The sequence below is a fragment of the Microbacterium sp. ISL-59 genome (genome assembly GCF_018613945.1).
GTDB lineage: Bacteria > Actinomycetota > Actinomycetes > Actinomycetales > Microbacteriaceae > Microbacterium > Microbacterium oxydans_B.
In genome coordinates this window covers 1-87,852 of record NZ_JAGGPG010000003.1, presented here as the reverse complement: position 1 = coordinate 87,852, position 87,852 = coordinate 1, and the positions used below count along the sequence as shown (strand labels likewise).

The 87,852-nt window shown below is 68.1% G+C and carries 91 protein-coding genes and 5 tRNA genes; 46 read left to right on the top strand and 50 right to left on the bottom strand.

Annotation, left to right across the window (positions count from 1 at the left end; translation table 11 throughout):
• Positions 1 to 669 precede the first annotated feature (669 nt).
• The 4 genes from J7E45_RS13465 to galU form a co-directional block, all read right to left on the bottom strand.
• A tRNA-Ala gene (locus J7E45_RS13465) sits at positions 670 to 742 on the bottom strand.
• Between the two features lie 52 nt (positions 743 to 794).
• Positions 795 to 1,640 (bottom strand): hypothetical protein, encoded by an 846-nt coding sequence (locus J7E45_RS13460; protein ID WP_091029195.1) that lies wholly within the window; start codon positions 1,638 to 1,640, stop codon positions 795 to 797.
• A gap of 91 nt (positions 1,641 to 1,731) precedes the next feature.
• Complete coding sequence (locus J7E45_RS13455) at positions 1,732 to 2,361, bottom strand: GNAT family N-acetyltransferase (RefSeq protein WP_240745008.1); 630 nt, start codon at positions 2,359 to 2,361, stop codon at positions 1,732 to 1,734.
• A gap of 25 nt (positions 2,362 to 2,386) precedes the next feature.
• Positions 2,387 to 3,274 carry a UTP--glucose-1-phosphate uridylyltransferase GalU gene (gene galU / locus J7E45_RS13450; RefSeq protein WP_215069917.1) on the bottom strand — a complete coding sequence of 296 codons (888 nt, stop codon included), beginning with the start codon at positions 3,272 to 3,274 and terminating at the stop codon, positions 2,387 to 2,389.
• 41 nt (positions 3,275 to 3,315) lie between these two features.
• Between galU and J7E45_RS13445 the strand changes: the two genes are divergently transcribed.
• The 3 genes from J7E45_RS13445 to mscL are packed head-to-tail and all read left to right on the top strand — an operon-like array spanning position 3,316 to position 4,647.
• Positions 3,316 to 3,912 carry a 5-formyltetrahydrofolate cyclo-ligase gene (locus tag J7E45_RS13445; RefSeq protein ID WP_167635076.1) on the top strand — a complete coding sequence of 199 codons (597 nt, stop codon included), beginning with the start codon at positions 3,316 to 3,318 and terminating at the stop codon, positions 3,910 to 3,912.
• 15 nt (positions 3,913 to 3,927) lie between these two features.
• Positions 3,928 to 4,200, top strand: a complete 273-nt coding sequence (locus tag J7E45_RS13440; RefSeq protein WP_091029182.1) for an FmdB family zinc ribbon protein — start codon at positions 3,928 to 3,930, stop codon at positions 4,198 to 4,200.
• A 24-nt stretch (positions 4,201 to 4,224) separates the two neighbouring features.
• Positions 4,225 to 4,647, top strand: a complete 423-nt coding sequence (gene mscL, locus J7E45_RS13435; protein WP_215069916.1) for a large conductance mechanosensitive channel protein MscL — start codon at positions 4,225 to 4,227, stop codon at positions 4,645 to 4,647.
• A gap of 283 nt (positions 4,648 to 4,930) precedes the next feature.
• Here mscL and J7E45_RS13430 read toward each other — a convergent pair whose 3' ends face one another.
• Positions 4,931 to 8,599 (bottom strand): AAA family ATPase, encoded by a 3,669-nt coding sequence (locus tag J7E45_RS13430; protein ID WP_215069923.1) that lies wholly within the window; start codon positions 8,597 to 8,599, stop codon positions 4,931 to 4,933.
• A 229-nt stretch (positions 8,600 to 8,828) separates the two neighbouring features.
• Here J7E45_RS13430 and J7E45_RS13425 point away from each other — a divergent pair, with 229 nt between their 5' ends.
• Positions 8,829 to 9,341 carry a methylated-DNA--[protein]-cysteine S-methyltransferase gene (locus tag J7E45_RS13425; protein ID WP_091029167.1) on the top strand — a complete coding sequence of 171 codons (513 nt, stop codon included), beginning with the start codon at positions 8,829 to 8,831 and terminating at the stop codon, positions 9,339 to 9,341.
• Between the two features lie 82 nt (positions 9,342 to 9,423).
• Here J7E45_RS13425 and J7E45_RS13420 read toward each other — a convergent pair whose 3' ends face one another.
• Both J7E45_RS13420 and J7E45_RS13415 read right to left on the bottom strand, forming a co-directional pair.
• Positions 9,424 to 11,061 (bottom strand): cation acetate symporter, encoded by a 1,638-nt coding sequence (locus tag J7E45_RS13420; RefSeq protein WP_215069915.1) that lies wholly within the window; start codon positions 11,059 to 11,061, stop codon positions 9,424 to 9,426.
• Complete coding sequence (locus J7E45_RS13415; protein ID WP_215069914.1) at positions 11,058 to 11,405, bottom strand: DUF485 domain-containing protein; 348 nt, start codon at positions 11,403 to 11,405, stop codon at positions 11,058 to 11,060. Before J7E45_RS13415 ends, J7E45_RS13420 begins: the two co-directional genes overlap by 4 nt.
• A gap of 108 nt (positions 11,406 to 11,513) precedes the next feature.
• Here J7E45_RS13415 and J7E45_RS13410 point away from each other — a divergent pair, with 108 nt between their 5' ends.
• A complete protein-coding gene (locus J7E45_RS13410; protein WP_091029158.1) occupies positions 11,514 to 12,371 on the top strand; it encodes a LuxR C-terminal-related transcriptional regulator in 858 nt (285 codons plus the stop codon).
• 78 nt (positions 12,372 to 12,449) lie between these two features.
• Complete coding sequence (locus J7E45_RS13405) at positions 12,450 to 12,797, top strand: Lsr2 family protein (RefSeq protein ID WP_029262722.1); 348 nt, start codon at positions 12,450 to 12,452, stop codon at positions 12,795 to 12,797.
• Between the two features lie 24 nt (positions 12,798 to 12,821).
• On the opposite strand, the gene J7E45_RS13400 is transcribed toward J7E45_RS13405, so the two are convergent.
• Entirely contained in the window at positions 12,822 to 13,472 is a 651-nt protein-coding gene (locus J7E45_RS13400) for a MarR family winged helix-turn-helix transcriptional regulator (protein ID WP_215069913.1), read from the bottom strand.
• Positions 13,473 to 13,559: 87 nt separating this feature from the next.
• Here J7E45_RS13400 and idi point away from each other — a divergent pair, with 87 nt between their 5' ends.
• The 9 genes from idi (at position 13,560) to J7E45_RS13355 (ending at position 21,589) form a co-directional block, all read left to right on the top strand.
• Positions 13,560 to 14,081, top strand: coding sequence for an isopentenyl-diphosphate Delta-isomerase (gene idi / locus J7E45_RS13395; protein ID WP_215069912.1), 522 nt, complete (start codon positions 13,560 to 13,562; stop codon positions 14,079 to 14,081).
• A gap of 3 nt (positions 14,082 to 14,084) precedes the next feature.
• Positions 14,085 to 15,167 carry a polyprenyl synthetase family protein gene (locus J7E45_RS13390; RefSeq protein WP_215069910.1) on the top strand — a complete coding sequence of 361 codons (1,083 nt, stop codon included), beginning with the start codon at positions 14,085 to 14,087 and terminating at the stop codon, positions 15,165 to 15,167.
• Complete coding sequence (locus J7E45_RS13385) at positions 15,164 to 16,072, top strand: squalene/phytoene synthase family protein (RefSeq protein ID WP_215069908.1); 909 nt, start codon at positions 15,164 to 15,166, stop codon at positions 16,070 to 16,072. The genes J7E45_RS13390 and J7E45_RS13385 overlap by 4 nt, the downstream gene beginning before the upstream one ends.
• Positions 16,069 to 17,670, top strand: a complete 1,602-nt coding sequence (gene crtI, locus J7E45_RS13380; RefSeq protein ID WP_215069906.1) for a phytoene desaturase family protein — start codon at positions 16,069 to 16,071, stop codon at positions 17,668 to 17,670. The genes J7E45_RS13385 and crtI overlap by 4 nt, the downstream gene beginning before the upstream one ends.
• Entirely contained in the window at positions 17,670 to 18,017 is a 348-nt protein-coding gene (locus tag J7E45_RS13375) for a lycopene cyclase domain-containing protein (protein ID WP_215069904.1), read from the top strand. The genes crtI and J7E45_RS13375 overlap by 1 nt, the downstream gene beginning before the upstream one ends.
• On the top strand, positions 18,014 to 18,358 hold the full coding sequence (locus J7E45_RS13370) for a lycopene cyclase domain-containing protein (RefSeq protein WP_215069902.1): 345 nt from the start codon (positions 18,014 to 18,016) through the stop codon (positions 18,356 to 18,358). The genes J7E45_RS13375 and J7E45_RS13370 overlap by 4 nt, the downstream gene beginning before the upstream one ends.
• Positions 18,355 to 19,248, top strand: coding sequence for a prenyltransferase (locus tag J7E45_RS13365; RefSeq protein ID WP_091029132.1), 894 nt, complete (start codon positions 18,355 to 18,357; stop codon positions 19,246 to 19,248). Before J7E45_RS13370 ends, J7E45_RS13365 begins: the two co-directional genes overlap by 4 nt.
• Positions 19,249 to 19,287: 39 nt before the next feature.
• On the top strand, positions 19,288 to 21,474 hold the full coding sequence (locus tag J7E45_RS13360; protein WP_215069900.1) for an MMPL family transporter: 2,187 nt from the start codon (positions 19,288 to 19,290) through the stop codon (positions 21,472 to 21,474).
• 42 nt (positions 21,475 to 21,516) lie between these two features.
• A tRNA-Arg gene (locus J7E45_RS13355) sits at positions 21,517 to 21,589 on the top strand.
• Positions 21,590 to 21,766: 177 nt separating this feature from the next.
• Here the strand turns inward: J7E45_RS13355 and J7E45_RS13350 are convergent.
• The 3 genes from J7E45_RS13350 to J7E45_RS13340 form a co-directional block, all read right to left on the bottom strand.
• Positions 21,767 to 22,264: an HNH endonuclease gene (locus tag J7E45_RS13350; protein WP_105711321.1), complete on the bottom strand. Its 498-nt coding sequence runs from the start codon at positions 22,262 to 22,264 to the stop codon at positions 21,767 to 21,769.
• Between the two features lie 309 nt (positions 22,265 to 22,573).
• Positions 22,574 to 23,323 (bottom strand): M23 family metallopeptidase, encoded by a 750-nt coding sequence (locus J7E45_RS13345; RefSeq protein WP_215069897.1) that lies wholly within the window; start codon positions 23,321 to 23,323, stop codon positions 22,574 to 22,576.
• 358 nt (positions 23,324 to 23,681) lie between these two features.
• Positions 23,682 to 24,383 (bottom strand): metal-dependent transcriptional regulator, encoded by a 702-nt coding sequence (locus tag J7E45_RS13340; RefSeq protein WP_029262734.1) that lies wholly within the window; start codon positions 24,381 to 24,383, stop codon positions 23,682 to 23,684.
• Between the two features lie 101 nt (positions 24,384 to 24,484).
• Here J7E45_RS13340 and serC point away from each other — a divergent pair, with 101 nt between their 5' ends.
• On the top strand, positions 24,485 to 25,597 hold the full coding sequence (gene serC, locus J7E45_RS13335) for a phosphoserine transaminase (RefSeq protein WP_215069895.1): 1,113 nt from the start codon (positions 24,485 to 24,487) through the stop codon (positions 25,595 to 25,597).
• Positions 25,598 to 25,606: 9 nt separating this feature from the next.
• On the opposite strand, the gene J7E45_RS13330 is transcribed toward serC, so the two are convergent.
• On the bottom strand, positions 25,607 to 26,179 hold the full coding sequence (locus J7E45_RS13330) for a DUF3027 domain-containing protein (protein ID WP_215069892.1): 573 nt from the start codon (positions 26,177 to 26,179) through the stop codon (positions 25,607 to 25,609).
• The gene (locus tag J7E45_RS13325) at positions 26,163 to 26,543 is read right to left on the bottom strand and encodes a cold-shock protein (RefSeq protein WP_029262737.1); all 381 of its coding nucleotides are present in this window, start codon (positions 26,541 to 26,543) and stop codon (positions 26,163 to 26,165) included. Before J7E45_RS13325 ends, J7E45_RS13330 begins: the two co-directional genes overlap by 17 nt.
• 118 nt (positions 26,544 to 26,661) lie before the next feature.
• On the opposite strand from J7E45_RS13325, the gene J7E45_RS13320 reads away from it, so the two are divergent.
• Genes J7E45_RS13320 through J7E45_RS13310 form a run of 3 tightly spaced genes read left to right on the top strand, consistent with a single transcriptional unit; the run spans position 26,662 to position 30,337 of the window.
• The gene (locus J7E45_RS13320) at positions 26,662 to 26,937 is read left to right on the top strand and encodes a multidrug ABC transporter ATPase (RefSeq protein WP_215069890.1); all 276 of its coding nucleotides are present in this window, start codon (positions 26,662 to 26,664) and stop codon (positions 26,935 to 26,937) included.
• Between the two features lie 10 nt (positions 26,938 to 26,947).
• The gene (locus tag J7E45_RS13315; RefSeq protein WP_215069887.1) at positions 26,948 to 28,660 is read left to right on the top strand and encodes a helicase-associated domain-containing protein; all 1,713 of its coding nucleotides are present in this window, start codon (positions 26,948 to 26,950) and stop codon (positions 28,658 to 28,660) included.
• Between the two features lie 36 nt (positions 28,661 to 28,696).
• Positions 28,697 to 30,337 (top strand): DNA repair helicase XPB, encoded by a 1,641-nt coding sequence (locus J7E45_RS13310; RefSeq protein ID WP_091029109.1) that lies wholly within the window; start codon positions 28,697 to 28,699, stop codon positions 30,335 to 30,337.
• A gap of 24 nt (positions 30,338 to 30,361) precedes the next feature.
• Here the strand turns inward: J7E45_RS13310 and J7E45_RS13305 are convergent, their stop codons facing one another.
• Positions 30,362 to 31,378 carry a CPBP family intramembrane glutamic endopeptidase gene (locus tag J7E45_RS13305; protein ID WP_215069885.1) on the bottom strand — a complete coding sequence of 339 codons (1,017 nt, stop codon included), beginning with the start codon at positions 31,376 to 31,378 and terminating at the stop codon, positions 30,362 to 30,364.
• A 94-nt stretch (positions 31,379 to 31,472) separates the two neighbouring features.
• Between J7E45_RS13305 and J7E45_RS13300 the strand changes: the two genes are divergently transcribed.
• The 3 genes from J7E45_RS13300 to J7E45_RS13290 all read left to right on the top strand — a co-directional run bounded on the left by J7E45_RS13300 (position 31,473) and on the right by J7E45_RS13290 (position 34,334).
• Positions 31,473 to 32,165, top strand: coding sequence for a response regulator transcription factor (locus J7E45_RS13300; protein WP_029262742.1), 693 nt, complete (start codon positions 31,473 to 31,475; stop codon positions 32,163 to 32,165).
• A 60-nt stretch (positions 32,166 to 32,225) separates the two neighbouring features.
• On the top strand, positions 32,226 to 33,926 hold the full coding sequence (locus J7E45_RS13295; protein WP_091029101.1) for a HAMP domain-containing sensor histidine kinase: 1,701 nt from the start codon (positions 32,226 to 32,228) through the stop codon (positions 33,924 to 33,926).
• Positions 33,927 to 34,046: 120 nt separating this feature from the next.
• Positions 34,047 to 34,334: a WXG100 family type VII secretion target gene (locus J7E45_RS13290; protein ID WP_091029097.1), complete on the top strand. Its 288-nt coding sequence runs from the start codon at positions 34,047 to 34,049 to the stop codon at positions 34,332 to 34,334.
• A gap of 68 nt (positions 34,335 to 34,402) precedes the next feature.
• Here the strand turns inward: J7E45_RS13290 and groL are convergent, their stop codons facing one another.
• From groL to J7E45_RS13270, 4 genes are all read right to left on the bottom strand, one after another.
• A complete protein-coding gene (gene groL, locus J7E45_RS13285; RefSeq protein ID WP_091029093.1) occupies positions 34,403 to 36,022 on the bottom strand; it encodes a chaperonin GroEL in 1,620 nt (539 codons plus the stop codon).
• 124 nt (positions 36,023 to 36,146) lie between these two features.
• A complete protein-coding gene (locus J7E45_RS13280; protein ID WP_308162128.1) occupies positions 36,147 to 36,725 on the bottom strand; it encodes a LytR C-terminal domain-containing protein in 579 nt (192 codons plus the stop codon).
• 86 nt (positions 36,726 to 36,811) lie between these two features.
• A complete protein-coding gene (locus J7E45_RS13275) occupies positions 36,812 to 37,069 on the bottom strand; it encodes a DUF3263 domain-containing protein (RefSeq protein WP_091029088.1) in 258 nt (85 codons plus the stop codon).
• Positions 37,070 to 37,078: 9 nt separating this feature from the next.
• Positions 37,079 to 38,071 (bottom strand): DUF2332 domain-containing protein, encoded by a 993-nt coding sequence (locus J7E45_RS13270; protein ID WP_215069883.1) that lies wholly within the window; start codon positions 38,069 to 38,071, stop codon positions 37,079 to 37,081.
• A 71-nt stretch (positions 38,072 to 38,142) separates the two neighbouring features.
• Here J7E45_RS13270 and msrB point away from each other — a divergent pair, with 71 nt between their 5' ends.
• Together msrB and J7E45_RS13260 are read left to right on the top strand one after the other, a co-directional pair.
• Positions 38,143 to 38,547 (top strand): peptide-methionine (R)-S-oxide reductase MsrB, encoded by a 405-nt coding sequence (msrB, locus tag J7E45_RS13265; protein ID WP_029262749.1) that lies wholly within the window; start codon positions 38,143 to 38,145, stop codon positions 38,545 to 38,547.
• Positions 38,544 to 39,107, top strand: coding sequence for a nitroreductase family protein (locus J7E45_RS13260; protein ID WP_091029082.1), 564 nt, complete (start codon positions 38,544 to 38,546; stop codon positions 39,105 to 39,107). Before msrB ends, J7E45_RS13260 begins: the two co-directional genes overlap by 4 nt.
• A 4-nt stretch (positions 39,108 to 39,111) precedes the next feature.
• On the opposite strand, the gene J7E45_RS13255 is transcribed toward J7E45_RS13260, so the two are convergent.
• Positions 39,112 to 40,023, bottom strand: coding sequence for a DMT family transporter (locus tag J7E45_RS13255; RefSeq protein ID WP_167635078.1), 912 nt, complete (start codon positions 40,021 to 40,023; stop codon positions 39,112 to 39,114).
• A 101-nt stretch (positions 40,024 to 40,124) separates the two neighbouring features.
• Between J7E45_RS13255 and J7E45_RS13250 the strand changes: the two genes are divergently transcribed.
• The 5 genes from J7E45_RS13250 to J7E45_RS13230 all read left to right on the top strand — a co-directional run bounded on the left by J7E45_RS13250 (position 40,125) and on the right by J7E45_RS13230 (position 44,533).
• Positions 40,125 to 40,751: an SOS response-associated peptidase family protein gene (locus tag J7E45_RS13250; protein WP_215069881.1), complete on the top strand. Its 627-nt coding sequence runs from the start codon at positions 40,125 to 40,127 to the stop codon at positions 40,749 to 40,751.
• Positions 40,752 to 40,844: 93 nt separating this feature from the next.
• A complete protein-coding gene (locus tag J7E45_RS13245; RefSeq protein ID WP_091029079.1) occupies positions 40,845 to 41,756 on the top strand; it encodes an ABC transporter ATP-binding protein in 912 nt (303 codons plus the stop codon).
• Positions 41,753 to 42,568 (top strand): ABC transporter permease, encoded by an 816-nt coding sequence (locus J7E45_RS13240; RefSeq protein ID WP_091029075.1) that lies wholly within the window; start codon positions 41,753 to 41,755, stop codon positions 42,566 to 42,568. The genes J7E45_RS13245 and J7E45_RS13240 overlap by 4 nt, the downstream gene beginning before the upstream one ends.
• 10 nt (positions 42,569 to 42,578) lie before the next feature.
• Positions 42,579 to 43,853, top strand: a complete 1,275-nt coding sequence (locus J7E45_RS13235) for a histidine kinase (RefSeq protein ID WP_215069879.1) — start codon at positions 42,579 to 42,581, stop codon at positions 43,851 to 43,853.
• Positions 43,850 to 44,533 carry a response regulator transcription factor gene (locus tag J7E45_RS13230; protein WP_091029068.1) on the top strand — a complete coding sequence of 228 codons (684 nt, stop codon included), beginning with the start codon at positions 43,850 to 43,852 and terminating at the stop codon, positions 44,531 to 44,533. Before J7E45_RS13235 ends, J7E45_RS13230 begins: the two co-directional genes overlap by 4 nt.
• Before the next feature lie 4 nt (positions 44,534 to 44,537).
• Here the strand turns inward: J7E45_RS13230 and J7E45_RS13225 are convergent, their stop codons facing one another.
• Positions 44,538 to 45,491: an aldo/keto reductase gene (locus J7E45_RS13225; protein ID WP_215069877.1), complete on the bottom strand. Its 954-nt coding sequence runs from the start codon at positions 45,489 to 45,491 to the stop codon at positions 44,538 to 44,540.
• 45 nt (positions 45,492 to 45,536) lie between these two features.
• Positions 45,537 to 46,373, bottom strand: coding sequence for a polyphosphate kinase 2 (ppk2, locus tag J7E45_RS13220; RefSeq protein WP_215069921.1), 837 nt, complete (start codon positions 46,371 to 46,373; stop codon positions 45,537 to 45,539).
• A gap of 274 nt (positions 46,374 to 46,647) precedes the next feature.
• Here ppk2 and J7E45_RS13215 point away from each other — a divergent pair, with 274 nt between their 5' ends.
• Positions 46,648 to 46,971, top strand: a complete 324-nt coding sequence (locus J7E45_RS13215) for a hypothetical protein (protein ID WP_215069875.1) — start codon at positions 46,648 to 46,650, stop codon at positions 46,969 to 46,971.
• 33 nt (positions 46,972 to 47,004) lie between these two features.
• On the opposite strand, the gene J7E45_RS13210 is transcribed toward J7E45_RS13215, so the two are convergent.
• Both J7E45_RS13210 and J7E45_RS13205 read right to left on the bottom strand, forming a co-directional pair.
• Positions 47,005 to 47,077, bottom strand: a tRNA-Thr gene (locus tag J7E45_RS13210).
• 41 nt (positions 47,078 to 47,118) lie between these two features.
• The gene (locus J7E45_RS13205; protein ID WP_091029019.1) at positions 47,119 to 48,051 is read right to left on the bottom strand and encodes a thioredoxin domain-containing protein; all 933 of its coding nucleotides are present in this window, start codon (positions 48,049 to 48,051) and stop codon (positions 47,119 to 47,121) included.
• Positions 48,052 to 48,282: 231 nt separating this feature from the next.
• Here J7E45_RS13205 and J7E45_RS13200 point away from each other — a divergent pair, with 231 nt between their 5' ends.
• Complete coding sequence (locus J7E45_RS13200; RefSeq protein ID WP_091028951.1) at positions 48,283 to 49,386, top strand: ABC transporter ATP-binding protein; 1,104 nt, start codon at positions 48,283 to 48,285, stop codon at positions 49,384 to 49,386.
• An 82-nt stretch (positions 49,387 to 49,468) separates the two neighbouring features.
• Entirely contained in the window at positions 49,469 to 50,773 is a 1,305-nt protein-coding gene (locus J7E45_RS13195) for a DUF4032 domain-containing protein (protein ID WP_215069873.1), read from the top strand.
• A 29-nt stretch (positions 50,774 to 50,802) separates the two neighbouring features.
• On the opposite strand, the gene J7E45_RS13190 is transcribed toward J7E45_RS13195, so the two are convergent.
• The 5 genes from J7E45_RS13190 to J7E45_RS13170 form a co-directional block, all read right to left on the bottom strand.
• Entirely contained in the window at positions 50,803 to 51,444 is a 642-nt protein-coding gene (locus tag J7E45_RS13190) for an NAD(P)-dependent oxidoreductase (protein ID WP_215069871.1), read from the bottom strand.
• 22 nt (positions 51,445 to 51,466) lie between these two features.
• Positions 51,467 to 52,474, bottom strand: a complete 1,008-nt coding sequence (gene rlmB, locus J7E45_RS13185; protein WP_215069869.1) for a 23S rRNA (guanosine(2251)-2'-O)-methyltransferase RlmB — start codon at positions 52,472 to 52,474, stop codon at positions 51,467 to 51,469.
• Complete coding sequence (gene cysS, locus J7E45_RS13180; protein WP_215069867.1) at positions 52,467 to 53,870, bottom strand: cysteine--tRNA ligase; 1,404 nt, start codon at positions 53,868 to 53,870, stop codon at positions 52,467 to 52,469. Before cysS ends, rlmB begins: the two co-directional genes overlap by 8 nt.
• Positions 53,871 to 53,974: 104 nt before the next feature.
• Complete coding sequence (gene ispD, locus J7E45_RS13175) at positions 53,975 to 55,198, bottom strand: 2-C-methyl-D-erythritol 4-phosphate cytidylyltransferase (protein ID WP_215069865.1); 1,224 nt, start codon at positions 55,196 to 55,198, stop codon at positions 53,975 to 53,977.
• Between the two features lie 71 nt (positions 55,199 to 55,269).
• Positions 55,270 to 55,752: a CarD family transcriptional regulator gene (locus tag J7E45_RS13170; protein ID WP_017201416.1), complete on the bottom strand. Its 483-nt coding sequence runs from the start codon at positions 55,750 to 55,752 to the stop codon at positions 55,270 to 55,272.
• A gap of 135 nt (positions 55,753 to 55,887) precedes the next feature.
• Between J7E45_RS13170 and J7E45_RS13165 the strand changes: the two genes are divergently transcribed.
• Positions 55,888 to 56,415, top strand: a complete 528-nt coding sequence (locus tag J7E45_RS13165) for a DNA modification methylase (protein ID WP_215069864.1) — start codon at positions 55,888 to 55,890, stop codon at positions 56,413 to 56,415.
• 58 nt (positions 56,416 to 56,473) lie between these two features.
• On the opposite strand, the gene J7E45_RS13160 is transcribed toward J7E45_RS13165, so the two are convergent.
• A complete protein-coding gene (locus J7E45_RS13160) occupies positions 56,474 to 57,160 on the bottom strand; it encodes a response regulator transcription factor (RefSeq protein WP_215069862.1) in 687 nt (228 codons plus the stop codon).
• Entirely contained in the window at positions 57,157 to 58,380 is a 1,224-nt protein-coding gene (locus tag J7E45_RS13155) for a cell wall metabolism sensor histidine kinase WalK (RefSeq protein ID WP_215069861.1), read from the bottom strand. Before J7E45_RS13155 ends, J7E45_RS13160 begins: the two co-directional genes overlap by 4 nt.
• 216 nt (positions 58,381 to 58,596) lie before the next feature.
• Here J7E45_RS13155 and phoU point away from each other — a divergent pair, with 216 nt between their 5' ends.
• On the top strand, positions 58,597 to 59,307 hold the full coding sequence (gene phoU, locus J7E45_RS13150) for a phosphate signaling complex protein PhoU (protein ID WP_215069860.1): 711 nt from the start codon (positions 58,597 to 58,599) through the stop codon (positions 59,305 to 59,307).
• 93 nt (positions 59,308 to 59,400) lie between these two features.
• On the opposite strand, the gene J7E45_RS13145 is transcribed toward phoU, so the two are convergent.
• Positions 59,401 to 60,150: a phosphoglyceromutase gene (locus J7E45_RS13145; RefSeq protein WP_091028925.1), complete on the bottom strand. Its 750-nt coding sequence runs from the start codon at positions 60,148 to 60,150 to the stop codon at positions 59,401 to 59,403.
• 59 nt (positions 60,151 to 60,209) lie between these two features.
• Here J7E45_RS13145 and J7E45_RS13140 point away from each other — a divergent pair, with 59 nt between their 5' ends.
• Positions 60,210 to 61,037 carry a class I SAM-dependent methyltransferase gene (locus J7E45_RS13140; protein ID WP_215069859.1) on the top strand — a complete coding sequence of 276 codons (828 nt, stop codon included), beginning with the start codon at positions 60,210 to 60,212 and terminating at the stop codon, positions 61,035 to 61,037.
• Positions 61,038 to 61,039: 2 nt separating this feature from the next.
• On the opposite strand, the gene J7E45_RS13135 is transcribed toward J7E45_RS13140, so the two are convergent.
• The 3 genes from J7E45_RS13135 to J7E45_RS13125 form a co-directional block, all read right to left on the bottom strand.
• Positions 61,040 to 62,170, bottom strand: coding sequence for a folate-binding protein YgfZ (locus J7E45_RS13135; protein ID WP_215069858.1), 1,131 nt, complete (start codon positions 62,168 to 62,170; stop codon positions 61,040 to 61,042).
• A 1-nt stretch (position 62,171) separates the two neighbouring features.
• Complete coding sequence (locus J7E45_RS13130) at positions 62,172 to 62,774, bottom strand: FABP family protein (protein WP_091028915.1); 603 nt, start codon at positions 62,772 to 62,774, stop codon at positions 62,172 to 62,174.
• 150 nt (positions 62,775 to 62,924) lie between these two features.
• The gene (locus J7E45_RS13125; RefSeq protein ID WP_091029229.1) at positions 62,925 to 63,215 is read right to left on the bottom strand and encodes a hypothetical protein; all 291 of its coding nucleotides are present in this window, start codon (positions 63,213 to 63,215) and stop codon (positions 62,925 to 62,927) included.
• A 73-nt stretch (positions 63,216 to 63,288) separates the two neighbouring features.
• Here J7E45_RS13125 and J7E45_RS13120 point away from each other — a divergent pair, with 73 nt between their 5' ends.
• The 7 genes from J7E45_RS13120 (at position 63,289) to pstB (ending at position 71,410) form a co-directional block, all read left to right on the top strand.
• Positions 63,289 to 63,972 carry a response regulator transcription factor gene (locus J7E45_RS13120; RefSeq protein ID WP_167635053.1) on the top strand — a complete coding sequence of 228 codons (684 nt, stop codon included), beginning with the start codon at positions 63,289 to 63,291 and terminating at the stop codon, positions 63,970 to 63,972.
• Positions 63,973 to 64,023: 51 nt separating this feature from the next.
• Positions 64,024 to 66,189 (top strand): RNA degradosome polyphosphate kinase, encoded by a 2,166-nt coding sequence (locus J7E45_RS13115; protein ID WP_091029225.1) that lies wholly within the window; start codon positions 64,024 to 64,026, stop codon positions 66,187 to 66,189.
• The gene (locus tag J7E45_RS13110) at positions 66,186 to 67,175 is read left to right on the top strand and encodes an NUDIX hydrolase (protein WP_244175866.1); all 990 of its coding nucleotides are present in this window, start codon (positions 66,186 to 66,188) and stop codon (positions 67,173 to 67,175) included. Before J7E45_RS13115 ends, J7E45_RS13110 begins: the two co-directional genes overlap by 4 nt.
• Before the next feature lie 171 nt (positions 67,176 to 67,346).
• Positions 67,347 to 68,453, top strand: coding sequence for a phosphate ABC transporter substrate-binding protein PstS (pstS, locus tag J7E45_RS13105; protein ID WP_091028908.1), 1,107 nt, complete (start codon positions 67,347 to 67,349; stop codon positions 68,451 to 68,453).
• Positions 68,454 to 68,545: 92 nt separating this feature from the next.
• Positions 68,546 to 69,496, top strand: a complete 951-nt coding sequence (gene pstC / locus J7E45_RS13100) for a phosphate ABC transporter permease subunit PstC (RefSeq protein ID WP_091028903.1) — start codon at positions 68,546 to 68,548, stop codon at positions 69,494 to 69,496.
• 1 nt (position 69,497) lies between these two features.
• A complete protein-coding gene (gene pstA / locus J7E45_RS13095) occupies positions 69,498 to 70,601 on the top strand; it encodes a phosphate ABC transporter permease PstA (protein ID WP_091028898.1) in 1,104 nt (367 codons plus the stop codon).
• A 29-nt stretch (positions 70,602 to 70,630) separates the two neighbouring features.
• Positions 70,631 to 71,410 (top strand): phosphate ABC transporter ATP-binding protein PstB, encoded by a 780-nt coding sequence (gene pstB / locus J7E45_RS13090; protein WP_091028894.1) that lies wholly within the window; start codon positions 70,631 to 70,633, stop codon positions 71,408 to 71,410.
• A 71-nt stretch (positions 71,411 to 71,481) separates the two neighbouring features.
• Here pstB and J7E45_RS13085 read toward each other — a convergent pair whose 3' ends face one another.
• The 5 genes from J7E45_RS13085 to J7E45_RS13065 all read right to left on the bottom strand — a co-directional run bounded on the left by J7E45_RS13085 (position 71,482) and on the right by J7E45_RS13065 (position 76,333).
• Positions 71,482 to 72,366 (bottom strand): aminodeoxychorismate lyase, encoded by an 885-nt coding sequence (locus tag J7E45_RS13085; RefSeq protein ID WP_167635052.1) that lies wholly within the window; start codon positions 72,364 to 72,366, stop codon positions 71,482 to 71,484.
• Between the two features lie 188 nt (positions 72,367 to 72,554).
• Complete coding sequence (locus J7E45_RS13080) at positions 72,555 to 73,184, bottom strand: DNA-directed RNA polymerase subunit beta (RefSeq protein ID WP_091028887.1); 630 nt, start codon at positions 73,182 to 73,184, stop codon at positions 72,555 to 72,557.
• A 29-nt stretch (positions 73,185 to 73,213) separates the two neighbouring features.
• Complete coding sequence (locus J7E45_RS13075; protein WP_215069856.1) at positions 73,214 to 73,993, bottom strand: anti-sigma factor domain-containing protein; 780 nt, start codon at positions 73,991 to 73,993, stop codon at positions 73,214 to 73,216.
• Positions 73,990 to 74,589, bottom strand: coding sequence for an ECF RNA polymerase sigma factor SigK (gene sigK / locus J7E45_RS13070; RefSeq protein ID WP_205829315.1), 600 nt, complete (start codon positions 74,587 to 74,589; stop codon positions 73,990 to 73,992). Before sigK ends, J7E45_RS13075 begins: the two co-directional genes overlap by 4 nt.
• A 31-nt stretch (positions 74,590 to 74,620) precedes the next feature.
• The gene (locus J7E45_RS13065) at positions 74,621 to 76,333 is read right to left on the bottom strand and encodes a cytochrome c biogenesis protein DipZ (RefSeq protein ID WP_215069854.1); all 1,713 of its coding nucleotides are present in this window, start codon (positions 76,331 to 76,333) and stop codon (positions 74,621 to 74,623) included.
• Positions 76,334 to 76,498: 165 nt separating this feature from the next.
• On the opposite strand from J7E45_RS13065, the gene J7E45_RS13060 reads away from it, so the two are divergent.
• The gene (locus J7E45_RS13060) at positions 76,499 to 77,158 is read left to right on the top strand and encodes a fasciclin domain-containing protein (protein WP_215069919.1); all 660 of its coding nucleotides are present in this window, start codon (positions 76,499 to 76,501) and stop codon (positions 77,156 to 77,158) included.
• Positions 77,159 to 77,292: 134 nt separating this feature from the next.
• A tRNA-Lys gene (locus J7E45_RS13055) sits at positions 77,293 to 77,365 on the top strand.
• A 28-nt stretch (positions 77,366 to 77,393) separates the two neighbouring features.
• On the opposite strand, the gene J7E45_RS13050 is transcribed toward J7E45_RS13055, so the two are convergent.
• Positions 77,394 to 77,858, bottom strand: coding sequence for a hypothetical protein (locus J7E45_RS13050; RefSeq protein ID WP_215069851.1), 465 nt, complete (start codon positions 77,856 to 77,858; stop codon positions 77,394 to 77,396).
• Positions 77,859 to 78,033: 175 nt separating this feature from the next.
• Here J7E45_RS13050 and J7E45_RS13045 point away from each other — a divergent pair, with 175 nt between their 5' ends.
• Positions 78,034 to 78,579 carry a type 1 glutamine amidotransferase domain-containing protein gene (locus tag J7E45_RS13045; RefSeq protein ID WP_215069850.1) on the top strand — a complete coding sequence of 182 codons (546 nt, stop codon included), beginning with the start codon at positions 78,034 to 78,036 and terminating at the stop codon, positions 78,577 to 78,579.
• 9 nt (positions 78,580 to 78,588) lie between these two features.
• On the opposite strand, the gene J7E45_RS13040 is transcribed toward J7E45_RS13045, so the two are convergent.
• Positions 78,589 to 79,104, bottom strand: a complete 516-nt coding sequence (locus J7E45_RS13040; protein WP_215069847.1) for a CGNR zinc finger domain-containing protein — start codon at positions 79,102 to 79,104, stop codon at positions 78,589 to 78,591.
• A gap of 25 nt (positions 79,105 to 79,129) precedes the next feature.
• On the opposite strand from J7E45_RS13040, the gene J7E45_RS13035 reads away from it, so the two are divergent.
• On the top strand, positions 79,130 to 79,345 hold the full coding sequence (locus tag J7E45_RS13035) for a hypothetical protein (protein ID WP_215069845.1): 216 nt from the start codon (positions 79,130 to 79,132) through the stop codon (positions 79,343 to 79,345).
• A gap of 3 nt (positions 79,346 to 79,348) precedes the next feature.
• Here J7E45_RS13035 and J7E45_RS13030 read toward each other — a convergent pair whose 3' ends face one another.
• The 9 genes from J7E45_RS13030 to J7E45_RS12990 form a co-directional block, all read right to left on the bottom strand.
• The gene (locus tag J7E45_RS13030) at positions 79,349 to 79,981 is read right to left on the bottom strand and encodes a M23 family metallopeptidase (RefSeq protein WP_215069843.1); all 633 of its coding nucleotides are present in this window, start codon (positions 79,979 to 79,981) and stop codon (positions 79,349 to 79,351) included.
• Positions 79,978 to 80,511: a DUF1697 domain-containing protein gene (locus J7E45_RS13025; protein WP_215069842.1), complete on the bottom strand. Its 534-nt coding sequence runs from the start codon at positions 80,509 to 80,511 to the stop codon at positions 79,978 to 79,980. Before J7E45_RS13025 ends, J7E45_RS13030 begins: the two co-directional genes overlap by 4 nt.
• On the bottom strand, positions 80,508 to 81,089 hold the full coding sequence (locus J7E45_RS13020; RefSeq protein WP_091028858.1) for an isochorismatase family protein: 582 nt from the start codon (positions 81,087 to 81,089) through the stop codon (positions 80,508 to 80,510). The genes J7E45_RS13025 and J7E45_RS13020 overlap by 4 nt, the downstream gene beginning before the upstream one ends.
• A 65-nt stretch (positions 81,090 to 81,154) precedes the next feature.
• Positions 81,155 to 81,227: transfer RNA gene (locus tag J7E45_RS13015), tRNA-Thr, on the bottom strand.
• A 69-nt stretch (positions 81,228 to 81,296) separates the two neighbouring features.
• Positions 81,297 to 82,853: an alpha/beta hydrolase gene (locus tag J7E45_RS13010; protein ID WP_215069841.1), complete on the bottom strand. Its 1,557-nt coding sequence runs from the start codon at positions 82,851 to 82,853 to the stop codon at positions 81,297 to 81,299.
• Positions 82,850 to 84,007, bottom strand: coding sequence for a DNA polymerase III subunit delta' (locus J7E45_RS13005; protein WP_215069840.1), 1,158 nt, complete (start codon positions 84,005 to 84,007; stop codon positions 82,850 to 82,852). The genes J7E45_RS13010 and J7E45_RS13005 overlap by 4 nt, the downstream gene beginning before the upstream one ends.
• Before the next feature lie 56 nt (positions 84,008 to 84,063).
• Positions 84,064 to 84,693 (bottom strand): dTMP kinase, encoded by a 630-nt coding sequence (gene tmk, locus J7E45_RS13000; protein WP_091028849.1) that lies wholly within the window; start codon positions 84,691 to 84,693, stop codon positions 84,064 to 84,066.
• Complete coding sequence (gene topA, locus J7E45_RS12995) at positions 84,690 to 87,548, bottom strand: type I DNA topoisomerase (protein ID WP_215069839.1); 2,859 nt, start codon at positions 87,546 to 87,548, stop codon at positions 84,690 to 84,692. The genes tmk and topA overlap by 4 nt, the downstream gene beginning before the upstream one ends.
• Before the next feature lie 81 nt (positions 87,549 to 87,629).
• The coding region (locus J7E45_RS12990; RefSeq protein ID WP_215069838.1) for a helicase at positions 87,630 to 87,852 on the bottom strand (223 nt) is incomplete at its 5' end.

Here is an 87,852-nt window from a genome sequence, read left to right as displayed (position 1 = left end):
CTGACCAAAGAGACAAATTCACTGCTGACTTTATCCGTTGCCAACCCCACAAGGAGGTTGGTCTTTGATCCAAAGGAATTCTCACCCCCACCGAAGTGGAGACGAGGATAATTTGGCATTTGACAAGTGCACGCTGTTGAGTTCTCAAGGATCGGATGCTCCCACGACCCAGCCATCACAGCCAGGCCCGCAGGGCAACTTCTCTATCTTACCGATCTCGTTTCCGTTGTCAAGTCCGAGTTTCTTCGGCCTGACCGTGGGAACGGATCAGCACCTTCATCCTTTTCACTCAGTGAGTGTCTGGGATTCGGGAGGTGTTCGATGCTTGACGGGAGCCGGTCCGAGGACCTCCGCTCAACCGTTTGGGGCGAACAAGTAATAAGTTACGCGGATCCCGGGGATCGGGCAAATCAGGGCTAACCGCCGGGCGTGTCGCCCGTGAATCCGGTTCCTGGTGCCGTCTCGTCCAACGGAGGGAGGGCTCCACCACTCGGGCAGACGTGCGGTCCGACCCCGTGTCTCCACGCAAGATGAGTTCGGCAGCGGCGTCTACGGGGGCTGCGCTCTCTCCCCCACGTCAGATGTGTGTCTGGGAGAGCATGGCCGACACGAGATCGATCCGAGGAACGAAGAAAGCCCCCGGTTCTCACCGGGGGCTTTCATGTTCTGTGGACCTAAGGGGATTCGAACCCCTGACCTCCTCGATGCGAACGAGGCGCGCTACCAACTGCGCCATAGGCCCGTGAACGAGATCTACGCTATCACGACGAAAGCGCTGCTCGCGTCGGCGATGATCAACCCGCGGCGCGACGCGAGAGCAGCTCCCGCACGTGCGCCTCGATCTCCGCATCGTCGACGAATCCCATCTTCGCGTAGGGAGACGACGCGGCAGGAAGCGGCACCGGTGCTGCCGGCGCCATCTGCTCTGCGCGCTCACGCAGCGCGGCGACTCGAGCCGCCTTGCGTCGTTGCTCCTGCGCCTCGATCTGGGCCTGCGCAGCCTGTGCACGCGATCCCGACACGGACACCAGCGGCTCCGGCAGCGGACGCGGTGTCCATGTGGCCGGCCCCTGATCGTGCAGCACAGGTGCGACGCGCTCCCTGACGGGTGCGGCCACCTCATGCGTGGCGCGTGCGGCGCGGTTGGCGACCGACGCCATCCGCTGCAGCGCGATGCCGGCGGGCAGGATCAAGGCTCCGCCGAACCACAGCAGCAAGGAGGATCCGACGGCAACGAGCTGCCAGATGCCGAATCCGACCACCGCAAGACCGAGCAGGAGCGAGATCGTCGCGACCATACGCACCCTGCGACGGGCACGAGCACGACGGATCACCGGGTCGGCCCTGGTCGCGGCGAGCTCCTGGCGAAGCGACTCGAGCTCGGCGGCCTCGCGTTCCGACTGCACCCGCTTGGCGAGCTTCTGCTGCGCGAGCGCCGTGCGAGCGTTCAGTTCGACGTGCACCTCGCCCGGAGTCTCACTCGTCTCGGCGAGGATGCGGAGCGCCTGGTTCAGACGAACGGCGTTGCGTTCCGCGGCGTTGTACTGGAAGCGACCTCTCCACGAAGGGAGCAGATAGAGCATCCAGAGGAGCACGGCGACGAGCACGATCACTCCCCCGCTCAGCACCGGCCCGTCCATATCGACAACGGTACGGGTTCGGAGGTGACACAGCCGTACAGAAGGGCGCGTGTCGCGGCGAGTCCGTGAGGATCGCCAGGTGAGCACCGGCTCAGAGAGCGATTCGGTCGGACGGCGGCACTGTCGCAGCGTCGGGCGGCACCTGGCCGCTGAGCCAGCGTGCGAGCACACCCTGAGGGACGTCTTCGCGAGTGAGCGCGAACGCGTAGTGGTCACGCCAGTCGCCGTCGATATGGATGTAGCGCCGGCGCAGACCTTCGTAGCGGAATCCGAGCTTCTGAACGATCCGCAGGCTCGCCGCGTTCTCCGGTCGGATGCAGATCTCCATCCGATGCAGCCCGTACTCCGTGAAACAGGCATCGGTGGCCAACGCCACGGCGGTGGGCGTGATGCCCCGGCCCGCGAAACGCTCGCTCACCCAGTACCCGATGGTCGCCGAGCAGAGGGAACCGCGCGAGACTCCCCACACGTTGAGCTGCCCGGCGACCTCGCCGTCGTACTCCATGACGAACGGATAGCCCGAGCCGTCACGGTACTGCTGAAGCAACCGACGGATGCTGAGCCGCATGTCGAACGAGACGGAACCGTACGGGACGGTCGCCTCCCACGGCTGGAGCCACGATCTGTTCGCGAGCAGCTCATGCTGCAGCGGACGGGCGTCCTTCGCACGCACGAGCCGCAACTCGATCGGTCCGTGTCGCATTCCCGTCGCCAGATCCATGCCGCACCGACGCTCGCAGAATCGCCTAGAGGCGTTCCGCGAAATCCTTGAGCCAGGGACGCAGCTCGGGACCGAGGTCATCGCGGTCCGAGGCGAGCTGGACGATGGCCTTGATGTAGTCGACGCGGTCGCCCGTGTCGTAGCGGCGTCCACCGAAGACGACACCGACGACGCCGGGGCCGTCGGGATCGGTCGCAAGCTCCTGAAGCGCATCCGTGAGCTGGATCTCGCCGCCCTTGCCCGGCTCGGTGCGTTCGAGGATCTCGAACACCGACGCAGGAAGTACGTAGCGGCCGATGATGGCGAGGTTGGACGGAGCATCTTCCTGCGCAGGCTTCTCGACGAGACCGGTGACCCGGACGGCGGCCTGGCCCTCGATCGGCTCGACCGCGGCCGCACCGTACATGTGGATGTTCGCCGGGTCGACCTCCATCAGTGCGATCACCGCGGCGCCGGTGCGCTCGTGTTCGGCGATCATGTCGGTGAGGAGCGGATCGCGCTCATCGATGAGGTCGTCGCCGAGCAGCACCGCGAACGAGCTGTCGCCGACGTGGGTGCGTGCACGCAGCACCGCGTGACCGAGACCCTTCGGCTCGCCCTGGCGGACGAAGTGGATGTCGGCGAGGTCGCTGGACTTCATCACGCGCTCGAGCCGCCCCGTGTCGCCCTTCTCCATGAGCCTCACCTCGAGCTCGGGCACCGAGTCGAAGTGGTTGGAGATCGCGTTCTTGTTGCGCCCGATGATGACGAGGATGTCGTCGATCCCGGCATCCGCCGCCTCTTCGACGACGTACTGGATCGCCGGCTTGTCGACGACGGGAAGCATCTCTTTCGGCATCGCCTTCGTCGCGGGCAGGAACCGTGTCCCCAGTCCTGCTGCGGGAATGACGGCTTTGATCTTGTGGTCAGCCATCCTCCCAGCCTAGCGGTGAGCGTCGCCGTAGACTCGGAGCCATGTCGAATGACGTCGAACACGCCAAGCGCGCTCTTCGCGCCGAACTGCGCGAAAGACGTCAGCTCCTCTCCGATCCGCAGCGCGAGGCCGCGGCCACGGCGATCGGCGAGCGCCTCGACGCCCTGGTCGACGAGCTCGGCGCGCAGTCGATCTCGTGCTTCCTGTCGACCACCACTGAGCCAGGCACCCGCGACTTCGTGACGAGGGCGGTGCGCCGCGGCATCCGCGTCCTGCTGCCGGTCACCCGCGCCGATGGCCTGCTGGACTGGGCCGTGGCCACCGACGACGACGAGGTGTCCGAGGGGCTCTACGGCCTGCCGGAGCCCACGGGTGAGGTCCTCGGTCCGATCGCCGTCAACGACGTGGACTTGATGATCGTCCCGGCCGCCGCCGTCGACCGCACCGGGATGCGGATGGGCTGGGGACGCGGCTACTTCGACAAGACGATCGGCTCCATGGAGCAGTGCCCGCCCGTCTACGCGGTCATCTATGATTCCGAGGTACTCGACGAACTCCCGCGAGAGGTGCACGACCAGCCCGTGAACGGGATCGTGACGCCGTCGCAGACTCTCACCCTGTCGTCTCGGCGACGCTGACCTGCAAGGACCCCCATGCCCACCTACGCCTATGCCTGCACATCGTGCGGACACAAGTTCGACGCCGTGCAGAGCTTCGCGGATGACGCCCTGACGGTGTGCCCCGAGTGCGGCGGCCAGCTGCGGAAGCAGTACGGCTCGATCGGCGTCACCTTCAACGGCTCCGGCTTCTATCGCACGGACTCGCGCGCCAAATCCGGGGGATCCTCGGATGCTTCGGCATCATCGAAGACGGAATCGACGACGAGCGCCAAACCGGCGGCTGCGTCGACTCCGGCCTCTTCGTGAGGCCCTGATCTACTGGGGGTTCCCATGCTCAAAGGTTTCAAGGACTTCCTGCTCCGCGGGAACGTGATCGATCTGGCCGTGGCCGTTGTGATCGGCACGGCGTTCACCGCGATCGTGACCGCCGTGGTCAACAGCATCATCAACCCCTTCATCTCGCTCTTCCTCAAGGCGGACGCCGCAGGGGAGTTCGGCATCCCCGTTCTGAACATCTACGGCGAGACGGTGACGTTCCCGATCGGTGACCTCATCTCGGCGATCATCAGCTTCCTCGCCGTCGCCGCCGTCGTCTACTTCGTCTTCGTGCTGCCGATGAACACCTTCAAGGCGCACGTCGAGGCCCGCAAGGGCACGCCGGCCGAAGAGCCCGAGGAGGAGCCGGCCGCAGCGAGCGAGGCCGAACTCCTGGTGGAGATCCGCGACCTGCTCAAGGCTCAGCGCGGCGCCTGACGCCCGCCGCTCAGACACGAGACGCACGATTCCTCTTCGGAGGGATCGTGCGTCTTTCCTTTCGCCGCGGTTCGTGACGAACGATCAGTAGTGCGGCGGCACGTCCTGGATGAGCTGATCGTCGTTCGGGCCCTTCGCACCCTGTGCCCGGGCACGCGGAGGCGACGGCTGGTCGGTCCCGGTCTCCGGGGCCGGGTCGCTTCCGGGCACCGGAGTCAGTCGGGCACGACGCGATCCAGCGACCCGAACCACACGTTGACGCGGAGCATCGGGGTCGACCTGGTCAGTCATTCGGGGTGTCGGCGATATCGAGCGGCTGCGTGTCGTTCTCGGCGCGCGGCACGGTGTCGGAGATGCCCAGCACAGCGGCGATGCGCGTCGCGACGGTCGCCGGATCGCTGTAGAGATCGAACGCGTGCACGCGCACGTAGTGCCAGCCGAGGCGACGGAGCACGTGCGGCCGCAGTCGCAGCGTTTCGCGCAGGGACTCGCCGCGCGACTCCGGGTCGGGTTCGATCACGACCGCCTTGCCGCTGTGCTGCGCGACCAGCGGAAGCAGTCCGCGGTAGTCGACATCGACGGAGGCGCCGAGCCGCCGCAGTTCTCTGGCCAGTGCGAGAGTGAGCGGGTCGGCCAGATCCTCGAGCCGCGCATCCCTGCCACGGGCGGCGAGGCCGCCGAGGATCGACATGAGCGTGGCTGCTCCGTGCTCGAGGCGCCCGTCGTCGAAGGAAGACGGGCGGATCGACGAGACGAGCACCATCGAACGGCGGGCTCGGGTCATGCCGACCGTGAGCAGACGCTCGCCGTCGGGCGTGGAGAGGTCGCCGAAGTCGCTCAGGACGCGGCCGTGCTTGGTGAGCCCGAAGCCGAGCGAGAAGATCACCCGATCGCGACTCTCCGCCACGGACTCCTCGAGGGTCAGGACGGCGAACGGTTCTGCCGTGTCGCGGCCGACGAAGTCCGCCACGTCGGAACGCCCGGCGAAAGCCGAGGTGACCGCGGCGCGTACCCGCTCGGCATGACGTGCGCTGGCGGTGACCACCATGAGGGATTCGGATGGCCGGTGCACGGCGTGCTCGACCACCAGGGTCACCACGCGCGCGACTTCGGCATCGGGGCTCTCGACCGCACCGGACACCGGATCAGGGGTCCCCGTCCCGCCCTCGACGTAGTCGACCGTGAGGCTGCCGCGACCGAGATAGGAGCCCGCCCACGGCAGGGAGACGATCTCGCCGCCGTAGAACGCATCGTTGATGAGCTCGGCGAGATCCTCGCCACCGGCGCGATAGCTGCGCGTCAGAGTCATGACGGGCAGGAGCTCGGACAGACGCTCGAACACCGAGACGTCGTCGAACGGCACCTCCGCCTCCCAGGCATCCTCCGGATCGACGGCGATATGGAACGGAGTGGGACGCTGCGTGACCGGATCGCCGAACGCGACGACCTGGCGCGCGCGACAGATCGCCGGTGCGGCCTCGGCCAGGTTGATCGCTGCGGCATCGACGAGGAGGATGGTGTCGAACTCGACCGACTCCGGGATCTCGGGCACGAGGTAGGGGGAAGAGATCCAGACGGGCGCGAGCACGTCGACGAGCGTCGGCGCGGCGCTGACGACCTGCGCCGTGGTCGCGGCGGGTTGGGTCAGCGCACGGCGGAGGTGCTGCGACTGCTGGGGTTCGTCGACGATCGCGATCCGCCACTGATTGGCGAGCTGCCAGGCGAGGAGCGGGCCCGCCATCGCGGCGTGCGCCTCGTCCACCAGCCGGAAGTCACGTTCGAGACGGTCGACGACGGCGGTGTTCGCACCGAGGAGTGCGCGATTGTCTTGCAGTGCGCGCTCGAGGAGCGACTGCCACCAGGCGAACTCGAGCTCCTCCCCCACCTGCGACTCGGCCACGTGCCGCACGGAAAGTTCTGCGAGCAGCGGCTCGAGTCCGAGGAGTGCGAGTCGATCGCGCAGCTGGGCGCGCTCCACGAGGTTCTCGAACACGTCGGACTTGGCGGCGAGCCCGGCAAGAGTGCGGACGAGTCGTGCGACAGGGAGCGACGCCAGCGGCTCGCGGCGGCCCAGCGCGGCATCCAGTTCGGTGAGCTCCGCCTCGGCCCGCTGCCAGGCCACGTACACGTCGGCGAGACCGAGCGGGATCTCCGGCGCGGCCCCCGCCTCGACGTACCGCTGCCACTGGGTGCGCTGAGTCTGGATCCGCAGCAGCGCCTCATGCATCTCGGTGACGTGGACGCCCGGACGCACGTATTCCTTCGCCAGACGCCGCAGCCGCCGCCGGTTCGCTCCGGAGAGGCCGGGGGCGTCGCGACGGGAGCCGTGCGCCTGGATGAGCTCGCCCAACGGCCGCTCGAAGACCGTGGGGCTGAAGCGGTCGAGCGAATCGCGGATGCCCTGCAGCAGACGCAGGTACTCGCCGAGCTCGTCGATCGTCGCGAAGGGGCGCATGTGCGTCTGGGCGATCAGTTCGTACCCGCGCTCGAGAAGAGTGGGGATGCTGTCCGAGTGCAGTCGACCGGCCAGCTCGTGCGCAGCTCTGGCCGCTTCGGTGCTCGCGAAGGTCACGCCGTACCACGGCGAATCGTTCGGACCGAAGCGGAACTCGCCGAGACGCGCGGCCTGAGCGAGAGCTTCTGCCGCCTCGCTGCGATCCGCCGCGAGCCGGCGAAGCGCGTCGGTGCCGAGCCGGGCGGTGGTGGACGGCGGCACCGGCAGCGACGCAAGTCTGGTGAGCTGGCGGGTCGCGTCGAGCACCGAGGCGTCCACCCCGGCGATGGGAGCCGTGAGCGCCTGGCGGTAGTCGCGCAGGACGGTCCGGAGGCGGACCAGCGCGTCGTCGACCTCGCCGACCTTGGGTGCCGACGCCTTCTCGTTGCGCCCGATCGCCCTGACCAGGTCGCGACGCACGCTGGCCGGCGAGATCGCCAGGCTGTCGAGCCCGATACCCGCGAGCCGGTGACGAACGCCGTCGAGCGTCGAACGACGCGCTGAGACCACGAGCACGCGCTTGCCGCCGCGGACCAGTTCGCCGAGCGCGTTGATCACCGTCTGCGTCCCGCCCGTGCCGGGGAGCGTCGCCACGGTGAGCGAGTGTCCGGCGGCGATGCGCGCGAGAACGGCCTCCTGCTCGGCGTCCGCGTCGAGCAGGAGATTGTCCGAGGCGGGAGCCCGATCGTCGGGTCCGGTGTGGTGTGGCGTGGCCCGAGGTGCTGTCACACGCTCGCGGTCACCCACATGGCCGCCCAGCGCGTTGAGGAGCGCGTGATCGAGGCTGCCGGCGTCGCGCGACATCGCTCCGGAGACGTCGGCGAAGGTCGACACCACCAGCCGCGGTTCGACAGAGAAGGTGTCGATCGAGCGGGTCATCACGCGCAGGTTGTCGATGACCGGCTGCGGCTTGAAGATCCCGCCGTCGTAGGCGAGCGCTGCGAGGGACGCGGCATCGATGGACAGGCCGAAGTGATCACGGGCGATGCGGACGAGTTCGGGGTTGACCTCGAACGCGCCCTGGAGCTTGAGTTCGAAGTCGGAGTGATGCCGCCGGATCGCCAGCGGCCGCAGCAGCACCGGCGCGGCGAAGCCCGCTCCGCCGATGCGCCACCGGGCGACTCCGACGGCCAGGTGCACGGCCTCGATGCCACGGACGGTGCGCAGTTCGGTGTTCTTCGCGGTGATCCGTTCGGCGGCCAGCCGTGCGGTGCGCAGACCCACCTCGTCGCGGAAGAGGTTCGACAGAAGGGTCGATTTTCCGGTGATGAACTGCGGCAGGCTGCCGGGATGGGCCTTGGAGATGTCGATGCCCGATTCCGGGCTGTCGCGGAAGCTCACCAGCGGAGAGGGGCCGCCGAGGTCGGCCGCTTCCGCCCTCAGCCGGGTGCGCTCAGCCTCAGCGGCATGGGCGATGTCGACGCCGGTCGTGGGCTCGTGCAGATCGCCGATGGCCACAGCAGCGTCTGCCGCTGTGTTCTCCGCAGTCTTGTCTTCACGTCGCCACACAATGACACCCTAGGCGCGAGACCGGGCGAGCTGGGGTATCCCAGGCGGGTTTCCGCCGAATATCCGCCTCCGAGAGCCGATCCGCACTCCTCCTGCCCGGTGGCGATGACCGTCACGTTCTCCACCCCGCCCGGGAGGCTGGTGCTCCCCGGACGGCGATGCCGGTCAGGATGGTCGCATGACCTTCCGCTATGACTTCGCTCCGACTCCGTTCGGCGACGCCCTCGCGGTGTTCTCGGACGAGGGCATCGTGCGATTCGACCTCTCCGAATCCGAAGACCCGCTCGTGCCCTGGCTCCTCGAGGGCGTCACGCGGCAGCTGGGCGCTGTTCCGGAGCCCGACCCCGGGGCCGCCGACGAGCTCGCACATCTTCTGGCCGACTACTTCGACGGTGATCCGGTCCGCTTCGACCAGCACGTCCGGCTCGACTGGCGGCTGGTGGATGGATTCCACCTGAGCGCCTTACAGACGATCTGCACGATCGAATGGGGCGAGACGATGAGCTACGGAGAGGTGGCCGTCCGCGCCGGGCACCCCGGCGCGGCCCGCGCGGTCGGCACCGCGTGTCGGCTCACGCCGTTCTCGATCATCGTGCCGGTGCATCGCGTCGTCCGGTCGGACGGAAGTGTGGGCCAGTACGGCGCGCACCCCGAGCGCAAGAGATACCTGCTCGACCTCGAGGCGGGTTGAGCGGAGCGGACGCAGACGTGGACCCGGCGAGTAGGCCGCCGGGTCCGCGTCTTGCCTGGGTTCGATCCTCACGAGCCCTCGGTCAGTGCTCGACCGCCTTCTCCGCGCCGAACCCCGTGAGGGAACGCACCTCCATCTCCGCAGCGAGCTGCGGGGACTCCTTACGAGAGCTCGTCACTGTTCCGAGCCAGCCGAGGAGGAATCCCAGGGGGATCGAGACGATCCCCGGATTGTTCAGCGGCCACACGGCGATATCGATCCCGGGGATCATCGATGTCGGGGTTCCGGAGAACACCGGCGACAGCACGATGAGCAGGATCGCCGACCCGAGCCCGCCGTACATGCTCCACACCGCGCCCCTGGTCGTGAACCGCCGCCAGAAGAGCGAATACAGGATGGTCGGCAGATTCGCGGACGCGGCGACGGCGAAAGCGAGAGCGACGAGGAAGGCGATGTTCTGCCCCTGCGCTCCGATGCCGCCGAGGATCGCCAGGATGCCGATCACGACCACCGTGCGACGAGCGACGCGCACCTCGCCGTTCGGGTCGGCGGCGACCGGCTCGCCGGCAGCATCCTTGCGCCCCTTCTGGATGACGTTGGCGTAGATGTCATGCGCGAACGATGCCGCGGCGGTGATCGTCAGACCCGCGACCACCGCGAGGATCGTCGCGAAGGCCACGGCGGAGATGAAGCCCAGCAGCACCGGACCGCCGAGCCGGAGCGCGAGCAACGGTGCTGCGGAGTTCACGCCGCCGGGAGCGGCCGCGATCACATCCGCGCCGACCAGTGCGCCGGCGCCGTAACCGAGCACGAGGGTCAGCAGGTAGAAGCCGCCGATGAGCCAGATCGCCCAGACGACCGAGCGGCGGGCTTCCTTCGCCGTCGGCACGGTGTAGAACCGCATGAGCACGTGCGGTAGGCCGGCGGTCCCGAGCACGAGCGCCATGCCCAGGGAGAGGAAGTCCCACGGGTTCGCGCCGTACTGCAGTCCCGGAGCCAGGATCGCATCCCCCTTGTCGGAGTTCACCACCGCGGCTTCGAGAAGGGTGTTCAGACTGAAGCCGTTGATCGCGAGCACCCAGATAGTCATGCCGACGGCGCCGCCGATCAGGAGGATGGCCTTGACGATCTGCACCCAGGTGGTGCCCTTCATGCCGCCGATCAGGACGTAGACGATCATCAGCAGGCCGACCACGGCGATCACGATCGACTGCCCGAGGCGTCCGTCGATGCCGAGCAGCAGCGACACCAGTCCACCGGCGCCGGCCATCTGCGCCAGCAGATAGAAGAAGCACACGGCGAGCGTCGTGATCGCGGCCGCCATCCGCACCGGTCGCTGCTTCAGGCGGAACGAGAGCACATCCGCCATCGTGAACTTCCCGGTGTTCCGCATCAGCTCCGCCACCAGCAGCAGCGCGACGAGCCAGGCCACCAGGAATCCGATCGAATAGAGGAATCCGTCGTAGCCGTTGATCGCGATGGCGCCGCAGATGCCGAGGAAGGACGCCGCGGACAGATAGTCACCCGCGATGGCGAATCCGTTCTGCGGTCCCGTGAAAGAACGGCCGGCGGCGTAGTAGTCGGCAGCTGTCTTGTTGTTGCGGCTCGCGCGGATCACGATGAAAAGCGTCACCGCGACGAAAGCCAGGAAGATCGAGATGTTGAAGACGGGGTTGATATCGAGAGCGACCGGATCGACCGCCGCGCGGATCGCGCTCATGCGTGTCCCTGCACCTTCTCGAGTTCTTCACGGATCTCCGTCGCCAACGGGTCGAGCTTCCGATTCGCGAACGAGACGTACGCCATCGTTATGCCGAACGTCGTGACGAACTGTCCGAGACCGAGCAGGAGCCCGATGGTGATATCGCCCCAGACGCGCTGTCCCATGAACTCGGGCGCGAATGCTGCAAGAAGCACATATGCGAAATACCACAGCAGGAAGAACACGGCGAGCGGAAAGATGAACGATCTCTGCGTCCGTTTCAAACGCTGGAATCGTGGAGACTGCTCGATGGCGATGTAGTCGATCTCACCGTTCGAATCGACGTGCGTCTGATCACTCATGGGGCCTCCTTGCCACATGTCCGGTCCCCGCGCAGCGGAACTGCGCGGATGATAAAGTCGACGCTACGAAACGGGGAACACAGTCGTCACCCCCGGAAGTAGGTAATTGTGAGCGCCCCAGTCCCTCTCGGATCCGAGTCGGAGCTCGTCGCCCATGCGGTGCGCGAGCTCGCCCGGCGAACACGCTTCCCTGTGGCATTCGGCGGCCTCATCGAAGAGGGCGTCGTGAGCGTGACCAGCATCGTCGGCGCGCGCACCCGATCTTTGGACGGCTTGCGAGTGCGTCCGGAGCGCGGACTCGGCGGGCGGGCGATGATGGAACTGCGCCCACGGATGACGAGCGACTACGGATCGTCGCAGCAGATCACCCACGACTACGACGTCTTCGTCCTCGGCGAGGGGCTGCGTACGCTCCTTGCCCTCCCGATCGTCGTCCACGGCCGGTCTCGGGGGGTGCTCTACGCCGGCGCATGGGACGAGGAACAGGTCGGGGGTGTCACCACGGCTCCGGCCATGCAGGTGGCCCAGTCCGTCGCCGATGAACTGCGGATCCGCGACGAGGTGCAGCGACGGCTGGACACGAGCCAGCTCGGAAGCGAGACCGTGGCTCCCCCGCAGCGTGAGGCGCTCCGGGAGAGCTTCGCCGAGCTGCGCAGCATCGCGGCCTCGGTCGACGACGCGGCGATACGCGCACGGATCGCCGAGGTCGAGCGGCGCCTCGTGGCGCTCGCCGGGGATGCAGCTCCTGCCACGACCGGGCCTGTGCCGACCATCCATCTCTCGCGCCGGGAAACCGACGTGCTCGCCTGCGCCGCGCTGGGATCGACCAACGCGGAGATCGCCGCACAACTCGGGTTGCGCGAAGGCACGGTCAAGGCCTACCTCGGCACCGCGATGTCGAAACTCGACGCTTCCACGCGTCATGCGGCCGTCACCCGAGCGCGCCGTGCGGGGCTTCTTCCCTGAGACCTGCGCCGAAGCGGATTATGACTGTGCAATATTCAATTGTTGTCGCATTTCGCTTCTGCAGGTAAAGTCGCACGCATGGCTAGACGAATTGTGCACCAGTTGGTCGACGATATCGACGGCAGCGTCCTGGAAGTCGGAGAAGGCGAGACCGTGCATTTCTCGGTCAACGGCGCCTCCTACGAGATCGACTTGAATGCTGCGCATGCGGAGGAATTGCGAAAGGCTCTCGAGCCGTATATCGCTGCGGGCCGACGCGCCGGCTCCTCCAGCACCGCACGTTCCTCTTCGTCTTCTCGCAAGCGACCGGCACGCAATCCCGAGGTCGCCGCCATCCGGGCGTGGGCCAACGAGAACGGCTACACGCTCTCCGAGCGAGGACGCATCCCCGCCCCGATCCTGGATGCGTACAAAGCAGCCCACTGAGTTCGGCCCCCGTGGGCCGAACTCTCAATCGGACGGCTGCTGTAACCAGGCTTCGTCTCGCAGCGTGATCTCTTCCGTCATGTCCTGGAGGAATCGGATCACGACGTCCCGTTCGGCGGGCGAAAGCCTGGCAGCAGCATAGAAACGCTTCGCCTGCTGTCGACCGACCGTCTCCATCGCCGCGAGCCGTGTCTCCGGCGTGATGCTGATGCGAAGCGCCCTCCGGTCCGTCGGGTGAGGTGCGCGGGTGATGTGCCCGCCCTTTTCCAGCCGGTCGAGGAGCTTGGTCGTCGCGGCCGTCGAGACATCCAGGTGGTGAGCTATCCCTCCTGGTGTCGCCACCAGGCTCCGGTTCGCGCACACGATGAGATAGTGCAGCGCACGCATATCTGTCTCATTCAGCCGCATGTACCGGCGTGAAGCCTGAGAGAGGGTCTGTTCGGCTTCTCGAAGCCCCGCGAGCGACTCCATGAGGCGGGCTATCTGCCGCAGTTCCTCTGGCGGCACGCCGGTTCGGTCGACCAGTGTGCTCCGCGGATCACTGGCATCGACGTCGTAGATCGCCGCGTGGCTCAACCCATCCGGCGTGCGGTCAGCAGAGCTCGTATCGCCGTCTACGGGCGGATTCATCGCCGGCGACCCCGCGTGCGGGGTGGTGCCGGGCTCCGTGTCCATGCGATCATGTTACACACCCACAGTTTCATGCTAAGTTGACTACTCACCAAGTTAGCAATCTTGAGAGGCTCGGACAAGGGAGATGCCATGGATTACGTGACCCTCCTGGCCGATGACGGAACCGCCGTCGGCACGTTGCCGAAGAGCGACGTCCACACGAGCGATACCCCGCTGCATCTCGCCTTCTCCTGCTACGTCTTCGACGCACGAGGGCATCTGCTCCTGACACGCCGGTCCCTCGCGAAGCGGACCTGGCCAGGAGTCTGGACGAACAGCTTCTGCGGTCATCCACGACCCGACGAGGAGATGGCGGACGCCGTTCGGCGCCGCGGCATCGACGAGCTCGGCATCCAGCTCACGGGTATTCGCCTCGCGCTGCCCGACTACCGCTACCGCGCCGTCGACGCGAGCGGGATCGTCGAGAACGAGATCTGCCCGGTGCACGTGGCCGTCATCGACGGAGAACCCGAGGCCGATCCGGACGAGGTGTCCGAGTGGACGTGGGTCGAGGTTCCCGCCCTGATCGAAGCCGTCACCCATGCACCGTTCGCGTTCAGCCCGTGGCTCGTCGAGCAGCTTCCGCTGTTGCGACGGCTCGGCGAGGTCTGAATCATGAGCGCGACGGCGACCGAGGAAGCACTCGGTACACAGATCGAAGCAGCTCTGCGGCGGCGCTTCTCCGCGAACACGGCAGCGGCAGAGAAGTACGGTCCCGAGTTCACGGAGCTCTGGACCGTGGCCGCCGCGCACGCACTCGGCGGCAAACTCATCCGACCGCGACTGCTCGTCGACCTGGCACAGGCTCTCTCACCGCACCCGCTCTCCGCAGACGCGAGTGCGTCCGCGATCGATGTCGCGGCCGAGGTCGAGCTGCTGCACTTCGCGTTCCTCCTTCATGACGATGTCATCGACGGAGACCTCATCCGCCGGCGCGGACCGAACCTGATCGGCACTCTCGTCGCCGGTCGGCCCGAAGCCACCGCCGCGTCAGCACTGCACTGGGCGCGCTCGAGCGCGATCCTCCTCGGAGATCTGCTGCTGTCGTCGGCAGTGCTGGGATTCGCCAGAGTGGACGTCTCCGCGCAGGCCCGTGACCGCCTGCTCTCGCTGCTGGAACAGACCATCCTCGAGACGGTCGCCGGCGAGCACGCCGACGTCGCTCTCAGCGACGGGATCATCACCCCGGATCTGCGGACGATCCTCTCGACCAGCGCCTACAAGACGGCGACGTACTCGTTCGTGCTTCCGCTGCGCGCCGCGGCCGTGCTGGCCGGGTCGTCGACCGCGACCGAACAGCACCTCATCGCGATCGGCCGACACCTCGGCCTCGCGTATCAGCTGCAGGATGATCTGCTCTCCGTGTTCGGCGACCCCGATGAACACGGCAAGGACGCCTTCTCCGATCTGCGGGAAGGAAAGGAGACCGCGATCATCTCCTATGCCCGCATGACGAGCCACTGGGAGTGGATCGAACAGCACTTCGGCAGCCCCGATCTCAGTGGTGCGGACGGCTCACGCGCTCGCGATCGCCTGCGCGAATGCGGTGCCGAAGCATTCGTGCGCGGGCTCGTCCGCGAGCACCTCGAGGCCGCATCGACCGTCCTCAGTGAGGCAGAGTCCGAGGGCACGCTGCCGGCGGCTGCCGGTCGGACGATCCGTGCACTGGCCGCCCGCGTCGATGGTCGCGAGCGATGACCGCGACTCCGCACCATCACTCCGATGACGCCGCTCTCCGCCGATTCAGCCGCACGGCGGAGATCGCGACGAGCGACGTCATCCGCACCTATTCGACGTCTTTCGGACTCGCGACGCGTCTTCTCGGACGTCGGCACCGTCAGCATGTGCGCAACATCTACGCGATGGTGCGCATCGCCGACGAGATCGTCGACGGTGTCGCCGCCGAGGCCGGACTCGACAGCGCGGCACAATCTGCGGCTCTCGCCTCCTACGTGGAGGCGACGCACCGCTCGATGCGCAGCGGGTACAGCAGCGATCTGATCCTGCACGCGTTCGCGCGGACAGCGCGGGAATGCGGCATCGGCGAAGACCTGACCACGCCGTTCTTCGAGTCGATGAGCGCCGACATCGGCGGTGCGGCGGGATTCGCCACCTATGACGCCGACGCCCACGCGGTATACGTCTACGGGTCCGCCGAGGTCGTGGGGCTGATGTGCCTTCAGGTCTTCCTGCGGGACTCGCGCCGCACGCCCAAGGAGCTCGAGATCCTCCGACGCGGGGCACGACAGCTCGGCGCAGCTTTCCAGAACGTCAACTTCCTGCGCGACCTCGCCGACGATACGGATCGTCTGCACCGCGGCTACCTGGGCGGAACCGCGCGTCTGACCGACGCCGACCGGGACGCCTGGGTCGACACGATCCTTCGACAGCTCGCCGACGCCCGCGCCGCGATCCCCCTGCTCCCGAAGGATGCTCGCGCGGCCGTGCGCAGCGCGCTGGCACTGTTCGCCGCGCTCACCCGCCGCGTCGCGAAGACGCCGGCCGAGGTCCTGTACCGACGACGGGTGCGGGTGCCCGACCCGATCAAGGCCGTGCTCGCCGCTCGCGCGGTGGCCGTGACCGCGATGGAACGCGACCGATGAGCCGTGTGGTGGTGATCGGCGCGGGCGTCGCGGGCCTCGCGACCGCGGGACTGCTCGCACGCGACGGGCACGAGGTGGTCGTCCTCGAGAAGAACGACCGCGTCGGCGGACGTGCCGGAACGATCGCGCGTGACGGCTTCCGTTTCGACTCCGGACCGTCGTGGTATCTCATGCCGGAGGTCTTCGACCACTTCTTCGCGATGATGGGCACCACGACCGAGGAACAGCTCGACCTCACCCGACTGGACCCCGGCTACCGGGTGTTCCGCGACCCGACGGCGGAGGATGCGACGGATGGCGCGGTGACGGTGCCCGCCGGTCGGCAAGCCGTCACCCGCCTCTTCGAGGCCCTGGAGCCGGGTTCTGCACCTGCCCTGGACTCCTACCTGCAGTCGGCACGTCACGCCGGCGAGATGGCGCAGAAGTATTTCCTCTACAACCCGTTCACCCGGACGCGGTCGCTCATGGCGCCGGAAGTCCTGCGAGCGCTACCCCGCTTGTTCACGTTGCTCGGTACCCGGCTGCAATCCTTCGCGGCGAGACGTTTCCGGCATCCCGTCGTGCGCCAGATCCTCGGCTATCCGGCTGTGTTCCTCGGCACGGACCCACGCAGCGCTCCCGCGATGTACCACCTGATGAGCGCACTCGACCTGGACCAGGGCGTCAGCTATCCGCAGGGTGGTTTCTGGCGGGTGATCGAACGGATCGAAGCCCTGGCCGTCGATGCGGGTGCCCGGATCGTGACGGGTGCCGACGTCACGGGCATCCGCACCGAGGACGGGGACGGCGGAACACGCGTGACCGGCGTCGACTGGGTCGACGAATCGGGTGCCTCGCATGTCGAGCGGGCCGATATCGTCGTCTCCGCCGCAGACCTGCACCACACCGAGACCACGCTGCTGCCACGATCGCTGCAGAGCTATCCGGAGTCCTGGTGGACTCGCCGCACCAGCGGCCCCGGTGGGGTGCTCGTGATGCTCGGAGTCGAGGGCACCCTGCCCGAGCTCCCTCACCATTCCCTGTTCTTCACCGATGACTGGGATGCGAACTTCGACGCGATCTTCGGTTCCACCCCGTCCGTCCCTTCTCCGGCCTCGACCTACGTCTGCCGACCGAGCGCGTCCGACCCCGATGTCGCGCCGCCCGGCCACGAGAACCTGTTCATCCTGGTTCCCGTACCGGCGGACGTCGAGCTCGGTCATGGCGGATCCGACGGATCGGGGTCCGCGGAGATCGAGCGCGCAGCCGATGCGGCCATCGATCAGGTCGCGACTTGGGCAGGCATCCCCGACCTCCGCGAACGGATCGTCGTTCGCGAGACCACAGGGCCGGCGGACTTCCGCGACGACTACCGTTCGTGGCGGGGCGGGATGCTCGGGCCCGCGCACATCCTTTCGCAGAGTGCGATGTTCCGCGCACAGAATGCGTCGCGGCGCGTGCAGGGCCTCTTCTACGCCGGGGCCACGACCGCGCCCGGCGTCGGGGTGCCGATGTGCCTGATCAGCGCCGAGATCGTCCTGAAGCGTCTCCGCGGCGATCACTCCCCCGGGCCGCTCCCGGAACCGGATCCCGCCGCGATCGGGACGGCGGGCTCCTGATGGGCGCGCTGTACCTGACCGCGCTGTTGGTCTCGCTGGGCTGCATGCTGCTCTTGGACTGGCGGTTCCGGCTGTTCTTCTGGCGGGATGCGCTCTCGGCCGCCGTCGTCACGCTGGTCGGCCTCGTCTTCTTCCTCCTGTGGGATGCGGCAGGCATCGTGAACGGAATCTTCCTCCGCGGCGACGCGGTGATCGCGACGGGACTGGTGCTCGCACCGGAACTGCCCGTGGAGGAACCGGTATTCCTGCTCTTCCTCGTCGTGTGCACGATGGTCATCTACACCGGCTCAGCCCGCCTGCTCGCCCGCAGGCGCGACCGGCTCCGCACGAAGGGCGACGGGGCATGAGTTACGTCCACGTCGCCGCCTGCTTCCTCCTCTTCGCTGCCGGCGGTGGCGTCCTCCTGGCCCTGGCCTCGCGGCGACGCGGCCCCGTGCCCGCGGCCGTCCTGCTGACGGTGCTCGTGCTGTTCGTCCTCACGGCCGTGTTCGACACCGTGATGATCGCGAGCGGGCTGTTCCACTACGCACAGGATCCGCTGCTCGGTCTGCACATCGGACTCGCCCCCGTCGAGGACTTCGCGTATCCGCTCGCGGGCGCGCTGCTCCTTCCCGCCGTGTGGACGGCACTGCGCGCACGGCGGCGAGCGCGCGCAGCGTCCGCCGAGGATGACGAGGCCCGCGGATGAACGCCGGAACCGCACCCGAGCGCACCTTCGGACGGGATCTCGCGCAGATCGTGCTCTCCTCACGGCCGATCAGCTGGATCAACACCGCGTTCCCCTTCGCGGCGGCCTATCTCCTCGCCACGCGAGAGCTCGATGCGACCTTCGTGATCGGCACCCTTTACTTCCTCGTCCCGTACAACCTCGCGATGTACGGGATCAACGACGTCTTCGACTACGCCTCCGATCTGGCGAACCCCCGCAAGGGCGGCATCGAGGGCGCACTTCTGGCGCCTCGCATCCATCGCGCGACGCTCTGGGCGGCGGCCGCCACGAACATCCCGTTCCTCATCTACCTCGTGGTCGTCGGGAACCCGGCGTCCTGGTTCTGGCTCGCCGTCAGCGTTTTCGCCGTGATCGCCTACTCGGCACCCGTGCTGCGGTTCAAGGAGCGACCGTTCCTCGACTCGATCACCTCGAGCACGCACTTCGTCAGTCCGGCGATCGTCGCTCTCGCTCTGGTCGGCGCACCGGTCACGGCCGGCACGATCATCACGCTCGCCGCCTTCTTCCTGTGGGGCATGGCAGCCCACGCCTTCGGTGCCGTACAGGACATCGGCCCTGATCGCGAGGGCGGGATCTCCTCGACCGCCACGGTCATCGGGGCGCGGGCTACGGTACGGCTCGCCCTCGGTCTTTGGGTGGTGGCCGGAGTGGCGATGCTGTTCACCCCCTGGCCCGGCCCGCTCGCCGCCGTCCTCGCCCTGCCGTACGTGGTCAACGCGGCCCCGTGGTGGAACGTCGACGACAGCACCTCCGCGTCGACGAATCGCGCCTGGCGCCGGTTCATCGCCCTCAACTACTTCGCCGGCTTCCTCGCGACGATGATCCTCATCCTCGCCTGGATCTCCTGACTCCTGCTCCTGAACGACCGTCTCCCCGAAAGGCATCTGATGTCCCGCCCCGACTCCTCACCGACTCCGCCCCTCAGGGAGCGCTCGCGACAGCACTCCTGGGCGCGCGTGTTCATCCCCGTGGCTCTGATCCTCGTGTGGCTGGTGGGCGCCTCGCTGGGCGGTCCCCTGTTCGGCAAGGTCGACGAGGTCTCCTCCAACGAGCAGACGACATACCTCCCCGAGTCCGCGCAGGCCACCGAGGTGCAGCAGCTGCTCGGCGAGTTCAACGACAGCGACTCGATCCCCGCGATCGCCGTGTTCACGTCCGAGGATGAGCTCACGCAGACCGAACTCGACGCGATCTCGGACGCGGTGGCCGGCGCATCGACCGTGGAGGGCGTCGGCGAGGACGTGTCTCCGGCTCTTCCCTCCGATGACGGGCAGGCCGTACAGGCGTTCATCCCGATCGACAGTGACGCCGAGCTGGCCGATACGACGGCGGCGCTGGGCGACGAGCTGCGCAACGCCGTCCCCGATGGCATCACCGTATACATCACGGGTCCCGCCGGGTTCAGCGCTGATCTGGTCGCGGGCTTCGCCGGGATCGACGGGCTGCTCCTCGGGGTCGCGCTCCTGGCCGTGCTGGTCATCCTGGTCCTCGTCTACCGCTCGTTCCTCCTGCCGCTGGTCGTGCTCTCGACGAGCCTGTTCGCGCTCTGCGTGGCACTCCTCGTGGTGTGGTGGCTGGCCAAGTTCGAGGTGCTGCTACTCAGCGGCCAGACGCAGGGGATCCTCTTCATCCTCGTGATCGGCGCCGCAACCGACTACGCACTGCTCCTCGTCGCACGCTTCCGCGAGGAGTTGCGGGTCGCGCAGGACAAGGGCGTCGCGCTCCTGGCAGCGTGGAAGGGCTCCGTCGAACCGATCGCGGCGTCGGGCGGTACCGTGATAGCCGGCCTTCTCTGCCTGCTGCTCAGTGACCTGAAGTCGAACAGCACGCTGGGCCCCGTGGCGGCGATCGGCATCGTGTTCGCCATGCTCTCTGCCCTCACCCTGCTCCCCTCGCTGCTACTGCTCTTCGGTCGCGCCGTATTCTGGCCACGACGCCCGCGGTTCGAACCGGATGTCGTCGCCGCAGAGCACGGCATGCGCACGACGGGACTGTGGGCGCGACTGGCAGGGCTCATCAAGCGGCGACCGCGGGTCATCTGGATCGTGACGACCCTCGTCCTCGTCGCCGGAGCGGCGGGTGTCACGCAACTCGATGCGAACGGCGTACCGCAGTCCGACCTGGTTCTCGGCGCATCGGAGGCCCGCGACGGTCAGGTGGCACTGGGCGAACACTTCCCCGGCGGGTCCGGCAGCCCGGTCTACGTGGTCGTCGACGAGGACCGGCTGCAGGATGCCGCGGATGTCCTCCTCGCGAACGACGGGATCGACGCCGTCTCCGTCACCGCCGCGGACTCCCCCAGCGGCACCGCCTCCGTGACCGAAGACGGCCTCACCGCTGTCGGCCCTCCAGGCACCCCTGCACCCGACCCCACGACGGTCGACGGGCAGGTGCTGCTGCAGGGCACGCTGACCGACGCGGCCGACTCGGAAGCCGCTGCCGCCACCGTGCGAGAGCTGCGCTCCGACCTGGGAGATACGAAGGCACTCGTGGGCGGCGTCACCGCGACCTCGATCGACACGAACGATGCGTCCATCCATGACCGCAACCTGATCATCCCCGTGATCCTCCTCGTGATCATGTTGATCCTGATGCTGCTGCTGCGGTCGGTCCTTGCGCCGGTGCTGCTGATCCTGACGACGGTCCTGTCGTTCGGAACCGCGATGGGTGTTTCCGCGCTCGTGTTCAACGGGATCTTCGACTTCCCCGGTGCGGACCCCGCCGTTCCGCTCTTCGGGTTCGTGTTCCTGGTTGCGCTCGGCATCGACTACAACATCTTCCTGATGACGCGGGTCCGCGAGGAGTCGAAGCAGCACGGAACCCGAGAGGGGATTCTGCGGGGCCTGTCGATCACGGGCGGCGTGATCACGTCGGCGGGCCTCGTGCTCGCAGCGACCTTCGCCGCGCTGTCGGTGATCCCCATCCTGTTCCTGGTGCAATTGGCGTTCATCGTCGCGTTCGGGGTGCTGCTGGACACCTTCGTCGTCCGTTCGCTGCTCGTCCCCGCGCTGACGTACGACATCGGCAAGGCGATCTGGTGGCCCTCCAAGCTGTGGCGTCGCGGCGAGGACTGATGCGCGTGGGGGCGTGCGGACGGTCGCCTAGACTGGACGCACGCCCTCGTAGCTCAGGGGATAGAGCAGCCCTCTCCTAAAGGGCAGGTCGCAGGTTCGAATCCTGTCGAGGGCACGACGTCGAAGAGGGGCCGCCCGGAGGGTGGCCCCTCTTCGACGTCTCAGGCCCCCGTCAGCGGGCCCCGCCGGCCAGGAGGCTCCACGCGCCGCCCCTGCTCCCACCGTTCCGCACCTACGCGTCTCGCGGCACGTGGAGGGGCCGGTGGAGGACTCGAGGGCACGACGTGCGACGTCACGCCGCCAGTGCCAGGTACCGTTCCCACCGCGGGTCACTGCGCTCGGTTCCGCGCACCGTCCAGGCGGTGCCGTGCGGAGGACGAGGCGTGAATCGCAGCTGCCAGCGCATCTCCTGCGGTGTGCGATCGCTCTTGACGTTGTTGCAGCGTAGACAGCAGGCCACCAGGTTCTCCCAGGAGTCCGCTCCCCCGCGCGAACGCGGCAGTACGTGGTCGATGGTCGAAGCCGCTTTCCCGCAGTAGCCGCAGCGGTGATTGTCGCGACGCAGCACACCGCGGCGAGTGACCGGCACGCGTCTGCTCGTCGGCACCCGGACGTACCGGGCGAGGATGATGACCGCCGGACGTTCATAGACGCCGTGGGTGCCCCAGACGGGGTCATCTTCGACGCGTTCGATCACGGTCGCCTTGTCGTTCATTACGAGCACCAGGGCTCGTTTGAACGACACGATCGCAAGCGGCTCGTATCCAGCATTCAGGACCAGTGTGCGCATTCGTCATCCTCTCGATCCGCCGGGACGGCTTCCCGGCACTCTCGAATCACACGAGGTCGCGCAGATGGCAGAGCGATCGTGGGGACGAAAAAAGGCGCCGTCTAAAGACAGCGCCTTTCGCGCACGGCAACGCCGTGGCTTCCCCGCGGGCTATGCAGAAGGACGTGACGACCGAGGGCATCCATGGTTCGGATGGTCGGTATTCGCTCCATCAGCCTCTCCCACCTGTACGACAACGGGATCAGGCTAACCCATCCGGCTGCATGCGGGGCGAAACGGCGGGTGAATGGAGCGAGGCGTGTCCGGAAATCAGCCGGCGTTGACCGAGAGCCACGACATGGGCTCGACGAGTCCGCCGTTGATCCAGGTCTCGAAGTGCAGGTGGTTCGCGGTCGAGCGTCCGGTGCTGCCGACGTAACCGATCAGCTGCCCTGCCGCGACCGTCTGGCCGACCTGCACCTGGCGGGAGTTGTAGAGCATGTGACCGTAGGTGGTCTGCACGCGCTGACCGCCGATGACGCTGTCGAGCATGACGCAGACGCCGTATCCGCCGATGCTCTCGGCGGAAGCGCGGACGACGCCGGCAGCGGCAGCATAGATCGGGGTGCCCGCGGGAGCGAGCATGTCGGCTCCGTTGTGGCCGCCGCCGATCGTGCGGCTGACGTTCCAGGAGCCCATCGGGAGCGGGTAGCGGACTTCGCCCGAACCTGGGGAGGTCAACGCGTAGCCAGCCGTGTTGTACGACGATGACGAGGACGCCGTCGATGCCTTTGCGGCAGCGGCCGCCCGAGCAGCGGCGGCCTCTTCTGCCTTCTTCTTCGCGATCTCCTCCGGAGTCGTCGCGCTGAAGGAGCCTCGGCTCAAGGGGGCAGCGGTGGCCTGCGAGGCCACCACCAGGGACTGTGCGTCGACCGCGGCGAGCTGCTGCAGGGTCGTCGGGGCGGCTTCGCTCGGCTTCGACTGCGCGAAGGCAGGAAGTGCGATTCCGGCGACGAGTGCGCCGACGGCCCCGAAGATGGCGATGGATCGGAGTGGCTTGACGGCCTTGCGAGCGGTCACACGCGCACCTGCGCGTCGGGCGATCACTCGGTCTTCAGATGTCTTCTTCGCGGGCTGTTCGATGTCTGCGGCCAAAACGTGGTCCTCCTGGGGCCTCGCGCTTTCGGGTAGCGCTGGCTCGTCGGCACTCTGCTCTCGTGGCACGAACGTATCTCGGGTACTTGTGCGTTCCTGCCGTGAAGACGACGAGCCTGAAAGGCGTATCTTCGCGGTCCATCTCCAGCGGGCTTCTTCGCTGGCGACTCGACCGAGGTTACCGGAAGATAACGATCATGTCACCCCGGGAACCTGACAATCGTCGCAGAGGCCGCGCCAGGACCGCTCCGCCTCTCGCTGCGAGAGGCGAATTCGCGCCGGATCAGGCGGGTTCGCCCACGAGGAAGATGTGCGAGGCAAGCTCCACGGGGAGCTCGAGACCATCTTCCTTGCCGTCCATCTGGATGAGGACGTAACCCTCGCTGAAGCGGAAGTCGCCGTGCGCGCCGGGAACCACACCGGCGTCGCGCAGCTGCTCCAGCAGCTCGGGATCGACCTGCGCGGGCTCGGCGAGACGACGAACGGTCCCCTCGACGGGCTCGCCCGCGGCGTTGAGTCGTTGCACGAGGCCGATGACGCCCTCGTCGAAGGTGCGGGCCGGCAGGTCGCCGAGCTGGTCGAGTCCGGGGATCGGGTTGCCGTAGGGCGATTCGGTCGGGTGTCCGAGCAGCTCCACCAGGCGACGCTCGACCTGCTCGCTCATCACGTGCTCCCACCGGCACGCCTCTTCGTGCACGTACGCCCAGTCGAGTCCGATGACGTCCGACAGCAGACGCTCGGCGAGACGGTGCTTGCGCATCACGTCGACAGCTTTACGACGACCGGCGTCGGTGAGCTCGAGCGTGCGGTCCTCCGAGACGATGACGAGGCCATCGCGCTCCATGCGGCCCACGGTCTGCGAGACCGTCGGGCCGGAGTGACCGAGGCGCTCGGAGATGCGCGCGCGCAGCGGCACGATGTTCTCCTCCTCGAGTTCGAGGATGGTGCGGAGATACATCTCCGTGGTGTCGATCAGATCGGTCATGTGCAGGCCCTCCGAGGTTCTTAGGCAAGCCTACATTCCCGGACCGACATCGGATCCGAAGCCGGTCCGGCGACCCGCTGGGCGCCCTCTAGAATCGACCCATGGCGATCGAGATTCCCCGTGACCTCCTGCCCGCTGACGGCCGCTTCGGCTGCGGTCCCTCGAAGGTGCGCCCCGCGCAGCTCGAGGCGCTGGTCGCGTCGGGGGCGTCGATCCTCGGCACCTCGCACCGCCAGGCGCCCGTGAAGAACCTCGTCGGCAGCGTGCGCGAGCAGCTCGCCGCTCTGTTCCGCATCCCCGAGGGCTACGAGATCCTCGTGGGCAACGGCGGCTCGACCGCGTTCTGGGACGCCGCGGCCTTCGGCCTCATCGAACGCCGTAGCCAGAACCTCGTCTTCGGCGAGTTCGGCGGCAAGTTCGCCGCCGCAGCCGGTGCCCCCTGGCTCGAGGCGCCCGACGTGCGCAAGGCCGAGCCCGGGTCCCTGACCGTCGCCGAGCCCGTGCCGGGTGTCGACGTCTACGCCTGGCCCCACAACGAGACCTCGACCGGCGTCGCCGCTCCCGTCCGGCGCATCGACGCCGACGGCGCGCTGACCGTCATCGACGCGACGAGCGCCGCCGGCGGCATCGACTTCGACGCTGCCCAGGCCGACGTCTACTACTTCGCGCCGCAGAAGAACCTCGGCTCGGACGGCGGCCTGTCGTTCGCGGCCGTCTCACCGGCCGCGATCGAGCGCATCGAGCGCATCGCCGCGTCCGGTCGCTACATCCCCGAGTTCCTGAGCCTGAAGAACGCCGTGGACAACTCCCGGCTCAACCAGACGCTCAACACTCCGGCTCTCACCACTCTGCACCTGCTCGACAGCCAGCTGCGCTGGATCCTCGACAACGGAGGGCTCGCCTGGGCGGCGGCCCGGACATCCGAGTCGTCGTCGGTGCTGTACGACTGGGCCGAGGCGTCGACGGTCGCCACGCCCTTCGTGACGGACGCCGCACACCGCTCGCCGGTGGTCGCCACGATCGACTTCGACGACACCATGGACGCGGCGGCGATCGCGAAGACCCTCCGGGCGAACGGCATCGTCGACACCGAGCCGTATCGCAAGCTCGGGCGCAACCAGCTGCGTGTCGCGACCTTCGTGTCGATCGACCCGGATGACGTGCGTCAGCTCACTCGTTCGATCGACTTCGTGCTGGAGAACCTGGGCGCCTGAGCGCCCGGATCACTCCTCCTCGTCGACCTCGTCGGCGTCCGCATCCAGGGCGTCGGCGTCGTCGTCGGAGGATTCGTCGAGCTCGTCGATGTCGACCCCGTCGAGGTCGCCCGCGTGCAGGATGTCCGCGGCACGGTCATCGTCATCGTCGTCGAGCTCGTCGTCGTCGAGGACGTCGTCGTCGAGGACATCGTCATCATCGAGATCGTCGGCATCGTCGGCGCTCTCGTCACCCGCGGCGGCCGCAGCCTCCGCGAGTTCCACCTGATGCGCACGGTACTCGGCCAGGCGTTCGGCCCAGGGCACCCAATCCGGTGCCAGAAGGGCGCCGTCGCCGGGCAGAAGCTCGAGCTCGAGGACCGTGGGATCCTCGTCGTCGACCTGCGCGACGGTCACGGTCCAGTACCAGCCGGGGTAGCCTGCCAAGCGGTTCTCGAACCGCAGCGACACCGAGCCGTCTTCTTCGATGAGGTACCCGGCTGCGGGACCGACCGAGGACGCGGGAGTGATCTCGCCCAGGGCTGCGAGGGCGAGATCGTGGGCGCCGAGGAGACGCGCGTCGGCGTCAGGCTTCGAGGTCATCAGCGACCTTGCGCAGGACGGCAGCGATCTTGCGGCCGTGTCCGGAAGCGGGGTAGCGCCCGCGGCGCAGATCTCCGCCGATGCCGTCGAGCAGCTTGACGAGGTCTTCGACGATGATCGCCATGTCATCGGCCGGCTTCCGCTTGGCCTTCGACAGGCTGGGCGGCGCTTCGAGCACACGCACCGACAGCGCCTGGAGACCGCGCTTGCCATCGGCGACGCCGAACTCCACGCGCGCACCCGCCTTCACAGCGGTGCCGGTGGGCATCGCTGAGGCGTGCAGGAAGACGTCCTGGCCGTCATCGCTGGCGATGAAGCCGAAACCCTTGTCTTCGTCGTAGAACCTGACCTTGCCGGTGGGCATGGGAGAACCTCGCTGAGATCGATATGCAGAACAGTGGGCGCGCTCGTGCGCGTCCACCCAGCCTACCGGTCGCGGGGCCCGCGGATCCGATGGGCGCAGTACGAGTAGGCTGGGACGGATGAGCACGCAGAATTCCGAGCCGGAGGTCACCATCCGTCGGGTGGATCGCTTCCTGGCCTTCGGCGCGCTCGGAATCGCTGCTGCCGCGGTGATCTGCTTCTTCGCCATCATCATCGGCACCTGGATAGGCATGGATCAAGAGGCTTTCGGCCATGGTGCGTGGCCTCTCATCGCAGCGATCCCCTACTGGGGCCTGCCTCTCGCCTTCGTGATGATCATCACGCTGCTCACGATGAGCTTCATCCGAAAGGGCCGCGCGTCTTCGCGTTCGTGAGGCATCGGCCATGAGCACTCACGCGCGACCGCTGGCGGATTGGCTGTCGGAGGCGAGCGACGATGACCTCCGACGACTGCTCACGGCTCGCCGTGTGCGACCGGACGTCGCCTGGCAGGACTTCTTCGACGCCGCCGAGGCCCTCCTCGACCCCGCCTCTCTGTCGAAGGTCCTCCCCTCACTGACCGCCGCCGAGGCGAAGTCGCTGATGAACGCGGCGTCGGGCGTGGGCGCCGGGATCCAGCAAGAGAGCCTGACGGCGCTCGCGCTGCTTCGTGCGGACGGCACCCCGTATCCCCCCGTGGCCGCTGCGCTCGCGGGGCGGCCGGTTCCGGACGTCCCGACAGGTCAGCCGATCGCCGGCCCCTCCTCCGAGACGGCATCGGCCCACGCCGCAGAGCGTGCGTTCACGACGGTCGCCGTGCTCGCAGACCTCCTTCTCGTCGCGAGGGAGAATCCGTTCTCGCTGCTCACCGGCGGCGGGGTGAACGCCGGCGAGAAGCGCCAGCTCGGCGAAGCCGGTGTCCCGGTGGAGATCGTGGACACGCTGGTGTCGATCGCGCTCGAGTCCGGGCTCGCGGTCGCGGCGGACCGCCGACTGCGATCGAGTCAATCTGCGGAGGCCTGGCTGCGCTCCTCGGCGGTCGAGCGCTGGAGCGTGCTGGCGACGGCGTTCCGCGATGCCCTGCCGCGTGGTGTCCGCTCTCCCGACGGCGGGTGGATTCCGCCACAGTCATGGCGCGGCGCGCATCCGTGGGATCCGGCGTGGACCGAGCGCGCCCGCGTCCTTCACGAGGCGGCGCGACTGCTCGGGCTGATCGCCGAAGACGGCAGCGAACCGGAGTGGGCGGTCGGACTGCGCAGCGGAGGTGCCGCCGACCCGCGGACCCTCGTGCGGCTGCTGCCGGCCGAAGTGGACCGCATCTTCCTGCAGAACGACCTCACGGCGATCGCGCCCGGTCCGTTGGAGCCCGCACTCGACGTGCGCCTGCGCACGATCGCCGCCCGCGAGTCAGCGGCCCAGGCCTCGTCGTACCGGTTCACCGCAGAATCGGTGGCGCACGCGTTCGTCGCCGGCGAGACCGAGCAATCGATCCTCGACTTCCTCGGCTCCCTCTCTCTCACCGGCATCCCGCAGCCGCTCGGCTACCTGATCGCGCAGACCGCGCAACGGCACGGCCTGGTCCGCGTGTTCACGGACGAGGAGACCGGCCGCACGCGGATCGAGAGCACGGATTCGCACCTCATCCAGGCGATGGCCGTCGACCAGTCCCTGCGACCGCTCGCACTCGCCCTGCATGTCGGGTCGCTCACCACCCGCGTCGGCCGCGAGACGGTGTACTGGGCGCTCACCGACGCGAGGTATCCGGCGACGCTGGTCGGTGCCGATGGCGCCCTCCTCGTGCGCGAACGCCACCCCGCAGCCCCGGCGGCGCTGCCCGACCTGGACGCCCTGGACCTGACCCCGCTCATCACGCGCCTGCGTTCCCATCAGGGACCGGATGCCGACGCCGCCTGGCTCGACCGAGAGCTCGAGGCGGCGGTGCGCGCGAAGTCCGTCCTCCAGGTCACCGTCGGGATGCCGGACGGCTCCACCCGAGAACTCCTCCTCGAGGCCACGGGGATGGGTGGTGGCCGTCTTCGCGGCCGCGACCGTGCAGCCGACGTCGAGCGCACGCTCCCGGTGAAGAGCATCCTCGCAGCGACGATCGTCGCGCCGTAGGCCGAGTGCCTCTCGCGACCGGTAAACTGGACAGCTATGTCTGATGGCCCCCTGATCGTCCAGAGCGATCGCACCGTGCTGCTCGAAGTCGCCCACGCCGACGCCGAGAGCGCCCGCCACGAACTCGCGATCTTCGCCGAGTTGGAACGAGCCCCCGAGCACATCCACACCTACCGGATCACCCGCCTCGGACTGTGGAACGCGCGCGCCGCCGGGCACACCGCGGAGGACATGCTGGAGACGCTCGATCGCTGGTCGCGCTTCCCTGTTCCGCCGTCGGTTTCCGTCGACCTGCGCGAGACCGTGAACCGCTACGGCCGACTGGTCATCGAGCGCGACGACGAGGGAACCCTCATCCTGCGCTCTTCCGACCCCGCCGTGCTGGCTCAGGTCGCGAACAACAAGCGCATTCAGCCCCTCCTGATCGGGCATCCGACTCCCGAGGTCTTCGTGGTGGATGCCTGGGCGCGCGGGCAGATCAAGCAGGAACTGCTCAAGATCGGCTGGCCGGCCGAGGATCTCGCCGGTTACACGCCGGGCACTCCGCACGAGATCGATCTCGCCGAGGACGGCTGGCACATCCGTCCGTACCAGCAGGATGCTGTCGACGCCTTCTCGAAGGACGGGTCGGGCGTCGTGGTGCTGCCCTGCGGCGCGGGCAAGACGATCGTCGGCGCCGGCGCGATGGCGGCCACCAAGACCACCACGCTGATCCTCGTCACCAACACCGTCTCCGCACGGCAGTGGCGCGACGAGCTGCTGAAGCGCACGAGCCTCACTCCCGAAGAGATCGGCGAATACTCGGGCCAGGCCAAAGAGGTCAAGCCCGTCACGATCGCGACCTACCAGATCCTCACCGCCAAGCGGAAGGGCGAGTACGCTCACCTCGCCCTGCTGGACGCGCTCGACTGGGGTCTCATCGTCTACGACGAGGTCCACCTGCTGCCGGCGCCGGTGTTCAAGCTCACGGCCGACCTCCAGGCCCGCCGCCGCATCGGACTCACCGCGACCCTCGTTCGCGAGGACGGCCGCGAGGGCGACGTGTTCAGCCTGATCGGACCCAAGCGCTTCGACGCACCGTGGAAGCAGATCGAGGCACAGGGCTTCATCTCCCCTGCCGCCTGCTACGAGGTGCGCGTCGACCTTCCGCCGAGCGACCGGCTCGAATACGCTGCGGCGACCGACGACGAACGGTACCGACTCGCCGCATCCGCTCCGGCCAAGGTCAAGGCGGTGCGAGAGCTGATCGCGAAGCATGAGGGCGAGCGCATCCTCGTGATCGGACAGTACCTCGACCAGCTCGAGTCCCTGTCGACGGCATTGGACGCTCCCCAGATCACGGGTGCGACCCCGATCGACGAGCGAGAGGAGCTCTACCGCGCCTTCCGCGAGGGCGAGATCTCGCTCCTCGTCGTGTCGAAGGTCGCGAACTTCTCCATCGACCTGCCTGAGGCCTCGGTCGCCATCCAGGTGTCCGGCTCGTTCGGATCCCGCCAGGAAGAGGCGCAGCGACTCGGTCGACTGCTGCGCCCCAAGCAGTCCGGACACACCGCGAGCTTCTACACGCTCGTCGCGCGCGACACCATCGACCAGGACTATGCGCAGAACCGCCAGCGATTCCTGGCCGAGCAGGGATACAGCTACACGATCATGGATTCGGACGCGATCGCGGCCTGAGCCGTCGTCCGGCGGCCGTACGGCTCAGCCGTGCAGCGTCCTGTTCAGGTAGTGGGTTCCGCTTCCGACGCCGGCGCCCGTCGCCCTGCTAGCGGTACGGGCGATACCGAGCCTGCCCGCCCACCGGTCGGCGAGCAGCGCATAGACGACCATCGCGACCGTCGACGCGAGCAGATCGACGGGCGTTCCCGTGGTGGCGTTGGCATCGACGAGGCTGACGGTGCCGAGCAGGAAGATGAGCGCGTTGTTCACGATGTGCAGGGAGATCGCCGCTTCCAGACCGCCCGTGCGCCAGGTCAGCCACGCGGCGACGATCGCGAACATGCCCACGCTCGCGGCACCCCAGATGTCGTAGCCGTGCGCGAGCACGAACAGCGGGACCGGAAGCAGGATGGCGAAGGCCGGATGCCGCAACCACCCACCGACGAGCTGCATCAGATAGCCGCGGAACACGTACTCCTCCGCGGCGGCCTGCAACGGGATGAGTAGCAGCACGAGGAGCACCATGACCCACAGCGACGGGTGCGAGAAGTCGACGACGATCGACTCGCCCGTAGCGGCCGCCCCGCCGAGCACGACCGCGAAGTAGACGACGAACACCCCGAGTGCCAGCAGCAGGCTCCGGCCGAGCCACCCCATCCGCAGCCTCCCGGTGACAGAGGAAAGCAGGCCGACGCCGCGGCCCTCGACGATGCGCGACGCGAGCAGGAGCGCGGGGATCATCAGGATCAGCGGCAGCACCAGTGCGAGGAAGAGCCACGGGCGGTCGAGGTCGAAGTACTGCACCGTCGTGAGCAGAACCTGCATCTCGGCTCCCCACCCCGGTACGAGCAGCGAGGCGACGACGAGCGGCACGATCAGGAGGAACAGGATCGCCACGTAGAGCGCCACTCCGACGATTCCGGTCACGAGCATCCGCCACCAGCGATACCTCGGTCGCAGGCGTGCCAGCCGGTGGTACGGGATCTCCTCGCCGCGCGGCGGCGCGGCCGGAGCGATGGCGGATGCGGGGGCGGCGGAGGCGTCCTCGTTCGAGCTCATGCTCCCATCCTCTCAACGATGCGGAGGTGCGCGACTCCGCGCCGTTCCGGACAATAGTCAGCATCTGCATGGCCGAAGTCACCATAATGGGGACATGACTGCTCCGCGCATCCTGGTCGTCGACGACGAACCCAACATCCGTGACCTGCTCTCGACGGGTCTCAGCTTCGCCGGATTCCAGGTGAAGACGGTGGCCAACGGCGCCGCCACGATCTCGGCCGTCCTCGAAGAGGAGCCGGACCTGATCATCCTCGACGTCATGCTCCCCGACATGAACGGGTTCAGCGTCACCAAGCGTCTCCGCGGCGCCGGGTTCACCGCTCCGATCCTGTTCCTCACGGCGAAGGACGGCACCGAAGACAAGATCGAGGGCCTCAACGCCGGCGGCGACGACTACGTCACCAAGCCGTTCAGCCTCGACGAGATCGTCGCGAGGGCGCAGGCGATCCTGCGGCGCACGATGCAGGCCGACGAGGAGTCGATCATCCGCGCCGGTGAGCTGTCGATGGATCAGGACACGCACGATGTCCACGTGGGCAAGGAGCCGATCGAGCTCAGCCCGACCGAGTTCAAGCTGCTGCGCTACCTGATGCTCAATCCCAATCGCGTGCTGTCGAAGGCGCAGATCCTCGATCATGTCTGGGAGTACGACTTCAACGGCGATGCCGGCATCGTCGAGAGCTACATCTCGTACCTGCGTCGCAAGATCGACCCGCACACCGAGGAGTCGCTCATCCAGACCAAGCGCGGGTTCGGATACATGCTCAAGGTCGGCAAGTCGGTCTGACGACCGGCCACCGACCATCGGCGCCGCCTTGCGGCGCTGTGAACGCCTGAGGAGGACCGCATGGCGCACAAGCCCGACGCGGTCACCGCCTGGTGGCGTCGCATCAGCCTGCGCGCGAAGGTCACCGGCGTCACGGTGGCGGTGCTCGCTCTCGGTCTTCTCGTCGCGGGACTCGGAACCGTTCCGATCCTGCGCAACGCGCTCGTCGCCAACATCGATGCACAACTGCCCGCACTGGTCACCAGCGATCTGGTCGAGCGGTACTTCGACGCCACGACGGTCGACGGCGTCACGAGCTACGCCCCGCGTGAGGAGCAGCCGCGGGACTTCTCCTTCGCGATCTACGACGCGACAGGGGTTCTCCGTGCCACTGCGCGAGGCACATCGGGCCAGGCCCCGCTCTTCCCCTCCGAATACTCACTCGCCAAGGCGACCGCCGATACCGATCAGATTCCGATCGAGATCCCCGGCGCCGACGGCAGCGTCTTCCACGGGGCAGTCGCGGTGGTGGGGTCGGAGGGCGGTGCCCTGCGCATCCAACTGGTCGCGTTGCCGCTTGCGCCCGCCGACCGCATCATCAGCCAGTACTTCGGCATCTACATCACGATCGCGCTGATCACGATCCTCATCGCGGCGCTCCTCACCAGGGGGCTCGTCACGCTCACGTTCCGCCGGCTCGGGCAGGTGGAGGCGACGGCCATGTCCATCGCGGCAGGCGACTTCCGGCAGCGGTTGACCGACCTCGAACCGACCACCGAGGTCGGGCGTCTGAACACGGCGATCAACACGATGCTGGATCGCGTGGACGGCTCACTCGCGCAGCGCGACCGCAGCGTCCAGCACATGCGGCGATTCATCGGGGACGCGAGCCATGAGCTGCGCACGCCGTTGGTGAGCGTGCGCGGCTATGCCGAGCTCTATCGCATGGGGGCGATCAAGGGCGAGGAAGACACCGCCAGGGCCATGGAGCGCATCGAGAAAGAGGCCATCCGCATGGGCGTCCTGGTCGAAGACCTCCTCGCGCTCGCACGTCTGGACGAGGAGCGTGAGCCCGAGATCGTCGCGCTCGACCTGCGCCCGATCGCCCGGGACGCCGCACTCGATCTGCGCGCCGCAGCACCGGGCCGGACCGTGACGGTGATCGATCGCACGGTCGAGGCGATGTCGCCCATCCGCCTGCAGGACTCGGCTGCTCCGCAACCGGATCAGCCGACCGCGCCGCCCGCACGAGGACTCTCCCGCACCGCGCTTTCACGCCTGCGTCGTCGTCCGCGGCAGCCGGATCCGGCACCCGCGATCGACTTCACCGAGATCCCCGACATCCCCGTGCGAACCCCGCCGATCGTTCTCGGCGAAGAGAACAAGGTGCGCCAGGTCGTGACGAACCTGCTGGGCAACGCCCGTCGCTTCTCCCCCGAGGACGGCCCGATCGAGATCGTCGTCGATTCGGACCGGGTACACGGCACCGGCAGCATCTCGATCGTGGACCACGGCGAGGGCATCCCCCCGCAGATCAGGGAGCAGATCTTCGAGCGCTTCTGGCGCGCCGACACCTCCCGCGCACGGGAGACCGGCGGTTCCGGCCTCGGGCTCGCGATCGTCGCGTCGATCATGAAAGCGCTGCACGGCGGCGTCGACGTCTCGGAGACTCCGGGCGGTGGAGCGACGTTCACGGTCACGCTTCCCCTCGCGCCCGCCCGCGCGACGCCCGAGCACCTTCTCGAGGACACCCAGCCCCTGGAACGGCTCGATCTGCCCTGACGGCTCTGCACGACCCGCCGTGGGGCGCGGTTCTGCACACCCGCCGTGTGCAGGTCGCTACGGGACGGAGGATGCGGGGGTGGTCCGCTTAGCGTCGGAACTCCAACAGAAGGAGTTCTCATGTCCGTCTTCACCGTCGACACCGAAGCCGTCCACGCCGCGCACGGGGCAACCAGAGCCACTATCGAACGGCTGCAGGCCGAGTCGGCCACGCTCATGTCGCAGTTGCGGCAGCTGCAGTCCTCGTGGGTCGGCAGCGCCTCCACTGCCTTCCAGGGCTGCGCGGAGCAGTGGCAGGGCGCTCAGCTCCATGTCGAACAGGTGCTCGATTCGATCGGAACCTCACTCGGATCGGCAGCCTCGCAGTACGCGGATGCCGACCAGTACTCGGCGAGCCTGTTCCGCTGAGCCCCGCCTGATACAAAACGCAGAACGCCCCCGGCCGGAGCCGGGGGCGTTCTGTCATGAGGGCTGGATCAGAAGTCCATGCCGCCCGACGGGTCACCCATCGGAGCAGCAGCCTTCTCGGGCTTGTCAGCCACGACGACCTCGGTGGTGAGGAAGAGAGCCGCGATCGAGGCTGCGTTCTGCAGCGCCGAGCGGGTCACCTTGGCCGGGTCGATGATTCCGGCAGCGAACATGTCGACGTACTCACCCGTAGCCGCGTTGAGGCCCTGGCCCGCGGGGAGCTCGGAGACCTTGTTCGCGACGACGCCCGGCTCGAGACCGGCGTTGAGCGCGATCTGCTTGAGCGGAGCCTCGATCGCCACGCGGACGATGTTCGCACCGGTCGCCTCGTCACCCGTCAGCGTCAGGCTGTCGAGAGCCTTGGTGCCGGACTGGATCAACGCGACGCCACCGCCGGGGACGATGCCCTCTTCGACGGCTGCCTTCGCGTTGCGGACGGCGTCTTCGATGCGGTGCTTGCGCTCCTTGAGCTCGACCTCGGTGGCCGCGCCCGCCTTGATGACGGCGACGCCACCGGCGAGCTTCGCCAGACGCTCCTGCAGCTTCTCGCGGTCGTAGTCGCTGTCGGTGTTCTCGATCTCGCGACGGATCTGCGTGACGCGACCCTCGATCTGCTCCGCCTCGCCAGCACCCTCGACGATCGTGGTCTCGTCCTTGGTGACGATGACCTTGCGCGCACGGCCGAGCAGGTCGAGCGTGGCGTTCTCGAGCTTGAGGCCGACCTCTTCGGTGATGACCTGACCACCGGTGAGGATCGCGATGTCCTGCAGCTGCGCCTTGCGGCGGTCACCGAAGCCGGGAGCCTTGACGGCGACCGACTTGAAGATGCCCTTGAGCTTGTTCAGCACGAGCGTCGCGAGAGCCTCGCCCTCGACGTCCTCGGCGATGATGACGAGCTCCTTGCCGTCCTGGATCACCTTGTCGACGATGGGCAGAAGGTCCTTGATGCTGGAGATCTTCTGGTTCGCGATGAGGATGTAGGCGTCCTCGAAGACGGCTTCCTGGCGCTCCGGGTCCGTGACGAAGTACGGGTTCAGGTAGCCCTTGTCGAAACGCATGCCCTCGGTGAGCTCGAGCTCGGTGCCGAACGTCTGCGACTCCTCGACGGTGACGACGCCTTCCTTGCCGACCTTGTCGATCGCCTCGGCGATGAGCTCGCCGATCGCCGGGTCTGCAGCGGAGATGGACGCCGTGGCGGCGATCTGCTCCTTGGAGTCGATCTCCTTGGCGCTCGACAGGAGCTCCTCGGTGATCGCGGCGACGGCCTTCTCGATGCCGCGCTTGAGCGAGATGGGGTCGGCGCCGGCTGCGACGTTGCGCAGGCCCTCGCGGACCAGAGCCTGTGCGAGGACCGTGGCGGTGGTGGTGCCGTCACCCGCGACGTCGTCGGTCTTCTTCGCGACCTCCTTGACGAGCTCCGCGCCGATCTTCTCGTACGGGTCGTCCAGCTCGATCTCCTTGGCGATGGAGACACCGTCGTTCGTGATCGTGGGAGCGCCCCACTTCTTCTCGAGGACGACGTTGCGACCGCGCGGGCCGAGGGTCACCTTGACCGCGTCGGCGAGGATGTTGAGGCCGCGCTCGAGGCCGCGGCGGGCCTCCTCATCGAAAGCAATGATCTTTGCCATGAGTTTTTTCGTCCCTCCTGGACGTAGACGTTGGGTTTAGCACTCAGAGTGTGAGAGTGCTAACGCCATTCTGGCACTCGACACCTTCGAGTGCAAGCCGCCGGAGGTGGGGCGTATCCCGACGTCAGGAGGCTGGAGTCTCTTCGGGCGTCTCGGGCGCCGAGGTCGACCGATCGAGACCGATCACGACCGTGAACTGCTTCTGTCCGTCCTCCGTCTGACCGGAGTAGTAGTCGCTCTGCTGCACGGCCGCACCGCCGAGGAGATCCGCCAGGCCGACGGCTGCGAGCTCGTCCGCCTCTTCGACGTAGAACACGGTCGTGTTGGCGAAATCCTGACTGGAACTGTCGCCCGCGAAGACGTTGTCGGCCGCCCAGCCGTTGTTGATGAGCGTGTCGCGCATACGCGTGTCGGCGCCCTCGTCGGGCGTGCCGTTCAGGATCATGACCGAGATGCTGGGGTCGACGATCCCCGTCTCCTCCGGCGTCGGAACAGCGCTCGGCGCCGCGTCAGGGAACAGCGAGACACGGCCCATGACCACCAGCGAGCCGAAGATGCCGGCGATGATGAGGACGAGTGCAGCCACGAACGACCAGAGCAGCACGACCCAGCCGTTCATCCCCGGCGCTTCGGCACGGTGTGCTCCCACCCGTCCGGACGTACGGGGAGCATCATCGAAGCGATCGCGGGTGGGCTTTGACACCCCTCGATGCTAGCGGCACCTTCCTGTCAATCCGTGTCGCCGCGGGGTTGGAGGTGCGCGCCGCCGGAGAGCGGCCCCGAAAAGGCTCAGCCGACGAAGCCGGGCAGCCGTGCCGTGCGCCGGTTCGCACGCGAATCGCGGATGCGGCGAAGGCGGCGTACCAGCATCGGATCGTATTCGAGAGCGGCTTCGGACTCGATCAGTCGTCCGAGCAGCTGGTAGTAGCGTGCCGCGCTCATCCCGAGCTGAGCGCGGATGATCTCTTCCTTCGCCCCGCTGTGGCGCGGCCATGCCGCTTCCAGGGCGAGGATCGCGCGATCGCGCTCCGTGAGATCTCCGAGCATGGCTCCAGGTTAGGACGCAACCGCCGGTGGTCCGGGTCGCCACTCCCACCATCGCCCGAGCGGATCCGCGGCCGCGCGCACCCGTCCGTCGAGTGCGACCACGAACCCCGGCCACCGATCCGCATCGACCGGCGGCTCCCATGCGTCGGTCACCGCAGGCGGATCGATGGTGATCCAGCGGGCGTCCGTGCGCGAGATCCTCGCGATCAGCGCCGTCCGCTCCGCCCGGGGGATGTGCACCAGCACCCCGGGAGTGGTGATGACGAGGGTCGCCTGCGGCGGTGCCGCCGACGCCAGCGCGTCGAGATGCGCGCCGGCGTCCCCCTCCACCAGGAGAGGAGGGGCGCCTGCCGCGATGTCGAGAGCAGCCTCGATGCGGTCCTCGCGCCCCGACTCCCCCGGCCACACCAGCCCGCGCAGCCACCGCCGGTCGCGTTCGTCGGCGGCATCGAGCGGTGCCAGGTCGATCCCGGCGCGCCACACCACCTCCGGCATCCGGAGCGCGGGGAGCGGACCGGCCACCCGGCTCTCGAGCACGACCGTCGAGACACCGTCGACCGGGTCGAGCGCGGCGCGGAGCTCCCCGGCCTCACCCGTGAAGCGATACGAGTACCGATCGGGGTAGAGGCAGAGTCCCGCCGACGCCCCGATCTCGAGAAGCGCGATCGGCCCCTCGATCTCGGAGAGCACCGGCAGAAGTGCCGCGAGACGGAGCGGCTCGTTCGTCTGCAGCGTTCTCCGCTCACACTCGACGACGACCTCATCCGCATTCCGGAGCACGAAAGCACGCCACCGCGCGTAGGACTCGAGCGGGACGCCGAGCAGCCGGGTGACGGCGAACACCAGCGGCGGCTGGCGCCTCGTCTCCGGAATCCGGAGCAGGATCCGTCGCACCTCCTCATCCCCGGCGACCCCGGCGGCCCACTCGGCATAGAGCGCGCTCCGCCCCGGAGCCTCGTCACGGGCGAATCGCGCGTAGCGCTCCTGCACGGCATCCGTCATCCGTCCATTCTGACGCGCAGCGCCCGAGGCCTCGTCCGACGAGAGAGAATGGAGTCGACTGAGGAGGACACATGTCGTACAGCGTGGACAAGACCGAAGACGAATGGCGCCGCGAGCTCGGCGATGAGCAGTACGCCGTGCTGCGTCAGGCCGCGACCGAGCGCGCCTGGACGGGTGAGCTGCTCGATGAGGAGCGCGCAGGCCTCTACACCTGCGGGGCATGCAACGCGGAGCTCTTCAAGAGCGGCACCAAGTTCGACTCCGGGTGCGGCTGGCCGAGCTTCTACGAGTCGATCCGCCCCGATGCGGTCGAACTCATCGAGGACGACAGCCTGGGCATGGTGCGAACGGAGGTGCGCTGCGCCAACTGCGGCTCGCACCTCGGCCACGTGTTCCCCGACGGGTTCGGCACGCCGACGGGAGATCGCTACTGCATGAACTCGATCGCGATGAACTTCACCCCCGACGCCTCGTGAGCGCTCTCGACGCGGTCCGCGCGCGTCAGTCCTGGTCGAAGGTCGAGGAAACGGCGCCGAGCCGCGAAGAGCTGCTCACGTTCGTCGCCGCAGCCGGTCGCGTCGCGGATCACTCCTCGCTCCGCCCATGGCGGCTCATCGAACTGCGCGGAGCCGACCGCGAGGCGCTCGGCGCTGCCATCGCCAAGGCACAGGGAGACGCAGACCCGTCGTCGAAACCTCTGCGCGCGCCGCTGCTGATCGCGGTCGTCGCCAGCTACCGCAAGAGCGAGAAGGTTCCGCGGTGGGAGCAGGAGGCCGTCGCCTCCGGAGTCGCGCACACGCTGAGCCTGCTCCTCGATGAAGCCGGCTGGGGCGTCATCTGGCGCACGGGCCATTACACACGTGCGAAGGCCGTCGCCAAGGCCCATGGCCTCGACAAGAACGAGGAACTTCTCGGCTGGCTGTATGTGGGCGGCAAGCCTGAAGGGAAAAAGCCGGGCCGCCGCAAGGCCGTGGATGCCCGCAAGCTGATCACGCGGATGCCGAAGGCCGGGGCGAAGAAGGCGAAGAAGAAGTAGCGCGTCAGCGACGGCGTCTGCGCGGAAGGGCGACGATCACGGACGCCACCGCGACGACGACCATGGCGACGACCTGCCAGAGCGCGGGCCCTGCTGCCGGAGGCCAGATCAGGTCGATCACGACCGACGTCACAAGCTGTCCGAGCACCGAGCCCAGCCCCATCAGGAGCACACCGGTGTGCGCGACGATGAACGCGCCGAGCAGAATGTAGGCCGCTCCGAGGAACCCGCCCAGGTACAGCCACGGCTCGACCGGAAGGGCGTCGGGCATCCCACGGAAGGCGATGCTCGTTCCGGCCGCGAGCAGCAGGATGACGGTGCCGGTGATGAAGCTCATCAGAGTCGCGGCGAGCGGCGATTGCACACGCTGCGAAAGGCGACCGTTCGTGGCCGCCTGCCACGCGATTCCGACTCCCGCGGCGAACGGCAGCAGCAGCATCCACAGCGGGGCGGTGGCGAGCACGTCGCCCGACAACGAGATGCCGACCGCGGCGAGCGCGAGAACGCCGCCCGCGACCCGGCCGGGGGTGACCGCGACGACGCCCGCCGGACCGAACCCGATCCGATCGAGCACGAGTCCGTGCAGGGTCTGTCCCGCGACGACGCCGACGCTGAACAGCGAGACGCCGAGGACCCCTGCGGTCACCCCTTGAGTGGAAACGGTGAGGGCTCCGCACGCCCCGCCCAGCAGCATCCAGAACGGGATCTTGTGGTGTCGGATGCCGCTCCAGAGGCGTCCTACGCCGCGCCGGGCGGAGGGGATGCAGCAGATCACGGCAACCAGTGCGAGCAGGCCTACCGAGAACGAGAGGAGGCCCGCCACGATGCCGTCATCCACGCGCACCCCGAGAACACCGTTGATCCGGGCCTGGATCGCCGTCATGACGCCGATGGCGACAGCCCCGCCGAGTGCCAGGGGCGCGGGAAGTCGACGGGTTTCTGGCACCAGTCGACCCTATCGGAGCCGTGACTCACCGGGGCGTGACGGATGTCGGCGGCCGGGGCTACGCTGACGGCATGTGCGCGAGCTATGGTCTCGATCCCCGGTTCACCGATGCGGAAGTCCTCGCCGCCGCCGACGATGCGGTGCTCGAGGGACTGCGCGCCTGGGCGGAAGAGAACGCGGGCGAGACCATCCGTCCGACCGGGAAGAACCTCCGCAATCTCAACCCCGTGATCGTGCAGCCCGACGCCGCTCCGACTCTGGAACCGGCGTGGTGGGGCTTCCTCGTGAACGGGGAGCCGGCGAAGTTCCCGTCGATCAACACGCGGTCCGAACGCCTGCAGGAGCGCCCCGGCGGAGCGAAGTCGCGGGCGATCGTCCCGGCGACGAGCTGGTACGAGATGCAGAAGCCCTCGCGGCAGTGGAACGAGTTCATCATCGACGACGGCACGCTCTTCGGCATGGCGGCGGTCACGCAGCGGGGTCGCACCGCCGACGGCGAGTGGTACACGTGCTATTCGATCGTGATGCGGCCCGCTCCCGACCACCTCGTCGATCTGCACGACCGCATGCCGCTGCTCGTCCCGGCCTCGCTGAGTCACGATTGGCTGACGGCGCCACCTTCGCGCGAGATCATCGACGAGGCGATCCTCGCTTCCGATGAGATGGCCGCACGCGTCCAGGCCCGTCCCCGTTCCTGAACCGGTCCATCCGCCGCGGGGATGACACTCCCCTCTCGAGGACGGTACCTGGGGAGGACGCGCGGCGGCCCGACGCTCCGTAGCGTTGTCCTCATGATCACAGCAGAAGGCCTCACGAAGAGGTTCGGAGACAAGACAGCCGTCGATGACGTGTCGTTCACCGTCAAGCCGGGCAGCGTCACCGGCTTCCTCGGCCCGAACGGTGCCGGCAAGTCGACCACGATGCGCATGATCGTGGGCCTCGACCGGCCGACGTCCGGACGCGCCGAGATCGCCGGTCGCGAGTACCGCAAGCTTCGCGCGCCGCTCACCGAGGTCGGCGTGCTGCTTGACGCGAAAGCCGTGCACACCGGGCGGACGGCGCGCAATCACCTTCGGGCGATGGCAGCCACCCATGGGATCCCCTCCTCCCGCGTCGACGAGGTCATCGATCTCGCGGGCATCGGTTCGGTGGCTCGCAAGCGGGCCGGGAAGTTCTCGCTCGGAATGGGACAGCGTCTCGGCATCGCCTCGGCGCTGCTCGGCGATCCGCACACGCTCATCCTCGACGAGCCTGTCAACGGCCTCGATCCCGAAGGAGTCCGCTGGGTGCGTCAGTTCGTCCGGCACGCGGCATCCGAAGGACGCACCGTGCTCCTGTCGAGCCACCTGATGAGCGAGATGGCGCAGACCGCCGACCATGTCATCGTGATGGGTCGCGGCCGGGTGCTGGCGGATGCTCCGCTGGCCGAACTCGTGCGCTCCTGGACGCAGAACACGGTACGTGTGCGCACCCCGCGACCCACCGATCTCGCCGCGGTCGTCAGCGGCCCGGGCGTGGAGATCGTGAGTTCGGCTCCGGACCTCCTCGACATCGTGGGTCTCCCCGCCGCCCGCATCGGCGACCTCGCCGCGGACCGCGGCATCCCGCTGCACGAACTCACCCCGACCACCGGATCGCTCGAGGATGCCTACCTCGCCCTCACCGGCGATTCCGTCGAGTACCGCACCAAGGAGATCTCATGACCACGACACAGGCACCCGCGCCCGCGCGGCCGCGCGTCGACACCGGTCGACGGCTGACCTTCGTCCGCGCCCTGCGCGGCGAGTGGATCAAGCTCGCCACCCTGCGCTCGACGTGGTGGTCCATCGGGATCGCCGCGGCCCTCACCATCGGGATCTCCGTGCTGATCGCACAGGCGGTCGACATGCCGGGGTTCGAGCCGATCCAGGCCGTCGTCATGCCGATCCAGTTCACGATGCTGCTCGCCGGCATCATCGGCGCGATCTCCGTGACGGGCGAGTACTCGACCGGAATGATCCGCTCGACACTCACGGCGAATCCGATCCGCGGGTCGGTGTTGGCGGCCAAGTCGACCGTGCTCGCGGTCTTCATGTTCCTGTCATCCCTGGTGATCTTCGGTCTCGCTGCCGTCGCGGTCTCGCTGATCGTGGCGCCGCGCGACCAGAGCATCGAGTGGTCGGACCCGGCTGCGTCGTTCCTGCCGATCGTCGTCTCCTCCCTCGCCATGGCGGTGTTTGCCCTGATCGGAGTCGCCTTCGGGTTCATCCTGCGTTCGGGGGCCGGAGCGATCGCGGCGACCGTCGGCGTCCTGTTCGTCCTGCCGATCGTGGCGAACTTCTTCTCGTTCGCCGGCGAGGCGTGGGCATGGGTCATCGAGGCGTCCGCCTACCTGCCTGTGTCCGCTGCCCAGAGCGCGATCCTGCCGAGCGACGGCGCGGCACTCGATGCCCCGGTCGCATTCCTGACGCTGGCCTGCTGGGTCGCCGGCGGCGCCCTCGTCGCGTGGGGCGTGCTGCGCACCCGCGACGCGTAAAGTCGGCCCTGTGAGCAGAACGCGAAGCCGCAGCGACTCGATCCGAGAGGACGAGGAGCTGCGGCTTCCGCGTGCGCCGGGACTCTTCCGGCGGTTCTGGGCACGTCATCCGCTGTTCGCTGACGTCCTGCTGACACTGCTCTGCCTGCTCCTCTCCATCGCCCCGGCGGGCCGTCTCGTCGACGAGTCCGTCCCCGAATCCACCTACATCGCGATCAGCATCGCCACGCTGGTGATGGTCGTCATCGCGTGCAGCACTCTCCTGTGGCGGCGCCGGGCGCCTCTCGCCCCTTTCGCCGCGGCGGTGATCCTGGGAACGGTCGGTCTGTTCACCGGGCTGTCCAGCGGCATCATCCTGCTGCTCGTCGCCTGTTACGGTCTCGCGGTCTACCGGTCGTCGCGCGCGGCCTGGACCTGCTACGGAATCGGTGCGGTGTGGTTCCTCCTGCTCAGCGGGATCCTGATGCTCACCGGTGTGGTCGTGCTGCAGAACGGACTCGACACCGCACTCAGCTATATCGTGCTGGGTCTGATCGGCACACTCATCGGCGTCAACGTCGGCGGCCGCAAACGCTATCTGTCGGCCGTCATCGATCGCTCGCGACAGCTGCTCGTCGAGCGGGACCAGCAGGCGCAGCTCGCCGCCGCATCCGAGCGGGCGCGCATCGCTCGAGAGATGCACGACATCGTGTCCCATTCGCTGACGGTGATCGTGGCGCTTTCCGAGGGCGCCGCGGCGACGCCCGACCGCGAGCAGGCGCGCAGAGCGTCGGTCCACACGGCGGACACCGCTCGTGCGGCACTGACCGAGATGCGATCGATGCTCGGTGTGCTGCGGGATGACGATTCTCCGCTGCCCCTGGCACCCATGAAGCCTGCGCCGCCGCGTGACACGGTCGAGGCGGCGCAGCGCGCCGGGTACCCGGCGACGCTCACGGTCGCGGGGCGCACCGAGGTCTCCCCCGCCGTCGCCCATGCGATCGGACGGATCGTGCAGGAGGGCGTCACGAACGCGATGCGTCACGCCCCGACCGCCTCGGCGATCGGGGTGCGGCTGGAATACGCACCCGATTCCGTGACGATCGACATCGTCAACGACGGTGTGTCCGGCGGCATCGGAACGGAAGGCTTCGGATTGCGCGGACTCGCCGAGCGAGCTGCTCACGTGCAGGGAAGCGTCGAGTCTGCGCCGTCCGAGGGGGGACGATGGGTTCTGCACGCTGTGCTGCCGACGAAGACGACTGCTCCCACCGCACAGCACGTATCGACGGAGGACGACGGATGACGGATGCGATCAGGGTGCTCCTGGTAGACGACCAGGAGCTGATCCGCGTCGGGTTCCGGATGGTGCTCGAAGCGGAGAGCGACATCGTCGTGGTCGGCGAGGCCGGCGATGGGCGGGCGGCGATCGCGCAGAGCGCTGCACTCGCCCCCGACCTCGTGCTCATGGACATCCGGATGCCGGAGCTGGACGGAATCGCCGCCACCGAGACCATCGTGCGGGATCGCCCCCAGACGAAGGTGCTCGTGCTGACCACGTTCGACCTCGACGAATACGCCTTCGGCGCCATCCGTGCCGGTGCGAGCGGGTTCCTCCTGAAAGACGCTCAGCGTCACGAGATGACCTCTGCCGTTCGCGCCGTACACCGTGGCGACGCCGCGCTCTCTCCTCGGATCACGCGGATGCTTCTCGAGCACGTGACCCCGCAGCTCAGCGCCTCGCCCTCCCCGACACCGGATGCCGCGGAGAGCGCGGCGCTGGACTCGCTCACCGATCGAGAGAGAGACGTGTTCCTCGCGATCGGGCGCGGACTGACCAACGCCGAGATCGCCCGCACCCTCTACGTCGGCGAATCCACCGTGAAGACCCACGTCGGCCGGGTGCTGGCGAAGCTCCACGCACGCGACCGCATCCACGCCGTGATCCTGGCGCACAGACTCGGCCTCGTCGGAAACGAGACCTGAGGTATCAGGCGCCGGCGGGGGTCCATTCCGAGACCCGATCGAGCAGTCCCACCTCGTCGGCGGAGAGTTCGAGGCGAGCACCCGCCAGAAGGTCGGGCACCTGCGCGACCGTCCGAGCACTCGCGATCGGCGCAACCACCGTCGGCTGCGCCCGCAACCAGGCGAGTGACGTCGCGGCGATCGACGCGCCGTGGGCGTCGGCGATCTGGTCGAGCGCATCGATGACGCGCAGGCCCGCCTCGGTCGCGTACTTCGCGGCACCCTGTGCACGCGGGGAGTCCTGCCCCGCGACATCGGTCGAGCGGTACTTGCCGGTCAGGAATCCACTCGCCAGGGCGTAGTAAGGCACGAGCCCGAGTTCGAACTCCTCGGCGACCGGGATGATGGTGTCCTCGACCTCGTTGCGATGAACGAGGTTGTAGTGCGGCTGAACGGCGACAGGCGCAGCGACACCCGTGCGACGCGCGATCTCGATCCACTCTCTGATGCGTTCGGTGGAGTAGTTCGACACCGCCACGTGACGCACCAGGCCATCCTCGACGAGCTGTCCGAACGCGGCGACGGTCTCTTCCAGCGGAATCGTCTCATCGTCGAAGTGCGCGTAGTACAGGTCGATCTCATCGGCCCCGAGACGCCGGAGCGAAGCCTCGGCTGCCTTTCGCACATTCGCTCCGGAGAGGCCTCGGAACTGCGGGTGCTGGCTCACCTTCGTCGCGACGACGACGCCCGACGGCTTGCGGGATGCGAGCCACTCGCCGATGATCGTCTCACTCTCGCCACCCTCGTTCCCCGGCACCCAGGAGCTGTACGAATCGGCCGTGTCGATGAAGTCGCCACCCCCGTCCACGAATGCATCGAGCACTGCGAACGACGCATCGCGATCGGCTGTCCAGCCGAACACGTTGCCGCCGAGTGCGAGCGGGAGGACGTCAAGATCACTGGTGCCGATACGAGTCATGACGAAGACAACCGCTGATCGGGCTTCGCGCATTCCCGGATGACGTCATTTTTCGTGATCGAGCCGGGCGGAATGCTCGCTCTTCGGCGTCTCGCCCTCGTCGTAGATCTGGGAGGGCCGCCCGACGAGCCGCGTGTCCGGGGCGTGAGCGACCAGCGGATCTTTGCCGGGATAGTCGAATCGGGCGAGGACGCACCTCATCGCCTCGAGCCGAGCTCGTTTCTTGTCGTTCGACTTGATGACGATCCAGGGCTCGGTTGGCGTGTCCGTGTGAAAGAACATCGCTTCCTTCGCCGCTGTGTAGTCCGCCCAGCGGTCGATGCTGGCGACATCCGTGGGGCTCAGCTTCCACTGCTTGACGGGATCCTCGCCGCGGCGCCGGAACCGGCGCCGCTGCTCGGCCTCTCCCACCGAGAACCACAGCTTGATGAGGCGGATGCCCGAACCCACGATCATCCGCTCGAACTGCGGAGCGGTCTGCATGAATTCCTCGTACTCGGCTGACGAGCAGTACCCCATGACCCGTTCGACGCCGGCACGGTTGTACCAGGAGCGATCCATCATCACGATCTCGCCGCCCGAAGGCAGGTGTTCGATGTAGCGCTGGAAGTACCACTGCGTCCGCTCGGCATCAGTCGGCTTGTCGAGAGCGACGACCCGGGCGCCACGAGGGTTCAGGTGCTCCATGAAGCGCTTGATCGCCCCGCCCTTTCCCGCCGCATCCCGCCCTTCGAACAGGATGAGCAACCGCTCGGAAGAGTGCTTGATGTGGGACTGGAGCTTCAGGAGCTCGATCTGCAGCAGCCGCTTCTCTCGTTCATACTCCGCGGTGGAGAGCTTCTTCGTGTACGGGTAGTCGTGCTGCCACTCCGGCGTGACCATCGCCGTATCGGGTGCGCTGCTCAAGATCTCGCCCTCTCAGTTGCTGTGCGGATCCCCGAAACCACGCAGGCAAGCGCAGGTGGCCGGAGCGGGGAGGCGGCCACCTGCGCGTCTTCTACCTGGCACGACCTATAGCCCGCCAGGAAACCTGCCTGATGTGTAACATATCATCGCCTGAGGCGATACATCGGAATGCGCTTTCAGCGTCGGCGCCCTGGCAGCAGCATGGGCACGGAGATTCGGTCTGTCAGCCTGCGGCGACTATCGTTCTCGCATGGGCACGATCCAGTACGGCAACGGTGACGAGATCCACATCGAAGACCGCGCACTCGCGCATCTGAAGGTCGTCATCGCTACGAAGCTCCGACGCAATGAGAGCTTCACTCTGTCCTGGCGGCACCCCGAAGGGCAGCAGGTGGGACGATCGACGATCTGGCTGCACCCGTCGATACCGCTCCGCTTCACCTTCGACGAGCCAGAGGCGCCGCAGTTGAACCCCCAGTGGATACAGGACCTGATGCAGTCCGCGAGTTCCACGGGCGGCATCAGCCTCATCGACGAGGTGCTGGACGCACCCGAGACCGCCGCTGAGGCCTGAATCCGCGGATCCCCACTCTCGTGAGGGATGAAGAGCCGACTACGGGACTCGAACCCGTAACCCCCGTATTACAAGTACGGTGCGCTACCAATTGCGCCAAGTCGGCGGATGCCACCAGCTTAGCGATGGCATCGACCCGGCTTCGACCTACGGGGTCGTGGTGGGCGAAGGCGTCGACGTCGCACGCGAGGCATCGCTCGCGACGCTGAGCACGAACTGCGAGAACTCGGCCGGGTCGTCCAGCGCCCCGACGTAGGCCTCGCCATTGGCGACGATCATCGGCGCTGCGGTCAGCACCAGGTCGTCGGAGCCGGCGAGCGGTCCGTCCAGGGCCCTGGTCGTCGCCTCCTTCGCCCAGCCGACGAAGTCGCCGTCTTCGATGCACGAGCGCACGGCTTTGGCGTTGTCGACGCCGACAGCACCGGCGAGGTTCGCGAGGTCCTCGTCGGAGAGGCCGTCGCTGCCGACCTCTGGCTGGTCGTCGAGCAGGTCATGGTTGAACGCGTAGAACTGTGCTGGCGAGTGCGTGGCGACGCACGCCGCAGCGGCAGCCGAGCGGAGCGAGTACTTGGTGCCGTTGGAGCTGGCAGTGAGCAGCGCGACCGGGTGATAGCTGACCGTGACCGCGTCCTCGCCGATCCAACCGGCGAGCTGGCGGGCGTTGGCGCGCTCGAACTCCCCGGCGTCAGGCGACAAGTAGTCGACGTACACATGGATGTCGACCTTTCCGGATGCCGTCGGTTCCGGCGTCGGGCTGGCCGATTCGCCGGCGTCGGTCGCATCGGGAGACGGGGTCTCCGGCACCGCGCCGGTTCCCGCGAACGACTCGAGGTCGGTGACGACGACGCCGTCCGACTCCATGCCGGTCGGCGTGAGCCGCGGCTTGGTCACCTGGGAGGACACCGCGAGAGTCACCGCTGTGCCGATCGCACCCACCGCGACGAGCGCCACCGCGCCGATGATGATCCGTCGCATGAGACGCGCCCTGGACTGCTGGGCGTGCACTCTCTGTGCTTTCTCCCGTACGACCTCGCGGGAATTGCGAGGCGTCGGGACGTTCGGCGTTTCGTCGCTCGACATCGTTCCTCTGTGAGTCTCAACGGGGGTCCGGGTTGGCCCCGACCGCCGCTCAGCGACGATCGCCGCTGCGCGCGGCCGAGTTCGATGGTAGTCAGTGAGGCTGAGAAATACCCAGGTACCGCCGTTCATGTCATACTGATCCCGACCCAATGACGGGTTACGGCGGGGTCACCCGCCGCTTCATCACTACGGATCGTCCGGCACGTACCTGCCGGTGAAGGAGAAAAGACAATGGCATCTGTGACTTTCGACGAGGCCACCCGCCTGTACCCCGGCGGAACCCGTCCGGCCGTCGACAAGCTGAACCTCGAGGTCGGTGACGGCGAATTCCTCGTCCTCGTCGGTCCCTCCGGCTGCGGCAAGTCCACGTCCCTCCGCATGTTGGCCGGCCTCGAAGAGGTCAACGCCGGCCGCATCCTCATCGGCGACCGCGACGTGACCGACGTCCCGCCGAAGGACCGCGACATCGCGATGGTCTTCCAGAACTACGCGCTGTACCCGCACATGACCGTCGCCGAGAACATGGGCTTCGCACTCAAGATCGCCGGCGTCGGCAAGGAAGAGCGCGCATCCCGTGTGCTCGAGGCCGCCAAGCTGCTCGACCTCGAGCCCTACCTGACCCGCAAGCCGAAGGCCCTCTCGGGTGGTCAGCGTCAGCGCGTCGCCATGGGGCGCGCCATCGTGCGTCAGCCGCAGGTGTTCCTCATGGACGAGCCGCTGTCGAACCTCGACGCCAAGCTCCGCGTGCAGACCCGTACGCAGATCGCTTCGCTGCAGCGTCGCCTCGGCGTCACCACCGTCTACGTCACCCACGACCAGACCGAAGCTCTGACCATGGGCGACCGCATCGCGGTTCTCAAGGACGGTCTGCTGCAGCAGGTCGGTTCGCCGCGTGACCTGTACGAGAAGCCGAACAACGTGTTCGTGGCCGGCTTCATCGGCTCGCCCGCGATGAACCTGTTCGCAGCCGACCTCACCGACGGCGGCGTTCAGTTCGGGTCCGAGACGGTCCCGCTCGACCGCGACACGGTCGGCCGTGCGAACGGCAGCCAGGTCACGGTCGGCGTGCGTCCCGAGGACATCACGGTCGGACCGGCCGACGGCAGGGGCCTTCCGGTCGTCGTCGACCTCGTCGAGGAACTCGGCGCCGACGGCTACCTCTACGGCCACACCGAGATCAACGGCAAGCGCAGCGACATCGTCGCCCGCGTCGACGGTCGCAGCCACCCGAACGCCGGCGAGACGGTCACGCTTGCTGCGAACCCGGGCCACGTGCACGCGTTCGACATCGAGTCCGGCGAGCGCCTGAACGACAAGCCGGTCGTCTCCGCCTGATCGGATCCACAGACGCGGCGCAGGCTGACTTCGGTCGCCTGCGCCGCGTCTCTTTTCTGTCTCACCTCGACCAGGGAGCATCATGCAGGATTCGCTGCGGATCACCGCCAGCAAGATCGATCCGGGGCTGCTGGCCCTCCCCTGGTCCACCACTCTGGCGAAGTGGCCCTCGGAGCACATCGTGTCGCTTCCGAAGGGCCTCTCCCGCCACCTCGTGCGCTTCGCGGACCTCTCCGGCCGGGTCATCGCCGTGAAGGAGACCACGGCGGAGATGGCCCAGCGCGAGTACGACATGCTCGGCAACCTCGCCCGCCTCGATGTGCCCTGCGTCGACCGGGTCGCGGTGATCGCCGGGCGCACGGATTCCGACGGGGAGGCCCTCCCAGCCGCCCTGGTCACCTCTCACCTGCGCTTCTCGATGCCCTATCGCGCCCTGTTCACTCGGGTCCTGCGCCCCGACACCGCAAACCGACTCGTCGATGCCCTGGCCCTGCTCCTGGTGCGACTGCACAACGTCGGCTTCTACTGGGGCGACGTCTCCCTGTCGAACACGCTCTTCCGCCGCGATGCGGGAGCGTTCGCCGCGTACCTGGTCGATGCGGAGACGGGCGAGCTGCACGAGGAGGGGCTGACTGACGGGCAGCGCGCCTACGATCTCGACCTGGCCCGTACGAACATCGCCGGCGAGATCATGGACCTCGCCGCAGGCGGCCGCCTCGAACACGGTGTGGATGCGGTGGCGATCGCCGACGGCATCGTCTCGTCGTACCGATCGCTGTGGGCCGAACTCACCGCCCAGGAGTCCTTCTCGGCGGCGGAGACCTGGCGCATCACAGAGCGGGTCGAGCGCCTCAACGCCCTGGGGTTCGACATCGACGAGATGTCCATGTCGACGACCGCGGACGGCACCGTCGTCGAGATCCAGCCGAAGGTGGTGGATGCCGGTCACCATCAGCGCCGCCTGATCCGCCTGACCGGTCTGGACGTGGAGGAGAACCAGGCGCGGCGACTGCTGAACGACCTCGACGAGTTCCGAGCCCGTTCGACGAAGCAGTGGGCCGACGAGGAGATGTACGCGCACGAGTGGCTCACCCGCGTCTTCGAGCCGGTGGTGCGCGCGATCCCGTACGAGCTACGAGCGAAGCTCGAGCCCGCCGAGGTCTTCCACCAGGTGCTCGAGCATCGCTGGTACCTCTCGCAGGCGCAGGGGCGCTCGGTGCCGCTCGCCGAGGTGCTGACCAGCTACATCAACGAGGTGCTGCGACACCGTCGCGACGAAGCGACCATCATGGGTCCGCCGACCGAGACGATGAGCCTGCCGGTCGTCACCGGTGTGACGCCGGTCGCCGATGACGACGAGGACATCGACTGGCGCGACCTGGTCTGAGGCCCGGACGGGCGCCGAGCATCGTGGCGTCAGTAGCCGACGGTGAACCGCTCGCGGTGGTGATTGCCCTGCTCGACCTCGTCCACCACGGCGACCGCGAAGTCCGCGCCCGAGATGAAGGACTTGCCGTCGGCGTCACGGACGAGCACGTCGCCACCGTCGCGGTAGTGCCCTGTGCGCTCGCCTTCGGCCCACGGACCGAACACCTCGGCGGGATGGATGAAGAACCAGTCGAGGCCGGCATCCGTCGCCTCCAGGAGGGCGAGGGAGTCGATGCCGACCTGCGCCTCGTGTTTGTACTCCTCGGGGAAGTCCTGGTCGAACAGACGCGGCCCGCCGGGGGCCACCAGGCTGCCACCTGCACCGCCGACGACACCGAGACGCGTCTCCGTGCCCGCGAGCCGGTCGACGACGTTCGACAGCGCGTCGAGCGCACGGTCCTCCATGTCGCCGCGAGGCGAGAGGGCCGATACGACGGCGTCGGCGCCGACGAACGCCTCCGCGAGAGAACCGAGGTCGAGGGCGGAGCCCTGCAGATACGCGGCCCCCGCCACCGGGTCGGTCGGCTCCGAACGTGAGATCGCGATCACCGCGTGGCCGCGACTCACCGCCTCCGCGACGATGTGACGACCGGCGTAGCCGGTCCCTCCGAGCACGATGATGCGAGCCATGATCTGCCTTCCCTCGGGCGTTCTAGTTCTTCGCGGCGCGGAGCGACGCGACCTGGTAGAGCGCGACCGATGTCGCGATGCCGGCGTTCAGCGACTCGGTAGCCGCGGAGATCGGAATCGAGACGATCTGATCGCAGGTCTCGGAGACCAGTCGCGACAGGCCCTTGCCCTCCGAGCCGACCACGATCACGACAGGTCGATCGGCCAGCTGGAGCTCCGGGAGCGACACATCGCCGTCGCCGTCGAGGCCGAGCACGAACACGCCCTGCTTCTTGAATTCCTTGAGCTGCGTGGTGAGGTTGGTCGCCAACGCCACGGGGGTCCGTGCGACGGCTCCCGCACTCGTCTTCCACGCCGCCGAGTTCACGCCGGCGGAGCGGCGCTGCGGGAGGATGATGCCGTGGCCTCCGAACGCCGCGGTGGAGCGGATGATCGCGCCCAGGTTCCGGGGGTCGGTGATGCCGTCCAGCGCCACGAACAGCGGGACCTCGCCCTTGTCGATGACCTGCTCGAGCAGATCCTGCGGGTGTGCGTAGTCGTACGGCGGCACCTTGATCGCGACGCCCTGGTGCACACCGTCGAAGCCGGCCATGCGGTCGAGCTCCGGACGAGTGACCTCCATCACGGGGATCCCGCGATTCGTGGCGATCGCCAGCATCTCCTTGACACGGTCGTCCATCTCGACGCGCTGCGCGATGTAGAACGCCGTCGCCGGGATCTTGGCGCGCAGTGCCTCGAGGACGGAGTTGCGACCGGTGACGTTCTCGGTGTCGTCTCCTGCCTTGGCCTTCGGCGCACGGTTCGAGCCGCCACCGGATCCCGGACGACTGCCGCCGGGGCGCCCCTTGCCACCGGATGCGGCGTAGCGCTCGGCTGCGGCCTTGCGCTTGCCTGCGGGGTGCCAGGCGCGATCCTCCGCCTTCGGGGTCGGTCCGCGACCCTCGAGCGCCTTGCGCCCGAGTCCGCCGGTGCCCTTGGTGGGGCCCTTCTTGTTTCCCTTGTTCGCGCCGGGGCGCTGTGGCTTAACCATCGATACTCCAATGAGTTCCGGCCGGAGTGTCCTCCAGCGTGATTCCTGCGGCGGCGATCGCATCTCGGATACGATCCGCCGCCGCCCAGTCCTTGTCAGCGCGCGCCTGAGCGCGCTGGGTGATCATCGTCTGGACGAGTGCATCCAGAGTCCGGTGTTCAGCGAGATCTCCCCCGGCCGACATGAGTTCATCGAATCCGAGGATGCGGACCATCGCATCCACTCCGACGAATGCTGCCCAGGCGTCGTCATGCGCTCCCTCGTCGATCGCGGTGTTCCCGCGTCGCACGGTCTCGTGCAGCACGGCGATCGCCTGAGGCACACCGAGGTCGTCGTCCATCGCAGCGGCGAAAGCGTCGGGGATCTCGCCGATACCTGCCTCATCCTGCTCCCCGGGGAGGGTGCGGCGGACACGCGAGATGAAGGTGCCGATCCGGCTCAGCGCTGCTTCGGCCTCGGTCCAGGATGACTCACCGAGGTCGAGGCTCGAACGGTAGTGCGCTGCAGCGAGTGCGTAGCGCACCACCAGCGCGTCATGCGCGGCCAGGACATCTGCTGCCAGCGTGAAGTTACCGAGCGACTTGGACATCTTCTGCCCGTCGACGGTCACGAGCCCGTTGTGCACCCAGTAGCGGGCGAAGCCGTCGCCGGCGGCCGTCGACTGCGCGAGTTCGTTCTCATGGTGCGGGAAGCGGAGGTCCAGCCCACCGCCGTGGATGTCGAATTCGGCACCGAGGTACCGCTTCGACATCGCCGAGCACTCGATGTGCCACCCCGGCCGGCCCGCGCCCCAGGGAGAAGCCCACGTCGCGTCTGCCGGCTCGTCCGGCTTCGTGCCCTTCCAGAGGGCGAAGTCCTGCGGGTTCCGCTTGCCTCGGGGGTCAGCATCCTCGGCCGCCTCCATGGCGTCGAGGGACTGATGCGTCAGTGAGCCGTAGTCGGACCACGACCGCACGTCGAAGTACACGTCCCCAGAGCCGTCGGGGGCGGGGTAGGCATGTCCGCGTTCGATGAGCAGCGTGATCAGCTCCTGCATCTGAGGCACGGACGCCGTGGCTCGCGGCTCGTACGTCGGGGAGAGGATGCCGACGCCGGCATACGCCGCGGTGAACTCCCTCTCCATCCGGTACGCGAGCGCCCACCACGGCTCGGCATCCGTCGCGTTGGCGAGCACCTTGTCATCGATGTCGGTGACGTTGCGTACGAACGTGACCCGACCGTACCGATGCTCGAGCCAGCGACGCAGGAGATCGAAGCTCAGAGCCGCTCTGACGTGGCCGATGTGTGGGCCCGACTGGACCGTGGGTCCGCACACGTACATCGTGATGTTCTCGGGGTCGAGAGGCACGAAGTCGCGCAGCAGCTGTGCGCGGGTGTCGTAGAGGCGGAGGGTCACCGCTCAAGCCTACTCGGCGACTGCTGAGCGCCCGCCCCGTGTGGACGATTCACCGAGGTTGTGACGTTCTGCCGACGGATCAGGGGTATCTTCTCCGACGATCGTCACATGCTCCGCGGAGCGTCGGGCACGATCACCGCGATGGCGGTCACCGCGATGCCCTCGCCGCGTCCGGCGAAGCCGAGCCCGTCGGTCGTCGTGGCCGTGACCGACACGGGGGCACCCAGAATCGCGGACAGCACCCCCTCCGCCTCGTGCCGACGAGGGCCGAAACGCGGCCGGTTCCCCTGCAACTGCACGGACACGTTGCCGATCACGAAACCGGCCTCGGCGAGCAGTGCACGCGTGCGAGCGAGGAAGACGTCGGCGTGTGCGCCGGCGTACTCGGGGTGGGACGTGCCGAAGTGTTCGCCGATGTCGCCGAGGCCCGCCGCCCCCAGGAGCGCGTCGACGATCGCGTGGGCAACCGCATCGCCGTCCGAATGCCCGGAGAGCGGCTGCTCTCCCAGCCACTCGAGGCCGGCGAGCCAGAGGCTCCCGTCGCCACCGAAGGCATGGACGTCGGTGCCGATTCCGACGCGAGGAATGCTGGGGATGTCCACCGAGGAGTCCGGGCGCGCCACCGGAGCCGATGCTTCCAGCAGGTGCCGGGCCCGTTCCAGGTCGCCCGGAGTCGTGATCTTGAACGCGCGGGCGGACCCGTCGATGTGCCGCACCCGGTATCCGGCGGCCGCGAACAGAGCCGCATCGTCGGTGTATTCGATCCCGTCGGCCCGCGCGGCTTCGTAGGCCGCTTCGAGCTCTGCGCGCGGGAAGCCCTGGGGCGTCTGCGCGGCAGCCAGCTCGGAACGGTCCACGGCCGAGACCACGGCGCCCTCCGCCACCTTCTTGAGGGTGTCGACCACGGGCAGCACGGGGATCACGCCCTCTCCCGGCACGACAGCCCGAGCGACCGCATCGATCTGCGCCGGAGGAGTCAGGGCGCGAGCCGCGTCGTGCACGAGAACCGTCTTCACATCGCCCCAGAGCGCGGCGAGACCGGCAGCGACGGACTGCTGTCTGGTCGCGCCACCGGTCACGACGCGGCCGAGGTCGCGTCGGTCCCCTGCCGCCGCGTCCAGCTCCGCCAGCGCATCCCCCTCGTGTCCGGCCGGGGCGACGACGACGACCTGAGCAGGTGCTGCGGCGAAGACGCCGTCGAGCGCGTGGCGGAGGATCGAGTGCGCGTCGATTCCCACGAGGGCCTTCGGCGCCCCCGCTTCCAGCCGGGTGCCGGAACCGGCGGCGACGACGATGATCGCGGTGTCGGGTACGGGAAGCAGAGTCACCGTCTCACGCTACCGCGTGGCGGGAACGACGAAGGGGCGGATGCCGAAGCATCCGCCCCTTCGCAGAGAACTCAGGAGGCGAGGACCTCGTCGAGCAGTGCGCCCGCCTTGTCCTCGTCGGTCTTCTCCGCGAGCGCCAGCTCGGAGATGAGGATCTGACGAGCCTTCGCCAGCATCCGCTTCTCCCCTGCGGACAGGCCGCGGTCCTGGTCGCGGCGCCACAGGTCGCGGACGACCTCGCTCACCTTGATGACGTCGCCCGAGGCGAGCTTCTCGAGGTTCGCCTTGTACCGACGAGACCAGTTGGTGGGCTCTTCGGTGAAGGGTGCGCGCAGCACCTCGAAGACATGATCGAGACCTTCTTTTCCGATCACGTCACGAACGCCGACCAGGTCGACATTCTCCGCAGGGACCTCGATGATGAGATCGCCCTGGGTGACGTTGAGCTTCAGATATTTCTTCGCCTCACCCTTGATGATGCGCTCCTTGACCTCGATGATGGTCGCAGCGCCATGGTGGGGATAGACGACGGTTTCGCCAACCTCAAAAAGCATAAAAACGTGTCCTTTCGGCAACCTCAAGGATACCACAGGGGAGATGCGCTAAGGTTCGCGCCCCCTGGGCCCCGGGGCCGTCGCGACTTACCCATAGAATGGATACGGACATCCCGCCGGACCTCAGGAGGACCCGTGAAATCGCGCCTTGTTGCGTCTGCTGCGCTCAGCGCTCTCGTTCTGTTCGGCGCCACCGGGTGCACATTCATCACTCCTCAGTCCACCAAGACCGAGTACGCGGCTTCCGACGGTGTGAACATCTCCGACGCCGACGGCCCGATCGATGTGCGCAACGCCCTCGTCATCGCCACCGACGACGGCTCGGTCGGCAGCTTCATCGCCGGCATCGTCAACCCGACCGATGAGAGCGCCACGCTCACCATCGCGCTCGCGGACAGCGAGCCGTTCACCGTCACCGTTCCGGCGGGTGGCACGGTGAGCCTCGGCGCCGACGAGGAGCCGCTGCGCATCGTCGGCCTCGACACCATGCCCGGCGCGACCGTCGAGATCCACTTCCAGTCGGGCGACTCCACGGGCGTCAAGGCCGAGGTCCCGGTGCTCGACGGCTCGCTCCCCTACTACGCAGATCTGGTCCCCTCGGAGTCGGTACCCACTCCGACCCCGATGCCGACCGACACGGCAGCTCCGGCGCCTGCGGACTGATCCGCTGCACGGAACACGAAGAGGCCGGCACCCCGCGGGGTGCCGGCCTCTTCGGCGTTCAGCCCTCGAAGCGGTATCCGAGACCCCGCACGGTGACGAGCATCACGGGCTCGCTCGGGTTCTCCTCGATGCGGGAGCGGATGCGCTTGATGTGCACGTCGAGCGTCTTCGTGTCGCCGAAGTAGTCGCTCCCCCACACCCGATCGATCAGCTGACCGCGCGTGAGCACTCGTCCCGAGTTGCGCATGAGGACCTCGAGCAGCTCGAACTCCTTCAGCGGCATGTTGATCTGCTCGCCGGCGACCGAGACGGTGTGCCGGTCGATGTCGAGTGAGACCCTGCCGCCGTCGAGCACACGCTCGTCGAGTTCGCTGTCAGCCTGCACCACCCGCCGCAACACGGCGCGCATGCGGGCGAGCAGCTCGCGGGACGAGTAGGGCTTCGTGATGTAGTCGTCCGCCCCGAGCTCGAGTCCCACCACGATGTCGACCTCGGAGTCCTTGGCCGTCAGCATGATGATGGGCACCGCCGACGTCGAGCGGATCTGTCGACACACCTCGGTGCCGGGCATCCCCGGCAGCATCAGGTCGAGCAGCACGATGTCGGCGCCCCGCTCCCGGAAAGCCGCGAGCGCGCCGGGGCCGTCCTCCTCCGCGATCTCCACCTCGTACCCCTCACGTCGCAGCAGGTACGCGAGCGGGTCGGCGAGGTCGGGCTCGTCTTCGACGAGAAGGATTCGGGTCATGCTCTCTCTCCGTTTCGAACGCGCGCGGATGCCGCAGCCTTGGCCGCTTTGCGCGCACGCTTCTTCTTGCTCTTCTTGCCCGTATCGGCGTGGTCGGGGGCATCGATCCGAGGAAGTCGGATCGTGAAGGTGGACCCACGTCCGGGGCGCGACCACAGCCGCACCTCCCCGCCGTGGCGCTGCGTGGCGTGCTTGACGATGGAGAGCCCGAGTCCGGTGCCGCCCGTGCGGCGGGAGCGGGCCTCATCAGCCCGGTAGAAACGCTCGAAGATGCGCTCCCGATCGGCCTCGGCGATGCCGATGCCCTGGTCGGAGACGGCGATCTCGACCACGCCGTCCTCCGCCCGGACGCCGACCCCCACGCGCGAACCGCGGGGTGAGTACACGATGGCGTTCGCGATCAGATTGCCGACGGCCTCGATCAGGATCTGCGCGTCACCACGCACCCATACGCCGCGGTCGCCTCCCCTGGCGAGCTCCACGCCCGCGGAGTCGGCCTGCACGACATGAGCCTCGATGGAGGCGGCGACGACCTCGTCGATCGCGACGGGGCCCACCTTGGTCAGACCGTCTTCTGCCTGGAGCCGGGAGAGGCTCATGATGCGTCCCGTGAGCTGGCCGAGCCGTCCTGCCTCCGCCGAGATCCGGGCGGCGAAGATGCGCACCTGCGCCGGGTCATCGGCTGCGGACTCGATCGCTTCGGCGAGAAGGCTCACCGCGCCCACCGGTGTCTTCAGCTCGTGGCTCGTGTTCGCCACGAAGTCCCGGCGCATCTGATCGAGCCGTTCCTGCTCCGTGACGTCGCGGATGATCAACAGGACCAGGCGGCTGCCGATCGCACTGGCACGAGCAGAGACGAGTCGCGGATCGAGGCTCAGTCCGCCTCGCGTGATGCGCATCGACTCGGTGGCCGTGCCGCCGGCCGTCCTGATCCCGCGCACCAGCTGACGCAGCTCCGGGTTGTCGAGCGTCGAGCCGACCTCGATCCCGAACCGGCTCGCGGCGTCCGATGCCGCGAGCACCAGCCCGGACGTGTCGACCACTCCGGCCGCGTCGTCCATGCTGTGCAGCACATCGGTGATCCCGGACGGAATCGCCAGCGACGTCTCCTCCTGAACCCGGGCCCGCGCCCGATAGGCCCACACCACGAGCAGGGAGAGGCCCACGCCGATCACCAGCCCGATGGCGAGCGAAGACAGCGCGAGCTGCGGCAAGGTCATGTCATAAGCGTAGAGTGCGTTCACCGTCCGTCCGGCGGGTTTCCGCGCGCTGGCGGGAAGAGGAGAAGTACTATTCACGTGCTGGGCACCGTTCGTTAACCTTCGAAGCAGACAATCGCTTCGGGCTTGTGCGGGAGCACAGACCTGCTCCTGTGCGGACGACCCGCCTTCTCGCGCTGACTCAGCCGAGATCCGAATGAAAGGTTGCGCCCCAACATGCGCGAAGTCTTCCACCAGTCCCTCGAGGACCTCCAGAACCGCCTCGTCGAGATCGCCGACCTCGTCACGGTCTCGATCGATAAGGCCACCAGGGCTTTCGCCACCAGCGACGTGGCCCTGGCCGAAGAGGTCATCGCCGACGACGCGAAGATCGATGAGCTGGCCGTCGCCCTCGACGAGCAGGCCATCGAGATCCTCGCGCGCCAGCAGCCGGTCGCCCGCGACCTGCGCATCGTCGTCACGGCACTGCGCGTGAGCGCCTCGCTCGAGCGCATGGGAGACATGTCCGAGCACATCGCCCAGCTCGCCCGACTCCGCTTCCCCGAGCGCGCCATCCCGAAGGGTCTCAAAGGCACCTTCGTGAAGATGGGCGAGCTGGACGTCGAGATCTCCCGCACCCTGTCGGATCTTCTGCGCACCGGCGACCTGCGCTTCGCCGACACCATCCGCAATGCGGACGACGACGTCGACGAGCTGCACGCCAACGTCTTCGAGAAGGTGCTCAGCGACAACTGGAAGGGTGAGGCGACCGCGACCGTCGACGCCACCCTCGCCAGCCGCTACCACGAGCGCTTCGCCGACCACGCGGTCGCCGTCGCCAAGAAGATGGTCTATCTCGCGACCGGCGACTGGGCCGTCGAGGAGGAGGACATCCGCCTCGCCGTCGAACAGCAGGAACTCGGCCAGCAGGAGCTCGGGCACGCCTGACCCGCCGCGCGAGACCCCGTTTTCACGACGAAACCCCGTGCTGCAGACATCTGCAGCACGGGGTTTCGTCGTGTTCCCGGGGGTTTCGGGCTCTTACTTCTTGCCCTGGGCCGCGACGGCTGCGGCACCGGCGGCAGCGGCCTCCGGGTCGAGGTAGCGACCCGGGCCGGTGGGCACGTTGTTCTCGTCCAGCTCGTAGACCAGCGGGATGCCGGTCGGGATGTTCAGCTCGGCGATGTCGTCGTCGCTGATGCCCTCGAGGTGCTTCACGAGACCTCGCAGCGAGTTGCCGTGCGCCGTGACGAGCACGGTCTTACCGGCCTCGAGGTCGGGGACGATCGCGCTCTCCCAGTACGGCAGCAGACGGTCGATGACGAGCTTGAGCGACTCGGTGCGCGGCACCTCGCCGTCGATGCCCGCGTAGCGGACGTCGTTCACCTGGCTGAACTCGCTCTCATCGTCGAGCACGGGCGGCGGCACGTCGAACGAGCGGCGCCAGAGCTGGAACTGCTCGGGACCGAACTCCTCGAGCGTCTGCGCCTTGTCCTTGCCCTGCAGCGCACCGTAGTGGCGCTCGTTGAGCCGCCAGGAGCGCGTCACCGGGATCCACAGACGGTCGGCGGCATCGAGCGCGATGTTCGCCGTCTGGATGGCACGGCTCAGCAGGGACGTGTGCAGCACGTCGGGGAGGATGCCGGTCTCGGCGAGGAGTTCTCCGCCTCGACGCGCCTCCTTCTGGCCCTGCTCGTTGAGGCGGACGTCCACCCAACCGGTGAACAGATTCAGTTCGTTCCATTCACTCCGGCCGTGGCGGAGCAGGATGAGGGTGCGCGTCGCAGTCATGTCGCCAGTTTATCCGGGCGCGGGCCGGCGCTCGATTCGGATGCTGGGAGGATGGAGACATGGCGTCATCTCCCCTCGGTCGGCCGACCCGTGGCACCACGGGGACGAACCGGCTGCGGCGCAACGACCGCTGGATCGCCGCGAGCGATGCCCTGCGCCGGGCATCCGACCCACTGGTCATCGATCTGGGCTACGGCGCCAGCGGCGTCACGGCATTCGAGCTCGCCACGCGCCTGATCCGGGTGCGCGACGACGTCGAGGTGCGCGGCCTCGAGATCGACCCCGCGCGCGTCGCCACCGCCGATGCTCAGCTCGCCGAGGTCCGAGCCGGACGGACGCCCTTCGCGTCCGATCTCCCCGTCTCGTTCACGCGAGGCGGTTTCGAGGTCCCGCTCCCCGGCGGACGGCGAGCCGCGGTGATCCGCGCGATGAACGTGCTGCGCCAGTACGACGAGCAGGACGTCCCGGACGCCTGGGCCCGCATGGCGTCACGCCTGGCGCCGGACGGCCTGCTGTTCGAGGGGACCTGTGATGAGATCGGCCGCGTCTCGAGCTGGATCGACGTCGACGCGCACGCCGTGCCGCTGCGCTTCACGATCTCCCTGCGCCTGGCCGATCTCGAGTGGCCGAGCATCGTCGCGGAACGCCTGCCGAAGGCGCTCATCCATCGCAACGTCCCGGGGGAACGGATCCACACGCTGCTGGTCGACCTCGACCGCGAGTGGGAGCGGGCGGCGCCCCTGTCTACGTTCGGCGCCACGCAGCGTTTCCTCGCCGCGGCGAGCGCTCTTCGCGCGCAGGGGTGGCCGGTGCTCGGCGGCCGGACGCGCTGGCGGCTGGGCGAGCTCACGCTGCCCTGGGCGGCCGTCGCTCCCCTCGCGGACTGAGGTCAGCTGCCGACGCCGGTGCTGCGCGGGTCGGGCGCAGACGGACGACGAGACAGCCGCGTGAGGCGCGGGATGTCTGCCATGGCACCGGCATCCGCCGGCACGATTACCTGTTGGGACGCTGCGATATCGATGCCGTCAGCACGCACCACGAGATCGCCGACCGGTGCGCGACGGGACAGGATGGCGAGCGCGATCGGCCCGTCTTCATGGTGCCGGGCCACCGACGTGATGTGCCCGACCTCGTCGTCACCCGCGAACACCGCGGCTCCGGGCTCAGGCAGCACGGCGTCGCTGCCGTCGAGGTGGAGCGCTGCCAGACGGCGCGGAGGGTGCCCGAGGTTGTGCACCTTGGCGACGGTCTCCTGCCCGCGGTAGCAGCCCTTGTTCAGGTGCACGGCGCTGCGGATCCAGTCGGACTCGTGCGGCAGCGAGCGCTCGTCGACCTCGGTGCTCCACCGCGGACGCCAGGCGGCGATGCGCAGCGCCTCGGCGGCAAGGAGTCCTGCGAGGGCGTCGCGGTCGATCGACGCGGCGAGCGCGTCCGCTGCATCCGCGCTGACGATCGCGACGCGCCACGCGTAATCCACCGCGGGATGCTCGGGAACCTCGGCGTACTGATGCCCTCCGCTGCTGATCCGCTGCCACGGATCCGCCCAGATCAGAGGGCTGCCGTTCGGCGCGAACGCTGCGTCGGATGCCGTCGGCGCCACCGTACCCCCGTCGATGTAGCCGATCAGCGTGAGGTCGGGACGCACGTCGACCGTTGCCTGCGTGCGGAACTTCATGCGGGTCAGCCAGCCGGCGAGCGCCTCGGCGTCACCGGCATCGGCGAGAAGCCAGGTGGATGTGCCGTCGTCGAGGACACCGGCCGCGTGCTCGACGCGCCCCTGCGGGTCGAGCACCAGCAGCTCCGTGCTCTCGCCGGGGGCCAGATGGCCCACCGACTGCGAGGTGATCGAGTCGAGCCAGGTCAGCCGCTCGGCTCCCGAGACCTCGATGACCGTCCGGTCGCGGAGAGGAGCGAGGGCCGCACCGTCGGCGAGTCGCCGCTGCTCGCGGAAGGCATCACCGAAGTGCATGATCCGGTCGCCGTCAGACACGACGCCGTCGAGCTCGCCGAAGCCCGGCATCTCAGACCTTGGCCAGTCGCGCCGAGGCGTGCGAGCGGAGCGGGGTGCCGAGCGCTGCGACATCCCATGCCCACAGCAGGTGGCCGTCGACCAGGCCGTACATGCGGGACGAGGCGGTGTGCACCTTCGCGCCGGCGCTGCGGACGACGGCATCCGTGCCGATGTCGACGCGCGGTCCGTTGATCTCACCGATGTAGAGCTCGAGCGCGCCGTCGGAGTGCGCGACCGACACCTCGATCGGGAATCCGCCGCTGGGAGCGCGCAGCTCTTCGACGTCGTCGACGGTGCGCGTGACGGCGGGAGCCAGGGGCGGGAGCAGTGCGGGCCCCGGATCCGCCGGTGCGGCCGGGCGGGCGAGCCGCCAGAAGCCGGTCTCGGCGAGGAGCGCGGTGGCCGGTGCGCCGTCTTCCGAGAGGAACGTCGCGGTACCCGAATAGTTGAGGAACGGGCCGCCGTCGTGGCTGAAGCTGACCCGGTGTGTGAACTCGCCCTGCAGACGTTCGTCACCCACCGGATAGTCGATGACGCCCGTGCCCTCCCACACGCCGATCAACCACGCGAGCGGGGCGAGGTCGGCGGGAAGGTCGGTGGGGAGTTCGATCACGATCGCGTCAGCGCTGGCCGCGGAAGAGGTTGCGCAGCACCACTGCCGAGACGAAGACGATAGCGAGGCTCGCGAGGCCCAGCAGGCCGATGAAGAAGATTTCGAGCGCCATGAGGTCCATGTGCTCCACCTTACCGCGCCGCGCCGGCGTCAGGACGGGATCAACGCAGCCAGGCCGAAACCGATCGAGATGAGGCCCATCAGCAGCAGGGCGCCCGTGACGCTGCTCGCCACCCGGAAGATGAAGCCCTGCGTGCGCCCGTACCAGAGCTGCACGGCGAACGACAGCAGCACGACGCCGCCGAAGCCGACCAGCATCCAGGGCACGCGCCATTCCTCCGGCACGAAGATGCCGATCGCCACCGTGGCGACGAACGCCGTCGCCCACACGACGATCACACCGACGAACGCGTTGCGCGGTGCGAGTGCTGGATCCGTCATGACACCATTGTTGCGCATCGCGTCCCGGTATCATGGCGGCACGGCGTCGATCCCCCGTCGGTGAGGAGTGCGCGTGGCCCTGGTCCTGGTTCTGACCAACGCTCCGCTCTCGGAGCAGGTCCTGCCCGCTCTCGAGTTGCTGAGCCATAAAGCGCGCCAGATTCCGGCGGAGCCCGCGCAGCTGGTCAACGCCCCGGAGTACGACGTCGTGATCGTCGACGGTCGTCATGACCTGGTGGCGGCGAAGTCGCTGTGCCGCCTGCTGCGCGCCACCGGACAGGACGCCCCCTTGCTCCTCGTGGTCACCGAGGGCGGGATGAGCGCGCTCTCCGGCGATTGGGGCATCGACGATGTCCTGCTCGTCACCGCCGGCCCTGCCGAGATCGACGCACGGCTGCGTCTCGCACTGGCGCGGCGCGATGACGTCGCCGAACCCTCGCGGGTGCAGGCCTCCGGCGTCACGATCGATGAGCAGTCGTACTCGGCGAAGCTGCGCGGCAGACCGCTGGACCTCACCTACAAGGAGTTCCAGCTGCTCCACTTCCTTGCCACACACCCGTCACGCGTCTTCACCAGGGAGCAGCTGCTCAGCGAGGTCTGGGGCTACGACTATTTCGGCGGCACCCGTACCGTCGACGTTCATGTGCGGCGGCTCAGGGCGAAGCTCGGCGACCAGGAGCAGATCATCGGCACGGTGCGCAACGTCGGCTATCGCTTCAACGTCAACGAGGACGAGAGCGTCGCCGCTGCCGGGTGAGGACGGACGCTGTTCACACGAGCGTCACCCGGCGGTGCTTAGATGTACCCCATGATCGATCCCGCACTCGCCGATGCCGGCCTCGGAGACGCCGAAGACGATGACTTCGACGCCATCGAGTCGCCCGACTCCCAGCTCCCGGACCACCGCTACCTTGATCGCGAGCTCAGCTGGCTCGCGTTCAACCAGCGCGTGCTGGAGCTCGCCGAGGATCCGTCGCTGCCCGAACTCGAACGGGCCAACTTCCTGGCGATCTTCGCCAGCAACCTCGACGAGTTCTTCATGGTGCGCGTCGCGGGCCTCAAGCGGCGCATCATGACCGGACTCGCGGTGCCGACCAACATCGGCCGCTCCCCCGTGGACGCCCTTGCGGACATCTCCCGCGAGGCGCACGCCTTGCAGCTGCGTCACGCGGATGCATGGATCTCGATGGTGCGACCCGCTCTCGCCGAGTCCGGCGTGGAGATCACCGACTGGTCCGAACTCACCGACGGCGAGCGCTCCGCCCTGTCCGAGTACTTCCAGGCCCAGGTCTTCCCGGTGCTGATGCCGCTGGCCGTCGACCCGGCGCACCCGTTCCCGTACATCTCGGGCCTCTCGCTGAACCTCGCCATCCGCATCCGCAACGCGCGGACCGGTCGGCAGGAGTTCGCGCGCCTCAAGGTGCCGCCCATGCTCCCCCGCTTCGTCGAGGTGCCCGGTGGTGGCGAGATCAAGCGCTTCCTGCGTCTGGAAGAGCTCATCGCGAACCACCTTGGCGATCTGTTCCCCGGCATGGAGGTGCTCGATCACCACGCGTTCCGGCTGACGCGCAACGAAGACGTGGAGATCGAGGAGGACGAGAGCGAGAACCTCATCCAGGCGCTCGAGGCTGAGTTGCTCCGTCGTCGGTTCGGCCCGCCGATCCGCCTGGAGATCACCGACGACATGGATGACGTCACCATGGACCTGCTGGTCCGTGAACTCGACATCACCGACCTCGAGATCTACCGCCTCCCCGGCCCGCTCGATCTGCGCGGCCTGTTCGATCTGTCCCGCATCGACCGCCCCGACCTGCGCTACCCGCCGCACCTGCCCACCACGGCCGTGGCCTTCCAGCCCGCGGGATCGAGCAACCGCGCCGACATCTTCAAGGCGATCCGCAAGTCGGACGTGCTGGTTCACCACCCGTACGAGTCGTTCACCACCAGCGTGCAGGCGTTCCTCGAGCAGGCTGCCCGCGACCCGCACGTGCTCGCCATCAAGCAGACGCTCTACCGCACCTCCGGCGACAGCCCCATCGTGCAGGCGCTCATCGACGCGGCCGAGGCCGGCAAGCAGGTTCTGGCACTCGTCGAGGTGAAGGCGCGATTCGACGAGGCCAACAACATCGTCTGGGCGCGCAAGCTCGAGAAGGCCGGCGTGCACGTGGTCTACGGACTCGTCGGGCTGAAGACGCACTGCAAGCTCGCCCTCGTGATCCGCGAAGAAGACGGCAAGCTCCAGCACTACTCCCACGTCGGCACCGGCAACTACAACCCGAAGACCAGCCGCATCTACGAGGACTTCGGCCTCTTCACCGCAGACGCGCAGGTCGGCAAGGATCTGACCCGACTCTTCAACGAGCTCAGCGGCTATGCCATCGAGAAGAAGTTCAAGAGGCTCCTCGTCGCCCCGTTGCACCTGCGCAAGGGTCTCGTCCGCCAGATCGACGCCGAACGCAAGAACGCCGAGGCCGGCGTGCCCGCGCACATCCGCATCAAGGTCAACTCGATGGTCGACGAGGAGATCATCGACGCGCTGTACCGCGCGAGCGCCGCGGGAGTGAAGGTCGACGTCTGGGTGCGCGGCATCTGCAGCCTGCGCACGGATCTCGACGGCATCAGCGACAACATCACGGTGCGCAGCATCCTCGGCCGCTATCTGGAGCACTCGCGGATCTTCGCGTTCGAGAACGGCGGCGACCCGCAGGTGTACATCGGCAGCGCCGACATGATGCACCGCAACCTCGATCGTCGCGTGGAAGCACTGGTGCGGGTCACCGATCCCGCCCACCTGAAGGAGCTGCAGACGTTCTTCGACCTGGCGATGGATGCCGGGACGACCTCGTGGCACCTGGGCGCCGGCGGCGTCTGGGAGCGCCACGCCGTGGACGCGGACGGCAAGCCCCTGATCGACCTGCAGGATAAGACCATGGGGTTGATCCAACGGCGTCGCCGCGCACGGGCGGTTCGATGAACACTCGGCAGCTGCAGCTCCCGCCCGACACGGCGACCGGTTCGAAGTGGGCGGACAAGGCCGTGTATGCGGCGGGAGCTGTGGTCTGGCGACTCGTCGAGGGCAAGCTGCGGATCCTCCTGATCCACCGCACGAAGTACCGCGACGTCACCCTGCCCAAGGGCAAGGTCGACCCCGGAGAGATGCTCGCTGAAACCGCCGTGCGGGAGGTGCACGAGGAGACCGGCATCCGCGTCTCGCTCGGGGTGTCTGTCGGTGTGAGCCGGTACCACCTGGCATCCCAGAAGCAGAAGGTCGTGCACTACTGGGCGGCGGAAGCGACGGACGCCGCCATCCGGGAGTCGACGTTCGTGCCCAACCGGGAGATCGCCGCATTGGAGTGGGTCAGCGTGAAGAAGGCGCGTGCGCGCCTGAGCTACCCCGTCGACCTCGAGATCCTCGACTTCTTCTCCAACCTCGTCGACGACGGCGTGCTGCGCACCTTCCCCGTGATCGCGCTGCGGCATGCGAAGGCCACGCCCCGTTCGGAGTGGGACGGGTCGGATGCCTCCCGTCCGCTTACCGAGCGCGGACGCAAGCAGGCGAAGTCGATCGTGGGACCGCTGCGTGCCTTCGGCGTGCGCCGGATCGTGACCAGTGACGCGGTGCGCTGCGTCGAGACGATCACCCCGCTCGCCCGTGCGCTCGATCGCAAACCCGTGAAGACCGACAAGATGAGCCAGGACGCCTGGGAAGACGGCGAGTCCGATCTGCGCGCGGTCGTCGGACGCCGTATCCGCGCCGGCAAGCCGGCCGTGCTGTGCAGCCACGGCCCGGTGCTGCCCGGCCTGCTCTCGGAGATCGCGCTGGCAACCGGCACCATCCAAGGCTCGTATCTCAGCAGCGCCGCAGACCTCGAGCCGGCCGCGTTCTCGGTCGTCCACCTCTCCTCCACGAATCCCGGATCCGGGATCATCGCGATCGAGACCCACATCCCGAAGGTCTGATGCGTCGACGGGCTCCGCGCCCCAGGGCCGCAATCTCGCGGGAGCACCCCAGAGAGTCGCCCGTCGTTCACCTGCCGTTCACCTGCTCGGGAGAGTCTCGTTAACCGTCGCCCATAGCGTCACTGTGTGCCCTGCACCGGGCCCCACCCATCAAAGATCGAAGGATCCACAGTGAAGATCTCCCGAATCGCACGAATCGGCGCCATCGGCGCCGTCGCCGCTCTCGCCCTCGCCGGCTGTGCCGCGAACGAAGGCGGCACCGGTTCCACCGAAGCTCCCACCTCCGACGTCGCGGCCGTCAGCGGCTCGCTGGTCGGCGCCGGCGCATCCTCGCAGCAGGTCGCCATCCAGGCGTGGACCGCCGAGTTCCAGAAGACCAACCCCGACGCCCAGGTCGAGTACGACCCGCAGGGCTCGGGCGGCGGCCGCGAGTCCTTCCAGCAGGGTGCGGTCAACTTCGCCGGTTCCGACCGCGCGTTCAAGACCGACGAGATCTCGGCCGGCGGCTTCGGCGCGTGCGTCGACGGCTCCGACCTCATCGAGATCCCGGCCTACGTCTCCCCGATCGCCATCGTCTTCTCGCTCGACGGCGTGGACGAGCTGAACCTCGCCCCCGAGACCATCGCGTCGATCTTCGCCGGCAAGATCGCCAAGTGGAACGACCCGGCCATCGCCGCGGACAACCCCGACGCTGAGCTCCCCGACCTCGCCATCACGCCGGTGCACCGCTCCGACAAGTCGGGCACCACGGGCAACTTCACCGACTACCTCGCGCAGACCGCGGGCGACGTGTGGACCGCGGGCAGCGTCGAGGAGTGGCCGGCCGACCTCGCCGGCGAGTCCGCCGAGAAGACCTCGGGTGTCGCCAACGCCGTCAAGGGCGGACAGGGCCTCATCGGCTACATCGACTCCTCGCAGGCCGCCGACTTCTCGGCCGTCAACGTCAAGGTCGGCGACAAGTTCGTGCCGCACTCGGCCGAGGGCGCCGCTGCCACGCTCGACGCGTCGAAGATCGAGGAAGGCCGCACCGACGGCGACCTCGCCTTCGCGATCGACCGCACCACGACCGCTGATGGCGCGTACCCCGTGCTCCTCGTCAGCTACCTCATCGGCTGCGCCGAGTACGAGGACGAGAACGTCGCCGCACTGACCAAGGCGTTCTTCACCACCGCGATCAGCGCCGAGGGCCAGGACGTCGCCGCGACGAACGCCGGCAGCGCCCCGATCTCGGACGACCTGCGCACGCAGGCACAGGCTGCGATCGACCTCATCAAGTGAGTCGATGACGGTCTCCGGGATGCCATACGGCGTCCCGGAGACCGTCTGCTCGCGTCAGACACCCGATCTCCACTGAGCAGGAAGCAGCTCCCATGACAGCCACGACCTCGCCGGCGTCTACGCGCATCGTCGCGAAGAAGCGCGCCGGTGACCTCTGGTTCTCCGGAACGGCGGTCGCCGCCGGGTCCATGATCATGATCACGCTGGCCGCGGTCGCGATCTTCCTCATCGTTCAGTCGATCCCGGCCTTCACCGCGACCGCCGAAGAGGCCTCCCTCCTCAAGACCAACTTCTGGGACTACGTCGGTCCGCTCCTCTTCGGCACCGTCTGGGCGGCCTTCCTGGCCCTCCTCCTCGCCGTCCCCCTCTCGCTCGGCGTGGCGCTCTTCATCACCCACTACGCCCCGCGACGACTCGCTCAGGGTCTGGGCTACGTGGTCGACCTGCTCGCCGCCGTCCCTTCGGTCGTCTTCGGCCTCTGGGGCATCCTGGTCCTCGCACCCGCGGTGCAGCCCATCTACGTCTGGCTGAACACGAATGCCTCCTGGATCCCGTTCTTCGGTGGCGTCGTCTCCCCCACGGGCCGCACGATCCTCACCGCCGCCATGGTGCTCGCGGTCATGGTCGTCCCGATCATCACGGCCATCTGCCGCGAGATCTTCCTGCAGACCCCTCGCCTCCACGAGGAGGCCGCCCTCGCCCTCGGCGCCACCCGCTGGGAGATGGTCAGGATGGCTGTTCTGCCCTTCGGCCGCTCCGGAATCGTCTCCGCCTCGATGCTCGGTCTCGGCCGCGCACTCGGTGAGACCATGGCCGTCGCGATGGTGCTCTCGGTGAGCAAGGCCGTCACGTTCGAACTGCTCACCTCCACGAACCCCTCCACGATCGCAGCCAACATCGCGCTGACGTTCCCCGAGGCGTACCAGGTCAACATCAACATCCTCATCGCGACCGGTCTGATCCTGTTCGTCGTGACCTTCGCGGTGAACGCGATCGCACGCTGGTTCGTGAACCGCCGCAAGGAATTCTCGGGAGCGAACTGACATGACCGTTACCGCCCCCGAAACATCGCTCGCCGCGAGCGCGGCCCCGTCCCCGCTCGCGCTCAGCTCGGGACACCTCCCCCGCTGGTCGCCCTGGGCTCTTCTCGGACTCTCCCTCCTCATCGGGTTCACGCCGTTCGCCATCACGGCGCTCGCCAGCGGATCCGACCTCAACATCGCCGGCTCCGTCGTCTTCGGGGCCCTCATCTACCTGGTGCTCATCTACGTGATGTCACGCATCATCGAGAGCCCCCGGAAGGCGCTCGACCGTCTGATCACCGGCGTCGTCACCTCGGCGTTCGCGATCGCGATGGTGCCGCTGGTCTCCGTCGCCATCACGGTGGTCGCCAACGGGGTCGCCCGCTTCGACGGACTGTTCTTCTCCTCGTCGATGCGCGGTGTCCTCGGCGAGGGCGGCGGCGCCCTCCACGCCATCATCGGCACGCTCCTCGTCACCCTCGCCGCCGCGGTCATCTCGATCCCGATCGGCCTGATGACGGCCGTGTACCTGGTCGAGTACGGCAAGGGCGGGCGCATGGCCCGCACCATCACCTTCCTGGTCGACGTCATGACGGGTATCCCCTCGATCGTCGCCGGCCTGTTCGCCTACGCCGTCTTCGCCCTGATCTTCGGGCCCGGTGTGCGCATGGGCATCGCCGGCTCGGTCGCCCTGGCCGTGCTCATGATCCCGGTCGTCGTGCGCTCCACCGAGGAGATGCTGCGGCTGGTGCCGAACGAGCTGCGCGAAGCGGCTTACGCGCTCGGGGTGCCGAAGTGGCTCACGATCGTCAAGGTGGTCCTCCCCACCTCGATCGCCGGAATCACGACCGGTGTGATGCTCGCCATCTCCCGCGTGATCGGTGAGACGGCGCCGCTGCTCCTCACGGCCGGATTCACCGACGCCATGAACTACAACCTGTTCAGCGGCCGCATGCAGACCCTCCCCGTGTTCACGTACTCCCAGTACGCGTACCAGGGCATCCCTGCGGAGGCATACGTCGAACGGGCTTGGGCAGCCGCCCTGACGCTCATCATCATCGTCATGCTGCTCAACCTGATCGCCCGCCTCGTGGCGAAGATCTTCGCCCCCAAGACCGGCCGCTGAGCCCTCGACCCGACAAGCAAGGAACAGCAGTGTCCAAGAGCATCGAAGTCAACGACCTGAACGTCTACTACAGCGACTTCCTCGCCGTGGAAGGCGTCTCCCTCGACATCCAGCCGCGCAGCGTCACGGCCTTCATCGGCCCGTCGGGCTGCGGGAAGTCCACGTTCCTGCGCACGCTCAACCGCATGCACGAGGTCATCCCCGGCGCCCGCGTCGAGGGAGAGGTGCTGCTCGACGGCAAGGACCTCTACGGCCCCGGCATCGACCCGGTGCTCGTGCGCCGCCAGGTGGGCATGGTATTCCAGCGCCCGAACCCGTTCCCCACGATGTCGATCAAGGAGAACGTCCTCGCGGGCGTGAAGCTCAACAACAGCCGCATGTCGAAGAGCGATCAGGACGCCCTCGTGGAGAAGTCCCTGGTCGGAGCGAACCTCTGGAACGAGGTCAAGGACCGCCTCGACAAGCCGGGGTCGGGCCTTTCCGGCGGACAGCAGCAGCGTCTGTGCATCGCCCGCGCGATCGCCGTGTCGCCGCAGGTGCTGCTGATGGACGAGCCGTGCTCGGCCCTCGACCCGATCTCGACCTATGCGATCGAGGAGCTGATCGGCGAGCTCAAGAACGAGTTCACGATCGTCATCGTCACGCACAACATGCAGCAGGCATCCCGCGTGTCCGACAAGACGGCCTTCTTCAACATCGCCGGCACGGGCAAGCCGGGCAAGCTCATCGAGTACGACGACACGACGAGCATCTTCACCACGCCGTCCGTACAGGCCACCGAGGACTACGTCTCCGGCCGCTTCGGGTGAGCTGAGGCTTCCGCGAAGAGGGTCCAGGAGTATCTACTCCTGGGCCCTCTTCTGTGCGCACCCGCGGACGCTCAGTCGCGCGGGGAGAGCAGGTAGCGGTTCAGGTCGGCGGTCAGGGCCTGGTCGACCGGGAGGGTGACGTCGTCGACGGCGGTGATGGCCGCAGCGAGGCGGACGCTCGACACGAGCCACGCGGCATCCGCCTGCGGGAGATCCGTCGCCGGGATGCGGTCGTAGCCGACCTCGAATCCCTGCGCGGCGAGGTGCTCGTACACACTGAGCTGGGTCGTGCCGTGCAGGATGCCGCCGTTCGGGGCCGGGGTGACGAAGCGGTCGCCGAAGCGGAGGATCAGCGACGCCGTCGGCGCCTCCAGCACGAAGCCGTCGCTCGACAGGAAGATCGCATCGTCCGCCCCGCGCCGGTGCGCCTCGCGGAGCGCCGCCATGTTCACCGCGTACGAGAGCGTCTTCGCGCCCAGCAGCAGCCACGGCGCTCGCTCGGCCGCACCCAGGTCGTATCCGCGGTCGAGGGTGACGACGCGCACGCCCGTCTCCCGTACGGCGGAGAAGTCGGATGCCGGCGCGGCCGTCACCCACGCGGTCGGCGTGGGGCCGTGCTCGACGCCGCGGCTGAGGATGAGCTTGATCACGGATTCGCCCGCACCCAGCTGGGCGGCCGCCCGGTCGATGGCCTGGCGCCACTGCGCGAGGTTCGGCACGGGAAGATCGCACAGGCGTGCCGAGTGCGCGAGTCGCTCGAGGTGCGGGACGACCTCTTGCGCATGCCCGTCGACCACGCCGATCGACTCGAACACGCCGTCACCGCGCTGCGTGCTCAGCTCCCCCACGCTGAGCGCGGGAGCCGCGGCGTCCACCTGCGTGAACGTGTCGGCGTACTCGGAGCGCTGCTCCTCGGCGGCCACGGGATCGATCATGAGTGCGAAACGCCCGGTCATGATCCGAGCCTAGAGGGCGGGAATAGGCGTGGCCGCATCGCGTTACAATTGAGTGGCCGGGCCGCATAACCCCGGGCTCCATTTTTCGCCGCTACGAGCGGCCTTCCGCCGAGAGGCGTTCTTGCGGCCCGGTCTTTTCTTTGTCCGGGCGCATTCCCAGGGCCTCTTGGCCCGTCGGAACGTGTCCGTCAGCTGAGAGCCCCCGTGCGCCACAGCACCGCGGCGGCAGCCAGATCCTGCGCGTAGCTGCTCAGGCGCAGCGCTCGGGTGGTCAACTCACTCGCTCGCGAGGGCTCGGTCGGCTCGTAGTCGTCCGCCGTGTGCGTCGCACCCGAAGCCTGCACCCGGCAGAACGCGGCAGCGCGGTCGAGGGCCACGGCGAAGTCGCCGCGGAATGCCCCGCGCAGGATCGTGTCGACCAGCGCGACGAGCTCATCGGGACTCGCCGGCACCGGAGCACCGGCGATCACGACGTCTGCCGAAGCCAGCTCCACCCGACCGCGGTCGTAGAGCAGCGCGGCCGTGCGGGCGTCGGCGTGGATCGCGAGCTGCAGCACGTACAGGCGCCACAGAGCTCCGGGAAGCGTGCGGGACGGAGCCTTGGACCACAGCTCCGCGATCTCATCGATGCCGTGCTCGGAGGTGAACGCCACGAGCCGCTCCGCGCTGGCTCCACTCTCGTCTGCGCGGACGCGGGTCAGCAGAGCGGATGCCGTGGCGTGTGCGACCCGCGTCTCTTCGGCGGGATCGTGCGCGCCGACGATGTTGTCGAAGGACGAGGTCGGTCGGCGCACGGGGCGGTGGTGCTGCTCAGGCATCCATCCAGGGTACGCGCGATCGGCGACGCTCAGGCCGTGGGGATGACGATCACCGGGTCGGTCGTCGGCTGCCCCGTCGGCGACCCGCCCGCCTGCTCGACGGTGACCGCGATCGCATCGCCCGCCTGCATGTCGCCATCGAGCAGGGCGGTCGCATCACCGCCGTCGACATCGAACACGCCCGCCGAGACCGGGGCATCACCGCGCACGAACCAGAGTTCGTAGGTCTCGCCCTCCCCCGGATTCGGGAGCCCGTCCGCCACCAGCACGGCCTTGCCGACCGAGCCCGACCAGTGCGCCGTGGCCGTTCCGCCGTCATCGAGCGCGACCGTCGCCTGCTCGGCGTCTCCTGCCGCTTCGATCTCCTGCAGGGCGACCACGCTCGCGGGGCGGTTCAGCTGCTGATTCAGGGCCACTGCGCCGATGCCGACACCGACGAGGAGGGCGAGGCACGCGGCCAACGCGAACACCGTGCGAGTCCAGCGGCGCGGCTGCGGGGACTCGACGGCGGGCTCCTCCGCGGCGCGGCCTACCGGTTCGGGAGCGGCCGCATGCGGCTCGTCTCCGTCCGATGCGCGCCCCTGCGGCGTCACGGCGATCTGCGCGAGCAGAGCGGATCGGATGCTCGCGGGCGGATCGACCGTCGCGGCCGTCTCTGCGAGCATCCCGGCTGCACCGGCATCCGCTTCGACGATGGTCTGCCATTCCGGGTGTGCGGCGAGCGCGTCGTGGAAGCGGTGCTCATCGTCTGCCGACAGAGCGTGCAGGGCGGCACCTGCCGCGAGCTCTGCGAACTCCTTCTCGTTCATGCCGTCACCCCCATCGCCGTGCGCAGTCGGGTCAGCCCGTCTCGCATCCGTGTCTTGATCGTTCCCAGCGGCGCGCCCACCAGGGCCGCGATCTCGTTCTGACTGTAACCGCCGTAATAGGCGAGGACGAGTGCCTCGCGCTGCACCTCAGGAAGCCCCGAGAGAGCGTCGACGACCTTCTCGCCTTCGATTCCCAACTCCACCTGTTCTGCGACGCTGTCGTGTGCCACACCGATGTCCTTGAACCCGGCCCGCACATCGCGGTCGGCGCTCGACTGCGATGCCCGCACCCGGTCGACGGCCCGACGATGTGCGATCGTCATGACCCACGCTCGTCCCTGACCTCTGTTCGGAGCGAAGCGGGAAGCGGATTGCCAGATCTCCAGGAAGACCTCCTGCAGGACCTCCTCGCTCTGCGCCCGGTTCACCAGGACACGGAGGATCAGCCCGAAGGCGCGGGAGGAGAGGGCGTCGTAGAGGGCCGCGAAGGCAGCCTGGTCACCGTCGGCGACGCGCACGAGGAGGTCGCCGACAGCATCCTGCGTCGCGCCGTCCTCCGGGACGTCCATTCCGTCGATGACCATCTCCACAAGCATGCCGTATCTCCTCTCCCTACCCGCGCAGACGTCACCCGAATGTGAAGGAATAGACCTGGATCCCCGGCGGCACGTCGAGCGTGAGGGTTCCTTCGGCGATATCGGCCTGCTTGAGCAGCTCGTACGAGCGCGGAGTGCCGTCGATCGCGATGGTCTCCGTCGATCCGTCGTCGCGGCGGAGCTCGATGTCTCCCGTCCCGGCGACCACGACCCGCACTTCGGCGGCGTGATACTCGAGACTGATCCGGCCGTCGTCGCCCTCGGGAGTCGCGAACTGCGTCTCGATCGTCCAGTCGCCGTCGAGCGCGAAGCTGTCCGCCGGCTGATCCTTCGGGATCGTGTACGCGTTCGTGCCGGAGCGGTAGTCGCCGCCGCCGCCGTAGTTCACGTCCTTCGACGAGCCCAGGAACGTCTCCCTCGTGGTCGACCCCACATCGGGTGTGTCATCCTCGACGTCGGTCGCGCCAGGAAGGTCGACGGACGGATCCGCGTCCTTCAGCAGCTCACGGATCATCGACTCGGTCGCGGCATAGTTTCCCTCGCCGAACGAGATGTGGCGCACGGTTCCCTCCGCATCGATCAGGTAGTGCGCGGGCCAGTAGCGGTTGCGGTAGTTCGTCCACGTCGACAGGTTGTTGTCGAGGGCGACCGGGTACTCGATGCCGAAGTCCCGCGCACCGGCCGCCACATTGCCCGGGTCCTTCTCGAACGCGTACTCGGGAGAGTGGATGCCGATCACCTGGAGGCCCGCATCGCGGTAGGCCTCGTCCCAGGCGACCACATGCGGCAGCGAACGCTGGCAGTTGATGCACGAGTACGCCCAGAAGTCGATCAGCACCACCTGGCCGCGCAGATCCTTCAGGTCGAGGGCCTCACCATCCGGCGTGTTGAGCCATTCCTGGATGCCCTTGATCGACGGCGCCGTTCCGCACGACTCGAGTTCCTCCGCACCGTTGGTGCACTTGTCGAGGTCTTTGTTCTCCTCATTGACGAGTCCGCCGAGGTCGAGAGCGTCCTTCACCTGATCGGAGTCGGCGATCTGCTCCTGCAGCGGGGCCGTGTAGTCGGGCAGCAGACGCTGCAGAGCCTGCGGCACGTTGAACACGAGTCCGACGGCGAGCGCGATCATCGCGATGCCGGCGGCGATGCGCAGCCCGCGCTCCTTCGAGCGGAAGGAGCGGATGCGCTCGACGACGCTGCGGCCGGCGAGGGCGAAGATCAGCAGCGGCACCGCCACCCCGACCGAGAACGACACGGTGAGCAGCACGGTTCCGATGCCGATCTGACCGGTGGAGCCCGCGACGATGATGGCGGCCAGCACGGGGCCGGCACAGGGCACGAACACGGCACCGAGCGCAAGGCCGACGCCGAAGCCGCTCCCCCGGTTCTTCACCTCGCGCTGTCCGAACCGCTGGAACGGCCGCTCGAGGATGTGCTGGAACCGCGGCACGATGAGCCCGACGCCGATGATGATCAACACCGCGATGCCGACCCAGCGGATGATGTCCTGCGGCAGATTCAGCAGTCCGAGCAGCAGTGAGCCGCCGAGCGTGACGAGTGTGAAGCTCAGCACCAGCCCCGCGATCACGAAGTAGGGACGGCTGCGCCTGGCGGGCACCACCTCGTCTTCGTACCGTGCCGACTGCGCACCCCCGGTGAGGAAGATCACGGGCAGCACGGGCAGGATGCACGGCGAGATGCCGGTGATGAGCCCGCCGAGCAGGCCGATGATGATCAGGTCCATGAGGTCCCCACTTCTGTCGGGAGCTGTTCGCTCCGGGGGCGACAACGGATTGGATTCGATCGATCTGAGAGATTTCTGAGATTTCTCCCATCCGATCTCGAAGGTGCTCCGAACAGCCCTCGACGCCACGGAGAGGCCGTGGCTCAGTTCTTGAAGGAGCTCGACATGTTCAGCACCAAGAAGAAGGTCACCGCAGCCATCACCCTCGGCCTGGCGAGCGCGTTCCTGCTCTCCGCCTGTTCGATGGGCAGCGGCAGCACCACGGAGGAGTCCACCGAGCCCAAGGCTCCCGAGACGTCGGAGTCGACGCCGATGGAGATGGACCCGGCCGCGAACCTCGTGGGCCCCGGTTGCGCCGCCTACGCCGAAGCCGTGCCGGAGGGCGCAGGATCGATCCAGGGCATGTCCCAGGACCCGGTCGCTGTCGCCGCATCCAACAACCCGATGCTGACCACGCTGGTCGCAGCGGTGAGTGGACAGCTCAACCCCGACGTGAACCTCGTCGACACGCTCAATGGAGACGAGTTCACCGTGTTCGCACCGGTGGATGACGCCTTCGCGAAGATCGACCCGGCCACCATCGAGGCTCTCAAGACCGACAGCGAGACGCTGAGCTCGATCCTGACGTACCACGTGGTTCCCGGCCAGATCGAGCCGGCCGACATCGAGGGCATGCACAAGACGGTCCAGGGTGCCGAGCTCGAGGTTACCGGCAGCGGCGATGACTGGATGGTCAACGACGCCAAGATCGTCTGTGGTGGAGTGCAGACCGCGAACGCGACCGTGTACCTGATCGACACGGTCCTGATGCCCCCGGCTTCCTAAGCACGGGATGGCCGGGAGGAGGACCCGGCACGCGGCCTTCTCGGAGTAGGGGGAGCCACCCGAGAAGGAGACGGGGCCGTCGGCGATGTTGCATCGCCGACGGCCCCTCGTCGTGCGCACTAGACTTTGAGGAGGGGCCTCTAGCTCAGTTGGCAGAGCATCGGACTTTTAATCCGCGGGTCGTGGGTTCGAGCCCCACGGGGCCCACCGCAGGGTGAGCGCGGCGGCACTTGTCTCAGGATTCGCCGTCGTGCTCGCCCGCCAGCAGTTCCGCGCGGATGTCGGCCACGCCACTGGGCAGCGACTCGCCTTCGAGTTCGAACGTCGGGGCTTTCGGGGTACCGCCGATCGCGCACACCGCGACGCTGTCCTGGCCGTCCAGCGTCTTGGGGATGACGACGAACCAGAGGGACTTCTCCGCAAGCCACTCGGTGGTCGCCATGTCGGCGTAGTAGGTCGCGTCCGGTGCCAGGCTGCGCGTCTTCTCGGTGCAGAGCTTCACGAGCTGGGGACCGGAGAATTCCGAGGCGGCCTCCGTCGGGTCCGGGGTCGGCGCAGAGGTCTCAGACGGTGTGGGAGTGGGCGACGTGGGCGCAGAGGTCGACGACGTCGACGGCGACGGGCTCGGAGCCGGCTCGGGGGCGCAGCCCGCGAGCAGAATGAGCACCGGCAGAAGGACGAGAGCAGGACGAACGCGCATGTCTGGATGCTACTGCCGCCGCAGCGGAATCCGAGGGGAGCGCTCCGGAGACGACGGCTTCTCCTGTATCACCGGCTCCTCGCAGTGGCCACCCCCTTCCCACATCCGGGTGCCCTGGGAGAGGGTCTACTCGTCCGCTCCCCGCGGACGACCCTCCACGAAAGGACGACGAACCATGACTCTCACCGGCAACCGAGTGGCATTCCTGGCGACGGACGGATTCGAGGACAGCGAGCTCACCAGTCCCTGGGATGCGGTGACCGCCGAGGGCGCGAGCGCGACGCTGATCGCCCCGGACGGCGCCGCGATCACCGGGAAGAACGGTCACGAGCAGGCCGTGGATCTCCTCGCCTCCGACGCCGCGGCCGACCAGTTCGACGCGCTCGTGCTTCCCGGCGGCGTCGTGAACGCCGACCACCTGCGCCTCGACAAGCCGTCGATCGCCCTGGCGCGGGCCTTCTTCGAGCAGCACAAGCCGGTGGGCGTGATCTGCCACGGCGCCTGGATCCTCATCGAGGCCGGTGTCGTGGACGGGCGGACGCTCACCAGCTACCCGAGCCTGACGACAGACCTCCGCAATGCCGGGGCGACCTGGGTCGACGAGGAGGTCGTCGTGGACGAGGGCCTCGTCTCCAGCCGCACTCCCGACGACCTGCCCGCCTTCAACGCGAAGCTCGTCGAGGAGATCGGCGAGGGCAAGCACTCCGGGCAGACCGCCTGAGCGGTGGTGTCAGGCCCGCGCCCGGTGCCGTCGGACGGCCGCGCGGTTCGCACAGCGCACGGAGCAGAAGCGCTGGCGGCCGTTGCGAGTCACATCCGCGACGACGTTCGTGCACGGCGCGGCCTGACATCTCCCCAGCCTGCTCATCCCGCGGGTCACGAGGTGCAGCGAGGTGCCGAGGCTGATGATCGCCCGCAGCACGTACGGCAGTGACGGCACGTCGTCGCGGTAGTGCAGGTGCCAGCCCTCCCCGTCGTGGTTCGTGAGCCGCGGGTAGGCGGCCGCGGCCGCGAGCTGGGCGTTCAGCAGCAGAGCCCGGGCGTCGGGGTCAGACTCGTCGACGATCGTGAGCCAGTCGTCGATGACCGCCCTGATCTTCTCGTGGTCGTCGGCAGCCGGCGGGAAGGTCTGCGTCATGCCCAGCTCGAGGGTGCGCTCCGTGATCCCGGCACGGTCGGACGGCCAGTCGTTGGCGAGGGAGGCGGCCAGGAGCACCGCATATTCTCCGTAAGGGTTGAGATGCATAAGACCATTACACCACGCTGGATGCATGACCTCGCAGAACACCCTCCCGATCCCCCGCATCCGGCCCGAGACCGAGATCCACGAGCACGCGTGGCTCGTCGAATCCCGGCATCCGACCAGTGAGGGCATCGTCCTCTACGTGCGCTGCGGGGGGTGCGGCACCCGTCGCGTCGACCTGCAGTCGCACCCGCACACGCCGCCGACCGCGCTGAGCACGGAGACCGGCGGGGTCCAGGGCTGAGTCTCAAGCCTCGACGATCTCGCCGTTCCGCGGAATCCACCAGGCGCCATCGCGTCGGCCGAAGGCGATCGGGATGCCACGGGCCTCGCGAGCGAGCGAGTCGGACACCTGAACATGCAGGTGCGGTTCCGTGCTGTTGCCCGAGTTGCCGCACTCCCCCAGCTGTTCGCCGATCGCGACGCTCTGACCTCTGTGCACCCGGACGCTCCCCTTCCGCAGATGTGCGAGAAGCACGAGGGCGTCGCCCACGCGAACCGCCACGTGATTTCCCGCGATCGCCGGAGCACCCCCGCGAATGCGCGATGGCTGAGTGAGCGCGTACGCGATCAGCGACAGCGGTGACCGTCGCGCGACGTGGTCGCTCTCCCCGTCGTGGACGGCCACCACCTCGCCCGCCACGGGGCTGAGGATCGGGCGGCCGAACCCGACGAATGATCCCGGATCTTCCGTGCCGATCAGACTCGCGACGGTGCGCGAGGCGCTGCGCCCGTCCGGCCCGACGGGCACGAAGTCGATCGCGTGCGACGTGCCGAACAGGTCGGTGCCGTGGCTGGGAATGCGGGATGCCGGACTGTTCTGAACCAGCCACCGTCCGGTGAACGGCAGGGCCAGCTCGACGGCATCCGGCGGGGTCACGCCGTCAGCTCGATGAGTGTGCGCGTCGTCCGGAGGTTGCGCGCGGTCCCGGCCACTCCCAGCGCACGGTCCAACACCGCCTTCGTGAGTTTCGTGGAGTGCACGCCGCCACTCCCGTAGTCGATCCACAGGTCGTTGCCGATCAGCGCGATACGCTCCTCCGGCAGACGTCGCTCCTCCAGCGCCTCGACCGCCCCTGCCGAGGGCGATCCCTCGAGGAACATCACGTGCACGAACTTCACGTCACCCTCGGGGAACGGCTGAGCGGACTCCGACGCGACCAGCTGCGCGTGTGTCCGGTGGATGACCGGGGTGTCGACCCCGAACTCCTCGTGGATCGCGACGCGCACGGCGGAGCATGCGGCATCCGGGTTCTTCGGCGTCGCGCAGACGATGTTGCCGCTCGCGATGTAGGTCGACACGTCGGCGAGATCGGTCTCGGTCGCCAGCACCTCTCGCAACCGTGCCATCGGCACGCTGTTGCGCCCGCTGACGTTCACAGCCCGGAGCAGCAGGACGCTGCGGCTCACGCGTCGGTGCTCTCGACCAGTTCCGCCCCCGCATGCACGAGTTCTGCGAGGGCCGCTTCGCTCGGCTCCGATGCCACCCCGGCGATGAGGTCGGTCAGGATGCGGACGTGGACGCCGTGGGCGATCGCGTCGAGCGCGGACGCCCGCACGCAGTGATCGGTCGCGATGCCGATCACGTCGGCGCTGAGCACACCCGCAGCAGTGAGGAGCGCGCCGACGGTCTCACCCGCCTCCGTCTCCCCCTCGAACATCGAGTAGGCCGGCTTGCCCTGCCCCTTGCGGACGTGGTGCGTCACGGCATCCGTCACCAGGAGCGGGTCGTACTCCGCACCGTCGGTACCCGCGACGCAGTGCACCGGCCACGAGTCGACGTAGTCGGGCGTCTCCGCGAAGTGTCCGCCGTTGTCGCCCTCCGCGTCATGCCAGTCCCGCGACGCGATGATCACCCCATAGTCCGAAGAGTGCGCGGCAAGGAAGCTCGTGACGGCGGCGGCCACCGCATCGCCGCCCGCAACGGCGAGTGCGCCGCCTTCCGTGAAATCGTTCTGCACATCGACGATGAGAAGCGCTCTGCTCATGATTCGAGGGTACGCCGCGGGAACGGGAAAGGCCCCGTCATGTTTTCACATCACGGGGCCTTCGGAGCCGCCTGTCAGAATCGAACTGACGACCTTCTCATTACGAGTGAGATGCTCTGCCGACTGAGCTAAGGCGGCGTGCGACGCGTGAGCGGCACGATCACCGATATTACCCTGTCTCGTGCTCGCTCGCGAATCGAGCCCGCCTCACTCGCAGCGCAGGCCGTCTTCGGGCACCACATCGTCGAGCAGGAACGCCTCGACGGCGTCGTCCACGCAGATGTTGCCCTTGTTGTAACCGGTGTGGCCCTCGCCGACGCGGGTGATGAGGACGCCTTCTTCGAGCTGGTCGGCGAGCGACTCGGACCACTCGTACGGCGTCGCCGGATCGTTCGTCGTGCCGATCACGAGGATGGGGCCCGCACCCTCGGCCGTGATCTCGCCGCGCGTGCCGGTGGGCGGGTACGGCCAGACCTCGCACGAATCGGGTCCGGTCCAATAGGGGGCGATCGTCGGCGCACCCTCCGCGATCTTGGCCTCGATCGCGGCTTCGGCGGCCGGATCGTCTTCGACCGGATAGTCCATGCAGTTGTATGCCCGGAAGGCCTCGGTGGAGTTGTCGGTGTAGACCCCGTCATCGCCGCGCTTGTTGTAATAGTCGGCGAGCAGGAAGGCCGTGGTCGGGTCGCCCTGCAGCGCCTCCTCGAGCGCCTGGGTGAGGATGTCCCAGCTCTCCTGCGAGTACAGCGCGGCGATGATCGCCGTCAGCAGGGAGTCCGCACCCATCATGCGTCCGTCGCCGTTCTCGAGCGGCGTGCGGTCGACGCTCGCCAGCAGCGCCCCGAGGTCGGCCATCGCCTCATCCACGGTGCCGTTGAAGGGGCAGTTTCCCGAGTCGAGGCAGTTCTGCATGTACGCGCGCAGCGCCGACTCGAAGCCCAGAGCCTGAGTCGCGCCCACCTCGAGCCCCGGAACCGCGGGATCGATGGCACCGTCGAGCACCAATCGTCCGGCCTTCTCGGGGTAGAGCTTGGCGTAGGTCGCGCCGAGGAACGTGCCGTACGAGTACCCGAGATAGTTGAGCTGCTTGTCGCCCAGCACGGCGCGGATCAGGTCCATGTCGCGGGCGGAGTTGACCGTCGTGATGTGCGGCAGGATGCCATCGCTGTTCGCCTCGCATGCTTCGGCGAACGACTTGTGCGCGTCGAGCAGCTCGGCCTCCCACTCCGCGGTGCCACGGGCAGCGGACGGGATGCCGTAGAGGTAGTCGTCCATCTGCGGTGCGTCGTAGCAGGTCACCGCGGTCGAGCCCCCGACTCCGCGCGGATCGAAGCCGATCACGTCGTAGTTCTCGATGAGATCGGGCCCGACGGCGAAGTCGAGGCTGCTCTGGACGAGCTCCACACCGCTCGAGCCGGGACCGCCCGGGTTCGTGAGCAGGGAGCCGACGGGGGTCCCCTGCGCGCGATGCCGGATCACCGACAGGCTGATGTCACCGGCTCCCGGGTTCTCCCAGTCGAGGGGCGCCGTCACATCGGTGCAGTCGAAGCCCGGGCCGCAGTCCGTCCACTCCAGCTCCTGCGAATAGAACGGCAGCAGGTCTTCGGCGACCCCGTCGGTGTCGGGGACGATGGTCGACGCCGGGCGCGAGGACTGCTCGGGGATCATCGCGTAGAGACAGCCTGAGAGCGCGACGGATGCCGCGGCGAGGCCGGCGATGACCGCGGCGGCGCGACGGAAGCGGGAAGTCGATCGGTTGTTCACGGTTTCCTCCCGCTCGTGATCGTCACGAGCAAGCTCTCCAGTGCGAGCAGCGGAGCGACGTTGCGCTCCAGCGACTGCCGCGTCTCGGCAAGGTGGTCAAGTACGACAAGGGTACGGGCCTCGGACCAGGCCGCGGCGATGCCTTCCAGCTCGGGGCGCAGCTCGCTGTTGATGAGATCGTCGCCGCGGCCGAACTGCAGCATGATCACGTCGCGGAACAGCGACTGCAGGTCGGTGAGCACGCGATCGATGCCGTCACGCAGGCTGCGCGTGGCACGCTTCTTCTGATCGTCTTCGAGGGCCGAGAGCTGCGTGCGCAAAGCCGGCGGCACGGCCTGCCCCTCGGCGATTCCGATCGTGCGCAGGAGCGAAGCCCGCTCCTGCGCGTCGCGCTCTGCCGTGAGGGCCTTCGCGTCTTCGGTCGCGGCCTGGATGATTCGTCCCGCCACATCGACCGCATCGCCGACGCCGCGGACACCGATGACCGACCGGAGGGTCTCGTCGCGCCGACGCCGAGCCGCGTCGTCGGTGGCGAGGCGCTGCGCCATGCCGATGTGGCGCTGCGCATGCCGCGCGGCCTGCTCGGCGACAGCCTCATCGGCCCCCGTGCGCAGGGTGATGAGCCGGGCCACGTCAGCCACATCCGGCTCACGCAGTCGCAGCGAGCGGACCCGGGAGCGGATCGTCGGCAACAGGTCGGCCTCGCTGGGCGCGCACAGGATCCACACCGTCTGCTCGGGCGGCTCCTCGAGTGCTTTCAGCAGCACATTGGAGGTGCGTTCGACCATGCGATCGGCGTCTTCGACGACGATCACGCGATATCGACCGGCGGAGGGTGCGAAGTACGAGCGCTCCACGAGAGCGCGGGCCTCGGCGATCGTGATGATCACCTTGTCGGTCCGGAGCGCCGTGACATCGGGGTGGGTGCCCGCGAAGACCTGCCGCATCACGGCCTCATCTTCGGGGTGGTCGGCGACCAGCGCGGCCGCGAACGCGTACGCGAGAGTCGAGCGGCCGGATCCGGGCGGGCCGGTGATCAGCCAGGCGTGCGAGAGAGCAGCCGGATCGGATGCAGCCGCACGCAGAGTGTCGACGGCAGCATCCTGCCCCCACACATCCGCCCACGGGAAAGGAGCAGGATCGGTGCGGGGCATGCACTCAGCCTAATCGCGACCACCGACGCCGACGGCATGGGCGTCGCTCGCGCAGGTCAGCCGAGCAGTGCGCCGACCCGCGCACGGATCTGCTCGGCGATCGCCGTCGGTGCTGCGGCGGCGTCGAGCACGAGGAACCTGTCCGGCTCGGCCGCTGCGAGGGCGAGGTACGCGTCGCGGACGCGCCCGTGGAACTCCGCCTGTTCCGCTTCCAGCCGGTCGAACGGCTTGTCGGCGGAGTCGAGGCGGGTGCGCGCCGCTGCAGGGTCGAGGTCAAGCAGCACCGTCAGGTCGGGCAGTGCGCCTTCGGCCGCCCACAGCGAGAGGTCGCGGATCTCGGTCGCATCGAGCACACGGCCGGCGCCCTGGTACGCCACGGACGAGTCGAGGTAGCGATCCTGCAGCACCACCTCACCACGGTCGAGCGAGGGTCGCACGACGGTCGCGACGTGGTGCGCGCGGTCGGCCGCATACAGCAGCGCCTCGGCGCGCGGCGCGATGTCACCTCGATGATGCAGCACGATGTCGCGGATGAGCTGCCCGACCTCGGAGCCACCGGGTTCGCGCGTACGCACGACCGCTCGCCCGGTACCCTCGAGCCACTCCGCGAGCAGATTCGACTGCGTGGTCTTGCCGGAGCCGTCTCCGCCTTCGAGCGTGATCCACGCCCCGTGACCTGAGGTCACGAGTCCGCCTTCTCCGCGGCCTTCGCGGCGGCGTTCGCGGCACGAGTGGCCGCAGCCTTCTTCGCCGCAGCCGACCGTGCGGCCGACGTCGCCGCCGTCGACTTCTTCGCCGGGGCCTTCTTCGCGGCCGTCGACTTCGCCGCGGTCTTCGCGGCGGGCTTCTTGGCGGGTGCCTTCTTGGCCGGGGCCTTCTTGGCCGCTCCGCGTTTGGGAGCCGGGCCCTTCGCACGCTTGTCGGCGAGCATCTGCACGGCGATCTCGAACGTGATGTCTTCGACGGTCTGCCCGCGCGGAATCGTGACGTTCGTCTCACCGTCGGTCACGTAGGCGCCGAAGCGGCCGTCGCGAATGCGGATCGGCTTGCCGCTGACGGGGTCGGCCTCGAACTCGGCGAGTGCGCTGGATGCACGACGACCGGCACCGTACTTCGGTTGGGAGTAGATCTCCAGCGCCTGCTCGAGCGTGACGTCGAAGATCTGCGACTCGCTCTCGAGCGACCGCGAGTCGGTGCCCTTCTTCAAGTACGGACCGAAGCGGCCGTTCTGCGCCGTGATCTCGTCGCCCGATTCGGGGTCGACGCCCACCACACGCGGCAGGCTCAGGAGCTGCAGAGCGGTGTCGAGCTCGATCGTGTCGACCGACATCGAGCGGAACAGCGATGCGGTGCGCGGCTTCGGGGCCGTCTCCTTCTTCGCTCCACGCTTCGGCTTCGGGGCCTCGACGACCTCGCCGGTCGTCTCGTCGACCGCCGCATCCTCGGACACCGGGTCGTTCTCCTGGACGTACGGACCGAACCGGCCGTCCTTGACGACGACGATCTTGCCGTTCTCCGGGTTCTCCCCGAGCACGCGGTCGCCCGCGACGGGAGCGTCGATGAGCTCCTGCGCCTTCTCGGCGGTCAGCTCGTCGGGTGCGAGGTCTTCCGGCACGTTGACGATGCGCGGCTTGGCGTCGGGGTTCTCCGGGTCGGCGACCTCGAGGTACGGACCGTACTTGCCGAAGCGCAGCGTGGCGGTGTCGGTGATGGGGGTGGAGTTGAGGGCCCGCGCGTCGATCTCGCCGAGGTTGTCGACGACCTGGCGGAGGCCCACGTGCGAATCGGAGCCGAAGTAGAACGACTTGAGCCATTCCACGCGGTTCTGCTCGCCGCGGGCGATCGTGTCGAGGTCGTCCTCGAGCGCAGCGGTGAAGTCGTAGTCGACCAGCTCGGCGAAGTGCTCCTCGAGCAGCCGGACCACGCTGAACGCGAGCCAGGTCGGCACGAGCGCCTGTCCGCGCTTGACCGCGTAGCCGCGGTCGAGGATGGTCTCGGGGATCGACGCGAACGTCGAGGGACGGCCGATGCCCTTCTCTTCGAGCACCTTCACGAGCGAGGCTTCGGTGTAGCGCGGCTTCGGCGTGGTGCGGTGCCCCTTGGCCTCGGCATCCGACACCGCGAGCTGATCTCCTACGGCGACGGCAGGCAGCGACTGATTCTCGGCGGCATCTGCGTCACCGCGCTTCTCGTCGCGACCCTCTTCGTACGCCTCCAGGAAGCCCTTGAAGGTGTAGACGGTTCCGGAGGCCGTGAACTCGGCCTTCTTGCCCGCGGCGTCGACGGCGATCGTGACCGTGGTGGTCTCGTACTTCGCGTCGGACATCTGGCTGGCGACCGTGCGCTTCCAGATGAGGTCGTAGAGGCGCTGCTCGTCGCGGTCGAGCTCGGACGAGAGAGAGGCGGGCGTGCGGAAGGTGTCGCCCGAGGGACGGATCGCCTCGTGGGCCTCCTGCGCGTTCTTGCTCTTGGACTTGTACACGCGCGGCTTCAGCGGCACCGCGGCGTCGCCGTAGAGGGCCACCGCCTGGCTCCGCGCCGCCTGCACCGCCTGGGTGCTCAGCGACGTGGAGTCGGTACGCATATATGTGATGTAGCCCTTTTCGTACAGCCGCTGGGCCACACCCATCGCCTGCTTGGCACCCATCGAGAGCTTGCGCCCCGCCTCCTGCTGCATCGTCGAGGTGGTGAACGGCGCATACGGGCTGCGTGTGCCCGGCTTGGCTTCGACCTTGGTGACGCTGCCGGCACCGACGGCGTCGACCGCCTCGGCGAGCGCGGCGGCGGTGGCCTCATCGAGGATGACGACGGCCTTCTTGAGCTTTCCGCTGTCGTCGAAGTCCGTGCCGCGGGCGAGCTGGCCGCCGTCAACGCGCACGAGGCGGATCTTGAACGACGTGCCGGTCGCGGCGGCCTGAGCATCGACGTCCCAGTACTCGGCCGAGGTGAACGCCATGCGCTCACGCTCACGGTCGACGATGAGGCGGGTCGCGGCCGACTGCACGCGTCCGGCCGAGATGCCGGTCTTGACCTTGTACCAGAGGACAGGCGAGACGTCCCAGCCGTACAGACGGTCGAGGATGCGGCGGGTCTCCTGCGCGTCGACGAGGTCGTGGTCGAGCTCACGCGTGTTGCCGACGGCCGCCTGGATCGCGTCCTTGGTGATCTCGTGGAACACCATGCGCTTGACGGGGACCTTGGGCTTGAGCGTCTCGAGCAGGTGCCAGGCGATCGCCTCGCCTTCGCGGTCCTCATCAGTGGCGAGCAGGAGCTCGTCGGCGCTCTTCAGCGCGCGCTTGAGTTCGGCGACCGTCTTGGTCTTCCGATCGGAGACGACGTAGTACGGGTCGAACCCGTTGTCGATGTCGATGGAGTACTTCCCGTAGGCCTGCTTATCGGCAGCCGGGATGTCCTTCTTGTCAGCGAGGTCGCGGATGTGGCCGACGGAGCTGAGTACCTCATAGCCGTCGCCGAGGTATCCCTGAATAGACCGCATCTTCGTCGGGGACTCGACGATGACGAGCTTCTTGCCTTCAGCCAAGGGTGCGTCCTTTCTTCGAAGCACACCATACACACCACTGTGTTGGGGTCGTTCACAGTGAGCGAGGTCGCGCTGCCGTCACTATCCCTCGGGTGGCCCGGCACGGGCTCGGGAGACGGCTGCGAGTCCAGCGTACGCCGCCTGCACCTCCACGGTCGCCACGAAGCCGTCGAGAGCGCAGCCCGTGAGCACCGCGCCCGCCGCCTCAGCGACCCGCCCGGCGAGCGCGCACGGCTCCGCTGCGGTCGGCACGGCCCCGCTCGCAGCATCGGCTGCGGCGAGTGCCGCGGCATCGGCGGCACCG

Excerpts from the sequence above, each read along its gene's own strand:
- J7E45_RS13460 (WP_091029195.1), bottom strand. The coding sequence starts at position 1,640 with ATGGACGGGCCGGTGCTGAGCGGGGGAGTGATCGTGCTCGTCGCCGTG.
- J7E45_RS13455 (WP_240745008.1), bottom strand. The coding sequence starts at position 2,361 with ATGGATCTGGCGACGGGAATGCGACACGGACCGATCGAGTTGCGGCTC.
- galU (WP_215069917.1), bottom strand. The coding sequence starts at position 3,274 with ATGGCTGACCACAAGATCAAAGCCGTCATTCCCGCAGCAGGACTGGGG.
- J7E45_RS13445 (WP_167635076.1), top strand. The coding sequence starts at position 3,316 with ATGTCGAATGACGTCGAACACGCCAAGCGCGCTCTTCGCGCCGAACTG.
- J7E45_RS13440 (WP_091029182.1), top strand. The coding sequence starts at position 3,928 with ATGCCCACCTACGCCTATGCCTGCACATCGTGCGGACACAAGTTCGAC.
- mscL (WP_215069916.1), top strand. The coding sequence starts at position 4,225 with ATGCTCAAAGGTTTCAAGGACTTCCTGCTCCGCGGGAACGTGATCGAT.
- J7E45_RS13425 (WP_091029167.1), top strand. The coding sequence starts at position 8,829 with ATGACCTTCCGCTATGACTTCGCTCCGACTCCGTTCGGCGACGCCCTC.
- J7E45_RS13420 (WP_215069915.1), bottom strand. The coding sequence starts at position 11,061 with ATGAGCGCGATCCGCGCGGCGGTCGATCCGGTCGCTCTCGATATCAAC.
- J7E45_RS13415 (WP_215069914.1), bottom strand. The coding sequence starts at position 11,405 with ATGAGTGATCAGACGCACGTCGATTCGAACGGTGAGATCGACTACATC.
- J7E45_RS13405 (WP_029262722.1), top strand. The coding sequence starts at position 12,450 with ATGGCTAGACGAATTGTGCACCAGTTGGTCGACGATATCGACGGCAGC.
- J7E45_RS13400 (WP_215069913.1), bottom strand. The coding sequence starts at position 13,472 with ATGGACACGGAGCCCGGCACCACCCCGCACGCGGGGTCGCCGGCGATG.
- idi (WP_215069912.1), top strand. The coding sequence starts at position 13,560 with ATGGATTACGTGACCCTCCTGGCCGATGACGGAACCGCCGTCGGCACG.
- J7E45_RS13390 (WP_215069910.1), top strand. The coding sequence starts at position 14,085 with ATGAGCGCGACGGCGACCGAGGAAGCACTCGGTACACAGATCGAAGCA.
- J7E45_RS13385 (WP_215069908.1), top strand. The coding sequence starts at position 15,164 with ATGACCGCGACTCCGCACCATCACTCCGATGACGCCGCTCTCCGCCGA.
- crtI (WP_215069906.1), top strand. The coding sequence starts at position 16,069 with ATGAGCCGTGTGGTGGTGATCGGCGCGGGCGTCGCGGGCCTCGCGACC.
- J7E45_RS13375 (WP_215069904.1), top strand. The coding sequence starts at position 17,670 with ATGGGCGCGCTGTACCTGACCGCGCTGTTGGTCTCGCTGGGCTGCATG.
- J7E45_RS13370 (WP_215069902.1), top strand. The coding sequence starts at position 18,014 with ATGAGTTACGTCCACGTCGCCGCCTGCTTCCTCCTCTTCGCTGCCGGC.
- J7E45_RS13365 (WP_091029132.1), top strand. The coding sequence starts at position 18,355 with ATGAACGCCGGAACCGCACCCGAGCGCACCTTCGGACGGGATCTCGCG.
- J7E45_RS13360 (WP_215069900.1), top strand. The coding sequence starts at position 19,288 with ATGTCCCGCCCCGACTCCTCACCGACTCCGCCCCTCAGGGAGCGCTCG.
- J7E45_RS13350 (WP_105711321.1), bottom strand. The coding sequence starts at position 22,264 with ATGCGCACACTGGTCCTGAATGCTGGATACGAGCCGCTTGCGATCGTG.
- J7E45_RS13340 (WP_029262734.1), bottom strand. The coding sequence starts at position 24,383 with ATGACCGATCTGATCGACACCACGGAGATGTATCTCCGCACCATCCTC.
- serC (WP_215069895.1), top strand. The coding sequence starts at position 24,485 with ATGGCGATCGAGATTCCCCGTGACCTCCTGCCCGCTGACGGCCGCTTC.
- J7E45_RS13330 (WP_215069892.1), bottom strand. The coding sequence starts at position 26,179 with ATGACCTCGAAGCCTGACGCCGACGCGCGTCTCCTCGGCGCCCACGAT.
- J7E45_RS13325 (WP_029262737.1), bottom strand. The coding sequence starts at position 26,543 with ATGCCCACCGGCAAGGTCAGGTTCTACGACGAAGACAAGGGTTTCGGC.
- J7E45_RS13320 (WP_215069890.1), top strand. The coding sequence starts at position 26,662 with ATGAGCACGCAGAATTCCGAGCCGGAGGTCACCATCCGTCGGGTGGAT.
- J7E45_RS13315 (WP_215069887.1), top strand. The coding sequence starts at position 26,948 with ATGAGCACTCACGCGCGACCGCTGGCGGATTGGCTGTCGGAGGCGAGC.
- J7E45_RS13310 (WP_091029109.1), top strand. The coding sequence starts at position 28,697 with ATGTCTGATGGCCCCCTGATCGTCCAGAGCGATCGCACCGTGCTGCTC.
- J7E45_RS13305 (WP_215069885.1), bottom strand. The coding sequence starts at position 31,378 with ATGAGCTCGAACGAGGACGCCTCCGCCGCCCCCGCATCCGCCATCGCT.
- J7E45_RS13300 (WP_029262742.1), top strand. The coding sequence starts at position 31,473 with ATGACTGCTCCGCGCATCCTGGTCGTCGACGACGAACCCAACATCCGT.
- J7E45_RS13295 (WP_091029101.1), top strand. The coding sequence starts at position 32,226 with ATGGCGCACAAGCCCGACGCGGTCACCGCCTGGTGGCGTCGCATCAGC.
- J7E45_RS13290 (WP_091029097.1), top strand. The coding sequence starts at position 34,047 with ATGTCCGTCTTCACCGTCGACACCGAAGCCGTCCACGCCGCGCACGGG.
- groL (WP_091029093.1), bottom strand. The coding sequence starts at position 36,022 with ATGGCAAAGATCATTGCTTTCGATGAGGAGGCCCGCCGCGGCCTCGAG.
- J7E45_RS13275 (WP_091029088.1), bottom strand. The coding sequence starts at position 37,069 with ATGCTCGGAGATCTCACGGAGCGCGATCGCGCGATCCTCGCCCTGGAA.
- J7E45_RS13270 (WP_215069883.1), bottom strand. The coding sequence starts at position 38,071 with ATGACGGATGCCGTGCAGGAGCGCTACGCGCGATTCGCCCGTGACGAG.
- msrB (WP_029262749.1), top strand. The coding sequence starts at position 38,143 with ATGTCGTACAGCGTGGACAAGACCGAAGACGAATGGCGCCGCGAGCTC.
- J7E45_RS13250 (WP_215069881.1), top strand. The coding sequence starts at position 40,125 with ATGTGCGCGAGCTATGGTCTCGATCCCCGGTTCACCGATGCGGAAGTC.
- J7E45_RS13245 (WP_091029079.1), top strand. The coding sequence starts at position 40,845 with ATGATCACAGCAGAAGGCCTCACGAAGAGGTTCGGAGACAAGACAGCC.
- J7E45_RS13240 (WP_091029075.1), top strand. The coding sequence starts at position 41,753 with ATGACCACGACACAGGCACCCGCGCCCGCGCGGCCGCGCGTCGACACC.
- J7E45_RS13230 (WP_091029068.1), top strand. The coding sequence starts at position 43,850 with ATGACGGATGCGATCAGGGTGCTCCTGGTAGACGACCAGGAGCTGATC.
- J7E45_RS13225 (WP_215069877.1), bottom strand. The coding sequence starts at position 45,491 with ATGACTCGTATCGGCACCAGTGATCTTGACGTCCTCCCGCTCGCACTC.
- ppk2 (WP_215069921.1), bottom strand. The coding sequence starts at position 46,373 with ATGGTCACGCCGGAGTGGCAGCACGACTACCCGTACACGAAGAAGCTC.
- J7E45_RS13215 (WP_215069875.1), top strand. The coding sequence starts at position 46,648 with ATGGGCACGATCCAGTACGGCAACGGTGACGAGATCCACATCGAAGAC.
- J7E45_RS13205 (WP_091029019.1), bottom strand. The coding sequence starts at position 48,051 with ATGTCGAGCGACGAAACGCCGAACGTCCCGACGCCTCGCAATTCCCGC.
- J7E45_RS13200 (WP_091028951.1), top strand. The coding sequence starts at position 48,283 with ATGGCATCTGTGACTTTCGACGAGGCCACCCGCCTGTACCCCGGCGGA.
- J7E45_RS13195 (WP_215069873.1), top strand. The coding sequence starts at position 49,469 with ATGCAGGATTCGCTGCGGATCACCGCCAGCAAGATCGATCCGGGGCTG.
- J7E45_RS13190 (WP_215069871.1), bottom strand. The coding sequence starts at position 51,444 with ATGGCTCGCATCATCGTGCTCGGAGGGACCGGCTACGCCGGTCGTCAC.
- rlmB (WP_215069869.1), bottom strand. The coding sequence starts at position 52,474 with ATGGTTAAGCCACAGCGCCCCGGCGCGAACAAGGGAAACAAGAAGGGC.
- J7E45_RS13170 (WP_017201416.1), bottom strand. The coding sequence starts at position 55,752 with ATGCTTTTTGAGGTTGGCGAAACCGTCGTCTATCCCCACCATGGCGCT.
- J7E45_RS13160 (WP_215069862.1), bottom strand. The coding sequence starts at position 57,160 with ATGACCCGAATCCTTCTCGTCGAAGACGAGCCCGACCTCGCCGACCCG.
- J7E45_RS13155 (WP_215069861.1), bottom strand. The coding sequence starts at position 58,380 with ATGACCTTGCCGCAGCTCGCGCTGTCTTCGCTCGCCATCGGGCTGGTG.
- phoU (WP_215069860.1), top strand. The coding sequence starts at position 58,597 with ATGCGCGAAGTCTTCCACCAGTCCCTCGAGGACCTCCAGAACCGCCTC.
- J7E45_RS13145 (WP_091028925.1), bottom strand. The coding sequence starts at position 60,150 with ATGACTGCGACGCGCACCCTCATCCTGCTCCGCCACGGCCGGAGTGAA.
- J7E45_RS13140 (WP_215069859.1), top strand. The coding sequence starts at position 60,210 with ATGGCGTCATCTCCCCTCGGTCGGCCGACCCGTGGCACCACGGGGACG.
- J7E45_RS13135 (WP_215069858.1), bottom strand. The coding sequence starts at position 62,170 with ATGCCGGGCTTCGGCGAGCTCGACGGCGTCGTGTCTGACGGCGACCGG.
- J7E45_RS13125 (WP_091029229.1), bottom strand. The coding sequence starts at position 63,215 with ATGACGGATCCAGCACTCGCACCGCGCAACGCGTTCGTCGGTGTGATC.
- J7E45_RS13115 (WP_091029225.1), top strand. The coding sequence starts at position 64,024 with ATGATCGATCCCGCACTCGCCGATGCCGGCCTCGGAGACGCCGAAGAC.
- J7E45_RS13110 (WP_244175866.1), top strand. The coding sequence starts at position 66,186 with ATGAACACTCGGCAGCTGCAGCTCCCGCCCGACACGGCGACCGGTTCG.
- pstC (WP_091028903.1), top strand. The coding sequence starts at position 68,546 with ATGACAGCCACGACCTCGCCGGCGTCTACGCGCATCGTCGCGAAGAAG.
- pstA (WP_091028898.1), top strand. The coding sequence starts at position 69,498 with ATGACCGTTACCGCCCCCGAAACATCGCTCGCCGCGAGCGCGGCCCCG.
- J7E45_RS13085 (WP_167635052.1), bottom strand. The coding sequence starts at position 72,366 with ATGACCGGGCGTTTCGCACTCATGATCGATCCCGTGGCCGCCGAGGAG.
- J7E45_RS13080 (WP_091028887.1), bottom strand. The coding sequence starts at position 73,184 with ATGCCTGAGCAGCACCACCGCCCCGTGCGCCGACCGACCTCGTCCTTC.
- J7E45_RS13075 (WP_215069856.1), bottom strand. The coding sequence starts at position 73,993 with ATGAACGAGAAGGAGTTCGCAGAGCTCGCGGCAGGTGCCGCCCTGCAC.
- sigK (WP_205829315.1), bottom strand. The coding sequence starts at position 74,589 with ATGCTTGTGGAGATGGTCATCGACGGAATGGACGTCCCGGAGGACGGC.
- J7E45_RS13065 (WP_215069854.1), bottom strand. The coding sequence starts at position 76,333 with ATGGACCTGATCATCATCGGCCTGCTCGGCGGGCTCATCACCGGCATC.
- J7E45_RS13060 (WP_215069919.1), top strand. The coding sequence starts at position 76,499 with ATGTTCAGCACCAAGAAGAAGGTCACCGCAGCCATCACCCTCGGCCTG.
- J7E45_RS13050 (WP_215069851.1), bottom strand. The coding sequence starts at position 77,858 with ATGCGCGTTCGTCCTGCTCTCGTCCTTCTGCCGGTGCTCATTCTGCTC.
- J7E45_RS13045 (WP_215069850.1), top strand. The coding sequence starts at position 78,034 with ATGACTCTCACCGGCAACCGAGTGGCATTCCTGGCGACGGACGGATTC.
- J7E45_RS13040 (WP_215069847.1), bottom strand. The coding sequence starts at position 79,104 with ATGCATCTCAACCCTTACGGAGAATATGCGGTGCTCCTGGCCGCCTCC.
- J7E45_RS13035 (WP_215069845.1), top strand. The coding sequence starts at position 79,130 with ATGACCTCGCAGAACACCCTCCCGATCCCCCGCATCCGGCCCGAGACC.
- J7E45_RS13020 (WP_091028858.1), bottom strand. The coding sequence starts at position 81,089 with ATGAGCAGAGCGCTTCTCATCGTCGATGTGCAGAACGATTTCACGGAA.
- J7E45_RS13005 (WP_215069840.1), bottom strand. The coding sequence starts at position 84,007 with ATGCCCCGCACCGATCCTGCTCCTTTCCCGTGGGCGGATGTGTGGGGG.